The 115,343-nt window shown below is 55.3% G+C and carries 97 protein-coding genes and 1 tRNA gene (2 of these 98 running past the window's edge); 47 read left to right on the top strand and 51 right to left on the bottom strand.

Going from position 1 to position 115,343, the window contains the following annotated elements:
- On the bottom strand, positions 1-483 hold the 5' end (the start) of the coding sequence (locus tag HKD32_RS04710) for an ATP-dependent DNA helicase (RefSeq protein ID WP_194257605.1). The gene continues 828 nt to the left of window position 1, outside the view; 483 of the gene's 1,311 nt are visible here — the first part of the coding sequence; its start codon is at positions 481-483; its stop codon lies beyond the left edge, outside the window.
- Between the two features lie 317 nt (positions 484-800).
- Between HKD32_RS04710 and HKD32_RS04705 the strand changes: the two genes are divergently transcribed.
- Together HKD32_RS04705 and HKD32_RS04700 are read left to right on the top strand one after the other, a co-directional pair.
- Positions 801-1,970, top strand: coding sequence for a glycosyltransferase family 2 protein (locus HKD32_RS04705; protein ID WP_061929849.1), 1,170 nt, complete (start codon positions 801-803; stop codon positions 1,968-1,970).
- 112 nt (positions 1,971-2,082) lie between these two features.
- Positions 2,083-3,279 carry a hypothetical protein gene (locus tag HKD32_RS04700; protein WP_194257604.1) on the top strand — a complete coding sequence of 399 codons (1,197 nt, stop codon included), beginning with the start codon at positions 2,083-2,085 and terminating at the stop codon, positions 3,277-3,279.
- On the opposite strand, the gene HKD32_RS04695 is transcribed toward HKD32_RS04700, so the two are convergent.
- A complete protein-coding gene (locus HKD32_RS04695) occupies positions 3,276-5,075 on the bottom strand; it encodes a glycosyltransferase family 2 protein (RefSeq protein WP_082905302.1) in 1,800 nt (599 codons plus the stop codon). The two genes, HKD32_RS04700 and HKD32_RS04695, sit on opposite strands and share 4 nt — an antisense overlap.
- Positions 5,076-5,407: 332 nt before the next feature.
- A tRNA-Lys gene (locus HKD32_RS04690) sits at positions 5,408-5,483 on the bottom strand.
- Between the two features lie 131 nt (positions 5,484-5,614).
- On the opposite strand from HKD32_RS04690, the gene HKD32_RS04685 reads away from it, so the two are divergent.
- Positions 5,615-5,995, top strand: a complete 381-nt coding sequence (locus HKD32_RS04685) for a DUF6525 family protein (protein WP_061929858.1) — start codon at positions 5,615-5,617, stop codon at positions 5,993-5,995.
- Positions 5,996-6,025: 30 nt separating this feature from the next.
- Here HKD32_RS04685 and HKD32_RS04680 read toward each other — a convergent pair whose 3' ends face one another.
- From HKD32_RS04680 to HKD32_RS04665, 4 genes are all read right to left on the bottom strand, one after another.
- Positions 6,026-6,511 carry a peptidylprolyl isomerase gene (locus tag HKD32_RS04680; RefSeq protein WP_061929861.1) on the bottom strand — a complete coding sequence of 162 codons (486 nt, stop codon included), beginning with the start codon at positions 6,509-6,511 and terminating at the stop codon, positions 6,026-6,028.
- Positions 6,512-6,542: 31 nt separating this feature from the next.
- The gene (gene coaD, locus HKD32_RS04675) at positions 6,543-7,061 is read right to left on the bottom strand and encodes a pantetheine-phosphate adenylyltransferase (RefSeq protein ID WP_010503370.1); all 519 of its coding nucleotides are present in this window, start codon (positions 7,059-7,061) and stop codon (positions 6,543-6,545) included.
- Complete coding sequence (gene gyrA, locus HKD32_RS04670; RefSeq protein WP_382385021.1) at positions 7,054-9,825, bottom strand: DNA gyrase subunit A; 2,772 nt, start codon at positions 9,823-9,825, stop codon at positions 7,054-7,056. The genes coaD and gyrA overlap by 8 nt, the downstream gene beginning before the upstream one ends.
- Positions 9,826-9,967: 142 nt before the next feature.
- Complete coding sequence (locus HKD32_RS04665; protein ID WP_194257603.1) at positions 9,968-10,732, bottom strand: class I SAM-dependent methyltransferase; 765 nt, start codon at positions 10,730-10,732, stop codon at positions 9,968-9,970.
- A gap of 82 nt (positions 10,733-10,814) precedes the next feature.
- On the opposite strand from HKD32_RS04665, the gene HKD32_RS04660 reads away from it, so the two are divergent.
- Both HKD32_RS04660 and HKD32_RS04655 read left to right on the top strand, forming a co-directional pair.
- Positions 10,815-11,612 (top strand): helix-turn-helix transcriptional regulator, encoded by a 798-nt coding sequence (locus tag HKD32_RS04660; RefSeq protein ID WP_194257602.1) that lies wholly within the window; start codon positions 10,815-10,817, stop codon positions 11,610-11,612.
- Entirely contained in the window at positions 11,609-12,076 is a 468-nt protein-coding gene (locus HKD32_RS04655) for a GNAT family N-acetyltransferase (RefSeq protein WP_194257601.1), read from the top strand. Before HKD32_RS04660 ends, HKD32_RS04655 begins: the two co-directional genes overlap by 4 nt.
- Before the next feature lie 62 nt (positions 12,077-12,138).
- Here the strand turns inward: HKD32_RS04655 and ssb are convergent, their stop codons facing one another.
- Positions 12,139-12,705: a single-stranded DNA-binding protein gene (gene ssb, locus HKD32_RS04650; protein ID WP_010503364.1), complete on the bottom strand. Its 567-nt coding sequence runs from the start codon at positions 12,703-12,705 to the stop codon at positions 12,139-12,141.
- 128 nt (positions 12,706-12,833) lie between these two features.
- Here ssb and uvrA point away from each other — a divergent pair, with 128 nt between their 5' ends.
- Positions 12,834-15,827 carry an excinuclease ABC subunit UvrA gene (uvrA, locus tag HKD32_RS04645; RefSeq protein ID WP_061929873.1) on the top strand — a complete coding sequence of 998 codons (2,994 nt, stop codon included), beginning with the start codon at positions 12,834-12,836 and terminating at the stop codon, positions 15,825-15,827.
- 40 nt (positions 15,828-15,867) lie between these two features.
- Here uvrA and HKD32_RS04640 read toward each other — a convergent pair whose 3' ends face one another.
- The 3 genes from HKD32_RS04640 to trhO form a co-directional block, all read right to left on the bottom strand.
- Positions 15,868-16,395, bottom strand: coding sequence for a hypothetical protein (locus tag HKD32_RS04640; RefSeq protein WP_061929876.1), 528 nt, complete (start codon positions 16,393-16,395; stop codon positions 15,868-15,870).
- The gene (locus HKD32_RS04635; protein WP_194257600.1) at positions 16,395-17,468 is read right to left on the bottom strand and encodes a purine nucleoside permease; all 1,074 of its coding nucleotides are present in this window, start codon (positions 17,466-17,468) and stop codon (positions 16,395-16,397) included. The genes HKD32_RS04640 and HKD32_RS04635 overlap by 1 nt, the downstream gene beginning before the upstream one ends.
- Positions 17,469-17,585: 117 nt before the next feature.
- A complete protein-coding gene (gene trhO / locus HKD32_RS04630) occupies positions 17,586-18,518 on the bottom strand; it encodes an oxygen-dependent tRNA uridine(34) hydroxylase TrhO (RefSeq protein ID WP_194257599.1) in 933 nt (310 codons plus the stop codon).
- A 259-nt stretch (positions 18,519-18,777) separates the two neighbouring features.
- Between trhO and guaD the strand changes: the two genes are divergently transcribed.
- Positions 18,778-20,088 carry a guanine deaminase gene (guaD, locus tag HKD32_RS04625; RefSeq protein ID WP_194257598.1) on the top strand — a complete coding sequence of 437 codons (1,311 nt, stop codon included), beginning with the start codon at positions 18,778-18,780 and terminating at the stop codon, positions 20,086-20,088.
- A gap of 16 nt (positions 20,089-20,104) precedes the next feature.
- Here the strand turns inward: guaD and HKD32_RS04620 are convergent, their stop codons facing one another.
- The 5 genes from HKD32_RS04620 to HKD32_RS04600 are packed head-to-tail and all read right to left on the bottom strand — an operon-like array spanning position 20,105 to position 24,768.
- Positions 20,105-21,550 (bottom strand): nucleobase:cation symporter-2 family protein, encoded by a 1,446-nt coding sequence (locus HKD32_RS04620; RefSeq protein WP_061931455.1) that lies wholly within the window; start codon positions 21,548-21,550, stop codon positions 20,105-20,107.
- A gap of 6 nt (positions 21,551-21,556) precedes the next feature.
- On the bottom strand, positions 21,557-21,889 hold the full coding sequence (uraH, locus tag HKD32_RS04615) for a hydroxyisourate hydrolase (protein WP_194257597.1): 333 nt from the start codon (positions 21,887-21,889) through the stop codon (positions 21,557-21,559).
- A complete protein-coding gene (gene uraD, locus HKD32_RS04610) occupies positions 21,886-22,410 on the bottom strand; it encodes a 2-oxo-4-hydroxy-4-carboxy-5-ureidoimidazoline decarboxylase (protein ID WP_194257596.1) in 525 nt (174 codons plus the stop codon). Before uraD ends, uraH begins: the two co-directional genes overlap by 4 nt.
- Positions 22,407-23,306, bottom strand: a complete 900-nt coding sequence (puuE, locus tag HKD32_RS04605) for an allantoinase PuuE (protein ID WP_061931451.1) — start codon at positions 23,304-23,306, stop codon at positions 22,407-22,409. Before puuE ends, uraD begins: the two co-directional genes overlap by 4 nt.
- 16 nt (positions 23,307-23,322) lie before the next feature.
- Complete coding sequence (locus HKD32_RS04600) at positions 23,323-24,768, bottom strand: flavin-containing monooxygenase (RefSeq protein WP_194257595.1); 1,446 nt, start codon at positions 24,766-24,768, stop codon at positions 23,323-23,325.
- Between the two features lie 178 nt (positions 24,769-24,946).
- On the opposite strand from HKD32_RS04600, the gene HKD32_RS04595 reads away from it, so the two are divergent.
- Entirely contained in the window at positions 24,947-25,855 is a 909-nt protein-coding gene (locus HKD32_RS04595; protein WP_061931446.1) for a LysR family transcriptional regulator, read from the top strand.
- Positions 25,856-25,937: 82 nt separating this feature from the next.
- A complete protein-coding gene (locus HKD32_RS04590; protein ID WP_194257594.1) occupies positions 25,938-26,423 on the top strand; it encodes a cupin domain-containing protein in 486 nt (161 codons plus the stop codon).
- A 67-nt stretch (positions 26,424-26,490) separates the two neighbouring features.
- Here HKD32_RS04590 and HKD32_RS04585 read toward each other — a convergent pair whose 3' ends face one another.
- Positions 26,491-28,599, bottom strand: a complete 2,109-nt coding sequence (locus HKD32_RS04585) for a protein-disulfide reductase DsbD family protein (RefSeq protein ID WP_194257737.1) — start codon at positions 28,597-28,599, stop codon at positions 26,491-26,493.
- A gap of 136 nt (positions 28,600-28,735) precedes the next feature.
- Complete coding sequence (locus HKD32_RS04580) at positions 28,736-29,800, bottom strand: SDR family oxidoreductase (protein WP_194257593.1); 1,065 nt, start codon at positions 29,798-29,800, stop codon at positions 28,736-28,738.
- A gap of 108 nt (positions 29,801-29,908) precedes the next feature.
- On the opposite strand from HKD32_RS04580, the gene HKD32_RS04575 reads away from it, so the two are divergent.
- Positions 29,909-30,325, top strand: coding sequence for a winged helix-turn-helix transcriptional regulator (locus tag HKD32_RS04575; protein WP_194257592.1), 417 nt, complete (start codon positions 29,909-29,911; stop codon positions 30,323-30,325).
- Positions 30,326-30,520: 195 nt separating this feature from the next.
- Positions 30,521-32,869, top strand: coding sequence for a mechanosensitive ion channel family protein (locus HKD32_RS04570; protein ID WP_228118774.1), 2,349 nt, complete (start codon positions 30,521-30,523; stop codon positions 32,867-32,869).
- A 52-nt stretch (positions 32,870-32,921) separates the two neighbouring features.
- Here the strand turns inward: HKD32_RS04570 and HKD32_RS04565 are convergent, their stop codons facing one another.
- Together HKD32_RS04565 and HKD32_RS04560 are read right to left on the bottom strand one after the other, a co-directional pair.
- Complete coding sequence (locus HKD32_RS04565; protein ID WP_010503118.1) at positions 32,922-33,263, bottom strand: hypothetical protein; 342 nt, start codon at positions 33,261-33,263, stop codon at positions 32,922-32,924.
- 95 nt (positions 33,264-33,358) lie between these two features.
- Positions 33,359-34,369 (bottom strand): aldo/keto reductase, encoded by a 1,011-nt coding sequence (locus HKD32_RS04560; protein WP_194257591.1) that lies wholly within the window; start codon positions 34,367-34,369, stop codon positions 33,359-33,361.
- 98 nt (positions 34,370-34,467) lie between these two features.
- Between HKD32_RS04560 and HKD32_RS04555 the strand changes: the two genes are divergently transcribed.
- The gene (locus HKD32_RS04555) at positions 34,468-35,367 is read left to right on the top strand and encodes a LysR family transcriptional regulator (RefSeq protein ID WP_194257590.1); all 900 of its coding nucleotides are present in this window, start codon (positions 34,468-34,470) and stop codon (positions 35,365-35,367) included.
- A 74-nt stretch (positions 35,368-35,441) separates the two neighbouring features.
- Here the strand turns inward: HKD32_RS04555 and HKD32_RS04550 are convergent, their stop codons facing one another.
- Entirely contained in the window at positions 35,442-36,707 is a 1,266-nt protein-coding gene (locus HKD32_RS04550) for a YncE family protein (RefSeq protein ID WP_061931437.1), read from the bottom strand.
- Positions 36,704-37,549: a creatininase family protein gene (locus HKD32_RS04545; protein WP_061931435.1), complete on the bottom strand. Its 846-nt coding sequence runs from the start codon at positions 37,547-37,549 to the stop codon at positions 36,704-36,706. Before HKD32_RS04545 ends, HKD32_RS04550 begins: the two co-directional genes overlap by 4 nt.
- 107 nt (positions 37,550-37,656) lie before the next feature.
- Between HKD32_RS04545 and HKD32_RS04540 the strand changes: the two genes are divergently transcribed.
- Both HKD32_RS04540 and HKD32_RS04535 read left to right on the top strand, forming a co-directional pair.
- A complete protein-coding gene (locus tag HKD32_RS04540; protein ID WP_194257589.1) occupies positions 37,657-38,160 on the top strand; it encodes a DUF2721 domain-containing protein in 504 nt (167 codons plus the stop codon).
- Between the two features lie 278 nt (positions 38,161-38,438).
- Positions 38,439-38,579, top strand: coding sequence for a hypothetical protein (locus tag HKD32_RS04535; protein WP_016737900.1), 141 nt, complete (start codon positions 38,439-38,441; stop codon positions 38,577-38,579).
- A gap of 31 nt (positions 38,580-38,610) precedes the next feature.
- Here the strand turns inward: HKD32_RS04535 and HKD32_RS04530 are convergent, their stop codons facing one another.
- Positions 38,611-39,855: a multidrug effflux MFS transporter gene (locus HKD32_RS04530; protein WP_194257588.1), complete on the bottom strand. Its 1,245-nt coding sequence runs from the start codon at positions 39,853-39,855 to the stop codon at positions 38,611-38,613.
- Positions 39,856-40,002: 147 nt separating this feature from the next.
- Positions 40,003-41,019: a phosphate ABC transporter substrate-binding protein PstS gene (gene pstS / locus HKD32_RS04525; protein WP_010503106.1), complete on the bottom strand. Its 1,017-nt coding sequence runs from the start codon at positions 41,017-41,019 to the stop codon at positions 40,003-40,005.
- A 324-nt stretch (positions 41,020-41,343) separates the two neighbouring features.
- Here pstS and HKD32_RS04520 point away from each other — a divergent pair, with 324 nt between their 5' ends.
- From HKD32_RS04520 to HKD32_RS04505, 4 genes are all read left to right on the top strand, one after another.
- Positions 41,344-43,035: an OprO/OprP family phosphate-selective porin gene (locus HKD32_RS04520; RefSeq protein WP_194257587.1), complete on the top strand. Its 1,692-nt coding sequence runs from the start codon at positions 41,344-41,346 to the stop codon at positions 43,033-43,035.
- A 252-nt stretch (positions 43,036-43,287) separates the two neighbouring features.
- Positions 43,288-44,934: a porin gene (locus tag HKD32_RS04515; RefSeq protein ID WP_194257736.1), complete on the top strand. Its 1,647-nt coding sequence runs from the start codon at positions 43,288-43,290 to the stop codon at positions 44,932-44,934.
- A 124-nt stretch (positions 44,935-45,058) separates the two neighbouring features.
- The gene (locus tag HKD32_RS04510) at positions 45,059-46,939 is read left to right on the top strand and encodes an AsmA family protein (protein WP_194257586.1); all 1,881 of its coding nucleotides are present in this window, start codon (positions 45,059-45,061) and stop codon (positions 46,937-46,939) included.
- Between the two features lie 92 nt (positions 46,940-47,031).
- Entirely contained in the window at positions 47,032-48,345 is a 1,314-nt protein-coding gene (locus HKD32_RS04505) for a UDP-glucose dehydrogenase family protein (RefSeq protein WP_010503101.1), read from the top strand.
- A gap of 69 nt (positions 48,346-48,414) precedes the next feature.
- Here the strand turns inward: HKD32_RS04505 and HKD32_RS04500 are convergent, their stop codons facing one another.
- Both HKD32_RS04500 and HKD32_RS04495 read right to left on the bottom strand, forming a co-directional pair.
- On the bottom strand, positions 48,415-49,797 hold the full coding sequence (locus HKD32_RS04500) for a sugar porter family MFS transporter (RefSeq protein WP_010503100.1): 1,383 nt from the start codon (positions 49,795-49,797) through the stop codon (positions 48,415-48,417).
- 243 nt (positions 49,798-50,040) lie between these two features.
- Complete coding sequence (locus HKD32_RS04495) at positions 50,041-50,451, bottom strand: MerR family transcriptional regulator (RefSeq protein WP_228118773.1); 411 nt, start codon at positions 50,449-50,451, stop codon at positions 50,041-50,043.
- A gap of 70 nt (positions 50,452-50,521) precedes the next feature.
- Here HKD32_RS04495 and HKD32_RS04490 point away from each other — a divergent pair, with 70 nt between their 5' ends.
- Positions 50,522-51,565 (top strand): SDR family oxidoreductase, encoded by a 1,044-nt coding sequence (locus HKD32_RS04490; protein WP_061931472.1) that lies wholly within the window; start codon positions 50,522-50,524, stop codon positions 51,563-51,565.
- A 56-nt stretch (positions 51,566-51,621) separates the two neighbouring features.
- Here the strand turns inward: HKD32_RS04490 and cysC are convergent, their stop codons facing one another.
- The 4 genes from cysC to pspF all read right to left on the bottom strand — a co-directional run bounded on the left by cysC (position 51,622) and on the right by pspF (position 56,366).
- Positions 51,622-53,502 (bottom strand): adenylyl-sulfate kinase, encoded by a 1,881-nt coding sequence (gene cysC, locus HKD32_RS04485; protein WP_061931423.1) that lies wholly within the window; start codon positions 53,500-53,502, stop codon positions 51,622-51,624.
- Between the two features lies 1 nt (position 53,503).
- The gene (gene cysD, locus HKD32_RS04480; protein ID WP_010503096.1) at positions 53,504-54,298 is read right to left on the bottom strand and encodes a sulfate adenylyltransferase subunit CysD; all 795 of its coding nucleotides are present in this window, start codon (positions 54,296-54,298) and stop codon (positions 53,504-53,506) included.
- 50 nt (positions 54,299-54,348) lie between these two features.
- Positions 54,349-55,029, bottom strand: coding sequence for a phosphoadenylyl-sulfate reductase (locus tag HKD32_RS04475; protein WP_061931421.1), 681 nt, complete (start codon positions 55,027-55,029; stop codon positions 54,349-54,351).
- Between the two features lie 284 nt (positions 55,030-55,313).
- Positions 55,314-56,366, bottom strand: a complete 1,053-nt coding sequence (pspF, locus tag HKD32_RS04470) for a phage shock protein operon transcriptional activator (protein ID WP_061931419.1) — start codon at positions 56,364-56,366, stop codon at positions 55,314-55,316.
- A gap of 112 nt (positions 56,367-56,478) precedes the next feature.
- Here pspF and pspA point away from each other — a divergent pair, with 112 nt between their 5' ends.
- The 10 genes from pspA to HKD32_RS04420 all read left to right on the top strand — a co-directional run bounded on the left by pspA (position 56,479) and on the right by HKD32_RS04420 (position 67,146).
- The gene (pspA, locus tag HKD32_RS04465) at positions 56,479-57,162 is read left to right on the top strand and encodes a phage shock protein PspA (protein WP_194257585.1); all 684 of its coding nucleotides are present in this window, start codon (positions 56,479-56,481) and stop codon (positions 57,160-57,162) included.
- A gap of 25 nt (positions 57,163-57,187) precedes the next feature.
- On the top strand, positions 57,188-57,439 hold the full coding sequence (locus HKD32_RS04460) for an envelope stress response membrane protein PspB (RefSeq protein WP_156471985.1): 252 nt from the start codon (positions 57,188-57,190) through the stop codon (positions 57,437-57,439).
- On the top strand, positions 57,436-58,680 hold the full coding sequence (locus HKD32_RS04455; RefSeq protein WP_061931415.1) for a hypothetical protein: 1,245 nt from the start codon (positions 57,436-57,438) through the stop codon (positions 58,678-58,680). The genes HKD32_RS04460 and HKD32_RS04455 overlap by 4 nt, the downstream gene beginning before the upstream one ends.
- A 3-nt stretch (positions 58,681-58,683) precedes the next feature.
- On the top strand, positions 58,684-60,072 hold the full coding sequence (locus HKD32_RS04450) for a GIN domain-containing protein (protein ID WP_061931413.1): 1,389 nt from the start codon (positions 58,684-58,686) through the stop codon (positions 60,070-60,072).
- 48 nt (positions 60,073-60,120) lie between these two features.
- A complete protein-coding gene (locus HKD32_RS04445) occupies positions 60,121-60,906 on the top strand; it encodes an MlaE family ABC transporter permease (RefSeq protein ID WP_061931411.1) in 786 nt (261 codons plus the stop codon).
- Complete coding sequence (locus HKD32_RS04440) at positions 60,903-61,691, top strand: ABC transporter ATP-binding protein (protein WP_023944225.1); 789 nt, start codon at positions 60,903-60,905, stop codon at positions 61,689-61,691. The genes HKD32_RS04445 and HKD32_RS04440 overlap by 4 nt, the downstream gene beginning before the upstream one ends.
- Positions 61,688-61,891 (top strand): hypothetical protein, encoded by a 204-nt coding sequence (locus tag HKD32_RS04435; RefSeq protein ID WP_010503087.1) that lies wholly within the window; start codon positions 61,688-61,690, stop codon positions 61,889-61,891. Before HKD32_RS04440 ends, HKD32_RS04435 begins: the two co-directional genes overlap by 4 nt.
- A 79-nt stretch (positions 61,892-61,970) precedes the next feature.
- Positions 61,971-63,380 carry a DNA repair protein RadA gene (radA, locus tag HKD32_RS04430; protein WP_010503086.1) on the top strand — a complete coding sequence of 470 codons (1,410 nt, stop codon included), beginning with the start codon at positions 61,971-61,973 and terminating at the stop codon, positions 63,378-63,380.
- 152 nt (positions 63,381-63,532) lie between these two features.
- A complete protein-coding gene (locus tag HKD32_RS04425) occupies positions 63,533-65,170 on the top strand; it encodes a Hint domain-containing protein (RefSeq protein WP_082785259.1) in 1,638 nt (545 codons plus the stop codon).
- 23 nt (positions 65,171-65,193) lie between these two features.
- Complete coding sequence (locus HKD32_RS04420; RefSeq protein ID WP_061931407.1) at positions 65,194-67,146, top strand: glycosyltransferase family 4 protein; 1,953 nt, start codon at positions 65,194-65,196, stop codon at positions 67,144-67,146.
- Positions 67,147-67,153: 7 nt separating this feature from the next.
- Here the strand turns inward: HKD32_RS04420 and HKD32_RS04415 are convergent, their stop codons facing one another.
- Complete coding sequence (locus tag HKD32_RS04415; protein ID WP_228118772.1) at positions 67,154-68,884, bottom strand: alginate export family protein; 1,731 nt, start codon at positions 68,882-68,884, stop codon at positions 67,154-67,156.
- 68 nt (positions 68,885-68,952) lie between these two features.
- Positions 68,953-69,549: an IMPACT family protein gene (locus tag HKD32_RS04410; protein ID WP_061931405.1), complete on the bottom strand. Its 597-nt coding sequence runs from the start codon at positions 69,547-69,549 to the stop codon at positions 68,953-68,955.
- 71 nt (positions 69,550-69,620) lie between these two features.
- On the opposite strand from HKD32_RS04410, the gene HKD32_RS04405 reads away from it, so the two are divergent.
- From HKD32_RS04405 to HKD32_RS04390, 4 genes are all read left to right on the top strand, one after another.
- On the top strand, positions 69,621-72,209 hold the full coding sequence (locus HKD32_RS04405) for an MMPL family transporter (RefSeq protein ID WP_061931403.1): 2,589 nt from the start codon (positions 69,621-69,623) through the stop codon (positions 72,207-72,209).
- A 92-nt stretch (positions 72,210-72,301) separates the two neighbouring features.
- The gene (locus tag HKD32_RS04400) at positions 72,302-72,850 is read left to right on the top strand and encodes a VOC family protein (RefSeq protein WP_061931401.1); all 549 of its coding nucleotides are present in this window, start codon (positions 72,302-72,304) and stop codon (positions 72,848-72,850) included.
- Between the two features lie 3 nt (positions 72,851-72,853).
- On the top strand, positions 72,854-73,372 hold the full coding sequence (locus HKD32_RS04395) for a cupin domain-containing protein (protein WP_061931399.1): 519 nt from the start codon (positions 72,854-72,856) through the stop codon (positions 73,370-73,372).
- An 830-nt stretch (positions 73,373-74,202) separates the two neighbouring features.
- Complete coding sequence (locus HKD32_RS04390; protein ID WP_228118771.1) at positions 74,203-77,298, top strand: TonB-dependent receptor plug domain-containing protein; 3,096 nt, start codon at positions 74,203-74,205, stop codon at positions 77,296-77,298.
- A gap of 72 nt (positions 77,299-77,370) precedes the next feature.
- Here HKD32_RS04390 and HKD32_RS04385 read toward each other — a convergent pair whose 3' ends face one another.
- From HKD32_RS04385 to HKD32_RS04375, 3 genes are read right to left on the bottom strand one after another with little or no spacing between them, the layout of a single operon-like run.
- Positions 77,371-78,606, bottom strand: a complete 1,236-nt coding sequence (locus HKD32_RS04385; RefSeq protein WP_061931397.1) for an NAD(P)/FAD-dependent oxidoreductase — start codon at positions 78,604-78,606, stop codon at positions 77,371-77,373.
- Positions 78,607-78,647: 41 nt separating this feature from the next.
- Positions 78,648-79,601 carry a nucleoside hydrolase gene (locus HKD32_RS04380; RefSeq protein ID WP_061931395.1) on the bottom strand — a complete coding sequence of 318 codons (954 nt, stop codon included), beginning with the start codon at positions 79,599-79,601 and terminating at the stop codon, positions 78,648-78,650.
- A complete protein-coding gene (locus HKD32_RS04375) occupies positions 79,598-79,849 on the bottom strand; it encodes a DUF3297 family protein (RefSeq protein ID WP_061931393.1) in 252 nt (83 codons plus the stop codon). Before HKD32_RS04375 ends, HKD32_RS04380 begins: the two co-directional genes overlap by 4 nt.
- Before the next feature lie 128 nt (positions 79,850-79,977).
- Between HKD32_RS04375 and HKD32_RS04370 the strand changes: the two genes are divergently transcribed.
- From HKD32_RS04370 to HKD32_RS04360, 3 genes are all read left to right on the top strand, one after another.
- The gene (locus tag HKD32_RS04370; protein WP_061931391.1) at positions 79,978-81,162 is read left to right on the top strand and encodes a lipase family protein; all 1,185 of its coding nucleotides are present in this window, start codon (positions 79,978-79,980) and stop codon (positions 81,160-81,162) included.
- Positions 81,159-81,962, top strand: a complete 804-nt coding sequence (locus HKD32_RS04365) for an SDR family NAD(P)-dependent oxidoreductase (protein ID WP_061931389.1) — start codon at positions 81,159-81,161, stop codon at positions 81,960-81,962. The genes HKD32_RS04370 and HKD32_RS04365 overlap by 4 nt, the downstream gene beginning before the upstream one ends.
- 79 nt (positions 81,963-82,041) lie before the next feature.
- The gene (locus HKD32_RS04360; RefSeq protein WP_061931387.1) at positions 82,042-85,347 is read left to right on the top strand and encodes an efflux RND transporter permease subunit; all 3,306 of its coding nucleotides are present in this window, start codon (positions 82,042-82,044) and stop codon (positions 85,345-85,347) included.
- 4 nt (positions 85,348-85,351) lie between these two features.
- Here the strand turns inward: HKD32_RS04360 and flgA are convergent, their stop codons facing one another.
- From flgA to HKD32_RS04330, 6 genes are all read right to left on the bottom strand, one after another.
- Positions 85,352-86,335 (bottom strand): flagellar basal body P-ring formation chaperone FlgA, encoded by a 984-nt coding sequence (gene flgA, locus HKD32_RS04355; RefSeq protein WP_061931385.1) that lies wholly within the window; start codon positions 86,333-86,335, stop codon positions 85,352-85,354.
- 2 nt (positions 86,336-86,337) lie between these two features.
- Positions 86,338-87,129 carry a flagellar basal-body rod protein FlgG gene (gene flgG, locus HKD32_RS04350; RefSeq protein ID WP_007284063.1) on the bottom strand — a complete coding sequence of 264 codons (792 nt, stop codon included), beginning with the start codon at positions 87,127-87,129 and terminating at the stop codon, positions 86,338-86,340.
- Between the two features lie 33 nt (positions 87,130-87,162).
- Positions 87,163-87,903, bottom strand: coding sequence for a flagellar basal-body rod protein FlgF (gene flgF / locus HKD32_RS04345; RefSeq protein WP_010503060.1), 741 nt, complete (start codon positions 87,901-87,903; stop codon positions 87,163-87,165).
- 75 nt (positions 87,904-87,978) lie between these two features.
- Positions 87,979-89,151: a GNAT family N-acetyltransferase gene (locus HKD32_RS04340; protein ID WP_061931383.1), complete on the bottom strand. Its 1,173-nt coding sequence runs from the start codon at positions 89,149-89,151 to the stop codon at positions 87,979-87,981.
- Positions 89,152-89,270: 119 nt separating this feature from the next.
- Complete coding sequence (locus HKD32_RS04335; RefSeq protein ID WP_010503058.1) at positions 89,271-89,738, bottom strand: RidA family protein; 468 nt, start codon at positions 89,736-89,738, stop codon at positions 89,271-89,273.
- A gap of 62 nt (positions 89,739-89,800) precedes the next feature.
- Positions 89,801-91,573 (bottom strand): chloride channel protein, encoded by a 1,773-nt coding sequence (locus tag HKD32_RS04330; RefSeq protein WP_061931382.1) that lies wholly within the window; start codon positions 91,571-91,573, stop codon positions 89,801-89,803.
- A gap of 131 nt (positions 91,574-91,704) precedes the next feature.
- Between HKD32_RS04330 and HKD32_RS04325 the strand changes: the two genes are divergently transcribed.
- Positions 91,705-92,475 carry an alpha/beta fold hydrolase gene (locus HKD32_RS04325; protein WP_010503056.1) on the top strand — a complete coding sequence of 257 codons (771 nt, stop codon included), beginning with the start codon at positions 91,705-91,707 and terminating at the stop codon, positions 92,473-92,475.
- Here the strand turns inward: HKD32_RS04325 and HKD32_RS04320 are convergent.
- On the bottom strand, positions 92,472-93,122 hold the full coding sequence (locus HKD32_RS04320; protein ID WP_061931378.1) for a DNA-3-methyladenine glycosylase family protein: 651 nt from the start codon (positions 93,120-93,122) through the stop codon (positions 92,472-92,474). The genes HKD32_RS04325 and HKD32_RS04320 overlap by 4 nt on opposite strands.
- 197 nt (positions 93,123-93,319) lie before the next feature.
- On the opposite strand from HKD32_RS04320, the gene HKD32_RS04315 reads away from it, so the two are divergent.
- The 3 genes from HKD32_RS04315 (at position 93,320) to HKD32_RS04305 (ending at position 96,423) form a co-directional block, all read left to right on the top strand.
- Entirely contained in the window at positions 93,320-94,432 is a 1,113-nt protein-coding gene (locus tag HKD32_RS04315) for an energy transducer TonB (protein WP_061931376.1), read from the top strand.
- Positions 94,433-94,502: 70 nt separating this feature from the next.
- Entirely contained in the window at positions 94,503-95,417 is a 915-nt protein-coding gene (locus tag HKD32_RS04310) for a hypothetical protein (protein ID WP_194257584.1), read from the top strand.
- Positions 95,418-95,505: 88 nt separating this feature from the next.
- Complete coding sequence (locus tag HKD32_RS04305) at positions 95,506-96,423, top strand: hypothetical protein (RefSeq protein WP_061931372.1); 918 nt, start codon at positions 95,506-95,508, stop codon at positions 96,421-96,423.
- Positions 96,424-96,473: 50 nt separating this feature from the next.
- Here HKD32_RS04305 and HKD32_RS04300 read toward each other — a convergent pair whose 3' ends face one another.
- Entirely contained in the window at positions 96,474-97,493 is a 1,020-nt protein-coding gene (locus tag HKD32_RS04300) for a glycosyltransferase family 61 protein (protein ID WP_228118770.1), read from the bottom strand.
- A 199-nt stretch (positions 97,494-97,692) separates the two neighbouring features.
- Here HKD32_RS04300 and HKD32_RS04295 point away from each other — a divergent pair, with 199 nt between their 5' ends.
- The 3 genes from HKD32_RS04295 (at position 97,693) to HKD32_RS04285 (ending at position 101,357) form a co-directional block, all read left to right on the top strand.
- Positions 97,693-98,625, top strand: coding sequence for a ribose-phosphate pyrophosphokinase (locus HKD32_RS04295; protein WP_007284050.1), 933 nt, complete (start codon positions 97,693-97,695; stop codon positions 98,623-98,625).
- Between the two features lie 27 nt (positions 98,626-98,652).
- On the top strand, positions 98,653-99,255 hold the full coding sequence (locus HKD32_RS04290) for a histidine phosphatase family protein (RefSeq protein WP_194257583.1): 603 nt from the start codon (positions 98,653-98,655) through the stop codon (positions 99,253-99,255).
- A gap of 164 nt (positions 99,256-99,419) precedes the next feature.
- On the top strand, positions 99,420-101,357 hold the full coding sequence (locus HKD32_RS04285) for a M61 family metallopeptidase (protein WP_194257582.1): 1,938 nt from the start codon (positions 99,420-99,422) through the stop codon (positions 101,355-101,357).
- 35 nt (positions 101,358-101,392) lie between these two features.
- Here the strand turns inward: HKD32_RS04285 and HKD32_RS04280 are convergent, their stop codons facing one another.
- The 3 genes from HKD32_RS04280 to HKD32_RS04270 are packed head-to-tail and all read right to left on the bottom strand — an operon-like array spanning position 101,393 to position 104,989.
- On the bottom strand, positions 101,393-103,699 hold the full coding sequence (locus HKD32_RS04280) for a putative bifunctional diguanylate cyclase/phosphodiesterase (protein ID WP_194257581.1): 2,307 nt from the start codon (positions 103,697-103,699) through the stop codon (positions 101,393-101,395).
- Between the two features lie 7 nt (positions 103,700-103,706).
- Positions 103,707-104,249: a methyltransferase family protein gene (locus tag HKD32_RS04275; RefSeq protein ID WP_194257580.1), complete on the bottom strand. Its 543-nt coding sequence runs from the start codon at positions 104,247-104,249 to the stop codon at positions 103,707-103,709.
- Positions 104,249-104,989 carry an N-acyl amino acid synthase FeeM domain-containing protein gene (locus HKD32_RS04270; RefSeq protein WP_194257579.1) on the bottom strand — a complete coding sequence of 247 codons (741 nt, stop codon included), beginning with the start codon at positions 104,987-104,989 and terminating at the stop codon, positions 104,249-104,251. The genes HKD32_RS04275 and HKD32_RS04270 overlap by 1 nt, the downstream gene beginning before the upstream one ends.
- 95 nt (positions 104,990-105,084) lie before the next feature.
- Here HKD32_RS04270 and HKD32_RS04265 point away from each other — a divergent pair, with 95 nt between their 5' ends.
- The gene (locus HKD32_RS04265) at positions 105,085-105,306 is read left to right on the top strand and encodes a hypothetical protein (RefSeq protein WP_010503032.1); all 222 of its coding nucleotides are present in this window, start codon (positions 105,085-105,087) and stop codon (positions 105,304-105,306) included.
- Positions 105,307-105,357: 51 nt separating this feature from the next.
- Here HKD32_RS04265 and HKD32_RS04260 read toward each other — a convergent pair whose 3' ends face one another.
- From HKD32_RS04260 to HKD32_RS04245, 4 genes are all read right to left on the bottom strand, one after another.
- Positions 105,358-106,869, bottom strand: coding sequence for an efflux transporter outer membrane subunit (locus HKD32_RS04260; protein ID WP_194257578.1), 1,512 nt, complete (start codon positions 106,867-106,869; stop codon positions 105,358-105,360).
- Entirely contained in the window at positions 106,866-109,976 is a 3,111-nt protein-coding gene (locus HKD32_RS04255; protein ID WP_061931358.1) for an efflux RND transporter permease subunit, read from the bottom strand. Before HKD32_RS04255 ends, HKD32_RS04260 begins: the two co-directional genes overlap by 4 nt.
- Before the next feature lie 18 nt (positions 109,977-109,994).
- The gene (locus HKD32_RS04250; protein WP_061931356.1) at positions 109,995-111,134 is read right to left on the bottom strand and encodes an efflux RND transporter periplasmic adaptor subunit; all 1,140 of its coding nucleotides are present in this window, start codon (positions 111,132-111,134) and stop codon (positions 109,995-109,997) included.
- A 271-nt stretch (positions 111,135-111,405) separates the two neighbouring features.
- A complete protein-coding gene (locus tag HKD32_RS04245; RefSeq protein WP_010503025.1) occupies positions 111,406-112,179 on the bottom strand; it encodes an OmpW/AlkL family protein in 774 nt (257 codons plus the stop codon).
- A gap of 269 nt (positions 112,180-112,448) precedes the next feature.
- Here HKD32_RS04245 and HKD32_RS04240 point away from each other — a divergent pair, with 269 nt between their 5' ends.
- A complete protein-coding gene (locus HKD32_RS04240) occupies positions 112,449-113,051 on the top strand; it encodes a Crp/Fnr family transcriptional regulator (protein WP_034881553.1) in 603 nt (200 codons plus the stop codon).
- Positions 113,052-113,127: 76 nt separating this feature from the next.
- On the top strand, positions 113,128-113,580 hold the full coding sequence (locus HKD32_RS04235; RefSeq protein WP_061931354.1) for a hypothetical protein: 453 nt from the start codon (positions 113,128-113,130) through the stop codon (positions 113,578-113,580).
- Between the two features lie 45 nt (positions 113,581-113,625).
- Here the strand turns inward: HKD32_RS04235 and HKD32_RS04230 are convergent, their stop codons facing one another.
- Positions 113,626-115,077 (bottom strand): cryptochrome/photolyase family protein, encoded by a 1,452-nt coding sequence (locus tag HKD32_RS04230; RefSeq protein WP_061931352.1) that lies wholly within the window; start codon positions 115,075-115,077, stop codon positions 113,626-113,628.
- Positions 115,078-115,268: 191 nt separating this feature from the next.
- On the opposite strand from HKD32_RS04230, the gene HKD32_RS04225 reads away from it, so the two are divergent.
- Positions 115,269-115,343, top strand: partial view of an entericidin A/B family lipoprotein gene (locus tag HKD32_RS04225; RefSeq protein ID WP_007284482.1) — the 5' end (the start) only. The gene runs 117 nt beyond the window's last position; only the first 75 of its 192 coding nucleotides appear in the window; its start codon is at positions 115,269-115,271; the stop codon falls past the right edge of the window.

Raw genomic sequence — 115,343 nt, 5'->3', positions numbered from 1 at the left:
TCTGGATGGAACAGAAAAGGAAGGAGAGGCCTCTTCTCCAACTGGTGGAAGCTGCGCTGGATCTCCCACAAACAGCACAAAACAGAACTTCAAAAGGTCTCGGATCCAGCCCATGAGTTCCCGCGAAATCATGGAGCACTCATCAATAATAACTACACCATCCGGTATCGTCTGTGGGCGTTTCGCGCGTACCAGCGTCGTACCCCCACCCTGCAACGATGGCTGTAAACCCAGATGACTCTGGATGGTCCGACATTCAACATCCTGATGCACCTTTGAGCGCAGAACAGCCGTCGCCTTGTGCGTTGGAGCTGTAATGACCGTCACAACTTTCATTCGCAGAAAATGCTGCGCCACCTCCTGCATCAGCGTTGTTTTCCCACTCCCCGCATACCCCGTCAGCAGGTGTGTAGGACGCCCTTCGGCATGTGCCTTGATAATCTCATCAAGAGCAGTTCTCTGGGAAAGAGTAAGCGTTACCATAAACCTCCCCTTCCCACACTCTCATCTGTTGCGCCACTTTGACATGACATATGGCGAACGAAACCTATACCCCTCGCCAATCCATTCCCGCTCCGAACTCCTAAAAGCGCGAAATATTCGACAGCCAGACATATTGAAACGTCACATCAGATGTCAGTTAGTCGTCCCGGAAACCTCTTGCGGTCATATCAAGACCACCCTAGGATCAAAGAGGCAATTTGTCGTCCAAGCGCGGAGAGAAGCCGTTCATTTTTACTGGATAACTTTTTCGGCGCCGTGGCAATTAGACCTCAGATGACTGGAAAGACCAGCTGTAGATGACCGTATCCACGCAGAGTGCTCCAACGGCAGGGCTTGTCGAAAGAACACCCAAAGAACGCTATGCCATTGATCATATCAGAACAACGGATGATCGGATTTCGATCGCTGGCTGGTTTCTGGATAGTGGTGATTTTGAAACAATCCGAATTATATGCGGCGACAGAACTCTGCATTTACCGCACGCAGATGAATGGCAACAACCCAGCCTGGACGTAGCAGCGTCGACAGAGCCTCGTTATAATGCTGTCCGTTTCAATATCGTATTTCCCTTCCCAGAAGATCTGTCTCTCACACTTCTTAAAGCTATTGAGATATCTTTTGAGAAAGAAGACCATATATCAAGAATACCTCTTCTGACTCTTGAACATTCTGAAGAGACACATCTTGCGAATAAGCCACTCCGAGAGCTCAAGCTTGGGATTGGAATTCCAACTTACAACAGATCAGATCTCATTGCAGAGACCGTAGAACGCGTCAAAGCACTAACGCAATTCGATCCCATCATCTTCGTTGCGAATGACGGATCCAAAGATAATACTTCCGAAATTCTTGAAGCGATTGAAGGCATTCACGTCCTCAATGCAGAGAATAAAGGTATTGCTTGGAATAAAAATCGCCTTCTTTTTCATCTGCATGAAATAGAAAAATGCGACATCGTTCTTCTTTTGGAAGATGATACACAGCCTATTGCCAAAGGCTGGAACGTGGACTGGATCCTGGCGTGCCTGAATTTCGGACACGTGAATTTTTGCCCCCCATGGTTCCCACATACCAACATTGGAAATGGGTCCTGGCACGCTCCATATTTCAGCGATGCTCTAACCGCTCAATGCTCTGGTTTCAGTCGCGAAGCCCTATCGTATGTTGGCTATATCGATACCCGTTTTGGCCGCTATGGACATGAGCACGTTGAACACACTTCGCGAATGATCAGAATGGGGTACGGCGGCCTTACAAAAGAAGATGGAGCGTCCAAGTCCTTTTTCCTGCTCCAAGGTGGTCTTGAGATCAAAGACTCAGTTTCCAATTTTTCTCAGGAACACGTGGACGAAAATGCTCAGATTTTTCAAAAAATTCATAGCGAATGTGCCTATCGCTCGCCTTGGCGTGACGACGAACAGATCATGCGCCTTCGTGATGAAATGAAAAAGGTAAAGCGACAATAATTCAATTTATTTTTTAAAATATCCATGTGCTGAAATATTACTTTCAGTACATGGATATAATTTTTATTATAATATCAATGCAACCATACCTGAACAGCATAGGGAAGTACCTTTGGCTCACCAGGATCTGCCCCGCAAAAACATCTCACGACTTTTAGCCCGAGTTAGCGTGGTATCACTGCTATACGCGGGTATTATGATACCTACGCCGCTAAAAGCAGCTTCCTGTACAGAGCAACCAGTAACAACTTTTGTCAGTTCGGTTATTGGCGGTTATCAACTCTCAGAGCCCGATCGTTTTCCTCATTTACTCAAAACAGGAAATATTGGCCTCTATCAAGTAGATGGAACAACACGCACTATTTTAAACTGGCCCAACAATAACCCAGCATGGATAAAACCCTCTAACTATGACGGCAAAAACGTCATGAAAGCGATGATTTCATTATGGAAAAATCGCGCGGGAGGCGGAATATTCGAAGGCGGAGTCTCCCCAGCGCTAACACCTCACCTTCAAGCATCGCATTATAGAACCTTTGCAGACAGCCAGTCGGGAGCAGAATTCAAATGGTTTTCTGCAGGATGGCACCCCCAATTGGTCATGCTTAATCTCAGCTATACGGATGAAGCCACTCCGTTCCCAGGAAGCTATCACAATCCGTCATCAGAATTCACTGATCAGGACGTACAAGATACGACAATAGCACTAAAGGATGTATATCAGAGGACAGGCGCAAAGTTAGTCCTACCCTATATTTCCAATGGATCACGGGGGCACGTCTCCGACACCTCAGAGACTGATCGCCACGGTAACCCAGGGCTTGGTGAACACATACAAAGCAACTATGAAACCGACCCGTATTATAAAAACTCCCGCAAAATTGCTATCGCAGCAGGGGGCTTTGGCATTGATACGCCCGCTAATATCTTTTCAACTGACGCCTATTATGGCCCACGTCACAGCGAAATGTTTCGAAAATTAATTGCCAGCGAAATTCAATGGGCCAATAAAAACCACCTTACTACAGTAGTCTTCATGACTATTTTTGATACGCAACACGGCAAACACGGCGGCGGCCCAGATTTCCATTTTATGGATGGCGTGCAGAAAGAGGTCAATTATTTAATTAAGGCGCATGCTCTACCAACTTACTGGATTGTTGGGCAATATTCTAATGGTCCCGAAAATACCAATATGCCTCAAACAGATACACAGGCAGAGAGTATTACTCAAGTCGCAACGTGGGTTGCAAATCATGCCCCCAACTCTTCGCCTCCATATCCTGAATTAACATGTTCAAAATATTAATTTTTCTTGTACTTCATAATAATATTGTTCCATTTTTCTTTAACAACATCATCATAATGTGAATTCATAACACTTCCATGCGCCTGCTCCATAAGATCGGAAATCTCATCCCGAAATTTTTTACGTACATTTTCATCAGCAATCCGGATGTCGGGAATAAGTCGAAGCCGTCTCATTTCTTCTTCAAGAGCCGGCATGAAGGGTTCTAGGCGCCGATCAGGAAGCGTATTTTCTTCATCGAAAAATTCAGTGAAAACATCTACAAACCGTGCTGTAAACTGCCTTGCAGAGCGAGGGTCGCCACTACCGCCCCGCGGTCTGCTGCATTTCCACACAAATTCTTCCAAAGATTTATGAAAATAATGTGCGATCCAAGCATTATTTTCGCTTTTTCTTCCATGCGCTTGAATTTCCGATTTTTCAGTATGAAGCAAACTCCCTGAAGCATCTAAAGTACGAAAAGACCGCTGCCACGCCCAATGCGGATTATGAGCATGAGCAAATGGTGCCAAACGCGTTTGAAAAGCCGTTTTTACAAGTTCATTTTTAGGCGGTTCCCGACGAAGGAAACGCGCTGCCATGGGAGCATCATGATGCCGAAGTTGACTATCGGGTGCCATCATCGCCCATGAGAAGGTCACAGCATCCGCCCCGCGCGCCTCTTGCAAATCAAAGAAAGTCGAAACATTTTTATAATAATTATGATCTATAGCTAACATTTCATCCAGATCTATAACCAAAGTCCATCGATAATCAAGAATTTGCGGAATAACAGACCCTGCAATTGCATAGGCCTTTCGCTGAATTCTTGTATATGACTGCGGATTGGTATCAATCCATGTGATGAATCCATGATGAGATAAAGCTGAAAGCAACTCATTAGACCCATCAGTATTATTATTGGAACATATGAATATATGATCGAAACCAATCATACGATGCCATGCAACCCATTCCAGCAAATAGATACCTTCGTCGCGTGCGGTTGCTAGAATACATGCGCGTTTATTAGGCTCAATAAGCCTGCGTGTCTGGCCGGTTAAAGCTAATCCTAATGGAGGAGCAGTGCGTTCTCCATAATCAATTCTTCCAAGAAAATCAGTCGTTACACTGAAACGGAACGATTTTATAGGGCGGCGATCCTCTTTCCAGTTTGCCAGTTCCGGCAAAGCTGTATTGATCCAGTAATCATCAGGAACAGCCAAACGAACCCGCTCTCTTAAAACAGAATTTTCAAGTAAAAATTTACCAAAATGTTCCATTCCATCCCGAGTGAGCAAACGCAAAAACGCCACCAACCACTTATTCATATTTATGCTATCGGAGGACAGGCACCATTTTTTCAAGGAGATAGCATTCATTCCTTCTGAAACGACTTCCTGAATGGCCTCTCTCAATTTCAGCGGTAAGATTAAATCAGAAGGCGCATCCTCAAGAATAAAGCTTTCCCATTCTGCAACATAGGGTCTGTCGCAAACCATGGGCTTATTATGCTGAATGGGGGGAACTGAAATATAATGCTCCCACAAAGGATTTCTGAGAGCAATTTTACCGCTTTTTGCAGGAACTACACGATATGACAGCAGAGGACGCCGTAAATCTTTATCATTCTCACACGACAGTAGTGGACTATCAGTTGTTCCCATCAAAAAACCCAGATCAGGTCTTGATGAATGACGGATCAGAACAATTGGTATTATGTCAGGGCTGGCTTGAAGCATTCCTGTATGGGAGCAGACTCCAACAAGACTTTTATGTACAGTCCGAAGGGTGTGAATCAGAAAATTATCAGCCATCAACTCACATACCGAAATAACCACTGAGCATTAAAATGACGTACCACCACAGTCATGAAACGCCCCGAGACAGACAATTTTCTACCATAATACAGATTTTAATTTTGAAAAATGTTTTCTGCTGTTCAGGGAATGCTCTTCCCTAATTATGAAAAATATCAAGGATTAAATATGCAATATTCCAGTCTTATTCTGATGTTGTGGAATGAAAACATGGTCATTTCTTTGTGTGATTTTTAAAAAATCAATTGCAAACAGCTTTCACCCAGAGCCCTTACATCTCCTTGGAGATTTTTTCAGGCATCACTTTATTTCAGAAAATAAGAAATTTTTGGTGAACCGGCTGGGACTCGAACCCAGGACCATTCGATTAAAAGTCGAATGCTCTACCAACTGAGCTACCGGTTCATCCGAGCGGATGGCTACCCTACAACCACCATAAGGTCAACCTCTTGCGAGAGAAAAAGAGCACCAATTCCATTTTATAGTTATGTTATAACATATAAACATCTTGTCGTTTCATCGCCTAAAAAGAGCATATGACCACAAAGATCCGAACAAAGTCTTACCCACAGCCATTCAATGACCGTACCGTCAGACATGAAATCTGGCAGCGCTTTGAAGGAAACGATTGGGAAGCCTTCGACCAGCTCCCACCCTCCATACGCAAGCGTCTGAACGAACATGTTTACGACGCATGGTCCGTCAATGCCCTGATGCTCTGGAAGCATTACAAGCGCGTCTACGGCCGCACTGCACGCGCGGAACGTGCGCTGATCAAATATCTTGATTACTGCGAGCGCCTTGAGCGTAAGGCCTTCTCTGAACGTTACACTGCCCAGTGCGGGACGCTCTATCCCCACGATGCCGCAAGAGCAACAGTTCTTCGCACCTCGAAAGGCGGACAAGAGTCTGTCTGAACGTACCAAGCGCGCAGACAGACTACAAACTTACGCTGCGACGTAAGCCTTCACAATAGTGTCCGGATCCTTGACCATGCCCGACGAACCGGCGCCACGCTTGATCTGATCCACGTATTCCATGCCCTCAATCACCTTGCCAGCAATCGTGTACTGACCATTCAGGGACGGAACATCCTGAAACATGATGAAGAACTGGCTGTTTGCAGAGTGCGGCGCCATCGTGCGGGCCATCCCCAGCGTACCACGCTCAAACTTCGCCTTATCCGTGAACTCAGCCTTCAGGTCCGGATAATTGCTGCCGCTCGTGCCTGTCCCGGTCGGATCGCCACCCTGAGCCATGAAGCCCTCGATCACACGATGGAACTTCACACCATCATAAAAACCTTCGCTTGCCAGAAGCTTCAGACGCTCCACAGCCAGCGGTGCCAGATCAGGGCGCAGCTCAATGACGACCTTGCCGTTCTTGAGTTCGAAAACCAGCTTATTGCCGTCGGGTACTGCGGTCTCAGACATCTTGGAACCTTCCAGAAATCAATGAAGGTTCCTATGTCGCCCTTCGACCCAGTTTCGACAAGACGAGACTTGCAACATCTTCACTGACAAAGGAGGAAATATCTCCATTAAGCCGGGCAATTTCTTTCACGATCCGACTGGCCGTCGTGCGATGTCCTTCAGCAGACAGCAGAAAAACCGTCTCGATCTCCGGCGCAAGACGCCGCAGCGCACCAGAAAGCTGGCTCTCAAAGTCGAAATCCCCCCCTGAGCGAAGACCACGCACAACCGTGCCCGCACCAGCCTTGCGCACTGCATCGACCAGCAGGGTATCAAATCCCAGAACTTCAATCCGGCTAGCATGAGGCAGTTTGGATACCTCATGCCGCATCATCTCCAGACGCTCTTCCAACGTCAGAAGCGGATGCTTGCCCTCATTGACCGCCACACCAACCAGCAGGCGATCAAAAAGAGCAGACGCACGATCAATAATATCCAGATGACCGAACGTCACCGGATCAAACGTGCCGGGATAAAACCCGACACGTGGATCAGTCCGCCCCTCAGGCATCAGGAGTAGTGTCACCCGCTGAAGCTTCGCCATCCGTTGCAGCCCCCTCAACAGGGGCTGCACCTTCCTGCGTAGCGACGACATCCCCTTCGATCAGGTCACCCTCTTCCCCGTCATCTTCCACAACAGGGAAGACACAGATAACCGTCTCGGTGTCGTTCAGTCGGAACAACGTCACACCACTGGCCTGACGCGCCATGACACGCACCTGAGACACCGGCAGACGGATCAGACGACCCGTATCCGTCACGAGCATGACGTCCGTGCCATCCAGCGTCGGAAGGGTCCCAACCACTTCCTTGCCACGACGATTGGCCGAGAAGGTCATGTTCGTGATGCCCTGACCGCCACGGCCCGACACACGGTAATCATAGGCAGAAGAACGACGGCCAAACCCGCCATCCGTTACAGTCAGAAGTATTTCTTCCTGCTGCTCCAGCTCCTCGAAACGCTCCTGCGTCAGATCACCGGCGACCTCTACCGCTTCTTCGTCACCGGACACCACCTCTTCTTCGGTACCCTCAGCCAGCGCTGCATTCTCGGCACGACGCTTCGCATTGGCCATCCGCAGATACGAAGCACGCTCTTCAACGCTGGCATCCACATGGTTGAGGATACACAGCGAGATCACTGCATCCCCATCCCCGAGGCGAATACCGCGCACACCCGAGCTGCCACGGCCGGCAAACACACGCAGCGTGTCATCGGTGATCTGGAAGCGAATGCAGCGGGCGTTCTTCGTAGCCAGGAACACGTCCTGACCCTCACGACACGTCGCCACACCGATAAGGGAATCACCCTCATCCAGCTTCATCGCAATCAGACCGGACGCCCGGATATTCCGGAAATCGTTCAGGCGATTACGACGAACATTACCGCTGGCCGTCGCAAAGGTGAGATGCAGGTCTTCCCACAGCTCCTCATCCTGCGGCAGCGGCAGCACTGCCGTAATGGCGTCCGAACCCAGTTCCGGCAGCAGATTGACCAGCGCGCGGCCCTTGGACGTCGGAGACGCTTCCGGCAAATGCCAGACCTTGGTGCGATACGCCTTACCGCCCGAAGAGAAGAACAGGACCCACTGATGGGTATGAGCATTGAAGCTGCGGATAATGACGTCATCACCACGACGGCCGGAAGCCGTCCGGCCACGTCCACCACGGTTCTGTGAGCGGAACATCTCAAGCGGCGTCCGCTTGATGAAGCCGTCACGCGTGATGGTGACAACCATCTGACCCGGTTCGATCAGGCTCTCGTCAGACTGGTCGCCCAGCGCATCGGAAATTTCCGACATCCGTGGGGTGGCAATTTCTGCCCGCGCCGCCAGAAGCTCATCCCGCATGACTTCCATGCGGCGGATATGGCTCCCGATGATCTCAAGCAACTCACCAATCTTGGCAGCAACTTCGCTCAGTTCACCCTGGATCTTCTCACGTTCCAGACCGGTCAGGCGCTGCAGCCGCAGTTCCAGAATACCGCGAGCCTGAGCTTCCGTAAGACGAACCTTGCCATCAAAGATGATATTGCCTTCGTCCTGGATCAGCTCCAGCAGAGGCACAACGTCACTGGCATCCCACTCACGCGCCATGAGAAGCTCACGCGCCGTTGCCGCATCCGGAGCGGAACGGATCAGTGCAATGACTTCATCAATATTGGCGACGGCCAGAACAAGACCAACCAGCAAGTGGCCACGATCACGAACCTTGTTCAGATCGAAACGGGCACGACGCAGAATGACGTCTTCACGGAAGCGGATAAACGCTTCCAGAACGTCCTTCAGACCCATCGTACGCGGCTTGCCTTCATCCAGCGCCAACATATTGACGCTGAAAGACGTCTGAAGCTGCGTGAAACGATAGAGCTGGTTCAGCACGACTTCCGGTGTCGCATCGCGCTTCAGCTCGATGACAACGCGCATTCCGGAACGGTCACTCTCGTCGCGGATATCGGAAATGCCTTCGATTTCCTTGGCACGGACGAGATCGGCAATCTTCTCCTGAAGCGTTGCCTTGTTCACCTGATACGGAATTTCCGTGATGATGATCGCCTGACGGTCCTTACGGATCTCCTCGATCTCAGCACGCGCACGAACCGGAACGGACCCACGGCCTGTCTCAAACGCCTTACGAATGCCACTCCGGCCCATAATGATGCCGCCGGTCGGGAAATCCGGACCGGGAATGATCTGCATCAGCTCATCCAGCTCAATCGCCGGATTGGCAATCATCGCCAGCGTGGCATCAATAACTTCGCCAGGGTTATGCGTCGGGATATTCGTGGCCATACCGACCGCGATACCCGAAGCACCATTCACCAAAAGGTTGGGGAATGTCGCCGGCAGAACCTTCGGCTCATGCTCGCTCTCATCGTAGTTCGGCTGAAAATCAACCGTATCCCGCTCGATATCATCCAGCAGGAACGACGCAGACTTGGCCAAACGGGCTTCGGTATAACGCATGGCGGCCGGGCTATCGCCATCGACCGAACCAAAGTTACCCTGCCCATCAATCAGCTTGACGCGCATTGACCAATGCTGCGCCATACGAACCATGGCATCGTAAATCGAGCTGTCACCGTGCGGATGGTATTTACCCATCACGTCACCGACCGCACGAGCAGACTTGCGGTATGGCTTGTCAGACGTAAAGCCACTCTCGCGCATCGCATACAGGATGCGACGATGGACAGGTTTCAGGCCATCACGCACATCAGGCAGGGCGCGCGAGACGATCACCGACATCGCATAGGCCAGATAGGAAGAGCGCATCTCCTCCTCGATCGTCACCGGAAGACGATCGGAAGGTACAATATCAGTCGGCTCGTTCAGCTCGGTCAAGACAGGTCCACCACGCTAAAATACAGTCCGCACAGCATAGCCCATGCGCCGCCTACATGCCACACCTACCCCGTTACGCCCTGTGTACAGTGAAAACGGTCACGTCCAGCAGGAAACTGCCATCTTCTTCCAGCCCCAGCCTTTCCTTGACCGCTGCCGGTGCCCCACGCTGAAGCGAACGGATCCCGTCCACACGCTCTGCTGGCGTCTGTGTCCGCGCGACCCAGCTTTCAAAAGCCATCCTCAAACGACTACGGCCAAGCCCTTCAACCGAAAAGCCGGACCTACCCAGTGCGCCTACCCACTCTTCAACAGAATAATCCCGCACATGCGAAATATCCCGCATGAGTTCCAATGTCTGAAGCCAGCTATCAGAAACAGCGTCTTCAGGTGCCGTCACATCAACAAACACCGCCTGACCACCGGGCTTCAGAACCCGTCGAGCCTCACGCAATCCTGCTTCAAAGCCATCCCAATGATGAGCGGTAAAACGACAGAGCACCGCATCAAAAGCGCAATCTTCGAACGGCAGATTTTCCGCCGAAGCCTGACGAACTTCGATATTGCTTAGCTCACGCCTGGATGCCTCATCCTGCACAACCTGCAACATGCCCGGTGTAATGTCACAAGCCATAACCCGCCCGACATGAGGCGCCACAGCATAGCTTACATGACCGCCCCCACATCCGAGATCCAAAACATGCTCAAGCCTTCGTCCCTGAACGGCCTGAACAATGGCGTCCAGATCAGCACCCTGACTGTGAACCGTACTTTCAACATAAGCCGAGGCTCTCGCCTCATAGTGTGCGGCAGCAAACTGCCCAGCCTGCTTCGTCATCGACTGTTCTCCTTCTGAAAACATCCTCCCAACATTCCAGGCGTGGTATAAGATCCTAATTTATCATGGTATAATTTGTACTATGCCAACAGATCGCCGCCAGACCCTTGGTCAGTTTCTTCGCACACAACGGGAAAAGCTCTCGCCATCACAGGCCGGACTTCTCGTTGTTCCTCACCGCAGACGAACACCTGGGCTACGGCGCGAAGAAGCCGCCCAACTCTGCGGCATCAGCACGACCTGGTACACATGGCTTGAACAGGGTCGAGACGTCACCTGTTCTCCAGCGAGCCTGTCACGCATTGCCACAGCCCTGCAAATGTCCACCACAGAAAGGCGTTATCTTTTCACGCTTGCTGAACTCCGCGATTCGCACCAGATCACCTCTTCAGTCGCAACGCCAAACGCATTGCTGAACCTGCCGGAACAAATCAAAAGTCCCGCATACCTGCTTGACCCGCTCTGGAATGTTCTGAGTGCCAACGATCCTGCCAAAGCGCTGTTCACAGGCTGGATGGACAGCCCTGAGCCCAACCAGCTCCGATATGTTTTCCTGAACCCTGAGGCGAAAACATTCCTGACGAACTGGCCCGACCGCTCCAGACGCCTGCTCGCAGAATTCCGCGCTGACACAGCCCACCTTGCCAGAACCACGGCGTTCCAGGCCCTGACCTCTGCCCTTCAGGCTGAAAGCCAGGAGTTTCTCCATTTCTGGCAGGACCAGCGTGTTCTCCCCAGAGAAGGCGGCCAACGCAGCTTCAAGCATCCAGTCCGTGGAGTGCTGAACTACGAACAGATAACTCTCACCCCCGCAGAACACACAGGGTATAAACTTGTCATCCTGACGCCGACCTCAATTGAACAGACACGCGCATCATGAGCCCGACATTCACCCTGCATCCCGCCGATTTTTCCAACCCGCAAACGCGTGACCTTCTGGCCCTTCACCTCGCAGGAATGCACGAAAACACCCCACCCGGACATGTCTTCGCCCTTGACCTGTCAGGCCTCATGGCACCTGAAATCGAAGTCTGGACTGTCCATAGACAGGATCGCGTAGCTGGAATCGGCGCACTCAAACGCCTGAACAATCAGGTAGGCGAGCTCAAATCCATGCGCACCCATCCTGACTTTCTGAGACAGGGCGTTGCCAGTACTCTGCTGGATCACCTTATCCATAGAGCGCGTTCTGAGGGGATGAAGACACTCAGCCTTGAGACCGGACGCGGATCTTCCTTCGAACCGGCTCTGGCGCTCTATCAAAGCCGAGGCTTCCAACCGGGCGAAGCCTTCGGTGACTATCAGGCTTCAGAATTCAACCAGTTCTTCCATCTGCCCCTCTGAACGCCCGCGCCGGACATAAAAAAACCGGACTGACATTGCCAGCCCGGTTCCAAACGCATCCCTCAGAACGGGATTTCGTCATCCAGATCGTTATCCGGCGGCGCATCCCAGCCACCACCCCGGTTACCACCGCCAGACGACCCACCTGAGCGGCCGCCATCATTACCACCGCCGAAGCCACCCCCCCGGTTGCCGCCACCAAAGCCGCCACCGTTGCTGTTTCCACCGCCGTAGGACGAGCCGCCTCCGTCGAAGCCACCCTCGTCGCCGCCACTGCGATTGCTATCCAGCAGCACCAGTTCACCGCGGAAACGATCGATCGTCACTTCCGTCGTGTAACGCTCCTGGCCTGACTGATCGGTCCACTTCCGGGTCCGCAGTTCGCCTTCCAGATAGACCTTGCGGCCCTTGCGCAGAAAACGCTCCGCCACATCGCCCAGACGATCATTGAAGATCACGACACGATGCCATTCGGTGCGCTCCTTGCGCTCACCGCTCTGACGGTCGTTCCATGTTTCGGACGTCGCAATCGTCAGATTGACGATCTTCGAGCCTGACTGCGTGTTCCGGACTTCCGGGTCCTTGCCCAGATTCCCGACCAGAATCACCTTGTTGACGCTACCTGCCATTCCGTACCAACCAATTTTCTCGAATTGTTCTTTTCATATGGGGCGTGAAAACCCATCTATAAAGTGATCTAGCACCGTTCAGGCGCGTTGCGAACACAATTGCCTTTTCTGCACATCCCGGGGTCTTCGTGAGCTTTCCAGACAATCATTCGATCCGTGTCCGTGGCGCACGCGCCCACAACCTCAAGAATATCGACGTCACAATCCCTCGTGACTCGCTCACGATCATCACGGGCCTGTCCGGCTCGGGGAAATCTTCGCTCGCGTTCGATACAATCTACGCAGAAGGCCAGCGCCGCTACGTTGAAAGCCTCTCGGCCTACGCCCGCCAGTTCCTCGAACTGATGGGCAAACCAGACGTGGACTCCATCGAAGGGCTCTCCCCCGCCATCTCGATTGAGCAGAAAACCACTTCAAAAAACCCCCGCTCGACTGTCGGCACGATCACGGAGATCCACGACTATATGCGTCTGCTCTGGGCGCGCGTGGGTATTCCCTATTCTCCTGCCACTGGCCTGCCCATCGAAGCCCAGACCGTCAGCCAGATGGTGGACCGGGTCATAGCGCTCCCGGAGGGCATGCGCCTGATGCTTCTCGCCCCGGTCGTCCGTGATCGGAAAGGCGACTGCAAACGCGAACTCGCAGAGCTGTCCCGCAAGGGCTTCACCCGCGTCAAAATCGACGGTGAGCTTTACGAAATCGCCGAAGCCCCGGAACTGAACCGCAAGACCCGCCACAACGTGGAAGTGGTTGTGGACCGGATCGTCGTCAAATCCGATCTGGAATCCCGCCTGGCCGACAGCTTCGAAACCGCCCTCGAACTCTCCGATGGTCTCGCTTACGCCGAGGAAGTCAAACGCGCTGACGACAAGGCCGCCCCGGCCCACATCGTTTTCTCGTCCCGCTTCGCCTGCCCGGTCTCAGGCTTTACGATTGAAGAGATCGAGCCACGCCTGTTCTCCTTCAACGCGCCAATGGGCGCATGCCCAACCTGCGATGGTATCGGAACAGAAACGCATTTTGATGCCAATCTGATCGTCCCGGATGACAGCCTGACACTTGCCGAAGGCGCCATTGCCCCATGGAAAGGCGCCAGCACCGACTGGTACGACCAGACGCTTGCCGCCCTCTCCCGTCACTGCGGCGACACCATGAATACACCCTGGGGCGACCTGAAAGCCGAAACGCGCGACCTGATCCTCAACGGTTCCAAAGAAGCGATTGCCATTCCCTACCGCGATGGCAGCAAGGTCCACACCGTGACCAAACCTTTCGAAGGCGTGCTGAAAAACCTCCGCCGCCGCATGGCCCAGACCGACAGCATGTGGGTGAGGGAAGAACTGTCGCGCTACCAGTCCGAAAAACCCTGTCACGTCTGCCATGGCGCACGCCTGAAACCGGAAGCACTCTGCGTGAAGGTCAATGACCTGAACATCGCCGAAGCCTCGGACATGCAGATCCGCAAGGCCCTCGACTGGTTCTCGGGCGTTGAAGCGACTCTGACACCTCAACGGGCCGAAATCGCCCGTCGCATCCTGCGTGAAATCACGGATCGCCTGCACTTCCTTGATGATGTGGGCTTAGACTACCTCACGCTCTCCCGTGGGTCGGCCACGCTTTCTGGCGGTGAAAGCCAGCGCATCCGCCTTGCCTCCCAGATCGGCTCCGGTCTGACGGGCGTCCTGTATGTGCTAGACGAACCTTCCATCGGCCTGCACCAACGCGACAACGAGCGCCTTCTCGGCACACTGGAACGCCTCAAGCGCCTCGGGAACACGGTCATCGTCGTCGAACATGACGAGGACGCCATCAGGGCCGCCGATTATCTGATCGACATGGGCCCCGGTGCTGGCACACGGGGCGGAAACGTCATTGCCGTCGGCTCTCCGAAGGAAGTGGCCAAAAACAAGGACAGCCTGACGGGCGCCTACCTGTCAGGCCGAAAGTTCATCCCCGTCCCGGAAAATCGTCGCACATCTGACAAGACGCTCACCCTCGTCGGCGCAAAAGGCAACAACCTCAAAGACCTGACCGTCGATTTCCCACTGGGCACATTCATTGCCGTAACGGGCGTATCAGGCGGCGGCAAGTCCACGCTGGTTGTGGATACGCTCTACAAGGCCCTGTCCCGCCAACTCATGAAATCCAGTCAGTCCCCGTTGCCTTATGACCGCCTAGAGGGCGTGGACAATCTCGACAAAATCATCGAGATCGACCAGTCCCCCATCGGGCGTACACCACGCTCCAACCCCGCCACCTATACGGACCTGTTCGCCCCTATCCGGGACTGGTTCGCTGAACTGCCAGAGTCCAAAGCACGCGGCTACAAACCCGGCCGCTTCTCCTTCAATGTGAAGGGCGGCCGTTGCGAAGCCTGTCAGGGCGATGGCGTCCTGAAAATCGAAATGCACTTCCTGCCGGACGTGTTCGTCACCTGTGACACCTGCAAAGGCGCGCGTTACAACCGTGAAACACTGGAAGTAAAGTTCCGCGGCAACTCCATCGCGGATGTGCTGGCCATGACCGTGGACGAGGCGCTCCCCTTCTTCCAGGCCGTCCCGAAAATCCGTGATCGTCTGGCCATTCTCCAGCAGGTTGGCCTCGGTTACGTCGCTCTCGGCCAGCAGGCAACTACGCTTTCAGGCGGTGAAGCCCAGCGCGTCAAACTTTCCAAGGAACTCGCCAAACGCGCAACCGGCCGCACGCTCTACATCCTCGATGAGCCAACGACCGGCCTGCATACGGAAGACGTTCGCAAGCTGCTTGAAGTACTCCACGCACTCGTCGATCAGGGCAATACCGTTCTGGTCATCGAACACAATCTGGAAGTCATCAAAACAGCAGACTGGCTGATCGACATCGGACCGGAAGGTGGAGACGGTGGCGGCAATATCGTTGCAGCCGGAACACCGGAAGATATCGCGGCCTGCAAAGCCAGCCACACCGGACGCTTCCTTGCACCCCTTCTGAATGCACCAGGCGTCCGTCAGCGGAGAGAGACAACCGTGATTGGCACACCCCAGAACCTCATCGATACCTTGCCACCTCGAAAAACCAAAACCAAACCAGCATCTGAGAAGCCAACCCGCGGTCGTCCTAAGAAGGCGAAAACTCCCGCCTGACGTAAGGCCTTTCCGACTCTCTCCAAAAGGAGAGAGTCGGTTACACCTTCGTCAGCACCATCAATAGCCCAACCGCCAGAAACAGAAGCCCATTGAAGAGACCATGACAGAGGGCCGTAGTCCAGAACGGACTAACCCCTTCTGTCACCTCGGCACGCCGGTAGCAGAGATAAAGGCAGGTTCCACCCACTACGCCCGTACAAAGCGCGGTCAGAAAACTGCGATGAAAATGAGCCCCACCGTAATGGGCCCACACAAAAGGCCCCACACATGCAATCCACGCCAAACCGGGCGCGAAAGCTTTCCCACCAAACAGTCTGTCCACAATCCAAATGGGAATCCAGAAGTTCAGAAAGGTCTCGACAACAGGCGCCAGCAACACGCCTGACAGAAGCAGAACAACAGGATTAAGATCAGTATCCGTATGTTCGGGTTGCCAACCAGCCCAGTCGATCAAGACATGCAGCGGAACAGAGAGCAAAAGCCCAATCAAGGCATAGCATAATGCAATCTTCCCACTGACCGGAAATGCCACATCTGGCTCCCCCTGCACGGCCTTGTCCGACATCAGGGAGCTTGACCCGGAACATGGTCTTCATAGACCGACCAGTGTCCCGCCAGTTCATGCACGACAACGCTTCCCACACGCCATGCTGCTTCATAAGCGGGCAGACCATCGCCCGAATACTCTTCCGACACAGTCTCATACGCCTTCCGCCCCTTTGGCGGCAGCGTGTAGTTGGATGCCGTTCGTAGAACCATCAATCGCTGGAAATCTGCTTTCTTCATCCGGTCCAAACGCACCATCGCTGATGCAATCGCGGAATCCTCCATGTTACTCATGGCGAACACGCCCTGAGCGTTCGTGAACATCTTCACCCAGTCCCGCGCATACTGGTTCAGATAATGCCCATGCCAGTAGAGATCAGACGCAAAACTGTCTCCCTGAATAACGGAAGGCGCTTTCACCGCCGCTGGATACTCGGCCCATCCCTTGGAATAAGCCCGCATCTCCGGCGTATCCATAAGCTTCACCGTCTGCGTGCGCTCCCACGCCCAGTGCGAAAGCCCAGCATTCAGCGGAAAGACAATCGGATATCCAGCATTCGGCCCATGCTCCTGATCCGACCCCTCAAGCGTTCCAGGCCGCACCGCGCCAGCCGCGTAAACGCCGTAAGGCCAGTCTTTCGGCACTTCACGCATATCGATGGACTGCGCCACATCATTCACAACATACCGCGCCCACGCTGCTGACCCAACGGACATGACCTGTGGATCAGCCCCGGCAATACCTGCCACCAGCCAGTAAGCCTTCGTCAGATCAAAACGCGGGTCCATTCCTAACGCCATGATGGACGGCCCGGCATTCACCAGCGTCATCCCCGTCACAATCGCGATTTCGGTGTGCTCCGGATTGGTCAGGATGTCATGCACGCCACCCGGAAACGCCACATGTTCCGTCAGGTGCTCCCGCTCGGCCCAGAGCTGAAGCTCCCCTGGCTGATCGCCGGTATCCGCACCCTTCTCGAAGGTCGTCACAACCACAACCCGGACAGGCCAGGGCTTCTGTGCAAATGCTACGGCGGGAAGCGCCATCATCCCGGCACAAACCAGTCCAGCCCAACGAAACATCTTCACCATCACACCGCCTCAGCCGTTTTCATTACGAATTCAGAAAAATCAGCAGAAGCGTGAACAGGTCAAGTCGTTCATCCGTCGTCTTTGCAACTCTAACTGTTTGTCATCTCCGTAATGGCCTCAGGAGCCCAGATGCTCCGTCCCTCGCTTACGCGCCAGCATCTCCTGACGTTCACGCGAAGCATAGCGCTGGCGTTGTTCTTCCGTGCGCTCATTATGACAATGCGGACAGGACACGCCCTGCACAAACAGCGGAGACGCCTTGTCCTTCTCGCTGACAGGACGACGGCAGGCATGACAGACATCGTAACTGCCGATTTCCAGACCATGCTTCACCGAAACACGCTGATCGAACACAAAGCATTCGCCTTCCCAAAGGCTTTCTTCTTCCGGGACAGTTTCCAGATATTTCAGAATACCGCCCTTAAGATGATAAACCTCATCCAGCCCTTCGGCTTTCACAAAAGACGTGGACTTCTCGCAACGAATACCCCCAGTGCAGAACATGGCAATCTTCGGCACCTTGCCCTTTGCCTCAAGCTCTTTGCGACGGTTGCGAAACCACTCGGGGAACTCACGGAATGACCGCGTCTTGGGATCTTCTGCTCTCTTGAACGTCCCGATCGCCACTTCATAATCATTGCGCGTATCAATGATGATTGTCTCCGGATCGGAAATCAGCGCATTCCATTCAGCGGGATCAAGATACTGCCCAACATCCTTGCGAGGATCGATATTAGGCTGCCCCATGGTGACGATTTCTTTCTTGAGCCGTACCTTCATGCGCCGGAATGGCAGTTCGGGAGCCCGGGATTCCTTGATCTCCAGTTCCTCGCAACCGGGCAAAGCGCGAATATGCTCCAGCACGCGCTCCATGCCTTCGTCAGAACCCGCAATGGTGCCGTTAATGCCTTCCGGAGCCAGCAACAGGATACCTTTGATCCCCTCCTGGTCGCACACCTGCTGTAAAGGCTCCCGCAAAGCGGAAACATCCTCGAACGGCGTAAAATTATAAAGCGCGACGATACGGATCGGCGGAAGGACATCAGACACGGGAGGCGACCATCCAGCTCTGCGACCGCAGGCAGACCCACGATCAGGTGACAAATACGCCCCGCCAATATCAGGCTCCCGCTTTCAATTCCACAAAACTCCTGTTTTTCTTCCCTGACAGGGTGACGGCAACAGGCCTGATTGACCCTCACCATTCTGCTACCCTCTTTTTGAGCAAGCCTCATCCGCATTTCTGTTACGGGCTGCCCCACGACATCTCGTTCCTTCGCTGCAAGGGCTGTGCGATAGAGAACAGATCATGACAGATCACACTGCCATCCGCGGCCCCTTCCTGACCTTCCATGCAGATCCCTTCACAGTTGATCCCATGGAGGCTGTTACATACCAGCCTGATGGTCTGATCCTGTGTACGGATGGCCTCATCACGGCTGCCGGAGCGTGGGACGAGCTGAAACACCAGATCCCGCAGGGGATCACAGTCGATCATTACCCCAATCACCTGATCTCTGCGGGAATGGTGGACACCCACGTCCACTACCCGCAGCTTCCAGTCATTGCTTCCTATGGTGAGCAACTTCTCGAATGGCTGGAAACCTACGTCTTCCCGGCGGAAGCCCGCTATGCAGACATCACCTACGCCCGACAGATTGCCCAAACCTTCCTGAAAGAACTGCTCCGCGTCGGAACCACAACAGCAGCCGTATACTGCACGGTTCACCCTGAATCCGTAGAAGCTTTCTTCGAAGAGTCCGAGCGCCTCAATACCTGTATGATTGCAGGCAAGGTTCTGATGGACCGGAACGCCCCGGATAACCTGAGAGACACGGCCCAGTCAGGCTATGACCAGTCCGCTGCACTCATCGAACGCTGGCACGGTCGTGGCCGTCAACTCTACGCTGTTACGCCGCGTTTTGCGCCCACCAGCACACCCGAGCAGCTTGATCTGGCCGGTTCACTTCTCGCGACACAGCCCAACCTCTTCATGCAGACCCACCTGCTTGAAAACCAGTCCGAAATCGAATGGGTCAAAGAGCTCTTTCCGAACCGCGCTTCCTATCTGGACGTGTACGACAAAGCAGGTCTGCTCCGCCCCCGCGCCATTCTGGCGCACGGGGTACATGCACAGGAAGAAGACTTCCAGCGCTGCCATGACACCGGCTGTTCCATTGCGCACTGTCCCGGTTCCAACCAGTTCCTGGGAAGCGGCTCTTTCCCACTGTTCAACGCCCTGAAACCAGAACGCCGAGTCAAAGTCGGCATTGGAAGCGACGTTGGAGCCGGGCCTTCCCTCTCGCTCCTTCAGGTCCTGTCAGACGGCTACAAGGTCGCGCAAGGACTGGGAACAAAACTCCATCCCGCACAGGGTCTGTGGCTGGCTACAGCTGGCGGCGCACAGTCTCTTGGTCTGGAACACCAGATTGGAACCATCAAGCCCGGCCTGCACGCCGATCTCTGCGTGTTTGATCCCTCAGCTACACCATTGGGAAAGATCCGGGCTCAGACGGCCGAAAGCCTGTCCGATATCCTGTTTGCCCTAACCATGCTGGGTGATGACCGAAGCGTTCAGGCTACATATATCGCGGGGCGGAAGCTACATAGCCGGGATTGAAATCCCGGCTGATCTCTTAGCCAAACCGCCGTTGAGGCTCAGTTTCTTCGCTTTTCCGCGCCTCAACCGGTAGCCCCATAAGAATACGCTCATCCGGCAGGTCGGCCGGCACAATCTCTGCATCCGGATCAACCGCCAAAGTCCGGCGCACATTGAACAGCAGGTGCAGAAAGATCGCGGACAGAGCCCCGAGCGTAATGCCACTCCCAAAGACAATTTGCGCCCAGGCCGGGAACGTATCCGAAATATGAGGCTGTGCCGTTGCCAGCATTCCAAGCCCGATACTGGTTCCCACAATGATGACATTGCTCTGACGGTTGAAATCCACCCGCGTCAGCGTCTGCACACCAACCACTGCCACTGTCGCAAACATCGCCAGTGCCGCCCCACCCAGAACGGGTGACGGAACAGCCGCTACAATCGCCCCGAGTTTTGGCAGACACCCAAGCAACATCATGATGACAGCCGCAGACGCCACAACCCAGCGGCTCTTCACACCCGTCATTCGGACCAGACCCACATTTTCAGCAAAGCAGGTGTAGGGAAAGGAATTGAAGACGCCACCCAGCAGCGTTGCAATACCATCAGCCCGCAGGGTCCTCGCAATATCTTCGCGTGTAATGGTTTTCCCGACGATTTCGCCCGTCGCATACACATTGCCAATCGTCTCAACCATGGTGATGACCATGACGATCACCATGGAGAGGATCGGCACCACATGGAAAACAGGCGTCCCAAAGAAAAACGGCTGTGTGATGGACACGAGCGGCGCAGACGCCACGCCTCCAAAATGGGCATCGCCCATCAGCCACGCCGCCAATGTGCCAATGCAAAGCCCAATCAACACGGCAATCGTTGAAATGAACCCACGAAACAGACGCTGCACGGCTAGAATACTCGCCAGTGTCCCCAGCCCGTAACACAGACTCCGCAACGGAACGCGATCCTGCACCATCCCCGGTCCATGGCCAGACACAATGTCATTGGCGGCCACGGGCAAAAGCGCCAGACCAATCACGAGAATGATCGACCCCGTCACGACAGGTGGAAAAAACCGAACCAGCTTCGCAAAATATGGCGCGATGAGCAGACTGACGATCCCCGCCACAATCACCGATCCATAGATCGACAACAATCCCGGCGTTCCGCCACCAACAGCCGACCCAATCGCAATCATCGGCCCAACGGCCGTAAACGTCACACCTTGCAGAAGCGGCAGACGAACACCAACCGGTCCAAACCCGACTGACTGCAACAGGGAAGCAATCCCGCAGGTAAACAGATCCGCATCAATCAAATGAATCAGCGTTTCCTGTGGCAGGCGCAAAGCACCCGCCACGAGGATCGGGACAATCACCGCTGCTGAATAGAATGCAAGAATATGCTGGAAGCCATAAGCCCCCAATCGCCAGAGAGGAAGCTTCTCGTCAACCGGATGAACTGCACAAGTATCAGACGCCATCAGGTCTCAGCTTCCACGATATGTGGAATATCCATAAGGCGCAGCCAGAAGCGGCACATGTGCATGTGTGCCCTCCCCCAGACCGAATACAATCGGGACAACATCCAGAAAAGGCGGATCAGACAGCACATGTCCGGCATTCCGGAAATACGCACCAATCTCGAACTCCAGACGATAGGTGCCGCGCTCCAGCGGGATCTCCCGCAAGGCAGGACAACGCCCATCGTGGTCCGTCACGCCTTCGAAAAGAACAGCATCTTCCTGAAAAAGCCAGAGAGACACCCCAGCCGCCGGACGGCCCGAGACCGTATCCAGAATATGCGTGGATAATGAACTCATGATGTCACCAGATCTTTCAGTCTCAGCCCTGCAATCGCATCAATCTGCGAGAGAGCTTCCTTCAGTTCCGCCTCGGGCGTCCCGCCCAGACGACGTTCCATTTCATCCATGATGACCGTCTTGGCCACCTGATCCGGCGCTGCGACTTTACGCACGCAGATCACAAACGGCATGGAAAAAGCTGTCCCATAGGCCGCATTTAGCGTCTTGAACCGTTCATATTCCGCAGGCGTCAGACGGTCCAGCCCGGCAGAGGCCTGCTCGGATGCGGACTCTGCCGTCAGATCCGAATCAATTCCCGCGCGATGCCCAAGCTCAGGATGCGCCCGAACCAGTGCCAACTGAGCCTCCTTGCCCGCATTCCGCACAACGTCAGAAAACGTCGCAAGCATGACGTCCACATCCGCAAATGGCCGCGCTGCCAGAGCCCCCTCAGCCACCCAAGGCGAATGTTCGTAAAGTCCGCCAAACGTCTGGACGAAAACATCCGACGTCAGGACATTCACATCAGAAATTTTCATGCCGGATGCACACTCATCCAGTGCCGGGCAATATCAAGCCGGGACGCCACCCAGACATCCTCATGGGACGCCACATGCTCCAGAAAACGCTGAAGCGCCAGTGCACGCGCAGGCTTACCGGCCAGACGGCAATGAAGCCCAATCGACATCATACGCCCCCCTTCTGCATACAGCATGTCGAACGCATCCCGCAGATACCGGAAAAACTGCTCGCCCTCGGTAAAGCCGTTGAGCGCCGCGAACTTCATGTCATTGGCATCAAGCGTGTAAGGCACGATCAACTGCGGCTTGCCATGGGTGCGGTCGTAATACGGAAGATCATCCGCATAAGAATCGGCATCATAAACAAAGCCGCCTTCCTCCACGACCAACCGGGCCGTATTCGGGCTGGTGCGCCCCTGATACCACCCAAACGGGCGTTCCCCGACCACTTCGGTATGAAGCGCAATCGCCTCGCGAATATGCTCGCGCTCCACGTCTTCCGGGAAGTCCTGATAATCGATCCAGCGCAGACCGTGCGTGGCGATTTCCCAACCGCTTTCCTTCATGGCCGCCACAGCATCCGGGTTGCGCGCCAAAGCCTTGGCCACACCGAACACGGTTGTGGTCATGCCAGCCTTTTCAAACAGGCGCTGCAAACGCCAGAAACCAACGCGACTCCCATATTCGTAAAGGCTTTCCATCTGCGCACAACGCGCGCCCACGATGGACTTCGTCCCAACCATTTCAGAAAGGAAAGCCTCAGACCCTGCATCGCCATGCAGGACCGAGTTTTCAGCACCCTCTTCATAGTTGATGACGAACTGAACCGCGATCCGCGCCCCACCCGGCCATTTCGGATCAGGCGGAGTCCGGCCATAGCCGATCATGTCACGGAGATAGGTATTCGTGCTCATCCGGGCTGCCTCCCCCTCAAACTGTTGGCGGATCAAGGCTGATCAGCTCTTCCGTGTCGTAGGACAGCAGACTTTCCAGATGTTTCTCACCATCCTCAACAAACAAATCACGCGCAATACCACGTGTCAGCTTCTCAATCCCGAAGCGCATACCGCTGATGGAGGCCCCTGAAAGACCCATGCTGGGCATGGACGCAAACGTGAAATTGTAGATTGCCGCCAGCATCGGTGCCTTCGGATCAGCCTGATCTTTCGGCAGGAACTGAAAGCGCTGACCTAGATACGGGTGGCTGGACAGAAGCGTGCTTTCCTCCCCTTCCGGCGGCGTGAAATGGTCGCTCCACAGCATGACGGAATCCGCAAAATCCTGCGTTTCCGGGCGGTGCTTCAGATCAATCGAAAAACCTGTTCCAATAATGAGGAAGTCAAAGCGCATCTCGCCATTCGGCGTTTCGACCACAACCTCGTCACCCTCCATCCGCGCAGAATTCCACGGCGTCCCCGGATGAAACGCAAAGTTCTCATGCTTGCGACAGCGCCAGAACGTATCCTGCGGCGGCGGCTGGTTCAGATTGTAAATACAGCGCATGAAGCGCCAGCGGGTCAGGTCCGGCAGTTCTGAAAAATGTGCAAGAAAGCCCGCATTTTCCATCCAGCGGTACGGGTTGATCGCTGGAATTTTCGTACGGCGCAGACACAGATCGACACGCCCCACACCGGATTCCAACGCCGTCGCAGCATTGTCAAAAGCAGACGCACCAGCACCCAGAACGCCGATCCGCTTGCCCTTCAGAGCGTCGAAATCAATGGTTTCATGCGTATGGGCATAAACCGACTTCGGAAGGTTCTCCGAAATGAACGGCGGGACGAACCATGTGCCACCACCATCAATCCCCGTAGCCAGAACCATCCGACGCGCCCAGCGCTTCGTCTCGACACCGGCAACATTCCGGAATGTCAGACGCAGCAGGCCGTCCGTCCACTCCACATGCACCAGTTCCTGGTCGTTGACGACTGGCAGCTCAAGCGTGTCACGCACCCAGTCCAGATAAGACTGCCAGTCGTGCCGCGAAATCTTGTCGAGCGACTGCCAGGCCTCCTTGCCATACCGCGCTTCATACCAGGACTGCGGCGTCAGATTGGGAATACCCAGATCCGGCCCCGTGACGTGTTTTGGCGTCCGTAGCGTAATCATCCGGGCAAACGTCACCCACGGGCCTTCTCCACCCTTCGATGCTCGCTCGAAAATCTGCACATTCGTCACACCCTGACGACGCAACCCGAAACAGGCCGTCTGACCGCCCTGCCCGCCGCCGATAATGGCAACATCCAGAACGTCTTCCCCATCTTTCTGAACCGGAATATTCCAGTTTCCCGTCGCATACCTGATCTTCGCCAGATCCTTATGAACCTGCGCCGAAAGGGTGACCAGGCCGTCAGTCAGGGAGGGGGAAAGGGTCATGAGTCTCTTATCCTAAAGAACAGGCACAGGATCGTGGTCTTTCATAAAAAATGACCAGAGTTTCTTCCTGTGTCAAAATGACAGGATTCACCTGCCTCTCTGAAGTGTTTCATAGAGGGGTATTCTCGTATATCTCAGAAAAACGTCCCTGCCGTTCTCGAAAAAAGAGCGTATCTTCATGCCGGTTTTTTCACGCTTCCTCCGTTACTTTCTGTCCGTCGCCCAATACGGCTCAATCCGGAAGGCCTCCGAACATCTCAGGATCGCGGCATCGGCTATCGACCGGCAGATCCTTCACGGTGAGGAAGCTCTCGGCACCCCGCTTTTCGAGCGCCTACCCAGCGGCCTGCGTCTGACAGCGGCTGGAGAGCTTCTCTATACAAACGGCAAGCAGTGGACGCGGGAAATGCAGGAAGTCCGCACACAACTTGAAGACATGCGCGGACTAAGACGGGGCCAGGTCGATATTGCCTTGCCAGATGCCCTGACTACCGGCTTCCTCCCCCGCATCCTGAAAGACCTGCGCAAAAGCCACCCCGGCATTACAATCTGCACGCATGTTCTGGACAATGCCGTCATCCAACAGGCACTCATCAGTGGGGAAGTGGACTTCGCACTCCTCCTTAACCCTACACAGGCCCGCGGGCTTCTTGTCCGAACCCATATCGATTACCCGCTCGGCTTCATCTGCCTCCCTGACCACCCTGTAGCCCAGCAGAAAAACGCACGATTCAGCATCTGTGCAGAATACCCAATGGTCATGCCTCAGCAGCCACTCGCCCTGCAAAGACAAATCGAAATTCTGGAAATCGACAGCAATGTCAGCGTTCAGCCTGTCGCCTCGTCCGACAATATCCAGATGATCAAGTCTCTGGTTCTGGAAGGTGTGGGCTTGGGCATTCTCAGTATGCTGGATGTCATGAAAGAAGTAACGAGCGGAGAACTGGCGTTCGTTCCCATCTCCAACAGGGATGTCTCCCCCCTGACGCTGGCCCTCTGCGTCGATCAGGCCCGTCAGCTTTCCGGCGCCGCACGACTGGTCATTGCTGAAGTCGAAAAAACCTTCCTGGCGCCCCTGGAAACATAACACCTCATCCAGATGCTGAACGGCAGGTCGGCCTCCGCGTTAGGAGCGACAGGCACACGCCAGCATACATGAGGAACAGACAATGTTTTCCTTCAGGACACTCTCTGCCGCAGCCTTGATCTGCACTCTGGCAGGAGGCTCCGCCCTCGCTCAGACGGGCAACGACGTTCGTATCATTCCGGGCGCCGACACTGTAGCCTGGCAACCAGCGCCGCCCATGTTCCCGAGCGGAACGCGCCTGTCTTTCCTCTATGGCTCCGCTGACAAAGCCAGACCATTCACCCTGCGCGTCATGATCCCGGCAGGCTCTGTCATCCCGCCCCATACCCACAATATGGACGAAATGCTGACTGTTCTCGGCGGCAGCATCCACCACTATATCGGCCCGACCATCACAGTCGATCAGGACAAGGTTCTGACGGCAGGCGGCTTCGTCCATCTGCCTCCCAATGTCCCACACGCCCTTAAAGCCGGAACCCAGGGGGCCATTGTGCAGGTCTCGGGCACAGGTCCATTCACCATGACCTACGTCAACCCGCAGGACGACCCACGCCACACCAACCGCTAAACCACAAAAAAAAGCCCTGCTCCCGAAGAAAGCAGGGCTTTTTCCCGTACTGATCCCAACAGAACAATCAGTGACCAATAATATCCAGAACCATACGCGGCGTCAGGATTTGGGGTAGAACAACTTCCGCACCATGCTTTGGCGGATAGTAGACATATAGCGGCACGCCATCCCGTCCATGAGCCTTCAGATAGGCCGAAATACCGGCATCCCGGTTCGTCCAATCGCCCTTGAGATAGGCCACATGCCGTTCGGAAAACGCCTGACGAACGGATGCAGTATCCAGAGCGACACGCTCGTTCACCATACAGGTAATGCACCAAGACGCTGTCATATCCACAAAGACAGGCTTTCCGTCAGCCCTCAGATCAGCAAGGGCCTTGTCCGAAAACGGCTGAATAAGATTATCCGCAGAGGTGATTGTCGTCGAAGCAGCAGACACCGGCTCGGCTAGACTCCGTGCCAGAAAACCGCCGCAGAAGGCCATACACAATACAGCCACAACACGGCAGAACAGGACCGTTCCGCGCCCACCTTCACGCATCGCCCGATGCTGCCCCATTCCATAAATCCAGGCAGCAAAACCCAGCAGCACCAGCCCACCGCCAGCAACCACAACGAAATTCGTGCCACGCTCGATCGTCGCAACCCACAGGAGCCACACGCAGGTCGCAAGCAGCGGGAAGGCCAAAGCCTGTTTCAACACACCCATCCAGGCCCCCGGCTTCGGCATCCGGGACGCCAACCCCGGAACGCTCGCCACCAGAACATAAGGCGCGGCCAAGCCAAGCCCCATCGACAGGAACACGAGAAGCCCCATCAAAGGCGGTCCGCCCAGGGCTCCTGCAATGGCAACGCCCATGAATGGGGCAGTACAAGGTGTTGCAACAATCACAGCCAGAAGGCCCGTCAGCATATCACCCGCATGACCTGCGCCATGAGGATGTAACTGCGCCAGACGCCCTGCACTGATTTCAAAAACGCCCAGCAGGTTGAGCGCCATGCCGAACAGCAACCAGCAAACACCCACCACAAACCCGGCCGACTGGAACTGGAAACCCCACCCCGCCGCAGACCCTGCAATGCGCAGCCCGATCATGACGATCCCGAGAGCCGCGAAAGCCCCTGTTACGCCCAGCGTGTAAAAGAAGGCGCTCTGAAGATGCACACTACGCCCTACTCCGCCCATTCTGGCCAGAGACAGGGCTTTCATGGCCAGAACCGGGAAAACACAGGGCATGAGGTTCAGGATCAGGCCACCGACGAAAGCAAAAGCCAGAACCCGTAACCAACCTGCGCCTGTCGGAACGGCATCCGCAGACACAGGCGCGGACGAAGTGTTCGGAACGACCGCAACCGCACCAACTGTTTGACTTGCTGAAATTTCGATCGGACTTTCCTGTCCCGCCTCATCTTTCAGGACGACCAACCCTTTAAGGGGTTGATCACGATGAGCCGTCTTCAGGAATTTCAACTGCAAGGACAGCAGTCCGTCTTTCACCTTGAAAGGCTGAGATGCGACCTGATCGATTACCCCTCCTTCAGCAGGCAGGAACCACGCATCGGAAACCGCCGCAGAAGACAGACCTTTGCCCTCCAGCGTCAAAAGTCCATCCGCAGACACTTTCGCCTCGAACGGAGATGGAATTGGCATCTTCGCATCAACAGCCTGAAACAGACCCGCCTGTGCCCCAGCAGGGGCCGCCCCTTCCGCAGCGGGAAGGTTCAACGTGAAGTCACCACTTTCGGGAATGCAGACTTCCGCGCAGACAAGCCATTCAGCATGGGCGTGCAGCGTCGTTGATCCTGTCCCCTGCAGAGCCAGATCGGCAGGCAGCAACACATCCCCGACATAAGCGTAGGACATAAGACCGCCCTCGCTCAGACGCACAGGCATCGGCCAGTGAATCGTGGATGTCTTGCCAGTCGCGCTGCCCTGCGCCGTCACATCGAGTGTCGGTGTGTCGCCTGCATCGCCGGGATTGAGCCAGTATGTGTGCCAGCCAGGCTTGAGCTGAAGTCTCAACCCAACCCGCAGCTTCTGATCCGGACCAACGGCATCCCTGTCCGTGACCAGCGTTGCCGTATCATTGGCAGAAGCCACCGCAGGGCTTTCTGCCGCAAAAGACGGCTCACTGGTTCCCAGACCACATATCCCTACCGCTAGCAGGGCCAACAGACTTAATACGCGACGCAAGGCAGTCTCATTCCCTCAGGATAAAACAGGACAGCCTGCATAACACTCTGTGTCAGAGAAAACAGCGCCTTTTCGTAAAACAGGACCAATTAAATCCTGTTTTACATCGTCTCCCTCAGGGAATCAGTTTTTCAGCCCGCAAACGTTCGAACAGATCGAAGAACGAGTCCGGCGTGTATTGCCATCCCTCAAAACCCGCCAAGCGGCTCTTGGAAAGATCCGTCACACACTCGACAGGCCGCCCCAGATCCGCATCCGTGTGCCAAGCAGAAACAAGACGATCCATCCGCCCCTCAGCCAGTCCATACGTCTCACTGATCTGCGCCCAGAGTTCTCCATCCTGAGACAGGATGTCTTCAAGAGATGTCGCATGACCCGGATAAGGCGCTGTTTCCAGCCCGAACCAGGCCGCCAAACGTGGCCAGAGCCACTTCCAACGGAACACATCTCCATTGACGACATTAAACGCCTCATTACGACCACCTTCAGACGTCGAAGCCCAGAGCAGCTGTCGCGCCAACTGACGCGCATCTGTCAGATCCGTCAGGCTGTTCCACTGAACATCGGAACCGGGGAAGACAAACGGGCGCCCTGTTTCACGGCAGATCGTCGCATAAACGGCCAGCGTGCTGCCCATGTTCATCGCATTCCCGACCGCATAGCCGATAATAGTGTGCGGACGATGCACGCTCCAGGAGAAGCCATATTTCTCTGCCGCCGCATACAGCACGTCTTCCTGATCGTAATAGAAATTCGCCAGCGGAAGGCGTGGCATCTCTTCACGAAAAGGCGTCTGAGGAGGTTCACCGGAAGCATAAGCCTCAAATGGGCCAAGATAGTGCTTCATACCAGTTGTCAGCGCTGCATGTTCCAGCTTTTCCGGAGCAGGAAGGGCCTCAAACACATTCCGGACCATCGCTGAATTGACCCGGCAATTCTCTTCTTCCGTCTCCTGTCTAAGCCAGGAGCAGAAGAAAACATGCGTAGGCGTCAAAGTCTTCAGGGCCAATTTCAGATTTTGCAGATCCAGCAGATCCGCCGCAATCGGCAGAACACCCGCCATGTCATGCCGGGGACGACGGGCCAGCCCATAGACCGTCCAGCCTTCTGCCACGAGACGGGCAGCCAGATTTTGACCGACAATACCTGTCGATCCAACAACAAGAGCAATCCGGGACATCAGGGTCTCCTCTCCGGAAAAGTGGTTCGCCCCTCCATTTGACCCCTTGGCGAACAGACTTCCAGACGGCACCGTATTGTGCCCTGGATACCAAAAGGTTCCCATAAAATGACCCGTTCTCTGCCTGCACACTACCGACAGGCCCCCTTCGACGAAGACTGCGCCCCAAGAAGAGTTTTGAGACTTTTCAGCGGAAAATGGACCACCATGATCCTCCACACGCTGCATCTTCTGGGTGGCCATTCCCGCCCCGGACAGCTTCAGCGCAGCATCCCGGGCCTCTCAAAAAAAATGATGACCCAGACCCTGCGAGAACTGGAAGACAAAGGACTCGTCAGCCGCCAGATCCACCAGATCATGCCCCCAAACGTGGACTACAGCCTGACACCGCTCGGGAAAATTTTCGTAGAGCCTATCGAGCAACTTTATCTCTGGGGAATCGAACATGCCGATGCCCTCGAAGCTCTTGAAGCAAACGAGCGTCTGGCTGGCACCACAACAGATCCACTGGAAGCAGCAGAATAGAGCATCACGTTTTGGACAGAAGGCCCCGTCCTGTGGCACTCCTGCTGACAATGGTGCGCGCAGACGCGACACACCCGTTTCCCTTTCCCCGGACTGCTCCGGCTCCACGGTATACAAGGACATTCCAGAGCGATGTGTTCCCCTTCACGGCCCGCTCCGTCACGGACACCCCCTCGAAGGAACCACCATTCCTTCATGGCCTTCCTGATTTTTCTGACGGCTTTGTTCGCGATCCCTTCGGCTCACGCAGAAGCACCAGCCACCAAGACTGCACCTCAGGCCACCACAACGGCTCCGCTCTCCGCGCAGGAAGCACAACAGCTCCTGAATGTTCTGAACGACCCCAAACAGCGTGACGCCTTCACACACACGCTGTCCCTCATGGCTCGCGGCATCAAAGAAACACCTGCGGCCAGTGCGCCATCTACAGACACGAAAACACTTCCGGAAGTCTCCCCGGAAATCGGCAACGGATTCAACAGTGTCCGAACCCAGTCCATGGGGTATGTCCACAACTTTCTGAATCTCTTCAAAGATCTAGGTCTCGTTGGACACTGGTTTCGCACGCAGCTTTCTACCCCCGAAACACGCGCGCCAATCCTCCATGCCTTCGGAATTGCCTTCATTGTTATCGCCTGCGGGCTTGCCGTAGAACGTGTCGTCGCGCTGATGCTCCGAAATCCGCTTCTGGCAACCACCCAGAAGGCACAGGCACAGGAAACGCGCAACGCTCGCCAGCCCCTCGAAACAGACGCGGAAATTACCGCGGAAGCCCCCACCAGCAATTCAAGCCAGACCCGCGCGGAAGACCAGCGCAGACAGGTGGAAACCCTGCGTTTTCTGGCCCGTATCCCCTATTCTTTCCTCCATCTCGTTCTAAAAACCGTGCCAGTTCTGGCTTTTTTAGCCGTGACCGTTCCTTCCATTTGGGTTCTGCCCATCAGTGACCGCACAGCAAACGTTATCCTGACACTGGCCTATTCCTACGCTGGTGCCCGCGGTCTTTACCTTCTGGTTGAAACAGCATTCACACCCCGCTCACCAACCATTCGCCTTCTTCCCGCCAGCAACCCTACAGCCTTCATGGTCACCCGCTGGTGGAATGTTCTGGTTGCGGCCCCCGCTATCGTCATCTGCCTGTCGGAACTGGGAGCGCAATTCAATCTGACCCCACGCGGTACGGACGCCATGATCCGTGGGGTGGTTCTGGTTGAGCATATCCTGATTGCCGCCTTTATCTGGCGTATCCGGCACATTGTCAGTCGTGCCCTTCAACCCAGCACACTTGGCAAGAAAACCGGCATGTGGACCGTCATTGCCGCCATTACCCGGCTGTGGTGGGTGCCAGCGATGTTCCTGGATATTTCCCTCTGGATCGTCTGGGCTGCCCATCTTCAGGGCGGCTACGCCTGGATTCTGAAAACAACAGGAACAACCATTGCCGTTCTGGTGCTTTCCCGCCTTGGTGCCGTGCTCGCCTATGGCCTTCAGGACCGTTTCTTTCGGGTCAACCCGCAGCTTGAAGAACGCTTCCCCGAACTCCAGAAGCGGGCAGACCGCTACTATCCCGCAGCACGCGCCATTCTGACGGGCGCCATTCTATTTCTGACTCTCGTAGCCATGACGGAAGCCTGGGGGCTGCCAACTTTTGGCTTCTTTATCCGTAATGCGTTGGGACGACGCCTGACCGACACGGTTCTGACTCTGCTGATTGCCGTCACCGTTGCTGCAGCTATCTGGGAAGTGGTCAATCTCGTTCTCAACCACCAACTGACGTCCTTCGAAACATCCGGTCAACGCTCCCGCGCAACACGCCTCCGGACGGTTCTGCCAATCATCCGTACAGTGCTTCTGGCCATCATCATCATCATCGTCGCCGTCACGACCCTGTCCCAGATCGGGATCAACGTCACTCCGCTTCTGACAGGTGCCGGTATTCTTGGTGCAGCGATCGCCTTCGGCTCCCAGAGCCTTGTGAAGGACTTCATCACCGGCTTCTTCATGCTGGTAGAGGACGCCATTCAGGTTGGCGACTGGGTCACCACAGGCGGCGTTTCAGGCACTGTGGAAAATCTTTCCATTCGAACCGTGAAAGTGCGTGACATCACGGGTGATCTGCACATCATCCCGTTCTCATCCGTATCTTCAATCGCCAATACGGCCCGTGGTTACAACCAAATCGTCATCAAGCAACAGCTTGACCTGTCCGAAGATTTGCCACGCGTCTCAGCCATCATGTCCAAAGCTGTTAAGGAAATGCGTGCCGATCCGGTCTTCGGCCCAATGATCCTGTCTGACTATACAGATCTCGGCGTAGACCAGAGCGATAGTGGCGGCGCAACCTTGATCGGCAGCATCCGCACGACACCCATGATGAAATGGAAAGTCAAACGCGAGTTTAACCGTATCGTGACGAACCGTTTTGCAGAGGAAGGCGTCAAATTCTACACACCCACCGCCTACACCACGACGCCACCCGGCAACGCCATGCAGTTTCATGTTGCCAATGACACTGGCCCTCAGCCAACTCCCGAGACTCCGTGACACGACAAAACGGAAATGCCTCCTTCAGAGACATTTCCGTTTCTGGTCTTCTTCAGAAATTCGGGAACAGTGTGACGGAAACAAGAGACAGGTAAAACAGCACTGCCAGAAGAATGTGGCAGACATAGAGTGGTGCAACCAGATAACCCTGCTTCCGCGCCCAACTCATCAAAACACCGAACGCTATCACGGCAATCGCAAGCGCGACATTCAGCATGAGTTCCCGCTGCCCCTGAGCCAGCGCGATCACCATAAAGATTGAACCAATCAGCGCAGCCCCGACATGGATTGGCTTCATAACCCGAAGCGGCCGTTGCCCCTGCAGGACATTAATCCCCAGCCAGGTCCCTGCAATCACCGCGACAGTAAAGCACAATGTTGAAATACCCAGCATCACCAATCCCCCTTCGTGACATATACCGGCCATAGTAGCGGATTGGTGATCAGAAAGATCGCAAGTGTTCGTGTATGCCGTATTCTATAATACTTTCAGCTTTGAGAATCTGGAACATTGGTGCCTGTTCCAGTCGGAAGAGAGGGCGCAATCAAAGCAATTTCAGCAGCCGTAAGCTGTATCTCGGCTCCCCGAAGCAGATCATCAACCTGATCCGGGCGCCGTGCCCCAAGAATTGCTCCCGTAACCTCGGTTCGACGCAAAACCCATGCAATGGCGATGGCTGCAGGTGTGACCTGATGTCTCTCAGCAATCTGACGGAAAACATCCACCAACTTAAGGCACTGACTAAGACGCGGCTCCTGGAAATCTGCACTTCTCGCCTTTCGCCAATCATCATCAGGAAGAGTCTGAATCCGTTCCCGGGTTATCTTGCCGCTCAACAGACCTGATTGCAGAACCGAATAGGGTAGAACACCGATTTCCATGACTTCGCAAAACGGCAAAATCTCCGTCTCTACATCCCGCATCAGCGCTGAATAAGGTGGCTGAAGAGAAGCAATGGATGTTACGGCCAAGGCGCGCTTTAACTGCGGCACATCAAAATTAGAAACCCCAATCGCCCGGATTTTTCCTTCGGCCTTTAGATGGTGCAAAGCCAGTAGAGCATCTTCCAGACCTTCATCCGGTCCACCTGGTGGAAAAGAGGGCCAATGAATTTGGTACAGGTCGATAGCTTCCGTTCCCAATCGCCGCAAACTGTCTTCGACCTCCCGCCTCAGCGATGCTGGCGAAAGAGAATGCGTAATTTCACGCGTCTTCTCGTCCCAGACCAAACTTCCCTTGGTAAAAACCAGCGGACGGCGGGATTGCGGGAGGCGTTTCAGCAGTTGCCCAACCACTGTCTCCGCATGGCCAAGACCATATACAGCCGCCGTGTCGATCCAGTTCACACCCTGATCCACGGCATATTCCAGCGTTGCCAGACTGTCCGCATCCTCCTGCGCACCCCAGCCAAACTCCCAGCCTGGCCCGGCAATCGCCCAGGTTCCGAGACCAATGGTTGAAATTTCCAATTCGGACGTTCCGAGTAAGCAGCGTTTCATGACAGGCTTCCGTTTCATGTTCGAACACCACTCTCGGAAAAACCCACTGTCCCGATAAGCCATTGTCTCCTTCATGAGTTCATGAATACCATTCATGAATGAAGCCTGATTTTCATGAACTCGGCATTTTTATTGACGTTGCCCGTCACCGGAGTTTTCGCAAAGCCGCGGAGCTGCGAAACGTTTCGCCGTCTGCTCTCAGCCACGCCATTAGAGGGCTGGAAGATAAGCTGGGCCTGCGTCTACTCAATCGCACTACACGCAGCGTCATGACCACTGAAGCTGGCGAACAGCTTCTTCAGGCCGTCCGCCCAGCCTTCCATGACATTGATCGTGCCTTGCAGGATCTGCGCATTCTGCAGGACACACCGACCGGCACTTTACGGATTAATGCCCCGCGCCCTGCCGCACGCCTGCTCGCAACCCGCTTTGCAGAATTCAGCCTTCAATATCCCAGAGTCAGTCTGGAAATTGTCACAGAAGAACGCCTGATCGACATCGTGGCAGAAGGCTTCGACGCTGGTATCCGGTTTGGTGACAGTGTTGCCGCAGACATGATTGCCCTTCCGGTCGGGCCACCCCAGCCCTTTGTCGTTGTTGCCGCACCCGCATATCTGGCCCGCAATGGTACACCCATCTCCCCCCGTGACCTGAAAGATCACCTCTGTATCGGGCGACGCTTTCCGAGTGGCCGATGCTATGACTGGGAATTTGCAGAAAAAGGCGTCCCGTTCAGCATCAGGGTCCCATCATCCCTGATGGTTGATGATGACGATATCATGCTCACCGCCGCTCTTCAGGGGGCAGGATGCACCTATGTTTATGAAGCTCTGGCACAACCGGCGATATTACAGGGTAAACTCCATCCAGTCCTGCAAGACTGGATGCCATCCGCAGAGCCGTTCTACCTGTACTATCCAGGTCGCAGACAAATGCCAAAAGCTCTAAGGGCCTTCATCGATTTCCTGAAAAATCAGCCTTTATCCAACACAGCATAAAGCCTTCTGTTCAGACAGGTCGTACCCTGAATACAAAGCAGGGAGGCCAAAGCCTCCCTGCAAGAACCATCAGATCAACGCAGAATGCCAGTGTGACCCACACTGTAACGACCCGGCTGCGGCCAGACCGTCAGACCGTGAGGCTCAGCACCAACCGGGATCTTCCGGACCGCGCCCGTGTCAGTATCAATGGCATAAACCACATCATCAAAACGGCCAGACAGCCAGAGCAGCTTTCCGTCAGCGCTGACATTACCCATATCCGGGCTACCACCCCCCGGAATCATCCAGGTCTTGATAACCTTGTCCGTCGCAAAATCGATAATGGACACGCCACCAGGGCCACCACGCTTGCCATGAATACGATGGGAACCACGGTTCGCCACATACATCACCTTGCCATCACGGCTCGGATACAGACCGTGCGTGCCAATACCCGTCGGGATGAAACCGGTTTCGGTGAAGGAGTCCCCATCCACGACGAACACACCATCGGCCATCATGTCGGCAACATAGAACTTGTGTCCGTCCGGAGCCGTCAGAATGTCCTGCGGCATGCCACCCTTGGACAGCTTCAGCATCCCGATCATCTTCAGGTTCACCGTATCGACCTTGGCGACATAACCGCCAAACTCGCAGGTGAAGATCGCGTATTTTCCGTCAATGGAGAAGTCAGCGTGATTAACACCCTTACACTCCGGCGTTTCAACGGAGCCCTTCAGTTCCATCGTGTGCGGGTCACGGAAATCAAGACGCTTGTGAGCTTCAGCGACCGTGATGGCGTACTTGCCGTCCGGCGTGAAATACATGTTGTATGGGTCATCAACAGCGACATTCGGACCTGGCTTGGTCGTCGCCGGATCAATCGGCGTCAGAGAGCCATCCGGGCGGCCTTCACTGTTGTTCGTCACCCACAACGTCCGCAGATCCCAGGACGGCACGACATGCTGCGGCGAGCGACCAACCGGATAGGTGTCAACAACCTGAAAGGACACCGGATCAATAACGGAGACGCTGTTTCCACGCAGGTTTGGCACATACACGCGCGCCGGATCATGAGCGATAGCCGGGGAGATGTGGGACGGCGTGGTCTCACTATAGATATTGTGCGGATCAATCACGGCCGGCATGCCCGGAATGGTCTGCACCGCATCTGAAGCAACTGCTGAAGCCGCTGCAGGGGTCGAAGCCGGCACCATCGCAGGCGGAGCAGCAGGAGCAGCCGGTGCCGGAGGCACAGAAATCGGTGCACCTGCATCCGCAGGAGCCGCGGTCTGGGCGTGAGCCGCAGAGGCTCCCAGCAGCGTCAGCGCCGCCAGCAGGGGATTTTTGAAGTTCATGGATGGCTCCTGTTGAAGGACTGAAGTGCCGTTACAGCGGTGCGTATCTGCATCTCAGTACCGATACGCCCCAGCGCGGCTGTAGCCTGCCGGGGGTCACCGCCATAGACACCATCGGCGGCACCGGGTTTCGGGGCGGTTCTCAGAGCGTCCTGACGTACCAGGGACGGGTCGACCGCCAGCATCAGAGATGTATCGCTCAGTTCCGCATGTAGTCCCACCTCTGCCGCATGGCCCTGTGCTTTCAGGGCGTCAGCATATTGATGGGGAATAACCTCGTAGTAATCGCGCAGATCCTGAACAGCCGCCTGACCTTTCCAGCGTTTGTTCAGATCCTGCGCGACGTGAGCCATGGAAGCCTGATAGCCACCATGGTCTCCAAGCAAAATGATCTTCCGAAAGCCCTGAACCCGGAAGCTCTCTGCAGCGCCCCTCAGCAGCCCTTCAAATACAGCAGCAGGAACTGAAATCGTTCCCGCAAAACGCATATGAGAGGTACGAGGGTCCGTCGATCCTTCCGGCACATAGGCCACGACAGGCGCCACAAGGGTATGTTCTGCCTGTCGGGCAATCTCGTCAGCCAGAACCTGTGCACGAACATTATGCTTGCCCACAGCCATGTAAGGACCGCTCTGTTCGGTCCCACCGACGGGAATAATAATGGTATCCACCCCAGCATGTACGGCACGGTCAATCTCAGTCCAGGTCTGGCACGCGAATTCAACCTGCCGTGCAGTCCCGGAACAGTGACCAGCATCCTGTGCAAAAGCAGAAGAGACAGCAATCACTCCAAGCCCAAGCATCGTACAAACCGGGCGAAACAGACGGGCAATAACAGGCATGAAGTCGGCATCTCTGAAAATGGCTGTCTTTCCCTACTCCATGTCGGGGGATGTTTTCCAGAGCACCGCGTCTTTTCGCTTCCGGAAGATACAGTATAAAAGGCGTCATGCCCTTTCCTGTTTCCTACGACCCGGACGCGGTCGATAGCGCCGCCCATCTGATCCAAATCGCTCTGACGCCTGTTTTCATGCTTTCAGGCATCGGTACACTGATCAACGTGTTCAATACACGCTTGGCACGCGTGGCTGACCACCTGGAAGACGTGCGCAAACGACTGTCGACGCCCCCTTCTGACACAGACACGCCAGATCCGTTTTATACGCCCGAGCGTCTGGCAGCCCATGAGATCAGACTCCACCGGCGAATCTTCGTGCTGGATGCCGCCATCATGCTGAATGCAATCGGCGGAGCCTCGACCTGCGGGGCCGCAATGGCTCTTTTTGTCGGTTCTTTACGTGATGCAAGTACATCCACATGGCTGCTAGCCTTTTTCGGCATAGCTCTCGCCTGCACTGTCGGGGCACTTTCCTTCTTTCTGGCAGACACTTTTTTGAGCTGGCACGGTCTCCGCAGAGACCGGCTTTCTCTCCCGCACCCAGACGCAAAATGAGACCAGACGCAATTTTATTGCGCAAATAAGGGCCTTTTCTGGATTTTGGTGTCAGAGAAATCCAGAATAAGTGGAAGAGAATACATCCCCACTGATAACGAAACATTCATATTTGAGCAGAAGTTATTCCATTCTCGCCAAATGTGGAAAAGTTCTGGCAAAGGTTCATGCGTCAAACGCAGAGCTGATCCCGCATCTTCATTTGTTGCCTTGCACACCTGTTCTGGAGTTTCTCCCGTCCCACGCCACCAACGGCAAATAAAACGGAGATAACTTCCATGACGTCCATGACACTGATCCACCTGATCGGCCTGCCAACCAGCCTTCTCGCCGAATTCTCAATGATTGCGTTCGTGCCTGTGATCGGCGCTCTGATGATCGCTACAGTTGCTGCTGACCGCGTTTCTTCCAAAGGCTGATTTTTCAGCCTTTGGCCAAGAACTCCTGAAATCAGTGCCGAACTGAAAGATAGGACTCCGGATCCAGCCTGCGGCGCCAGAGATCGCTGACCCAGCAGCCCAGAATTCCGATCAGCATCCCGACTGATGTGGACCCGACCCAGTGTGACGGCAGCAGCGCCATCAAAACGCCTGCACCTCCTGCGATGGTCCAGTTCAGCGTCCCGATCAGGGCAGAGGCGGCCCCCGCCTGATGCCCATGATGCGTCAAAGCCAGCACACCAGCATTCGGCCCGACAAATCCCAGACATGTTGTCGTGCAGAAGATCAACACACAGAGCGGCCAGGGATTCTGTGGACCGACCAGTCCGAGAGAGCATGCAAACACGCCGAGAAGCGTAAAGGTCAGCACGGCCATCATGCCGTATTCCATGACCCGGGTAAAAAGAAACCTGTGGGCCAGCCGCGCATTGATTTGCGATCCGAGCACGAATCCAACCGCATTCAGGCCAAAGAACATGGCAAAAAGACGCGGCGAAAAATGCAATATCCCCTCAAAAAGGGCCGGTGCATTGGAAAGATAGGCAAACATGGTGAACGTACTGAAACTCGCCACCATGGCCGCCGAACAGAACAGGGGTTCCATCATCAAATCCCGGTAACGGGCGACCACCCCCGTAAAAGGAAGCGCAAAACGCTTTTCAGGGGGAAAAGTATCCGGCAGCAGGAACCACGTCCCCAGAAAAAGGAAAACGCCAAACCCGGCGCCTACCCAGAAAATGAGACGCCATTCACCAAGATCCAGAAGAAAGCTGCCGATTGAGGGTGCCAACAAAGGCCCCAATCCAAAAATCAGCATCAGTTGGGACATCAGCTTAACACCAGCAGTCCCCGTCGCGACATCGCGCACCATGGCGCGTGGTGCAACAGACGTCGTTGCCCCACCCATAGCAGCAATAAATCGCAGAGCGCAGAAAAGATGGAAATTCGTGACAACAGCCAGCAGGGCTGAAGCGATCACATAAACCACCAGTCCAAGCAACAACGGTAATTTACGGCCATAACGGTCGCAGAGCGGCCCCAACGTAAACTGCCCGATGGCAAGTCCCGCCAACCACGCCGTCAGTGTAAGCTGTGCCGAGCCAGCCCCCGCCCCCAGATCGTGCTCCAGCATGGGAAATGCAGGCAGATACATATCTGTTGAAACAGGCCCCAGAATGAAAATCAGTCCGATCAGAATTCGGACAACCGGGGAAAGAGTCCCCACAGGAACATCAAGCTTGGAGGAAGCGGACAAAATCGCACCATGTCTGGGCAAGGCAAAAACAGGAAAGCGGGCTTCTCACATCCGGAGAGGCCCGCTTCTGTACTCAACGCCTTTTTGTCTGACCTGACTATCCCCAAACTGGGAGAAACAGCCGGTCAGACCAGCAAACGGGGAAGATTACTTCCCCCAACCTGCCAATACGGCATCCTTCACGCTTTGCGGAAGGCCAACATAGTCAAGACGGGTGTTGTCCGCATCGCCATGCTGGAAACCCCAGGCAAAGAAATCACGAACAGCCTTGGCTGTCGTAGCATCCTTCGGGTTGGTTGGAACCAGAACGAACGTAGCCGTCACGATAGGCCATGCACCCGGACCCGCCGTATCCAGCAGGTTGACGGCATAATGGTCGGCGTGTGTCCAATCCGCAGCATTCGCAGCTTCCACAAAGCTCTTCAGCGTCGGGGAAACAAATGCACCCGTATGATTCTTCATCTGGGCGATATTCAGGTGATTTTGCGCAGCATAGGAATACTCAACGTAACCAATGCCGCCTTCGGTCTGCTTGACCATAGCTGCAATGCCGTCGTTTCCACGTGCACCCGAACCGCCCGGCCACGCTACAGATGTGCCAGCGCCCAGCTTCTGTTTCCACTCAGGGGACACCTGAGACAGATAAGACGTGAAAACGAAGCTGGTGCCAGAACCGTCAGCGCGATGAACCGGAGCGACGTCCGTTTCTGGCAGCTTCAGACCCGGGTTGAGAGCCTTGATACGGTCGTCATCCCATTCCGTGATTTCACCATCATACAGCGCAGCCAGTGTCGGCCCATCCAGACGGAGCGTACCCGGCTCAATGCCCGGAACATTTACGACAACAACGATGCCGCTCATGACGGTCGGAAACTGATACAGGTGCTCAGAAGCCAGACGGGCCGCAGCCATCGGCTTGTCAGAAGCGCCAAAATCAACCGTGCGGGCCACAACCTGATCCTGACCAGCACTGGAACCAACACTCTGGTAGTTCACGTTGATGCCAGCCTGACGCTTAGCGCCCTCGCCCCATGCTCCATAGATCGGAGCGGCAAAGCTGGAGCCTGCTCCCGTAATATCCGCAGCGCGGGCGGAAGACAGGGAAACAGACCCCAGGGCTGTCATTGCGACGAAGCCGAAAAGCGCAAGCTTGCTCTTAATCATGATGATCCCTCATCGGGCATTGAAAAACCGGACTATCTACTAGACCCAGCCCGTCAGGAGAAACAGAGGCATGCGCATGATAGTTTCATGACAGGCACAAAGAGGGGGTGAGGCAAAAATGACACAGGTTTTCCGGACCTGCATCCCCGGAAAACAGTCATTCGCAAACGCTTTTTCAGAAAAACACATATTTTCAAAGACATGACACCATTTGTCATAAAATAGTCTTTCAGTCGTCATGAAACCTTCCCACTCTTCAAAAAAGAGAATCAGATACCTCCGCCGTGGACAACCTGCCATTCACGCAAGGGATGCACCGCGGCAATGACTTTCTCTTTTCGAAGAACAACCGCTCTTCTGGCCACTTCCACCCTGATGTCTCTCGGCACTCTCACTGGCCATGCGCATGCCGCAGACCAGATGGAGATCATGGAGCGTCAGATCCGTGCCATGCAGGCGCAGTTGAACACCATGAAGAAAGAGCACAATGAAGAGGTCAAACGGGCCCGTGCTGTTCTTGCTCATCAGCGTGAAGATGCAGAAAACAACCCATACGGGCAGCGTAACAGCTATATCGGCTCTCACCCTCAATCCAACGCGCCTCTGATCACCGTTCGGAAAGGAACCGGTGGACCTGACATCGGCCGTCCGGCTTCAGACCGTGCAGACATCACGTCCTGGTCTGACTTCCAACGTGCGACAGCCCAGGATGAAGAAGTCACCGTTGGTGGCGTGAAAATCGGCTTCCCCAAAGGACGGCCCACCATCCAGTCTTCCGATGGCGCCTACGCCCTTTCGATCGGATTGGCCTTCCATGAAGATTTCGGCGGCTTCTTCAACTCCGGGCCTCGTAAGGGTGAAGCACGGGGCGCTTTCAACAGCTTTACATCCAATATGCGTCGTCTGCGTATTCCCTTCATGTTCCGATACAAGAACTGGGTCGCAGCCGTTACGCCTGACTTCGGCGCGAACCATAATGATGGCTACGTCGGACTGTACGAAGGCAACCTGAACTACACCGGTTTCCGGAACACAATCCTGACGGCCGGTTACTTCCAGCCACGCGTCACCGAAGAAGATTCCGAAAGCTCCAACGACTTCTTCACGCTCGAACGTCCCAGCATCACGGATATGGTCCGCAATATCGCCGCTGGCGATGCCCGCTTCAGCGTCGGTGGTCTTCATTACGAGAAACGCTGGTGGGTTGCCGGATACTTTACAGGCCAGGAATGGGGCCATCGCAATGGCTCTGACAATGGCAGCACCTATTATGGTGGCGGCAGTAGCAGCACAGTGGATAGTCAGACGGGCGGCACACTCCGCGTTGCCGGACGCCCGGTTGCCACGAAGGACTGGGACGTTCATTTGGGCGCGTCTGCGATCTCCGCTTTCCGCGTAGCCTGCAACACAGGGACGGACGCCAATCACTGTTCACGATCGACTTCTTTCGGCCAGCGTCCTGAATTCGATATCGGCGAAGCGAACCTGGCCGCCACAGGTGGCATTTCCAACGCCGCACAGGTCTGGGCTGCTGGCCCTGAACTGGGCGTTCGCTGGAACCGCCTGATTGTGAAGGGTGAATATTATCACGTCGGGGTGCAGCGCTCTGGCCCAGGCCTGAAATCTGCGGGGTTCCAGGGCTGGTACGGATCGGCTGCCTATACCATCTTCGGCGACCCGCGGATGTACAACTACAAATCTGGCGCTTTCGGAGCACCGGGCGTTTCCAACAAGGAAGAGTTCAACCCGGCTCTCAACCAGTGGGGCGCACTTGAAGTCGTTGGCCATTACAGCGTGATTGACCTCAACAGCGGTCTAAACGAAGCCAACGCCAAAAACGTCATTCGTGGTGGTCAGCAAACCGTCTGGACTGGCGGCCTGAACTGGTATCCGAACCGCCATTTCCGCTTCATGCTTGATTACAGCCACTTCATCGTGTCCCGCAGCATGCAGACAACCAACCTGTACGGCCGTACAGGCAATTCCATCGCAGCGCGTATCCAGGCTGGTTTCTAACACTTTTCCAGTCCCTCTCAGGCGGAAATGGCGCGAGCTGTTTCCGCCTTTTTTATGCCCCTCACCGTACAGCAAACCGCGCACTCCAAACCTCAAGCAACGGTGTCGCACAATGATACGCACACCTTCCTTGTTTGTGATTAGAGAGTAGGCTCTGCGCTCTCAGGGGAAACCCTCACTTTCTTGAGCGTTCCACTCTTTGACAGCCTGCTGTCAGAGTCACTTGAGTATTATCAGGACGCTTTTCACACGATGCCTGTCTTCCTTTCCCGACTGACACTGCTCGCTACAACGACACTCCTTTTTTCTTGCCTGCCAGAGAAAGAAGCATCGGCCGCAGATCGTCTGGAAATCATGGAACGACAGATCCGTGCCATGCAGGCTGAAGTTCAGGAATTAAAGAAAGAGCGTGCCGCTGAACACAAACGCACCAGCGCACTTCTCGCGAGACAGCGGGAAGAAACCGAAGCCAATCCTTATCGTCAACGAGCCGGTTACCTGCCGCCCCCTCCTCTTCTTCAAACAGCCGCCCCGATCTCCATTCTGAGAAGAACACCTCTCGCGCAGGATACACCACCGTCAGACCGCGGCATCGTATCATCATGGAAAGATTTTCAGCAGGCCTCGAGTCAGGACGAGGAAGTCTCGATCGGCGGAATGAAAATCGGATTCCCCAATGGCAGACCGACCTTCAAAACTTCGGACGGTGCCTATGCCCTGTCCATCGGACTCGCCTTCCAGGAAGACTTTGGAGGCTTCCTCGGAGTATCCCAACGCAATGGAGAAAGCCGGGGCAATTTCAATTCCTTCACATCCAACAGTCGCCGACTGCGAATCCCTTTCTCCTTCCGCTACAAGGACTGGATCGCGAACGTCACTCCCGACTTCGGACATGGAAATTTTGATGGTCAGGTCGGGTTGTATGAAGCCAACATCAACTACGCCGGCCTGCATAATACGATCCTGACAGTCGGCTATTTTCAGCCACGCGTCACGGAAGAAGATGCCGAAAGCTCCAACGATTTCCTTCTGTTGGAGCGTCCTGCCATCGTAGATATGGTACGCACTATTGCCGCCAATGACGCCCGCTTCAGCATCGGTGGTTTACATTATGCAGACCGTTGGTGGATTGGCGGCTACTTTACTGGGCAAAGCTGGGGTAACCGCGCCGAAAACCAGTATTACCTTCCCATTGGCAAACATGTGACGGACAGCCAGACCGGCGGGACATTCCGCGTGGCTGGACGTCCGGTTGTCACCAAAGACGTGGATCTGCATGTAGGCGTTTCTTCCATTGCGTCTTTCAAGGTCGCCCAGACGGAAGACGGACGCAGCTACACCTTTATCCAACGCCCCGAAGTCAACATCGGTGAATCCGTTCTGCAAACAACAGGTGCCATCCAGAATGTCGCTCAGGTCTGGTCCGCGGGTCCTGAATTCGCCTTGCGCTGGAAGCGACTTCTGCTCAAAGCAGAATATTACCGCATTGGGATCGAACGATCAGGCGGGTTGCCCTCTCTTGCCTTTCAGGGATGGTATAGCGCCATTGGCTATACGCTCTTCGGAAATCCGCGCCGTTATAGCATTCAGGAAGGCGGCTTTCTGGCTCCTGGTGTTTCCCCGGATGGCGAATTCGATCCAGCCCGCAATCAATGGGGAGCCCTTGAAATCGCCGCACGTTACAGTGTGGCTGACCTGAACAGCCGTCTCGATAGGCCAGATGGCGTTCGCGGAGGCCAGCAGACAGTGTGGGCAACAGGGCTGAACTGGTATCCCAACCGTCACTTCAAATTCATGGTGGATTATAACCATTTCATTGTCAGCCGCAGCACCACAACCGTCAATCAGAATGGCCGGACGGGAGATGCAGTCGTCGGGCGTGTTCAGGCCGCATTCTAAATACTCACCTTTTTGAAACACTCCCAGAATCACAGCGAATATTTTTCCTTCCTGAAACACTCCCGTTTATGAACATGGCACGTTATTAAGACTTCTCTTCCCTGATCTTCGGAAAGAACAAATCTTGCTTCGCTGGTTTCTTGGATCTCTACTTGCGCTTTTTGTTCTGCTCTGTACTGCCATCACTGGTGGATGGTTCTGGATCCAGCACAAGGACTTCGCTGCGCTGGCCTCTGCAAAGCTCTCCAAATCACTTCATCGCAACGTCCACATCGGCCATCTCCATATTCACCCCGGAAAATGGATAACAGTGGACGGAGAAGACTTGCACATTGCCAATATTCCCGGAGGCAGCCGGCCCGATATCATTACTGCCGGAACCATACACGCCAAACTGCGCCTGATGTCACTTCTGCACGGACCAATCGAAACCCGTGACGTTATCGTTGATCATTTCTCCGGCCTCTTCGAACGCACATCTGAACGTATCCCGAACTGGAGATTCGTGCCTTTTGAAGATCTGAAGCGCCCACGCCCGGTCAAAGCATCCGAGGAAAAACCTGATCTTCATGACTTTCCGGGCCTTCGAAACCTAACCCTCAAAAATAGTGATGTCACTTACCGATCCGCCAAAGGCGCATCCTATCAAGTGACGATGACGCAGGTATCATTCCAGTCAAAAGATGATGCCTCCCCAGTCAAAATGTCTTTCCAAGGAGGATATAATGGTACGGGCATCACGCTTGACGCCTCCATGCAGTCTTTTGATACTCTACGCCGTGTGCCAGATCCTTATAAAGCCACAGCTCACATCACGTCTGGCGACCTTACGCTCGATTTCAACGGGACTCTGACAGATCCTCTGAATTTCGATGGCGTCAAAGGCGACGTCGCCCTCTCAACTCCCACATCCGCGCCTGTTTTCGCCCTTGGCGGACTGTCCGGAACACATCCGGCTCTCCCGCTCTCACTCAAAGGCACATTCAGTCACGCCGGAGACAACTGGCACTTCACCCATGCCAGCGGTGCCCTCAAAGACAGCCAGATCAATGATGGGACCTTTGACCTTGAAGAAGGAGGCAGCGGGACACCAGACATCATCAACACAGATCTGACATTTGGTCACGTCGACCTCAACAGCCTGACCAAAGCCTTCTCATCCGGCAATTCTTCTGGTCAGACTGACCTTCCTCTTGTTGCACCTGCCAAGCCCGACCCTGTCCTGCATGTCAAACTGGCTGCAGAAGACGTCCTCTATAATGCCCTGACGTTCTCAAGACTGAAGTTCAATGCCTCCCAGACCCCCGGAAAGATCAATATCTCAACTTTGACCCTTGGCTATCTGGGAGCCAATCTTCAGGCAAATGGCCAGATTGAGGGCGATGGAAACCGCTCCCGCATCAATGCCTCCATCGCCCTTTCCCACGGTGATATTGATCGTCTGCGCCGCACAGCAGGCTTGGCTCCCATTCCTGTCAAAGGTTCACTGTCCATCCGCATCATTGCGAAAGCTACAAACGTCAGCACCCTGAACGAAGCCACGCGCAAGGCAGATCTGGTGGCCGCGGTCAGCATGGAGAAAGGCGAAATCGCCAGAGAAATCGTTGAAACAGCGTCCATGGACCTGCGTCTGCTGGTTCGGCATGCCAAAGGCACCACGCCCATCACCTGTATGCTTGGCGTCCTGGACATGCATCAGGGGATCGGTACGATCGCACCACTCCGCATTCGAACAAACGCCGGTATCATTGCCGCAAAAGCAGATGTCGACCTCAACCGACGCTGGCTGGATCTTGTTTTTGCAAGTCGGCCTTTCTCAACAAGTTTCTTTGCGCTGGATATTCCAGTGCGGGTCAGCGGACGGTTCGATAATCCGGACCTCAGTCTTGCCAGATGGTCCAAACGCGGGCGCGGCCTTCTGGCCGATTCAAACGAACTGACTGTCCTGCCCCCAGCTCTGCGTTCTTTCGCAGCCTCTAACCCCTGCGCCCGCCCCACGAAATGACGACACTACCTGTCGTCAGAGATTTGCTCCCGCCCGGTACGCCGGTTATGCAGACATTATAGCGCTAGGAGAGTTCTGTTATGCGTATAGCAATGATCGGTGGTGGTTACGTCGGACTGGTCTCCGGTGCCTGTTTTGCCGAATTCGGATCAGACGTCGCCATTGTCGAGCGGGACCCCAAGAAACTGGCAGCTCTCCGGGACGGTCGCATTCCCATCTATGAACCAGGCCTGGACGCAATTGTCAGCAAGAACGTTGAAACCGGTCGGCTCACTTTCGGAGACGATCTTACTGCAGCCATAGACGGTGCGGATGCCGTCTTCATTGCCGTCGGCACACCCACCCGCCGTGGCGATGGCCATGCTGATCTGACCTATGTCTATGCGGCGACAAAAGAAATTGCCCTCTCAGCCAAGGAAGGGCTTCTGGTTGTCACCAAATCAACCGTCCCCGTGGGGACAGGTCGTGAAGTCGCTCGTATCCTGAAGGAAACACGCCCGGAACTGACATTTGACGTAGCCTCCAACCCTGAATTCCTGCGTGAAGGCAACGCGATCGGGGACTTCATGCAGCCCGATCGCGTGATTGTCGGCATTGATACATCAGGACCAGACGCAGGCGAACGCGCCACCGCCGTCATGCGTGAGATCTATCGCCCGATTCATCTGATCGAAGCCCCTATCGTCATGACGGATCTGGAGACTGCTGAACTCACAAAATATGCCGCAAACGCCTTTCTGGCCATGAAGGTCACCTTCATCAACGAAATGGCGGATCTTTGTGAAAAGGTTGGCGGTAATATTCATGACGTTGCTCTGGGTATGGGGCTGGATCAACGCATCGGGCAGCGTTTCCTCCATGCAGGTCCCGGCTATGGAGGTTCCTGCTTCCCTAAAGACACCCGCGCCCTAACCGCCATCGCACGAGACGCCGGAGCTCCCTCCCGTTTGGTAGAAGCAACTGTTGACGTCAATGAAGATCGGAAGAGTCGCATGGCAGAACGGATCATTGCGCAGATCGGTGGAAGCGTTCAGGGCAAAACCGTCGGCGTCCTGGGCCTGACGTTCAAACCCGATACGGACGATATGCGCGAAGCCGCCTCTCTGCCGATCCTGAGCCATCTGCACGAAGCTGGCGCCATTATTCAGGCTTTTGACCCGGAAGGCATGGAACCGGCCCGTGCGCTTCTCCCTCCAGAGATTACATACTGCACGGACGCACTGGAGGCTGCGACAAACGCAGATATTCTCGTCGTACTGACGGAATGGAATGTCTTCCGCGCCATTGACCCCGAGCGGCTGCGCAACGCCATGCGCGGTAAAGCCATCGCGGATCTTAGGAATATCTGGAATCCTGACATCATGCGCGCCGCTGGCTTTGATTACAGTTCAATCGGGCGCTGCTGAGAATACATAAAAAAAGCCAGCTCCTGAGAGCTGGCTTTTTTTGCAGAGGGAAGCCAAAGCTCCCCTTTTTCATGACTTGTGAACGGGAGCGAATGTTCCGTCACGCAGGCTTCTCTCAAGCTGCTCCAGAGACTGCCCCTTCGTTTCCGGCACGTAGCGAAGCACGAAAAAGAACGCAAAAGCATTGACGATCGCAAACAGCCAGAACGTCATGTGCGCGCCCAGTCCCTGCACCAGCGAAAGCGTCGTGAGAGAAATAATCAGGTCTGCCCCCCAGTGACTTCCCGCAACCAGGCTCATTCCCTTGCCACGGCAAGACAACGGATAAACCTCAGCACCAACCAGCCAGACTGCCACGGACAGACTTCCCGTATTGCAGATCGTGTACCCCATGATGGCCAGAACCGTGATCCATGGCCCGATGCCACCCGTCATGTGGAAAGCAAACATTGCCCCAAGAACAATCAGCGAGATGACTGCGCCCGGTAACAACCGCAGGATCAGCGTCCGACGCCCCCAGGTATCAACTGCCCAACCACCGAAAATCGTCGCGCAGACCATGGCCATCCCAACCGCGACAGATGTGAGCAGCGCAGAATCCTGACCAAAGCCGGCATCAGCGAAAATAGCAGGCGCATAATACAGAACAGCATTGATACCCGTGAGCTGACAAAGCAGAGCAATACCCACAGATGCAATCAGTGCAGGCCGCACCCAAGGCTTCGCAAGCTCAGACCAGGGAGCCTGTTCATCATGATTGTCGATAATACCCTGAAGTTCAGCCTGTGCTGCTTCCTCCGAAGTACGAACGCGACGCAGAACGGCAAGAGCCTCGTCGGTCCGTCCTTTGAGCGCCAGCCAACGCGGGCTGTTAGGCAAAAACGCCATGCCAACAAACAGGATCAAAGCAGGCAGCATCCCAATACCGAACATAATGCGCCAGCTACTGTTCCGCAGAAAATAGCCTGTCAGGAAGGAAATGGTGATGCCCGATACAATGGCAAGCTGGAACCCCACAACCAGCCGCCCACGACGGCTGGGTGGAGAAATTTCAGCAATATAAATCGGCACGATCTGCGACGCCGCACCAATGGCGAGACCAAGAATCAGTCGGGAAACGATCAGAACCGCAACGCTTTGCGCAGCCGAAGCCAGAGCGGTGCCCGCCAAAAAGAGCGCCGCCGCAACCATAACCGTGCGCCGCCGACCAAACCGATCCGAAATACCGCCAGCGCCAAGACACCCCAGAAGAGCGCCGAGAATAATCGCAGACGTGACAATCTCGGAGCCAATCGTGTCGAGATGAAACTGCTCACGGATCTGCAACAGGGCTGACGAAATAATTCCCGTGTCATACCCGAAAAGGAGGCCACCCGTAGCGGAGATGGTCGCGATGAAATTCGTCAGCGCATCTCCGCTGAGCTTTCGTGAAACATCAAGAGACTGCGTCATAGGGGCCTTCTTCCGCATGTGAGCAGATACGTTTTCTGAAATCTTCTTTAACGTTACAGCATTAAAACGCACATCACAAAAGTGAGTATTTTCGTATTTTGATAATATTAATGTTATTTTTTCGTCGGATGTGACATTCAATCCTGCACGCAGATCACAGCCTCATGGCCATGAAAATCACAACACACTGACCCTACTGCCTGTTTGGCTCTGCCCGTAAACGCAATTCCGTGAAGCCTCCTTTCATTCTTCATCATTAGCAATGCAGAGAAACGAAGGCTCAGGCTCCTCCTTTCCAGACTGGATCCACTGGCATTTAGCCCGAAGATACTGAATCAACGTGTTAATTTCAGACGCTTTTCCGGCAAGGCGATCAATCTGTTCCTGCATGAGCACCACAGCACGTTCATCGGAAAGACCGTCCTGCACCATCTCATCATTAATCGCTGTCAGCTCTTTCAGGCTCATCCCAAGTGACTGCCCAAAACGAACGATCCGCGCCGTCTGCAGGTCCCGCTCCGTAAATTCCTGATAAGGATTCCGCCCCCCGCGTGAGCCTGTCTGAGGCCGCAGCAATCCTTTGCGCACATAAAACCGTACCGTGTCCTGACTTAAGCCCGCTCTTTGAGCGAATTCGCCAATTAACATGATCATCTCTCTTCCTTGACCATGGACCAAGGTCCAGTCTTATAGACAATGCTCCATGTCTGACGGAGCCATTCTCATGACCGCCCTTTCACAGAGCAAAGATGCTCCTGCCCCGCTCGTATTCGTAACAGGCGCTACAGGTCTTCTCGGCAATAACCTTGTTCGCGTACTTTTGGCAGAAGGCTTTCAGGTCCGCGCACTCGCACGATCGGAAGCCAAGGCAAAACAGCAGTTTGATGGCCTGCCTGTCGAGATCATCACTGGAGACCTTCAGTCCATTCCGAGCTTCAGTGCAGCATTGTCCGGCGTGGATGTGCTGTTCCATACGGCAGCCTACTTCCGGGATTCCTATACGGGCGGCAACCACGACCAGGATCTGGAAGCAATCAACGTCAAAGCCATGAAAGAGCTTCTGGATACCTCATGGAAAGCAGGGATCCGTCGCATGGTTCATGTGAGTTCCATTGCGGTTTTGAAGGGCACGAAGGGACAGACCGTCGATGAAACAATGCTTCGGCGGGAAGAGGAAGCCGACCCATATTTCCGAAGCAAGATCCGGTCCGAGAAAGTTCTGAATGATTTTCTGGCTGAGTATCCGGAATTCTGGGCCTGCATGGTCCTTCCGGGCTGGATGCACGGACCCGGCGATCGCGGTCCGACATCAGCCGGCCAAACAGTCCTTGATGTCGCTCGCGGGAAACTTCCGGGCATTCCACCCGGTTCGGTCAGTCTTGTCGATGCGCGAGACGTCGCGCAGGCAATGATTGCCTGTCTTAGCAAAGGGAAGCGCGGAGAACGTTATCTGGCGGCAGGCAGACACCAGACAATGGCTGACCTCATTCCGCTGATTGCAAGGCTGACTGGTCGCAAAGCGCCATCACGCCAGATTCCCATGCCGCTGCTTTATATCATCGCAGCCCTCAGCGAAGTGCAGGCTCGTCTCACACGCAAGCCCGTCCTCATGAGCTGGGCCACAGCAAAGGCCCTCGCCTCGGAAAATGACCGCTCCCATTTCAGTGCCCACAGATTTCATCATGATCTGGGACTGACCTTCAGACCTCTCGAAGAAACCCTGACGGACGAAATCAACTGGTTCCGCCGGGCCGGCTTTCTGCCCTGAAACGCAAAACGGCGGCCAAAAGGCCGCCGTCTCTTTGAGGTCAGATCATCCCAAGCTCAGGGCTGAACAACCCGCAGAACAAACCCGGTCAGTTCACTAACGGTCTCTGCCTCCGTGCGATCCGCCCCAAGACGAAGCTCAGGAGACAAAGGCGCTTCATACGGTGCTGAAACACCCGTGAATTCAGGGATTTTTCCGGCGCGTGCCGCCGCATACAGTCCCTTCGGGTCACGCTGCTCACAGGTTGCCAGCGGCGTATCCACGAACACTTCATGGAAACCCTCGCCCACAATCTGTCGAGCCAGATCACGATCTGCCTGTAGTGGCGATACCAGCGCAACAATAACCGCCTGGCCACTCTCGGAGAGGATCTTCGCGACATGCGCCGCACGGCGAATGTTTTCCCGACGATCTTCCGGCGAGAAGCCCAGATCACTGCACAGGCCAGCGCGAAGCGTGTCCCCGTCCAGCACAGTCGCTTTCACATTTTGAGCCGCCAGCGACACTTCCGCGGCCCGCGCCACGGTGCTCTTGCCGGAACCCGGTAGGCCCGTCAGCCAGAACACACCACTCTTATGCCCACGAGCCTGCGCCTGCTGCCCAGCGGAGATGCGGCTAGCCGTCGGGTGAATGGCATGAACGCCATCTTCCAGATCAGCGGGGCCAATCAGCGGTGCGCCGCCGACAATGCGCTGATGACGATCCACCAGCACGCCTCGACCATCCCCAAAGCCCGGAGAGAACGGGTCGAACAGCACAGCATGCGAAGCGGCCAGCGTGATTTCGGCGAACCCGTCCGGCGGAACCTCATCACCCTGACGCAGCGTCAGATCATCCAGATCCACAACCGCATCGATGGAGGCCACCGTCACATCATGCTCAGCCGTCGCCAGACGAAGCGTGAAACTCTCGCCAACCCGCAGCGGCTCACCGCGAAGCCAGAACAGACGGGTGCGAATCCGCGCCGAACGCTCTGGGGCTGCAGCCTTGTCATCCGCCGGGAAAAGCAGATCCCCACGATCCGGAACCAGATCCGGCTCCAGACGCAGCGCAATGGATTCACCTGCGCCAGCAACCGGCAATTCCGGCGCATGCCAGCGGCAAACTTCCGCAACCGTGGCAATCTGACCCTGCACACCAATCGTCAGGCGATCACCCACACGCACCGTGCCACGCTCGATCCGCCCAGCAACATAGCGCACACCATCAAAGCGATAGACGTCCTGAACAGGCATACGGAACGGCAGTGCCAGACGAGACGCCGGAGGCGGCACATTGGCCAGAGCCTCAATCAGCGTCGGTCCCTTGTACCAGGCAGACCGCTCGGACCGGCTGGCGATATTGTCACCATCACGCGCAGACGCCGGAACAACGGCTTCAACCTCAATTTCCAGACGCCCAAGCAACAGACGCACATCAGACTCGGCCTGAACAATCTTCGATTCATCAAAGCCAAGAACGTCCGACTTGTTCAGCAGCACGATCACATGCCGAATGCCGATCAGGCGCAGCAACATGGCATGACGCCGCGTCTGCTCCTGCGCGCCTTCCTGAGCATCCACCACCAGAACGGCGGCTTCCGCATCGGCGGCACCCGTAATCATGTTGCGCAGGAACTGGCGGTGGCCCGGCGCATCCACGATCACGAACTCACGAGAGCCCAGACGGAACGGAATACGCGTGGAATCAACCGTCACGCCCTGATCGCGCTCGATCTGAAGGGAGTCGAGCAGGAAGCTCCACTCCACCGTCAGACCACGCTTGCGGCTGCTCTCAACGATCTGCGCCAGCTTGCCGTCCTGAAGGCTGTCCGTGTCGTACAGCAGGCGACCGATGAGCGTGGATTTGCCATGATCGACATGCCCGACAATCACGATTGGCGTGGCTGCGGCGCGGTGTACCGCAGAAAGAGTCTGGGTTGCGATATGATCACCCATTTTACAGATACCCCGCCACACGGAGACGCTCGAACGCATCTTCCGATTCATGATCCATGGCCCGTCCGGCACGCTCGGACGTCTTGCTGTTTTCTAGCTCGGCAATCACCTCGGCCACTGTGGCCGCATTGCTCTCAATCGGGCTGGTGATGTCCTGATCACCCAGCGAGCGATACCGTTTGCCATCCTTGGCGAAATACAGGTCCACAAGGGGAATACCCTCGCGCTCGATGTACCGCCAGATGTCGATTTCACGCCAGGCCAGCAGCGGATGCACACGGATATGCATGCCATCTTCATACGGCGTTGCGTACTGATCCCAGAATTCGGGCGGCTGATTGCGCACATCCCAGCGATGTCCGGCACCGCGTGGGCTGAACACACGCTCCTTGGCACGCGTGGCCTGCTCGTCACGACGGATACCGGCAATCACGCCACGCAGCTTGTGCTTGTCAATCATGGCTGCCAGACCTGCTGTCTTGCGCGCTGCAGATCGTGCGGCAGGCGGCAAGGACGGATCGATTTCTTCGACTGGCGGGCAGTAGCCCAGAAGCAGATCCAGATCCCACTTCTTGGTGTACTCGTCCCGGAAAGCGTACATCTCCGGAAATTTCTTCTCGGTATCAACATGCATGACCGGAAACGGCACGCGTCCCATGAACGCCTTGCGCGCCAGCCAGACCATGACGTTGCTGTCTTTTCCGAGAGACCACAGCAGCGAAAGAGGCTTCAGTTTCCGGTAGGCTTCCCGCAGGATGAAAATGCTCTGAGCTTCGAGCTGGTCAAGATCATCCATGACGCGCGGTTCCGCCAGGGTGTGTGTCCGCGTCATTGTCCGCTCCATATTCATGTCGGCCGATGAATGCCGCATTCAGTCTTGGTCAGACCGGCCCAACGACCTGCCCGCCCGTCTTCTCCGTCTCCCACCGGTCGTGTGCAAGGCGCACAACCAATCGAAGTGTATCCTTTTGAAACCAGAGGGTGCCGCGGCAGATGCCGACGGCGCATCTCGGATTCAATCTTTTCGGGGCCCCATCCCGCAAGCGGGTTGAGCTTTACGGTTCCATCCGGCTGCGGATCCACAACCGGGAGTGCTGCGCGCGTTGCCGCCTGACTGCGCTTGCGTCCCGTCAGCCACACGTCGAACTCCGGCAACACAAGCTCCAGAGGCTCGACCTTGCGAAGCGCACAGCAGGCATCAGGATCAAAAGCAGAAAGCTGGTCCTGTGGGTCCCGGCTTTCGAGTTCTTTCGAAGCCGGAGAAATTGTCCGCACATCCAGCAGGCCAAGCGCCTCAGTCAACTCATCACGATAAGCCAGTGTCTCTGGAAAATGACGCCGTGTATCCAGAAAAAAAACCGGAACAGACGGATCAATCCGGGCAATTTCATCCAACAGGATCGCAGATTCCGCACCAAACGAGGAAATAACTGCAACACGTCCTTTCAGACTGACCAGCGCCTCTTCAAGCGCATGGCTTTCCGGTGTTTCCAGAAGATGTCGAAGTTCGGATTGCGAAAGAGGCATGCACTGCACCCATATCCATCATCAGACGTGTCAAAATCACGACGTTGAGGAGACATAGGCATACAGCAGAGATAATTCAACTATTTTATTTTGTATAACTATATTAAATGGTTTAATTGAGGATTTTTTATTAATCCAAAAGCAACTCGTCCATTTTGGTCATTTTTGCCAATTCATGGCCAATTTTTTCGAGACCAGTCTTTTTCATTCTCTTCAAAACCAGAAAAACACTAACAATCCTTATTTGGCACACTTCATGCATTCAATCAGACATGAACTCGCGTCTATCCCTTTCTGGTCAAAGCCTTCCGCGCTTCCTTGTCTGCAAGACCGTGCAGCCGCAGGTAATGGCGAAACTGGTAGTAGGTCAGCCCCAGAAGCTCGGCAGCCTGCCTCTGGCTGAACTGCGCCTCACGCAGCGCGCCTTCCAGAAGAGTCCGCTCATGACTTTTCACCGTCGCCGAGAAATCCAGCGGGAACGTCTGCGCGCTTTCCGACGGAGCACCCGGGGTTACTCGAGGCACCACAGCCGCACACGCTTCCCAATCGGGCATGAGGAACGGATCAAGGATAATATCGTCCAGCCGTCGCTCGGGGTTTTCCATTCGGTACACACTCCGTTCCACCACATTCCGCAGCTCTCGCACATTGCCCGGCCAGTTGTGCTCCATCAGACATTGCAACGCCTTCGCGGAGAAACCAGCGAAAAGCTTGCGGCCCAACTCTGCACTCATCTTCGTGGCAAAATGCTCCGCCAGAAGAGGAATATCCTCTTGTCGCGCCCTCAACGGCGGAACATTGACCACATCGAAAGCCAGTCGATCCAAAAGATCGGGCCGGAACGTCCCTTCCTGCGCCATGGCAGGCAGATCCGCATTGGTCGCACCAATCAGGCGTACATCCACCCGGATCGTTTCATTGCCGCCAACACGCTCGAAACTGCCGTATTCAATAACACGCAGCAGTTTTTCCTGAACGGCGAGAGAGGCTGTACCAATTTCATCCAGAAACAGTGTTCCGCCATCTGCACGCTCAAACCGCGACAGACGCCGCTTCTGGGCTCCCGTAAACGCACCAGCCTCATGCCCGAACAGTTCGCTATCGAGCAGAGCTTCCGGCAGCGCCGCACAGTTCAGCTTCACCAATGGCGCATCCCAGCGATCCGACAGGAGAGCAAGACGCGCCGCTACCAGTTCCTTGCCCGTCCCACGCTCCCCGATCACCAGAACGGGGCGCTTCAACGGGGCAAGGCGGGAGATCTGGTCCAGCATCGCCAGAAATGCCGGAGCCCGCCCGATAGGTGTCGGAACCTCATCCGCTTGGGTGGATCTCGCCATTTCTGAGCCTCATTCGCCACTTCGGATTGTCACAACCATAACATCCCCAAAACGAGCCCGCTGACAAGACAGGTCATTGTGCTCTAATCCAGTTCTCAGGAAGGAAAGCGTCATGGGTATTTTTTCTCGGCTCGCCGATATCGTGAACTCCAATCTCAATGCGATTCTCGCCACAGCCGAGGACCCGCAGAAGATGATCCGTCTCGTGATCCAGGAGATGGAAGACACACTTGTTGAAGTCCGCAGTCAGGCCGTCCGCACCATCGCGGAACGCAAGCAGCTTGAACGGCGTGTGCGTACCATGATGCACGAGGAAGAAGAGTGGCACCGCAAGGCCGCTCTCGCCATCGAACGGAACCGTGACGATCTCGCCAAGGCCGCTCTTGCAGCCCGCCATACGGTCGAACAGTCCCGTGAAGGACTGGAACGCCAGATCGCGCAAGTAACGGAAGGGCTGGAACACCAGAACGACGATATCGCCAAACTTCAGGCCAAACTGGCGGATGCGAAATCCCGCGAAAAAACCCTGACCATGCGTGCGCGCACGACAGAAGGACGCCTCAAAACGCGCGAAAAACTCTACGATACCCGCATTGACGACACGCTGGGTCGTTTTGAGCAGGTGGAAAGGGCGCTGGATGAGCTGGAAGGCAAGGCTGAGGCTTACGATCTGGGTCGCAGATCCGGTCGCCCTTCTCTTCACGAAGAACTCGCTGCACTTGAGACCGATGCCGCGGTAGAAGATGAGTTTGAGGCGTTGAAGCGCCGAATTTCAGAAAAGAAGCGTGATGCCTGATGAGAGCAGGAAGAAAGTCTGACTTATGAATGTGGACTTTGTTGGCCTTGTTGCTGTCGTCCTGACCCTGGGGTTCATCCCGGCGCTTATCCTCGGGCCACGCCTGCTGCGCGCCCGCGCAGGTGGGCCTGTAAATCAGGGGAGACCAGACCCACATCTTCAGGCTGCCCTGACACAGGCCGAAGCCCATGCTACGCGTCTGGAAGAAAGGATCGACCAGCTTGAACGCATCCTCGACGAGGATATCCCGGGCTGGCGCGCTAGGAGTTCACGATGACGTCCCGCACCGCCCTGCGCATGCTGCTGCTGGCCACGCTGGCAGGGACAGTTTCTGTCCCTTCGGCCGAGGCCGCGCGCGTTTCCATGTCCGGCGAAGACCTGGATCTGGCGATTCCATGCACAGGTCAGGTACGGATCGTCGTGGACTCCACAATGAAAGATGGCGCGACTCTCGACAGCAGCAGCGCCACACAGGTCACCATGCGAACAGGCAAGGAAGAAGCGGACAGCCGCATTTCCATCGCCACCAAAGCCTGTGCGCCCAATGGCAAGCTGACCATCAGCGTCTCGCCCTATACTGGCGTTTCCATCCATGACAGCCATGACACAAGCTTCGTCATCAAGGGCAAGCTCGCCTCACTGGATGCCAGTCTCGATTCCAACGCCATGGACGTTGAGAATACCCAGTCTCTGGACCTGAGCATGCATGGCTCTTCCAACGTCCATATCGGCTCTCTTGAAAGAGCCGCGCAAATCGTTGCGTCAGGCACCTCGACGTTCACAGCCGACTCTGCCCAGCTGACGGCGCTCTCGGCACAGTTGACCAATCAGGCCTCGTTCACGATTTCCCAAGGCGACATCGAGGCCCTGACAATCGTCACTGCGGATAGTGCATCCGCCACCGTTCTGGGCAATGCTTCCGTTGCCACGGTCACGGCCAATGGCACAGGGGCCGTTAATATTGAGCGTGTCTCAGGCCCGATCGTCCGGTCCGGTAGCGGATCTGTTCGTGTCGGCGCACAAAACGGCGTTGTCTATCGTTCGACTGACGCCACGCCTGCGCCTACACCCGCGCCAGCCTCCCCTGCACCTGAGGTATCAGCACCACCACCAACAGCCATACCCGAACCCATTCCAGCGACACCTGTTGCGCCGCCACCGCCCGCTTCAGCACCTCAGACCAGTACACCGCAGCCCAGCGCTCCCCCTGCAATTCAGGAAAATTCTGCATCACCAAATGGATTTGCCTCAGCCCCGCCTCAGCTTGGGCCGCAAGCCACTCTGCCCTCACAAACTGTTGCCCCCCCGAGTCAGACTCCCGCTCCTGAAGAAGCAGCCCCGGCAACCACGCCGCCCGTCACGAGGCAGCAGGAGCCGTCTGCCCCCCAATCAGCTGCACCTTCTACACCCGCAGCTTCTGGTGCGCCCGAAACACCACGTGTCGATCCGGCTCCATCAGTCCCGACTCCAGCCCATTCGAAATCCGCCTCGGATGAGGCAAGCAAGCAAGGAGGCTGACAAATGGCCGGAACCCCTTTCCTGCTCCGCCTCAGCCAGGGGGGCGCGGCTTTTGCCCTGACAATAACCTTCACGGCTTCCGCTCTGGCACAGACCCTTCCCGAGCCACCTGCGCCTCCCAGCCCGCCAGCACCACCCGCCAACAGTGCGCCGTCATCCGGCCCCTCTCTGGATCTCGCACCCAGTTGCCTCACGGACCTTCATATCCGCACGGGCCTTACACCTTCCGTCCTGAGCGGAAACGCTGTTCTGACCAGCACAGGTCATGACACTCTGGAACTCAGTCTCAAAGATCAGTCCTGCAATACGGAGGGAAGTGCAGACATTCAGGTTCCAGAGGGAACAAGTCTGAGCTTTCGGGGCAATGAAACGCAGATCACAGCCACAGGTTTTCTGGGAAACATCCGGGGCTTCACAGCAAATGGTGACGTTGAGATCGAACAGGCGCGCGACGTCTCACTCCGGATGACCGGATCGGGAAATGTCTCGATCAACACCCTCGTCGGCACTGTCAAAATCCAGAATTTCTCTAATGGCGACCTTTCGATCGGATCGCTAAGCTCTCCCAAGACCGACCTCTCAGCCACATCCAGCGGCGACTTGCTCATAAAAAGCGGCTGGGTTGACGCTCTCTCGATCCGCGATATGGGTTCGTCAGATATCACGGCTCATGTCCGTGCAAAGACTGCGCATGTAGCCCTTTACGGAAGCGGGAACGTTACGGTCGATCATGTCTCGGAAACCCTGTCCCAAACACATTACGGTAGCGGCAGCCTGAATATTCAGACAGATGCCGGCGCACGCATCGAAACGCCGAACAGGATAGATGGAAACGCTATTGCCAGAGATGTTCTGGCCAGTGTCGGGAGCAGACTACAAAATACGGATCTCAGCCACTCCCCGATCATTCTGAACACTCACTCGTCCCACCATCACAGCCTTCTGCGGCTGATCCTCACACTGGTCATTATCGGGCTGATCCTGCGCCATGCGCGGCGCTATCGCGAACGCACCGGCCAGTCGTTTTTCGCAACTCTCTGGACCAATGCTGCCGAAGGTTACGCCTCGTTCGTTCGCAACTGGGAAGCACGGATGCGGGAACGGCGCGGCGAAGAAGCCCATACACCCGTCGAGGCGCCCCATGTTCATTATACCCGCCGAGCCGTAGATCTCTATCAAGAGATCATTCACACCGCTCGTGAACAGAAGCAGCGTCATGCCAGCCAGGCAGGTCCTGCTACTCCAGATACTGTAACCCTCAGCCCGGCGCTGATCCGCCTGAACGACCGGCTCGCGCGCCTCGAACCAAGGCTCGCGCGAATGGAACAGTTCGTCACGTCTCCGGATTTTGCTCTGGAACGGCAGTTCCGGGACCTGGAGCGGTCGGCTTGAACAAGACAGACTTTGACGTAGGCGGTTGGTCAGGGTAGGGGCAGAAGGGTGAATGCCGTTCTTGATCCCATAGCGGCCCTTGGCCGTGCCGTCCTCGGACTCGTCCGCCAGTCGGGCGCTCTTACCATGTTTGCGCTGGAGGCGTTGTCGCATCTGGTGCGACCGCCGTTCTACTGGCGCATCTTCCTATCCACGCTGATCGAAACGGGATTTTTCTCCCTGCCGGTCGTCGCGCTGACGGCCCTGTTCTCGGGAGCGGTCATCGCCCTACAGTCCTATGTTGGCTTCGGGCAGTACCATGTGCAGAGCGCGATTGCCGGAATTGTAGTGCTGGCTGTCACCCGTGAGCTTGGTCCCGTTCTGGCCGGCCTGATGGTCGCCGGGCGTGTTGGCGCGGCCATGTCTGCCCAGATCGGCACTATGCGCGTCACAGACCAGATCGACGCACTCACGACGCTTTCGACAAACCCCATGAAATATCTGGTGACACCCCGTCTGCTCGCCGGAACGATAGCACTGCCCTGCCTCGTCATCGTGGCGGACGTTTTGGGTGTCCTGGGCGGTTTCACCGTCTCGGTGGCAAAGCTCGGATTCTCGCCTTCTACCTACATCACAGCCACGTTGGACTCGCTAAAAACCATCGACGTTGTCGTGGGACTGGTCAAAGCCGCCGTCTTCGGTTTCCTGATCGCCCTGCTGGGCTGCTATCATGGCTATAACAGCCGTGGAGGCGCAGAAGGCGTCGGCTCTGCAACGACCGCTGCGGTGGTAGGAGCCTCCATCCTGCTTCTACTCTTCGATTATCTCCTGACAGATCTGTTTTTCTCCCAATGAGCACACCAAAAATCCGCATCCGCGGCCTCTCGAAGGCTTTCGGCTCCAAGGTCGTGCTTGATGGGATCGACCTCGACGTCGAAACCGGCACCTCGATGGTCATCATTGGTGGCTCAGGTTCCGGAAAATCCGTCCTTCTGCGCTGCATTCTTGGCCTGATCCAACCGGATGCCGGCACGATCGAGATCGATGGCGAAAACATCCTCACTGCGTCTCGCAGCCGACAGGAAGCCATTCGCCGACAGATCGGCATGCTGTTCCAGAATGCCGCCCTCTTCGACAGCATGAGCGTGGCCGACAACATCGCCTTTGGTTTGCGCGCCAAGCATTCCGATCGTGATGGCCCGGTCCCGTCCCGCGCCAAGGCACGTGAACTGGCAGGAGGCATCCTTCAGCAGGTGGGTCTCGACCCGTCTGTCGGCCAACTCAGCCCGTCCGAACTTTCCGGGGGCATGCAAAAGCGTGTTGGGCTGGCGCGCGCCATCGCCGGCCAGCCGAATATTCTGTTCTTTGACGAACCAACGACCGGTCTTGATCCCATTATGGGGGCCGTCATTGATGGCCTGATCGTGGATTGCGTGCAGAAGCTCGGCTCGACAGCCATTGCCATTACGCATGACATGGCCTCCGCCCAGCGCATCGGAAACAAGGCGGCCATGCTCTATCACGGCAAGCTGGTCTGGCAGGGACTGGCAGCGGACCTGATGCACTCTGGCAATGCCATGGTGGATCAGTTCACCCACGGCCGCCGCGAAGGGCCAATCACCATGGAACTGCGCAAGTGAACACGTTCCGCCGTCCACCGATTTCCAAAAAAGTCTGGCAGCGCCTTGGTCTGACCTATCTTATCGCGCTGCCGATGCTGTTCATCCTGTTCATGCATCCGCCCAAGACCCAGAACCTGCTCATCCAAGCGCTGATGCTGCTGCTGATCGTCACGGCAGCCCGGATCATGGCAAGACTCATCATCCGCTCGGACGATTAACGCCCCCGCTGACTGGATCATAACGGGAACACTCCCTATATCGGGAAGGCATCCCGCCCCCCATCCAGCGAGACATCCCTTGGCCAAGAAACCTACAGCACGTTTTGTCTGCCAGTCCTGCGGAGCTGTTTACTCCAAGTGGGCCGGGAAGTGCGAAGCCTGCGGGGAATGGAACACGCTGGTTGAAGAGGCCACTGAACCAACCGCGCGCAAAACCGGAAAACTGAGTTCCGGCCGACTTCAGACAGTCAGGCTCGACGGGGAGGCCAAGCCTCCGCCGCGCATTACGACAAGCATTGCAGAGCTGGATCGTGTTCTTGGTGGCGGCCTTGTGCCAGCGTCTGTCGTTCTGGTCGGTGGTGATCCGGGGATCGGCAAATCCACCTTGATGCTCCAGACAACCTGCGCCTTAGCCCGAAGCGGCCACAAGGTTCTGTATGTCTCGGGCGAAGAATCCGTGGATCAGATCCGCATTCGCGCGCAAAGACTGGAGCTGGCCAAAGATAGTAAAACGTTGGACTCATTGGATCTCGCAGCCTCCATCAATGTTGGGGACATTGTAGGGTCACTGGAAAACGATCGCTCTCACACGGTCGTCGTCATCGATTCCATCCAGACCATGTGGCTTGAGAGCGTGGAAAGCTCCCCCGGCTCTGTCGCGCAAGTTCGCGCCAGCGCCTTCGAACTGATCCGGCTTGCAAAGACACTCGGTTTTGCCCTGATCCTGATCGGACATGTCACGAAGGAAGGCTCTCTGGCCGGCCCCCGCGTTCTGGAACACATGGTCGATGCCGTCATGTATTTCGAAGGCGACCGTGGGCATCAGTTCCGTATCCTGCGCGCCGCCAAGAACCGTTTTGGCGCAACGGACGAAATCGGCGTCTTTGCCATGACGGACACCGGCCTGACGCAGGTTCCCAATCCTTCTGCCCTGTTCCTTGCAGAACGACGGGGCAATATCGCAGGGTCCGCCGTTTTCGCAGGCCTTGAAGGAACGCGACCGGTTCTTCTGGAAGTCCAGGCGCTCCTGTCTCCCAAAGCGGGTGACGGTGCTCCTCGCCGTGCCGTCGTGGGATGGGACACATCCCGGCTCAATATGCTTCTGGCCGTTCTGGATGCACGATGCGGCCTGAAGTTAGCCAACATGGATGTTCACCTGAATGTTGCAGGTGGCCTGCGCGTCAATGAACCCGCAGCGGATATGGCTGTTGCAGCGGCACTAATTTCAGCCGCAACTGGGCAACCCACATCCTCGACAGCAGCTTATTTTGGTGAGGTCGGACTCTCTGGCGAGATCCGACAGGTCAGCCAGGCTGATTTGAGACTGAAAGAAGTAGCCAAACTTGGTTTTGGCGAAGCGATTCTTCCAAGGCGAGTATCGACCGCCTCCGCACGGGTGAAACCGCCTACAGGCCTTCGACTACATGAAATCGGTCACCTGACTGACCTTGTAGAAATGCTGACAGAAGACAAGAAAAGTTCCCAATAAACAAACGTAAAATTTTCTAAATTTAACGAATTATTACCGAACTAAACAAAGATAATTATGATTTAACAATCCGGAAGACACTTATCTTCTGGCATGCAGCAATTCCGAAGCTGACCTGTCGACTGTTCCTTCTCACACAACAAGGAATTCTCATGTCGATATCTTCTAATGATTCCACTACTATTAATAGCCTTACGGTCTTCGCGGGCGGCACTCTCCAAAGCTCGGGAAGCGATACCAACCCAACTGAAATTCCTGCTGGGACGACACTCTCTGGCATCACCGCCTCTGGTATTACTCAGTATGTAGGCGGAACTGCCATAAATACACTCGTTACTGGAGAACACCAGTTAGCTTTCGGTAACGACGATTGGTATAAAATTTCTGGAACACAAATTATACAATCTGGTGGCGAGGCGTTTAATACAGATCTTAAATCAGAATTTTATACTTACTACGGATTTATAAATCCGAATGAGGCTCTTTCTTTTCAAATAGTGAAAAATGGTGGAAAAGTATTTAATACCACACTAACAGGTGATGCAACAACATTTACACCTGGGACAGGCGCACAATATTTTCTGGAAACTGTCTCAGCACTTCAAACTGTCGAGAGTGGAGGTTTGGCAAGCGGTACTCATGTTCAGAGTGGCGGGGTATCTATTATTAAAGATGGAGGAATAGCAAAAGATACAACCCTCAGCGGAACAACAGAAGACTTCGACCTGAAAAGTTCTTTTTACGAAAATTTAACTGCAACACCGGTTCATATTCAGGGCGCACAATTTGTCACGGGCACGACACTCGACGTGACTATTCTTTCGGACGGCCTTCTAGACGTTACAGGAGTGGCCAGTCATGTTGTCATTTCAAGTGGTGGTCTGCTTTTGGCAGAAACGGGCAGCACACTTTCAGAGATCTCCGTCAGTAGCGGAGGCGTCATTGAACTCTCTACTGGCACCACAATAACAGATCCAATTTCCGTCCAAAGTGGTGCAGCCTTTATTTTTGCTGGGATCGATAACTCTAACAACACCATAAGCGCCGCTATTGTTTCGAAAAGCAGTGAAACCTCAGGCACAGCGATTCTGGATGTCCTGTCTGCTGGATCCGTTCTCCGAGAAGTCCAAATTCAGGGAGATTTCACCTCTCCTCTGTACTTTACCCGCGCAGCCTCAGGAAATGCATTCGAAATGGGGTTTGGCACTCCCTGCTACTGTCCGGGAACGCTGATCGCAACCGAAGAGGGAGAAATCCCTGTTGAAAACCTCCAGGTCGGAACACGGGTCCAGACAGCATCAGGAGAGATTCGCCCGATCCGATGGATTGGACGACGTGCTTATGATCCAATCTTCGCCTACGGAAACAGAGATGTCCTGCCAATCCTGCTCCGAAAGGGCTCTCTAGGAAACACTCTTCCGCGTCGGGATCTGACTGTTTCCCCCCTGCATGCCATGTTCGTGGACGGCTACCTCATTCCAGCGCTGCATCTGGTCAATGGGCTATCCATCATCCAGATCGAAAAACCCGATCAGATCAGCTACATTCATATTGAATTGGAGACCCACGACATTCTGCTGGCCGAAGGCGCGCCTTCGGAAAGTTTTATAGATGACGGTTCACGTGGAATGTTTCACAACGCTCACGAATACAGCGAACTCTACCCGGATGCCCCCGTTGTGCCTGCACAGTATTGCGCGCCACGCCTGGAAGATGGGGAAGAGTTGGCCCGCATTCATCAACGCCTGAAGGACTACGCCCAGCAGGCTCTCTCTGAGAAAGCCGCCTGAAAAACAAAGGATAAGCTGGAACTGTGCCGAAACCTCTGGTCGGTTACATTGATGTCTGCGACCGGGAACGCGTCGCGGGATGGGTTGTCGATCTGGAAGCAACAGACCACCCGGTGCGTCTTCATATCCTGATGGACGGGCGACTTGTTGATGACATTGACGCAGATACGTTCCGTGCCGATCTGACTGGCCTCCCAAGAGAGGGCAAGTGCGCTTTCGAATGTGTATGGCCGGAGCCACTGCCCCATGAAGGATGCCTGATAGAAATTCTGGAGTCCCTTCTTGACCGGCCAGTCAACGGATCGCCGTTTTATATTGAACCACTCCCCAGTGTTCTTTCGGGATCCGTAGACAAAGCCGATCGGTTGCACATCGCGGGCTGGGTGCGTGATGAACTCAACACGGAACGTACAGTCTGGCTGACAGCCCTCATTGATGGAAACCCCATCGCCCGTTTCCCAGCCAATCAGTTTCGGCGGGATCTACGAGAAACCGGCCTGGGATCAGGACGCTACGGCTTTGACTATGTTTTCAGTGCTCCACTGGACCCACTCAAGGACCACGATATTCAACTGTTCCATGGTCAGGAACGGTTTGGCGATCCGATCCATATTCCCCGATCCCAAGCTCTGGATGACTCCTTCAAACGTCATTTCTCCGCACTGATGCAGAGCCTCACAACGGATCAGGCCCGCAGTGACGCCTTGTCTTTTCTGACATCCACGGCTGATACACTCCGCAGTAAAAGCGGGGCTGATATTGTCAGCCTCAAACAGAGAGGCCTCAAACAGCGGGCTACACGTCGTCAGGAAACGGCCAGACCTGTCGCACCCTGTGCCCTTTTCGTTGATGACCGCGTCCCTGATCCGACATTTGATGCAGGGTCTGTCGCGTTGCTGTCTCATATCCGGGCCGCGCAGGCTCTTGGCTATGCCTGTAGCTTCATAGCCTCTCGACAGCCTCCCTCAGAACAAGATCGGACCCGTCTGGCAGAATTAGGCATTACCTGCCTCATGCCGCCTGTTTTCACTGGACCGGAAGAAGCTCTCAAGCGCCTCGGGACAGGACTGGATGTCGTTTATCTGCACCGGCTGAACAACGCCGAGAGCTACGCAGCCCTGACACGCGCCTTTGCACCGACAGCCACACTGATCTGGAGCATCGCAGATCTGGCCTCACTGCGCCTGCACCGACAGGCCAATGTTGAGCATCGACCGGAACTTGACCGTGCTGCCACACATATCGAAGTGCGCGAAAATATGTGTGCCTGGATTTCAGATCATGTTCTGACGCATTCACCCGTTGAAGCCGAGTTGCTGGAGCGGGTCGTGCCCACCGCAGATGTACATGTCGTGCCTTGGATCGTCCCTGTCAGACCTCGGCCTCGTCAGAAAACACTAAAACCGATTATCGCATTCGTCGCGCATTTTGGTCATGCCCCCAATACGGATGCAGCCAAATGGCTGGTGCTGGACATTCTCCCTAGGCTGAAAAAGCACGTCCCGGACCTTGTCTGCCGTCTGATTGGCAGCGCCATGCCCCATGCCGTCCATATGCTGGCGGAGGAGGGCGTAGAAATCGTCGGGCATGTTTCGTGTCTTGAGCAGGCTTTGAAAGATGTCTCTCTTTGTGTCGCCCCTCTCCGCTACGGCGCAGGCATCAAGGGTAAGGTTCTGGAAGCATGGTCTGCGGGCCTGCCAATCGTTATGACACCCATCGCAGCCGAGGGATTGGTCGACAGCAATGATCCTGTATGGCGGAAAGCAATTGCTGAGACAGCCGAGGACTTCGCCCAAAAAACTGTAGGATTCCTGAAACCCGCGGCAGCAAGAGCACAGGTTACAGCGGCCCGGAAGTTGCTACGCGAACGCTTTTCGGATGCTGCCATTCAGACCTTGCTGGAAGATATTTTTCCTCCTGTTATGGAGGACGTGAGTCCTCTTCCAGAAGATACGTCCAAAACGGTTCTGAACTGATTTTCTTTTAAAACCTGAACGTCACATTGGACTGCGCGTAACTGCCACTCTGTGCGCCCGCTCCCCGCAGACTTTTCGACGCCATGAACCGCGCACCATAAACCTGCCACGTCAGGTGATGGTTGAGCTGTAATATCAGAGAAGCCTGCGGCACAACGCCCACATACCCTCCCCGATAAGACCGGGCGAATGTGTAGGGACCAGACGAACTCCAGATGGCTCCATTTGCATTTTGCCGCCACATGAAAGGCGCTTTCAACCGTAGAGACGCGAAGCCTTTCCATGGCGTGATGCTCACAACAGGCGAAAGGCTCACCAGATTGGATGGCGAAACATAGGTTGTCGTGTCCAGATAGTTCGTCTGTGGATTAAACGGTGCCATATACGTATGAATTGTGCCGTTCTGACCGTCTGCCCCACCGGAATACACATCTGCCTGCATCCCCAGAAAAGGGTGCAACGGTGATGGCGTATGGCGGTATCCCACAATCGTATTCACGGCCCAGGCCCGCACACTGCTTTTCCGTTCAATGCCTGCGTACTGAAATGTACCGCTCTGATAAAGCGCGCCCACCGAATATTCGACTGAAGCCGATGTACCGTACCAGCGAAACCCCAGATTACCTCGGGACGATGTTCCCTTAAGAGCACGAGAAGCAGTCGGCACGGCAGAAAGTCCGCTGTTATAGCGATATCGGATATAGAACAGATCCAGGAAGGAGTGCACCTTCTCTCCGCCAACCGCAAAGGACGGGACAATTATCGTAGTATTGCCACCATAAAGTCGCGTTCCGTAATCTTCCGTATTGTGAAACATTAGACGGTTATCCGTCTTGGTCTGGACAAAATCGTACGCGTCTACACGAATACGGGGCCAAAGCGCATAAAATCGACCTCCATTCCATGACAGCGGAACATTCGGCGTTTCACGATTATAAAGCATGTAAGACGGAGCATCGAGAAACTGCTGGCGCCCGAACATAAATCCGCTTTGTGCCCCAGCGACTTTACCTTTTAGTTCGATAAAGCCCTGTTGCAGATCTAATCTCTTCCGATAGGTCGAGCCATACCCATATCCTCGCCAGCCGCCAGCATCCGCGTTGATAAGTTGCCCGAAAAGTCGCACATGCTGACCTAAATGAAGATCGGCCCCCAAAAGATTACGGACACCAAAACGTCCTGACTTCGCCTTGCCGCTTCGCCCTAGAAATGGGTCTTCCTCATACCAGTTTCTCAGACGCGACTCTCCAGACAGAGTTAGCCAAATGGTGCGGCTGTTATTCAGCGCGATGAATTTCAGGGGATCGAAAAAATCTGTGCGTTTGCTCTTGTCCCGCAAATAACTCCAGTCCTCTGCCCAAGCCGCCGCACCGTAGCGACCAACCGGGCCAAAGCCTGCTGCTTCACCGTTTCCGTAGTTGAAATCGCCCCAAGGGCCCTGATGACCGTTTGGTGCGCGATTCTGCTTTGCCGTGATCCGGCGGGGCTGCCCCACGACACCGGCATGAGGATAATCCTGAATGATTGGCCGTTCGGTTGATGGAACCTTGATCCATTCCTCATCGGCAGGTGGCTGCTCCAATGGGTTAGTTTTCAGGATAGCCGTCTGAGCGTGTGCCTGACTCCCAAGCCCTGCGACCAGAACGAACAGACCGGCAGAAAGACGCCTTTCCTGACGGTAACGGGGAACAGAAAAGACCATTGAGACCCACGGATCGGCGAAAATGAACCAGAACAATGAGTGAGCCTCATATTACACATTATGTAAAGTGTGATTTTATTTATAACTTTTTTATATAGTTATTATTAGTCCGGTCGACTGATGGTCATTTGCCCGCGCGTCAGGTCCCGGAGATAATCCGTCACCGTATCTGCATCCTCAACAGGAACAGCCAGCGTTAGCCAGGCTCCTTCCGCATCGAAATCGCAAAGAGTCTTTTCAGCACGCCATCCGGGCAACTTGGCTTCAACCTGAGCATAGACCGAAAAAGGACAATGAAACCGCAGAGGCAGCGTTTCAATGCGCTCGATTTTGGCCGCTTCGCGCAAACAGGTGGCCGCCGCCCCGCCGTAAGCTCGAACAAGGCCGCCAGCCCCAAGTTTCACGCCCCCGAACCAACGCGTCACAACGACCATCACATTATCGAAATTCTGCCCTTCGATGGCAGACAGGATCGGGCGTCCTGCCGTGCCGGAAGGTTCTCCATCATCGCTCGTGCGATAACGCTGTCCGGTCCGAAAAGCCCAGCAATTGTGTGTAGCATCCGGCACCGCAACCTCGTTGAAGAACGCCAGAGCCGCTGTTTCATCAGGCACAGGAGCAGCGCGCGCAAGGAAAGTACTTCCCTTGATCACACTTTCATGTTCAGCCATGCCATCGAGAGTCCACGTCATGGCCGCCATTGTGCCTCATGATGGCGGAAATGTCAGGTTGGGGTAGGGAAATGCTGCCCGTTCTGTTAAGGGTAGGCCCCATGTTTTCGGATCTGATCGGCCGGCTGAATGCCGCCTGTGCACGTCGTGCGCCACTGGTGGTGGTTCTGTTTGCGCTTCTCTGTGCGGGATGTGTCGCACTAAGTATCACGCGCCTCAGTGTAACAACTGACACCGGCAAGATGTTTGCCAGCAGTTTGCCCTGGAAACAGCGGACGGACGAAATGAATCGTCTCTTCCCGCAGGATGACAATCAGCTGGTTGCCATCATCGACAGCCATATTCCGGAACAAGGCAGAGCCACCGCTCGGGCACTCGCAGCCGAACTGGGTAAGGATCATGACCATTTTGAGCTGGTCAGCCTTCCGGGTGATAACCCCTTCTACAACAGCCATGGCTTTCTATTCCTGGACAAGAAAGATCTGGAGCCTCTGCTTGACTCCATCGTCTCTGCCCAACCTTTTCTTGGAACGTTGGCCGCAGATCCATCAGCCCGGGGACTATTCGGTGCTTTGGGCCTGATCGGAGACGGCATCAAGGCAGGTCAGGGTATTCCCAGCGGCTTTAATGGCGCTCTGGATGGATTTGCAGAATCCCTGACGCAAGCCGCAGCAGACCATCCGCAAGATCTTTCCTGGCAAAATCTTCTGGTTGGACGACTGGCTGAATTGGGCAGCCGGTACGAATTCGTCGTTACAAAGCCGAAGCTAGATTATAGCTCTCTTCAGCCCGGACAGGGCGCAACCACTGCCATGCGTCGGGCTATCGACAACCTCGAATTCGTGAAGTCCGGGCAGGCCTCAGGCACCATTACAGGCGAAGTCAAACTGAACGACGAGGAATTCTCGACCGTTGCGCACGGCATGGTTCTGGGACTGGTGATTTCACTGGTTCTGGTCGCACTTTGGCTGATTTTGGCTGTTCACTCGATCCGCGTCATTGTTCCGATCCTGCTCACGTTGATTTCCGGTCTTCTCCTCACAACAGGCTTTGCGGCTCTGACGGTGAAGGAACTGAACCTCATTTCTGTCGCCTTCGCGATCCTGTTCGTCGGCATCGCTGTGGATTTTGCCATTCAGTATTGCGTTCGCTTTCGTGGGCAACGTCATGATGACGGCACAATGCCCACCCTCCACGACGCGATTGTTCTTACCGGGCGTGAAAGTGGGGCCCAGATTCTCGTAGCCTCGCTGGCAACTGCGGCAGGCTTTCTCGCCTTCACACCAACAAGCTTTATCGGTGTTGCACAACTCGGTCTGATTGCCGGGTTTGGGATGCTGATCGCGTTCTTCTGCACCATGACACTCCTCCCGGCGCTCCTTTCCCTTTTCCGGGCAAAGCTTGGTGCCGGGGAGCCAGGTTTCACGTTCATGGCGCCTGTCGATCATCTTCTGCGTCACAAACGCAAGAAAGTTGTCGGTGTCTTCGCGCTTCTTGGTGTCGTTGGTGTCGCGCTCATGCCGCTTCTGAAGTTTGATGCAGACCCTCTGCACACAAAGAACCCCAATACTGAGGGGATGCACGCACTTCACCTTCTTGAAGATAACCCGATCACTACGCCGTACTTCGCACAACTTCTGGTTTCGAACATTCAGGACGCTGCAAAAAATGCCGCAGCCTTTTCAAAACTGCCCAGCGTGCATGATGTCCTGTGGCTAGGAGCTCTGGTCCCTGATGACCAGACCGACAAACTGGCCATGATCGAGGATACAGCGTCTATCCTGCTGCCCACCATCACAGTTCAAACCCCAGCGCCAGAACCGGATGCCGCCGCTATTCGTGCTGCTGCCTTAGCTGCCGCCGTCAAACTGAATGACGTCAAAGCACAGCTTCCCGCGCCGCTGGAAAAGATCCGTCAGGCACTCACAACACTCTCAACTGCGCCGGATGCCACACTGATCAACGCCAGCCACGCCCTGACGCGCTTCCTGCCTGACCAGCTTTCCATGCTGCGTACTGCCTTGCAGCCTCAGGCGATCACAATCGACAACATCCCCGCAGACATTCGCAAGGATTATGCCCTCCCTGATGGTCGCCAGCGCCTGACCATTCACCCGAAGGGACAGATCTCTGAAACCCCTGTGATGCACCAGTTCGTATCCCAACTGCGTTCGGTCAATCCTGATATCAGTGGTCCGGCCATGGAGATTACAGAAAGCGCCAATACAATCGTTCATGCGTTCACTGTGGCTGCTATTTCCGCGCTCATTATGATCAGCATCATCCTGCTGGTTGTCCTGCGCCGCATTCTGGATGCAGCCCTTGTCATGGCACCCCTTCTGCTTTCCGCGCTGCTAACCGTCATTCTGATCGTCACAGTTCCTGAAACACTGAACTACGCAAACATCATTGCCCTACCGCTCCTTTTGGGCGTCGGGGTGTCGTTCAACATCTACTTTGTGATGAACTGGCGTGAAGGAATCAAAGGTCCGCTGACGTCCCCAACAGCACGTGCCGTCCTGTTCTCAGCCTTAACCACCGCAACAGCGTTCGGATCTTTGGCAACTTCGGCCCACCCGGGTACGGCCAGTATGGGTCGCTTGTTGCTGATGTCTTTAGGATGCACATTGATCTGCACCCTCTTCTTCGTGCCAGCCCTGTTGCCCAAGCGCTCCATCGACGAAGCCTAAACAGTAACATTTCGCCATAAACTCACGAGAGTCATGGAAACCATGACCCTCTTCCATCTGTTGAGACCTTTACGTTAGCGAAGGATCTCTCCATGCACCCTGACCATTCGGGACTTCCACGAGGCATAGATCACGTGGGCGTCACCGTCCCGGACATCAACGTTGCCATCACATTTCTGGAGGCGGCTTTTGGGGCGGTTGCACTCTATCGCAACGTTACCTCCGCCTCCCCTCAACAAGGCTCACGTACAGAAGCAATTCTTGGTCTCCCGCAAGGTACGGTCGTCTGGGAAATGTGCATGATGTCCCTCGGTCACGGGCCTGGTATCGAACTGTTCGAAATGCACGGTCCAGATCAACACACAGCGCTTCGTGCCTGTGATTTCGGCCTTCAACATTTCGCGGTCTACGTTGATGACATCCATGCCGCCTGCGCCCGCTTCATAAAAGCCGGTGGCGAACTGCTCACCGAACCGCAAGGTCAACCCTCCCTCGAGGCTGGTCCGGGAAACATGTTCTGCTATGGCCGCGCTCCGTGGGGCATGATCATCGAACTTCTGTCCACTCCAAGCCGAGAGCGCTTCGACGATATCGCACCAACCAAACGGTATCAGCCCCCTCCACGCCATGAGGAATCATAAGCCATGCGACGCATTTTGCTTTCCCTCACTGCCGCCTTTGCGCTTGTCACCTGTCCCCACGGAACACTGGCGGCTGATCCGGCACCTCCAACAACTTATTATTGGCACAACTGGACGGATCATAACGGCATCAGCCACATGACGCGCTGTCCATTCCACAACTATATCCTGAAAACCATGTCCAAGCCTGCTGGCCCACAGTGGCAGGATCGCCTCAAAGAAGGGCAGGCACAGATCATCTCTACGGTACAACCTGCGCATTGGGATGGAAGCTGGCACCCAGATCCGAAAGTCCAGTGGATCATCCCCCTTAAAGGAACCTGGTACGTTACGGCCATGGATGGAACACGCGTTGAGATGGGTCCGGGCGATGTTTCGCTCGGGGAAGACCAGATGAGCCGTAAGGATTCAAAAGGTCATATCGGTCATTTTGCAGGCAACGTTGGTGACGATGCCGTTACCCTGATGGTCATTCAAACGGATGAGGTACCAACTGTAGACCAACCTTGTCGATTCAAATGATTGGGTATTTTAGGAGACCAACCTCTATGTAGAAAACAAATCATTCAATATCCGGCGGTGAAAGCACTGGCTTCGGCGCAAAAACACGCATTCAAAAAGCTTTCATGCACAGAATATCGGTGAGGTTCCAACTCTCGGAATGCGCCCGATGACCGACGCCGAAGCAAAGATTATTCGGTAAGATTTCACCCCGTTCCCAAACATCATACGCAGGTCTGGATTACTCATTGACCCATTCCGGCGAGACCAGAATCTCGCCTCACGCAAACGATAGTCCAAAACGGGCCCTACTTGCGTGTAACTTCTTCTGGCACAACCTGAAATAGCACTGAAATTTTCCCGTGCATGCAAGACATCCAACGTATTGGATAGGGCCCTGCACTTCCGCGTTGTACCACAAAGAAAATTATTACTCTGCATTTCTAATTATAAATAAAAATCATAAATTAAGAAAGAAAACCAAAAAATACTTATTATTTATTTAACAAACCTCTTATATTATTAACAAACACTCCAATAATTCCAGATTTTCTGAACAAACCAATTTATATTTCCTTGAATTTTTCATGAAAAATCCATGGATAAAATTCTCATCATTACGACATGAGAAATTTTTTATATACGATAACATTTCATACCAGAATTGAACTACACTTTACAAAACACACCTTTCTCAATAAACATACTTTGAAACAATAGTGTCAATTATGACACATATAGAAATTCTTGATCTTGATTACGTTTGTTTCTATTGCGGACCAGTGACGTTTTCTTTCAATTTTGTAACTGAAGATACAATTGAAACGTTACGCGCAAGGAAACCGCTTCTCATGTCAGCGTCTCCACCCAAGCAAGGCCGCACCGGGATTTTCCGGAGCGTACCAACAGGTTTTCTGAAAATTACACTTCTGGCGGGCATCTCATATTGTGCCATCCCAGTTACAGAGGCCAATGCGCAGGCTCCTGCCAAACATCATTCCACAACAAAAAAGAGTGCGTCGAAAGTTACTGCTCCCGTTCAACAGTCGGCTCCGGCAGTTCCAGCAACAAGCTCCGCTCCTGCTACCGCAGCCTCGACAATTACGCGCGTACAGAAAAAAGACCTGCAGCAGGTCGAATCTGTCCGTTCCGAACACGTCACAGTGACCGGCTCTCTGCTGCACGACCCAAACGTCAACAGCATGTCGCCGATCACACATATCAGCCGTGCGGATATGGCGCGGCGTGGATTTGCCAACGTAACCGACGCACTGCAGGCGCTGTCTTCGAATGGTGCGGGTAGCCTGACCAACGCTTTCTCCGCGAACGGCGCTTTTGCGGGCGGTGCCTCTGCACCTTCGCTTCGTGGTCTGAGTTCAGATTCCACGCTGGTACTGATGGATGGACAGCGCCTGTCCTACTATCCATTGTCTGACGACGGCCAGCGTAACTTCGTTGATACCAACTGGATCCCGTCATCCATCATGGAATCCACGGATGTCCTGGAAGACGGCGCAGCAACCCGTTACGGTGCTGATGCGGTTGCTGGTGTCATCAACTATGTGACCCGCAAAGAAATCAAGGGGTTTGAAGGCAATGCGGAAGGTGGTTTGTCCCAGCGTGGGGACACCGGGCACCAGAAGCTTTATGCCACCTACGGTTTCGGTGATCTGCGTCAGGATGGCTATAACGTCTATATCAACTCCGAATATCAGCAGGATGACGCCCTCTATAATCGCCAGCTTGGATATCCATATAAAACCGGCGACCTGACCAAACTCGGTGGCGAGAACGGAAACACCAACGTTCTTGGGTCTGATGGCTCCATTTCGAATTTTGGTGCCACCCCCGCAACAGTCGTCCGCCCGAGTGATGGTGGTCGTGGCGGTATTGGACCATATCAACTTCTGAACCCAGCTGCAGGATGTGGTTCTTTCGGCTCTCTGGTCAGCGGAAACGCGGCTGGAACACCGGCAGGATCCATCAGTCAGGCTTGCACCCAGAATGCTGTTGGTGATTATTCACAGGTCTCTCCGTCTCTCCGCCGGATCAACGCCACAATTCATACGACTGTGCAGGTTACACCGCGTTCCCAGTTGACCGCGATGTTTACCTATTCTCAGGCTCTTTCTACTTACACCGGCACACCTGTCAGTATTCGTGTACAGTCTCAGGCTCGTGCAGCGAACACCCTCAGCACGCCTCTGCCCGTGTATCTGCCTGATGGATCGCTTAACCCAAACAACCCATTCGCAGCGCAAGGTCAGGCGGCACAGGTTATTGGCATGTTCAGCGATATTCAGCGCGTGAACACCCAATTGAGCCAGAACTTCCGCGGAGCCGCCCGTTACAATGGTTCCGCTGCCTCCAACTGGGGCTCTGACTGGAATTACGATGTTAATTTCGTCGGTATGAACACAACGCTTGAACAGACTATTCTAGGCGTTCCGACAATTCGCGGGATTCAGGACGCCATCACTAATGGCACCTACAACTTCGTTGATCCATCCAAAAATACCAATGCCGTTCGCAAAGCCATTGCACCGCCAAACGTCATGAACGCCCGTACGCAGGAATATTCTGGCGAAATGTCGCTCAGCAAAGGCCTGTTCAAACTACCCGGCGGAACGGTCGATCTCGCGATCGGTGGCAACGTTCGTTACGAGTCCCTTAACGACCCCAGCGCCAACCCCTACGATCCGTCCGATCCAACAGCGCAGTACACGGGTGCGATCAATCCGTTCAATGCACAGGGCAGCCGCTGGGTTGAATCCGGCTTCTTCGAGGTGGGCCTTCCGTTCCACAAAATGCTGTCTGGCAACATTGCTGGTCGATACGATCATTATTCGGAAGGCTTTAGCCACTATACACCAAAAGCAGGCTTGATCTTCACACCCGTCAAGCAGTTCTCACTGCGCGGCACGTTCTCTCGTGGATTCCGCGTTCCGAGCTTTGCGGAAACGGGCGGTTCCAACGTCGGTTACACGACGTATCAGCCTCGTAATCAGGCTTGGATCAACCAGCATCTTAACCCCAATGGCACGCCAGACAGCTATGCCCAGTCTTACAGCATTGGAACGAACGCCAGCGGCAACCCCCGTTTGAAGCCGGAAATCGCCACCAACTTTACAGGCGGCGCTCTCATCAAACCAACCAACTGGCTAAACTTTAGCTTTGATTACTACTACATTAAGAAGTCGAATTATATTGCACCCAACCCGGTTAGCACGACATCTGTCGCTGAAGCCTATCTAGCCGGTGAAGCTCTTCCAGCTGGCGTCAGCGTCACTCCGGAAATTGTCGACGCACAGCACCCAGACGCACCGGTACGTCCAGCACTCATCAACCTTGGCTACCTGAACACCAATAAGGTCGTCACAGATGGTGTAGATTTCAAGGTTTCTGCAACATCCCGTCTGCCGGGTGTCCTGCATGATGTGCGCTGGATCAGCACTGGGAGCGCTACGTATGTTCACAGCTTTAATCTGACAACGCCAGACGGTCAGGTGCAGCATTACGCTGGAACAATTGGTCCTTTTGGTGCTGTTTCAGCATCAGGTACGCCCCGCTGGCGCGCAAACTGGTCCAACACGTTCATTTACAAAAAACTGGCGGTTACACCGACCGTCTATTACACTAGCGGTTACAAAACTGTAGCTGAAGATCAAACGGGCGCGGGAACCCGTAATACCTGCTCCAGCTTTGGATCCATCCAGCAGGCTTTCACGCCCAACCAGTGCCGCACCAAGGCATTCTGGGACGTCGATTTGACCGTCAACTACCGGTTCAACGACCGGTGGAACGTGTACGCAAACGTTTACAACCTCCTTGGCTTCAAGTCCCCGTATGACTTCGCAACATATGGTTCCTATCTGTACAATTCCGCATGGAGCCAGCAGGGCCTGATCCTTCGCTCATTCCACTTCGGCGTGAATGTGACCCTCTGAACAGACCAGAAAGACAACAAAAAAGGCCGGGAGTTTCCTCCCGGCCTTTTTTATTTCTACACCTATTAAGGTTCAGGTGCTTTCTTTGACCTTGTGCTTGACCTTCACATCATGCCCTTTGAGCATTCCCTGCCAATACAGCCGCGGAAAAACCTCAGTTTTCAGCAGCCAGGCAAAACGACTCGGCTTGCGCTGGTCGTATGGGAAACTGGGAGCAACCTTCCCACCATACAGGAACTCTGCAAGCACAACCTTGCCATAAGCAACCGTCAGCGGGCAGGCACCATACCCATCGTAAGCACCTGTCTGCGGCCGGCCATCCAGAGATGCGAGCAGGTTGGTCACAACAACTGGTGCCTGTTCACGGGCTGCGGCGGCTGTCTTGGCATTGCTCGTGCCCAGAACATCTCCAGCCCCGAACACGGTATCGTATTTCACATGACGCAGGCTCGATGGGTCGACATCCAGCCATCCACCCGCATTGGCCAGAGGGCTTTTCTTTACAAAGTCCGGCGCGCTCTGTGGGGGAACGACATGCAGCATGTCGAACTTGCGGACGACAGTTTCGTCCGTTCCAACGATCTGGAAGGTTGCTTCCCGCTTCTCACCGTCCACCTTGATGAGATTTTCCTTCTTGTGAAGGTTGATCCCATAGAAGTCGATCTGGCGCTGAAGAGACGGGACAAAATAGCTCACCCCGAACAGCGCATCTCCCGCAATAGAGAAATCAACTTCCGTACGGTGGAGTGACCCTTCCTTACGCCAATGATCGCTGGCCAGGTATACGATCTTCTGCGGAGCACCTGCGCATTTGATCGGCATCGGAGGCTGTGTGAACAGAGCCTTCCCGCCATCCAGATGGCGAATGCACTCCCAGGTATAAGCAGCGGTTTCGCGCGAATAATTGGACGTCACGCCATTACGGCCAAGCGTTTCGGGCAGACCCTCGATCTTGTCCCAGTCCAGTTGCAAACCCGGGCAGACGACAAGGCGGCGATATTCAACAACACGCCCGCTTGCCAGCGTGACAGTGTTGGCATCCGGCTCGAATGAAACCGCACTATCCCGAAGCCAGGTGACGTCTTTCGGGATCAGGCCACCTTCCTGGCGTAGCGTTTCCGCCAGTGTCATGACGCCTGCACCTACAAGCGTCCAACCCGGCTGGTAAGCATGCGTCGTTGAGGGTTCAATGATTGCCACCGAGAGGTTCGGTCTCTGGCGCTTCAGTTGAGCAGCAATTGTGATGCCAGCGGCACCACCGCCGACGATGACAACGGAGAAGCGATCCTGTGGGGTCGGGTCTGGCATGTTCGATGCTCCAAAGTCACGGGACTGACAATGAGGGAACCCTAGGTCAGACGGGCCAGTCTTTCCGTCAGACGGGTATAAAACGCGTCGGAATCAACGTGATCAATCCACAACGCATTGGACGGGCGATCGGTTACTTTCCAGAGATCAACAACACTCTGCCCAAGGCAAAGAGGCGCCTCGACCTCAATCTCAACATTGCACTCCCGACCACTGAACAGGTCTGGCCACAGCAGCCAACCAATCGTCAGTGGATCATGAAGAGCGCCGCCTTCCCAGCCGTATTTCATCTTCTCGAAGCGATCTTCCGCTCCAAGCATCCGCACCACCATATCTCCCACGGGCGTTTTCAGGCCTGCAATCGGCGCAAGCCTGCGTGGTGTGGCGATAGCGCGATGAGTGACGTCCAGCGGCAGAAGCGTCGCGGGAATGCCCGCAGCCATCACGATTTTCGCGGCATGAGGGTCAACGAAGAAATTGAACTCGGCGGTTGGTGTAATGTTGCCGCCTTCCCGCTGCGCGCCGCCCATCGCGACAAGACGGGCAATTTTTGGCGCGATATCGGGGGCATGCGTCAGGGCGTGCGCCAGATTGGTCATCGGACCCAGGCAGACAAGCGTGATGCTGCCTGCGGGCTCTTTCCGAAGCACATCGACAAGATGCGTTGCCGCATCAATCGCCTGCTCACGAAGCCGGGGTTCAGGCAGGTTTGCCCCCCCCATTCCCGTTTCCCCATGCACATGCTCAGCGCTGATGGGCGCCTTATGGAGCGGACGAGCCGCTCCCGCATAGACAGGGACATCCTCGCGTCCTGCCAGTTCAAGCAGGGCACAGGCGTTCTTGGTCGTCTGGGAAAGCGGCACATTCCCAGCAACGGTCGTGATCGCTTCCACCTTCACTTCTGGCGAGGCCAGCGCCAGCAGAATCGCCACGGCATCATCCTGTCCCGGATCCGTGTCAATAATGATCCGGCGTGGGCTGACCTGTGTCATCATGCGTCTTTCGTGTCGTCCTTGAACCAGGCTTCAACCGGCCCGGTGACCTTCAACGTCATTGGACGGCCCTTACGGTCAACAGCCTTGCCTACGGACAGACGAGCCCAACCTTCGCTGATGCAATATTCCTCAACATTGGTCTTCTCTTCGCCCTTCAGACGAACACCAACACCGCGCATCAGAACGTCTTCGTTATAGTAAGGGCTGTCTGGGCTGGCGCACAGACGATCGGGAGGGGTATCGCTCATGGTCTATCCTTTTCTTACTGTGCCTCTTCTGTAGCGCCGGATGGCCAGTCCTCCAAGTCAGGAAGGCTCCCCGCAGACAACCTCCGCTGCTATGATGCGTTTTCCTGCGCTGGAGATCACAAGCAGCCATGACCCTGACCCGTTTTTACAAGACACTCGGTACAACCGCTCTTTTCGGACTGTCCCTCGCTCTTCTCTCAGGCTGCGCGTCTCAGGACGATGGGGATTCCTACTCGCTGAGCGCACCGGTCGCCGCCGGACAGGCCATTCAGATCGATCATATGATCTCCCATATTCCGGGACAGGCCTGGCGTCTGACTTACCGGAGTTCGGATGCCCGAAATCCGAAACAGCTTGTGCGCGTTTCTGCTGAAGTCCTGATCCCACGCGGCACACCTCCCGCTGGCGGCTGGCCTGTTCTGGCGTGGGGACACGGAGAGAGTGGCCTTCACCTGACCTGTGCCCCTTCAGTCATGGGTCTGGGAACGGTGCAGGAGCATTTCTATGCGCCATGGCTGCAACAGGGTTTTGCGATCGTGGCAACGGATTATCCGGGCCTCGGAGAACCAGGGGATGCCCTGCTGCTCAATGCGCGTTCTGAAGGCATGAGCATGCTGGACTCTGTCCGCGCCGCCCATGCCCGCTTCCCGTCCATCTCCCTGACAACCGTTCTCAGCGGTCATTCGCAAGGTGCTCAGGCTGCTCTTGCAGCTTCCGCCATGGCTGCAACCTACGCGCCACAATTACATATCGTCGGAACGGTCGCGGTCGCTCCGCCTTATCTCGACGCGCAGGGTGTTCAGGATCTTCTCCATCCGCGCAATCCGCACAGTTTCTCGCCAGCCGTGCCCGAACTTCTGTCCTTGGGTGCTTCCCTCTCGCAGGCCGACCCATCCTTTGATCCAAACGCTGTATTCACGACGCGGGCACTGGCGCTCATGCACGACGCTGCCACAACATGCAGTTCAGACTTCTTTCCCACGGCCCACCGCTCTGGCCTGACACCGGCCTCCACGCTGCGCCCCGATGCGGAAGCAGTTCTGACACCTGCGTTGAAATGGGCAGAATATCCCTCCCTGTCACTTTCCACGCCGGTTATGATCGCAACAGGAACACAGGACATTCATTCTTACCCCAAGGAGCAACAACGTCTGGTTTCCGCCCTCTGTGCGGCTGGAACATCCGTCACCCATCACACTTATGGCGGCGCAAGCCATAACGGAACACTCAGTGCCGTAACGACAGATGCCCATACGTTTGTGCGGTCTCTCATGTCAGGACAAACGCCCCCCAGCAGTTGTCCCGCCCGGTGAAAATCCTGATCACAGGTGCGGCCTCTGGCATTGGTCGAGGGCTGGCGTGTCGGCTGGCCCGAGCAGATCACCACCTTGTACTGGGAGATTGTGACCCTAAGGGTCTGAACGAAACACGACGTCTTTGCGAAAACCTGGGCGCTACTGTCAAAACCCGCGTTCTTGATACGCGGGACCGAGAGGGCATGGCCGAGTGGATTCATGCAGAAGCGACCAGACGACTGGACATGGTCTTCGCCTGTGCTGGCATTACAGGCGGCCTTCCGCCAGCAAACACGGCCATTCCTATGGTGGAACGCGAAGATCATGCCCGTCTCATGATTGAGACCAACCTTCTAGGCTCCCTGAACACGCTCTTCCCTGCCATGGACGTCATGAAGAAGCAGGCTCTTGATCCACACGGCCGGCGAGGCCGGATCTGCGTAATTGCTTCAGTAGCCGGGTTTGTGTCCTATCCCGGTACCCCATCCTATTCTGCTTCCAAGGCAGCGCTTGACCGCTTCACGGTGGCAACCGCTTCAACACTGGAAAAATCAGGGATTACCCTAACCAGTGTCTGCTGTGGTTTTGTAGATACACCAATGGTTAGAAAAAACCGTTTTCCTATGCCAGGACTGGTTTCAACAGACACAGCCGTACGTCACATTCTCCGGGGAACACTGCTTGGTAAGCGACGTGTCACCTTCCCGAAATGGCTTGTTCTCGGCGCAAGGCTGACGGATCTTCTGCCACCACGACTGACAGAACTTTATTACTGCCGTCAACCCTCGGCCCAACCCCACGGAATGCCGGATTACTGATCATTCTCATCGCACGAAATGACTTTTCGTGTCCTAATGGTAATGACCAAAAAGCCGTAATCGAGGATAAGCTGTCGGCATGAATTTCTGCCGCCTGTTCATTGATCGCCCCGTCGCGACGACCCTGATGTCCATCGCCATCTTCATGGCGGGTCTCATCTGCTATCCTCTACTACCTGTTGCGACGATGCCCGATGCAACGACGACCAACATCATGGTCGTGGCGACCCAACCAGGCGCCGACCCGCAACAGATGGCAACCTCCGTCACGACGCCGCTGGAGCGTCGTCTCGGCTCAATTGCCGATCTGCAACACATCGAATCCGATACCAGTCAGGGGCAGGCGCAGATCTTTCTGGAGTTTTCTTCTTCCCGAAATATCGATGGAGCCCTGCGAGACGTCCAAGCCGCGCTCAGAGCGGCACGGAGTGACCTGCCTTCCGGTACTCTGGATGACGATCCCCAGGCGTTTAAACTCGATGGAAGTGGCTTTCCGGTTTACCTGCTCAGCATCACAACCGATCAGCTGACGCAGGCCGAGCTGTATGACGTGGCGAATATTCAGGTCAAACCCTACCTCGCTCAGGTCAAGGGCGTCGGTCGTGTAGAAGTCGTCGGATCATCAAACCCTGCTGTTCGCGTGGAACTCAATCCCGGCCCCCTCTACAAATGGGGTATCGGATTTGAAGATATCCGGACCGCGCTCGCATCGGCCAACGCCTTCACGCCTAAAGGCTTCATCGACAGTCACGGCAAGCGGATGCTGCTGTCCACCAACGATCAGGCGGTCAGGGCGGACCAGTATCAGGATCTGATCGTCGGATACCGGAACAGCTTCTACCCCGTTCGCCTCAAAGACGTTGCCAAGGTCTATGATGGCGTTCAGGACGTTTATCAGACCAGTTACATCAATGGTCACCGCGCCATTACGATGGTCGTCTCAGGGCAACCGCATGCCAATACCGTAGAAATCGTCAACGGGATCAACGCCAATCTGGACAAGCTGAGAGCTGGACTGCCAGGAAGCGTAAAACTGGTTGTAGGGCTGGATACTTCCCGCTCCGTCCGGGCCGCCCTCGACGATGCCAAGGAAGCCCTTGTCATCTCGGTTATTCTGGTAGTTCTGGTCATCCTGCTGTTCTTCCGAAAAGTGATGACGACCGTCATTCCTGCCGTCACGGTGCCGATCGCCCTATCAGGCACCCTCGCCGCCATGGCGTATTTCAACTTTACGCTGGACGTCCTGTCCCTGATGTCCCTGACAATCGCTGTCGGGTTTGTGGTGGACGATGCGATCGTGGTGCTGGAGAACATCGCCCGTCACATGGAAAACGGAATGGACCGTTACGAAGCCAGTATTGTCGGGTCTTCCGAGATCGGGTTCACGGTCCTGTCCATCAGCGCGTCCCTCGTTGCTGTCTTCATCCCGCTTCTTTTCCTTCCGGGAACCGCAGGCTCGATCATGTTCGAGTTCTGCATGACCATGATTTCCGCCATCGTGATCTCGATGTGGCTGTCCCTTACGCTGACGCCCATGATGTGTGCACGTATGCTGGAGATTGACCATGGAACAGGCCCTCGCACTGGCCTGAGCGGTGCGATCATCCGCGTTACGGAAGCAGGCCTAGACGGCATGGTCCGCCTGTATGCACGCTCCATGCACTGGTGCCTTCGCCATACGGTTCTGATGGGCCTCACCCTTCCTCTCAGCTTCATCCTGCTGGTCGGGTCCGTCATCATCATGCCAAAGGAGTTCATTCCTGAGCAGGACATTTCCTTGATCGGCGGCCGTATCAAAGGAGATGCGACCATGTCCTTTGATGAAATTGATCGCCGATTGCGCGCTGTTGGAGCCATCGTCCAGAAAGACCCGGACATTACATCCACCACGATTTTCAGCGACGACAAGAATTCGGGTGAACTTTACCTTCACCTCAAGGAAAAGAGCGACCGCGCTCCCGTAGCCACGGTCCTTGCCCGTATTCGCAAAGCCGTTCCGGTTCAGCCAGGCGCAGACGTCATGTTCTGGAACGTCGGTGGAAACAGCCAGGGCGGCAGCAGCCAGAAGAACACCGGCGCCTACCGTTATGTGCTCCGCAGCGAAGATATTGCCAGCCTGACCAGCTATCTGCCGAAGATGTTGGGGGCCTTGCGCGCATCGGGGAAGATGATCAACGTTTCATCTGCAACAGAAAGCCAGTCCGTCGCTGCCTATATTACCGTACACAGGGACACAGAAGCGCGATACGGCGTAACGCCTCAGCTTATCCAGAATGTCCTGTATGATTCTTACGGTCAGGCCATTGTTTCCACTATTCATCTGCCACTCACGACACACCGTGTCATCATGGTCCTGGATCCCAAATATCGGACAGACCCGAATACATTGCATCAAATCTGGATTTCAACTTCGGCTGGGACGGCTGCCGGTGGCGTAGCGTCAAACCTGATCCGGGCCAAAGCCTCTACCACTGCTACGGAAAGCACCTTCGCGTCTCTTGCTTCCTCATCTATCCAGAACTCTCTTGCCAACCAGATTTCTGGCAACAAATCGAGCGGTTCAGCCGTGTCGTCTTCGACAGAAACCATGATCCCGCTGGATAATGTGGCCTCCGTTCTATGGAGGCAGCAGCCACTCGATGTTACCCATCGTTCTGGCTATTATTCGACAGCGATTTCCTTCGATCTGGCTCAGGGTGTCACCTATGCCCAAGGTGTCAAACTGATTCAGGACACCATGAAGGAAACGCATGCTCCTGACGGCATTTTGGGTGAATTTACAGGCACTGCAGGCGATACGACCAAGGTCATGATCAATGCTCTGATCGCTTTCGCAGCCGCGATTGCTGTCATGTATATCGTGCTGGGTATTCTCTATGAGAGCCTGATCCATCCCATCACGATTCTTTCAACGCTTCCCTCCGCTGGCATTGGTGCGGTCATGGGGCTGTGGTGTTTTGGGCTACCCTTCAGCGTCGTGGCGGTCATAGGGATTATTCTTCTGACAGGTATCGTGAAGAAAAACGCCATTCTGGTCATCGACTTTGCGATCCATGCCGAACGGTCTGAAGGGTTGTCTCCCAAAGACGCTATTTTCAAAGCGTCCATCACGCGCTTCCGCCCCATTCTCATGACGTCCCTCGCTGCGGCTCTCGGGGCCGTACCGCTGATTATCGGGCACGGCTATGGTAGCGAAATGCGTGCGCCGCTGGGTGTCTCCGTGCTGGGCGGAATGATCGTGAGCCAGCTTCTCACGCTTTATACGACGCCGATTGTCTATCTCTGGATGGATGCGATTGGGAAATGGGTGCGCCGACTAAGTGCAAGGATCGTACAGCGTATTCACCGACTGGGCCGTTCCAGCTCCCAACCAGAGAAAGCCTGATTTTTCAGAGTGTCGGCAGGCTTACCGCCTCCGGGCGGTTCCGGCTGTCAGCAGAGAGAGGTGTGATACCTGGAATGACTTCTACTTCCGTTCTGCCAATAACACGCCCAGTCAGAACCATACGGCTGCTTGCATTATAGACATGCACCATGTCGCCCTTTCCCCCTGCTTCCATGACAGTGCCGGACACAGTCAGGTGCAGGCTTGACTGGGAGTAGGACAGAACGACTGGTGATCCGCGCCTGACAAGCTGCGGATGAACAAGCTGCGAAGAGGCGAGAACCTGCCCGGCAGACAGGCTGCTCCTTGTTTCCAACCCCACGGCATCATCTATCGATTGCAACGCATCATCCGGAACGTCTGAAGACCTGACCAAAGTTACACTCACATCTTCAGGGAGAATGGGTTGCCCCGGCCGAACAGAATGCCGGAGCGCAACAGCCTTAACTTCCATCGTCACGGTGCCGGTAACAGGAAATGCGGTTCCTTTCCCACCTGTACTTGAAGGAATTTCCATACGAGCACTGAAATGTCCTCCTTCATGGGACGACCAATCAAGATGCAAAACAGTCGGAGCCGCTGTCTCCTGAGCAGGGACAGCCACCGGTTTAAAACCGACCAGGGTCATTTCAACATGCGCATCTTCCGGGAAGTCGAAGCTTTGCCTCAACACGGGCAGCACATCGTCTTCTTCAATCATCCGGGTTGCGCGCGTTACGGTTGTGGAGACGAGAGGCGAAGCGTCTGGCCAGTCCACCCCGAATTGAGCAGCGATCGCTGTAAGCTGAGGTCCACCGACAACGTAGTTGCCTCCCAGCGCGGGCGCATCGCCAATGTCAGCATCCTGCCCGGCGGTCAGACCAGAAAACAGATCGGACAAACGAACCCGTGGATGGTCGACGCGAATATTGGTTCGCAAAGTTGCTGCATGCACAGACCCAGAGGCGAGCAACGCCAACAGGGGTAGGCACGACAGCCCACGCCCCATGATTAACGACCACCCAGATTGTTAAGGGTCTGCATCATGTCATCAGCGGAAGTGATGACCTTGCTGTTCATCTCATAAGCACGTTGCGCTGTAATGAGATCAGTAATTTCCGTCACAACATTGACGTTGGAATTCTCAACATACCCCTGCATGACACTGCCATATCCGGTGGTATTTGGTGTTCCCAGCATCGCGTCCCCAGACGCAGTGGTTGGCGTGAACAGATTCTGCCCCATAGCATCCAGACCGTTCTCATTGGTGAATGTCGCAAGCTGGATCTGACCAACCACCGTGGAGTTATTCTGTCCGGCAACCGTCACACTCACCTGCCCGGACTGATCAATGCTGACGCTCTGGGCATTGTTGGGAATCGTGATGGTCGGGCTCAACTGGTAACCATCTGCCGTGACGAGCGATCCCGTATTATCCATCGAGAACGTACCGTCCCGGGTATAGGCCAACTGCCCTGACGGAAGCTGGATCTGGAAATAACCTTTTCCCTGAACGGCAAGATCCAGAGAATTGCTGGTCTGCTCCAGACTACCCTGATCATTGATGCGGTAAATCGCTGCTGTTTTTACGCCGAGACCGACTTGTGCACCGGACGGAACCGTCGTGCCAGTATCGGAAGAGCTGGTGCCGACACGGCGGATGTTCTGGTAAATCAGATCCTGAAACTCGGCACGCGAACGCTTGTAGCCTGTCGTGCTCATGTTCGCGATATTGTTGGAAATGGTTTCAACGTTGGTCTGCTGGGCCTGCATGCCCGTTCCGGCGATGTCGAGTGCGCGCATGTGGAATGTATCCTTGTCCCGTCAGGAAAACTGTCAGGCTGAAACCTGAACGATTTTGTCGATTGCGTTCTGCTGGCGGGTCGCTTCGGCATTCACGAACTGCGCCATAAAATCAAAATTGCGCTGGATATCCATCATTTTCGTGACTTCAGACATCATCTGCACATTGCTGCCTTCGAGCATCCCCTGCATGACCTGCGGGCGATCAACAGCATTCGTCGGCTGGTCAGAGCGCAGAAGATGGCTGCCTTCTGCCTGAAGCGTATTGTTGTCGCGTGCCGTCACGATCCCGATCTGCCCCGCCTCGCCGGTTTCAGTTGAAATCACACCGTCCGATGAAATCGTCAGCCGATGATCGGTTGTTGGCAGGACGATGGGCTGCCCTTCGCGATCCAGAAGCGCATTACCCGCTTCATCGACAACGGTTCCGTCCTGCTGCTTCTCAAAGCGCCCGGCACGCGTCAGTCGTACACCGTTGGCTGTCTGCACCTGAAAGTAGCCTTCCCCGCCCAACGCAAGGTCGAGCGGATTTCCGGTCTGTTGCAGATCGCCCTGCTGGAAATCCCGATAGGTTGCGCGGTCCTGGGTATAAGCCTGTGTCTCGGAGCCTGTTGGCTGACTGGCGGCGTGCTGTTTGGACAGATAATCGCTGAACAGAACGCTTTCGCGCTTATAGCCAACCGTCGAAGCGTTCGACATGTTGTCCGCGACGACCGACATGGCACGTTGCTGGGCGTCCATACGCGAAAGGGCAATATAGGTACTGTTCTCCACGACTGAAGCTCCGGCATCCCGCTGTCAGGAAAGAGCTTACCCGTCAGACCCTTTCCCAATCGTTAACCGGCACGATCAGGACGAGTCGTCCTGACGATAGGGAGAATATTCCGCAAGGGCTTCTGCTTCGTCGCGAATGGCCGCCCGCTCTTCATCCAGAAACGCCGCCACCGCATTGCGCAGGCCGGGGTCAGCAATGGCATGAGCAGACTGTGTAAAGGCTGGCAGATAGCCACGCTGGATCTTGTGTTCCCCCTGAGCGCCGGCCTCAACGCGGCTCAGACCATGAGCAATCGCAAAGTCGATGGCCTGATAGTAACAGAGCTCGAAATGCAGGAATGGCCAGTCCCCTTCACATCCCCAGTTCCGGCCGAAAAGCGCATCCTGCCCCATCAGGTTCAGCGCCCCGGCCACAGGCTTGCCCTCATGCTCGGCCATCATCAGAACCACCCGGTCCCCCAGTCGCTTCGAAAGCATCGGGAAAAATGCTTCCGAAAGGTAAGCACTCCCCCATTTCCGGTCGATGGTGGATTGATAGAAGCGATAGAACGCGGACCAGTCAGCGGGCGTGATATCCTGCCCGCGCCGGGTCACGAAGGTCAATCCACAGGACTGCGCGGATTTCCGTTCCTTGCGCAAGGCCTTGCGTTTGCGGGAGGACAACGCGTTCAGGAAGTCTTCAAAACTGCCATATCCCTGATTATGCCAATGATATTGTACGCCAAGCCGTGTCAGGTATCCCGCTCTTTCGAAAGCCGCCATGGACTGTTCGTTGCAGAAGGTCGCATGAACGGACGACAGACCTAATTGGGACGCAGCCTGCATAAGCCCCGCTGCAAGAGCCTGCCCGACAGCGTCTGGGTCTGGCAGGTCTTTCCGAAGCAAAAGACGTGGACCGGGGACAGGAGAGAAGGGCACAGCGCACTGGAATTTAGGGTAATACCGACCCCCGGCGGCTTCATAGGCCCGCGCCCAGGACTGATCGAAGACATACTCTCCCATGGAATGGGCTTTTCCATAGAGAGGAGCCAGTGCCAGAATGGTTCCGTCCGGGGCACGAAGGGCTGCATGACGTACCAGCCAGCCTGTTCGATCTGCAACGGAGCCACTATCTTCGAGTGCAGATAAAAACGCGAATGAGACGAAGGGATTTTCGTCTCCGGCACAGGCGTCCCATTCAACAGAACCAATGTCGTGAATGGACGCGTGTAGCGTCAGAGACCACTCCGGCTCCGAGGCGTTATTCATGAGGGCTGATCCTGCAAATCTGTCTGACGCATCTGGATAAACGTGTGGCTCAGATGAGGAAAAACAACCTCAGCCCTCTAAATGGTGGGAAGCCTTGAGAGCCTCCCACCTTGGCAGCCTCAGACGACTTCGAACAGAGCTTCGACTTCAACCGGCGCATTCACCGGCAGGCTCGGAACACCAATCGTCGAACGGGCATGACGACCTGCGTCACCAAAGACTTCAACAGCCAGATCAGACGCACCGTTCATGACAACAGCGTGCTCGGTGAATTCCGGCGTGCAGGCAATGAAGCCGCCGAGACGCACAACGCGCTTGATGCGCGACAGATCACCGCCCAGCGCTGCTTTGGCCTGAGAAATGACGTTGATCAGGCAGGCGCGGGCACAAGCCACACCAGCATGGTTGGACACTTCGTCGCCCAACTTGCCCGTGATGAGCAACTTGCCATCCACCAGTGGAAGCTGACCGGACACGACAAGCAGGTTCCCCGTCAGAACGGTTGTCACATAATTAGCGACCGGCGCAGCAGCTTCCGGCAAGGTGATTTCGAGAGCGGCGAGACGATCTTCAGGCGTGTTGGACATGGAAATTCTCCTGTGAATGGGCTGTCATGTTGAAGCGCCAAGGCCGTAATGCCAAGAGTGCTTCACGTTGAAGCACCTTCCCCGGCGAGCGTGCGACGACTGCGCTCCAGTTCCTCGGCATATCGGCGAAGCGCATGCTGTTCCGTGAGGATACCCACCACCTGCCGTGACTGGAAATCTTCGACGACGACGAGGGCATCAGCTTCTGCACGCTCGAACAGTTCCACAGCTTCGCGGACCGTCAAAAGCGGTGTGAGCATGGCATTTTCGAAGTGTGCCAAGGCCATGACGGGTGTGGCGGCTGGCGGAACAGCCTGCAGTTCCGCCACATTGACCATTCCGACATAACGCCCATCCCGATCCAGAAGAACAATCCGCTGAGCCGACCCAAGAGGAAAAAGAGCCTGCACCCTGTTGAGTGGTGTGTCGAAGGGGATCGTCCTGACCTGTCCGCGCATCATGCGACGGACATTCAGGGAGCGCATCCAACCGATATCCACAGCGGAGCGAATGGACTCACCCCGAAGATGAAAGCGCCAGGTTGCGAAACTGTACCCGAACAGGCGCCGGACGGTCAGTAACGAGAGCACTGCGGCCACGAAGGTCGCGCCACTCATGGAAATACTGCCCGTCAGTTCCAGCAGCAGGCATACCATGGTCATGGGGCTGCCAATGATGGCCACTGCCATGGCACTCATGCCGATCAATGCACAGGCTGTCGGCGAAACGGGGGCCAGACCCAGCCATTCGAGTAGGGCCCCGTACACGGTTCCCGCCAGCGTTCCGAGATAGAGAGAGGCAAAGAAAAGGCCGCCCCGAAAGCCGGAGCCAATTGAGATGCAGGATGCCAGAGCTTTGAGCAACAAGAGACCCAGAGCCATCCAGGGTGTGATCCACCCTGCAAACACTACACGCATTGCATCATGCCCGGCAGACAGAACTGAAGGGTGAAGAATGGCGAGCCCTCCGACAAGACACCCGCCAACGGCAGGTTTCAGCCAGACAGGACCAGGCAGAAGCCGAAACAGTGTTTCCGTCTGGGTGACGCAGTACATGACGCCAATGGCTGTGAGTGCGGACAGTACGCTGATGATGACAACGCTGAAACTGCCATTCCATGTTAGCACGCCTGGGTCCGCGATCATGACGGCGGCAGGCATATGCCCGAACAGATGTGCGACGCCGACGCCTGCGAGCGCAGCAATCGCAACGGGAGACAGACTGACCAGCGAATAGGAACCGATGACGAGTTCGAAGGCATAAAATGCCCCGGCAACAGGAGCATTGAACGCAGCCCCGATGGCCGCGCCCGCCGCAGCCCCAACCAGAACACGCAGATCTTCACGCCGGACACGAAAGGCCTGCCCAATCCGGGAGCCCAGAGCAGCAGCGATCTGAGTAAAGCCGGCTTCGAGCCCGATAGACCCTCCAACCCCGTTGGAAATAACGGTCTGCAATGCGACGATCAGACTGTCACGGACAGACATGCGCCCGCCATGAAGGGCATTGGCTTCGATCGGATCGACGGGCCGGCGGGGCATGATTTTGCTGAAGACAACCCCAAACAGCCCCAGAGCAAGGCCGCCCAGCGTCAGAACCATCAGAACACGCCAGGGAGGCAACCATGTCAGGCCAGACAGATGGCCATTCATGGTGTTGCCTCTGCCAAACAGAACACTGTGCAGAGACAGCGTCACGGTTGTTATCAGCACCACGCAAAGGCCCGATACCGCGCCAACAACCGCTGCCAGAACAGCGAGCCAGATTTCATTGGCACGAACCATCGCTCGCAACGTCACAGGGGCCAGAGCCGGATGACGAAGGAGAGAGCGCATGTGACGCTTCAGACGAAAACGCAATTCGTTACGGGCGGGACTGGTGGACAAGTGGTCTCCCCGACGGCAGGTGTAGTTCTGTTTGGCCGCAACGCTGTTTTCAATCAACTGCTGTCACGGAAGGATCATGCATGAAACTCAATGCCATCGAACGTGGGGATGGGCCGGAAACCGTTGTTTTCCTGCATGGTCTGTTTGGAAGAGCCCGTAATCTCGGGTTTCTTCAGCGGGAAGCCTCCCAGACATTCCGGACGATTGCTCTGGATCTCCGCAATCATGGGGACAGCCCGCATGGTCCCGTGAGCTACCCCGCGATGGCACAGGATGTTCTGGAAACACTTGACGATCTTGGGATCGAGCGTTTTTCGGTCGTCGGTCATTCGATGGGCGGGAAGGTCGCCATGATGCTGGCACTGGCTGACCCGGATCGGGTAACACGTCTGATGGTGGCGGATATGGCTCCAGCCCGAACCCAGCAGGGCCATGGGGACATGATTGCAAAACTGGATGCGATCACTTTTCCTTCAGAACTGACACGGAGTGGCGCGCTGGACCTTCTCGAACCTATTACCGGAAGCCGGGCCGTCGCCGAACTGATGGCACAGAATGTCTCTCTGGATGGCGCTCCGGGATGGGCGATCGGATTTGATGAGATTACGCAGGGAATCAGTCTGATTGAAGGCTGGCCCGATAGCCAGGCAGCGCCCTATGACGGGCCAGCCCTGTTTCTACGCGGCGGCAATTCAAACTACGTCCGGCCCGAACATCACGCTCTGATCCACGCTCTGTTCCCTCAGGCCCGGATTTTGACGTTGGAAGGCGCCGGGCACTGGCTGCACGCGGAGCAGCCACGCCCGTTCATTGCGACAATGATGGCGTTCCTGACCGGGCAGGACGTTTAACCCGTAAGTGTGTTGGGGGCGGCTTTCTTGCCCTCTTCCGCAACACGCCAGCAATACCAGGCAAGAGCAGACCTGTGCGGAGAAAAACAAAGCGTTTCGTTCTTGAGATTTTTGGGTTTGGGAGCCGTCTCCATCTTCTTGATCCGTCGCCAGCCTTCCCGCACACCAAAATCATCGACTGGCATGACGTCCGGCCGACCCAACGTGAACATCAGCAGCATCTCTACAGTCCATCGGCCCACACCGCGTAAAGTCACAAGGCGCTGAATCAGATCTTCATCTCCAAGCGTTTCCGCCTCCAGCCGTGTCGGTACCAGACCCTCCAGCCGAGCCTGAGCCACGCCTCGCATGGCGATCTGTTTGCTTGCAGATAAACCGCAGGCCCTCAGTGTATCTTCCGGAAAGGCCAGCAAAACCTCTGGTTCTGGGGGCGGTCCAGTCTCGGACGCTGCGGGCCCAAGAAGGCACAAACGACCGAAAATCCGTCGGGCCGCCGCACCATGAAGCTGTTGTCCGGCAATGGCTCGTAACAGCGCATCATAAGGGTCCTGCCCGTCATCTCCACGCAGACGACAGGGCCCAATTCTTCTGATCGCTACAGCGACATCCGGATCAATGGAAAGAGACGATATGAGAGGGTCTGTCATGACGCTGTTTTTCCTGTGAGGTCTGTGGCGCTTTGTCTCTTTCGTGAATGGCCCATTACTGCCATGATAGCATCAGACGCAACGCCAACCCCCAGACCGGATACCAGCCTGCCGGATGACAAACCCGCCCGCCCTGGTGCACAAAGCCTGGCAATGACGTGCCGCCACCTTCCCTCTTCTGAGTGCGCCCGCCCCCTATGAACGGCAGCGTACCTTCTGACAGCGCCAGATCAGGACGCCGCGAACCCAAACTGTTCGCGGGCAGAACGCGCGCGACCACTACGCCTGCTCATGCGCCACCCGGTCTCCGTTCCCGACTGAGGGATTACGTTCCGCCTGCAACAGCCGTTCGCCCGGTTCTGACGCCAATGATGCGGCCACAGACCATCGTCGAGCCGGGACCTGTCATTCCGTTCTGTATTTCTGCCGGTATTCACGCGGCAGTTCTGTCGCTTCTGCTCACGCAGCATCATGCCATGCATGGATCGCCTGCTGGCAGTGAACCACAGGTCGAGATGGTGTTCGATCAGCCACCATCCAAAAGTAGTATGCAAGGCCCGCGCGCGCATGAAGAAGGAGGGGCACCGCCGCCGCCCTCCCCACAAAGCCCGGAAGAAACCCAGCAGGAGCAGCAACAACCGGATCAGCAGCAATCCACGCCGACGCCAGCCGTCCCCACGCCGGAAACGCCTTCGGCCCCGCCCGTACCGCAGGAACCATCTGCCGAACTTCCCAAGACAGCGCCCAGTCCGGCTCCTGTCACCCCCGGCAATGCGCCGAGCCAGCGGAGCCAGCAGACGACGCCACATAGTCATCGGGCCCATCGCTCCGTCCGGCAGAGCAACAACAATCCGCTGTCTCACCCGATGGACTACTCCTTCGGAGAGCAACCTTCGCCTTATCGTCATCGTCGTGGGCGTCCGGCAGGATCTGGCGGCCCAATCGACATGTCTCTTGGGCCGCTCAGCATGAATGGTGCCATCAACGCGCCTTATCAGACCCGCACCAGCGTCAAAGGCGTCAGCGAAGATTATGGCAGCGAGATTGATCGCTGGATCCGTTCGCATATGTACTATCCGGAAGACGCGGCCCGGGCTGGCGAGGATGGACCGTCTTCCGTCCACGTGGTTCTGGATCGTTTTGGACATGTGAAAACTGTCCGTCTGACGGGTCAGTCTGGCTCTTATTCTCTGGATGCCGCGACCACCGGCATGTTCCAGGGTGCGCATCTGCCACCCGTTCCACCGGACATGAAGGGCGATCACTTCGATATCGACGTGACAATCAATTATATCCTGATCCGCCGTTGAGCCACTGTTTCGACATCGTGGAAGTGTTGCCTTAAGCTTCCCGATGTCCCCTTACCACTCCGGAGCCCCGATGCGCCGTTTTCTGCCTGTTCTGCTGCCACTCTGTCTGGCTGGGTGCTTTGATATGCCCCATCCATTTTCGGACCCCGGCCAGCAGGCCCGGCAATTGGCCACAGCGAATCTTCCTCCCGCCCGTCTGGCAGTGCCTACGCCTGCGGATTCACTCCTTTCAGACGATGCGGCTCAACTCTGGGCCCACGCTCTGGCCGAGGCCATGGTGGCGCAATCCGTTCCAGCAATTGCCCAGCCGAAAAAACCAGGAGACTGGTGGGTAAAAATGAGCGCCCGTACACACAATGCCAGCGTCATTCCGCATTACGTCATCATGACGCCAGAGGGTAAAGCCCGGGCGGAAAGCGACGGGCCTGCTGTCGATATGGCAGGGTGGAGTGCCGGGGATGCCGTGGCACTCAAAGGCGCCGCAACACAGGAAGCGCCGGAACTGGCCAATCTTCTGACCGGCATTCAGGCAGACATGATGCAACAGGATCAGCACAGCCTGATGCACCGTGCGGCACGGATTTATTTCGCCGGCGTCAGCGGTGCCCCTGGCGATGGCGACAAGTCTCTGGCTCGTGCTTTTTATTCATCGCTACCAGATGCGACAAATTCGGTTCAGACAGAGCCCAAAGGTGCTGATTTCACTGTTCGCGGCGTTGTTAAAATCGCCGATAGTGGCTCTCTTGACGGTAAACCAGCCCAACACATCGAAATCGCATGGCACGTTCTCACGCCAGACGGCAAGGAAGCTGGCGCCGCCACACAACTGCACGATATTCCGGCGCACTCCCTTGATAGCGCGTGGGGGGATACGGCCGTCATGGCTGCCGAAGAAGCCGCTGGAGCCGTACGAACCATCGTGACCAACTATTCCGGTCGCGACCACACGCCTTTGCCTGTGGCCAATCCGACAACCAAAAAATAACGCGTCTGAGGCGCTTACAGAAATCTCTGTTTCATAGAGTAACGCTCCGATAAGACTTCGTGGCTTTTAAATGCTTCGGAGTTCTTGCATGCGTTCGATACGGGGTCAGGTTTGTCTGACTATTTTGGGACTATCTGGCCTGACTGGCTCCTCGGCCTTCGCAGAAACGGCTCCAGTGGTCGCTGTAAATCGCGAGATCGGTCTTTCCATCACTGGATCTTTTCAGGACGCTCTCTCTTCCGACACAACATCCTACGTTGGAACCACTTATACGAGTACCGGAAGAACGCGCTCGTATGAAAGCGGGTGGAACAGCGACAGTCGGCGTATCGGATGGACGCCGGGCTTTCGTGCAGACAGTTCTGTCATGTTCGACGCTTTCGGGATCAGCAATCTTTACGCCTCTGCGCAATTTGGGCTGCAGGACGGACAGAGAAATTACAAATATCATTTTGCTTCGCACGCTACTGCCAGTGCTCCCTACACATTCCGTTTTGGAGACAAGGACGACGCAAAAGCGACGTCAACGCGCGGTGAGATTGGAAAGGGCTTCCTGCTGCTTTCCCAGTCGCTGCTTCTGACTCCTTTTGCTCAGGGCGGTTATTTGTCCAGTGGCTTTGACAACTTTGGGGACTTTGGAAATTTCTTTGTGGGAGCAGGCCTCAAGGCGGATTATGCCCTGACTTCACGCCTCGTTCTACGCGGTCGCTTTGGTTGGTCCGCCGTTCTGAGTAGTCACACAGGCTATGACTATGGGCTGAACTCATCAGCACATTCCCTTTGGCAGGGCGGATTAGGCGTTGACTATCGTATGACGCAGCATCTGCATCTGACTGCTGGAGGAGATTATTCCTATACCCACCGTGCGCAGGCTGACGCCAGCAATACCAATGCTTCAAACAGCATCGGAATTTACAGTTGGGGAAGTCTTCCTCATTTTCAGAACCATTCCAGCAGTCTGTCGAATGACCTGACATTGCATGCAGGTCTGGCTTATCAGTTCTGATCAGAACTACGGCGCACGCTCCAAAGTAGTGGTGCGCCGTGTCTCCGATACTACCCCAGGGCGAACTCCACCAACTCGGCCGCAAGCCTTTCAGGGTCAGGAATACGATAATTCATGTGGAAGCCATGGCCTGCCCCCATACGCTCCAACCCTGCAGAATCGTAAAAATACCGGGCATCATTACCGTTAACCATGTCGATCAAACACTGATTGACCCATATATCCGGCCCATGAGCCAGAGTGATGACTCTTCGCTGCGGAAAGAACGCACTCATGTGAAGGCAGGCGTCATTATAGGCGATAACAAGCGGATTTGACGCCCAGAGCTTGAGCTGCTCCCTAAATGTCATCTGATGAGGATGAATGATCCCAATCCCGCGTTCCCGCAGAACGGCCGTCAATGCAGCTTCATTTTCAACCCGGACATTTCCGGTTTTCAAGGTTTCCTGCGAGAAGAACAGAACCCGCCCCGGCTGAACCTGGGCCCCCTCGGGTAACAATTGACGCCCCACATGGTGAGCCAGATCTGCGAAAACAGAATGAACCAGCGAGAGTTCTTCAAACGCAGCGGAAGCTACAGTAATTCTGGGAAAGCGAACAGGAGCAAGAACACGCAGAAAGTTCTGCTCTGTCAGACCCAGTGCTGTCATAATGCTCCGGAAATAATCTTCCTGCATCAGTTCTGTAATGGAATGTGGACTACTGAAAGCGACACGGAGTCCGGTTCTGCGATAGGGCGGCAAACTCCAGAAGCGGGAAAAAGAGTTGATCAGAAAATGTCCACAGGACGATTTATCCAGATTGCCTGCAAAGACATAATCAAAAGCCTCACTGACAACAGGGCATTCCGGGATAGACTGAGCGGCCCGGACACACAGTGGCGTATGCAGCGCTCCTGCCCCGGTATAGATCATGGCTTCTGGGACTGTGCGACCTGAAGGATCAAAAAGTCCCCATTCCGGCCCACTTCCTGGGGGAATAAAGACAGCGTTCCTGACTTCCCGCTGATTGGGAAGGTCCTGAATCAGAAGCTTTCTGCCGACAAAACCCGTACAGTCTTTCAGGGGCATATCTTGACCTTTCCGCAGCATGGAGCGACCTTCGGAAAGGCCACACAGACAGTCTTCTCATGTGTTTCGCCTGCATCTTCCGTCACATCAAGTCTGCCTATCCGCACAAAGAATGATGCAGAACAGATGACAGCGGGGAAGCACACTGTTAGAAAGCGCGCAATTCTCCCCCTGACGGATACCGGACGAGGCCGTTTTCATGAAGATCGTTGCCTGCAACAGTAATCTGCCGCTGGCCCGTGCGGTGGCGAACGAACTGCGGATGCCGCTGTGTAAAACCGTGGTCAAGCGCTTTGCCGATGGTGAAGTGTTTGTCGAGATCCAGGAAAATGTCCGAGGCGAGGATGTTTTCGTCGTGCAGAGCACCTGCATGCCGACAAACGATCACCTCATGGAACTTCTGGTGATGCTGGACGCGCTGCGTCGCGGGTCCGCCAAGCGCGTCACGGCTGTCATGCCGTATTTCGGCTATGCCCGTCAGGACCGTAAATCCGGCCCCCGTACGCCCATCAGCGCCAAGCTGGTAGCGAATCTGCTGACGGAAGCTGGTGCTAACCGTATTCTGACGATGGATCTGCATGCCATGCAGATCCAGGGTTTCTTCGATATCCCGACGGACAACCTTTACGCAGCGCCGCTCTTTGTCCGCGACCTCAAGACACGTCTGCCAGACCGTGAACTGATGATCGTCTCCCCGGATGTGGGTGGTGTGGTTCGTGCCCGTCAGTTGGCGCAGCGACTGAACGTCGATCTGGCCATCATTGACAAGCGTCGTGAACGCGCTGGCGTTTCGGAAGTCATGAACGTCATCGGGGATGTTTCCGGGCGCTATTGCGTGCTGGTGGATGACATCGTGGACAGTGGCGGATCACTCTGCAACGCGGCCAATGCCCTGATGAGCCGTGGTGCGGAAGGCGTTGAAGCCTATGTCACTCACGGCGTTCTGACTGGCAATGCGTGCGAACGCGTGAAAAACAGTCCTCTGAACATGCTAACCCTGACGGACAGCATCCCGGCCACGCAGGCGCTGCTCGACACGCCAAACATTCGCCAGATTACGACTGCTAATCTTCTGGCCCGCGCCATGAGCGCTGTCGCAGACGAAAGCTCGGTCTCCTCTCTCTTCGACTGAGTTTTCCCCAACTCCGAAGGTTTCACTATGCCGAAGATCATTGCCAAGCCTTACTGGTATCTCCGTCATGGTGAAACTGACTGGAATCTCCGGGGCCTCTCACAGGGCCGGACAGATATTCCCCTGAACTCGACCGGCCTGGCTCAGGCCGAGCGCGCCGGACAGGTTTTCTCGAGACTGTTCCACAATGGCGAAAAGCCATTCGATCGGATTATTGCCTCCCCCCTTTCCCGGGCGCTGGTCACCGCTGAACACACCCGCGATGCCATCCACTCAAGCGGAGGGCCTGACCTTCCCCTGATTATTGATCCGGAACTCAAGGAAGTCTGCTTCGGTGTTCAGGAAGGCCAACCCATGGGGGAATGGTACGATCCATGGATTGAAGAGGGATACACTCCTGAGGGCGCCGAAAGCTTTGCCACACTTCAGGCACGCGCGGTGGGGGCTGTGAATCAGACCCTGAGAGAGGGCGGCACACCCCTGTTTGTCGCGCATGGCGCTCTGTTCCGGAGTCTACGCGCCGGAATGGGCCTTCCCGTGAATGTTCGACTGCCCAATGCCATTCCACTTTATCTGACGCCCTCCGAAACCGGATGGTCCATCCTCCCTCATGTTCCGGAAACGGTTTGAAGGCAGGCCGATACTCTAAAATGTTGTCTGGTGAAACAAGACGTTTCTGACGACTGTCTTGGAGGCGATACGTTTGAACGCATGGGGCATATTTGCCCCTTGTGTGTATCGCAGGAGACATTTAGGCCAGAAAGGACTTTGATTTATACACCGGAACTTGTTGTATGATGCGCTTACGCCTTCTGGTCGCACTGACGGCTTTCAGCGGGCTGGTCTCTCCAGCCCTCGCCCAACCACAGCCGGCACCATTACCGCTGCCACCAGCCGTCCCGGATCCGCAGGACAAGCCCTTTCCGGGCACTCTTTCAGTCTCGGTTGATGCCACAGACACCGCACACCATATCATGTCCATTCATGAAACGGTTCCGGTTCCGAAAGAGGCCGTACAGAAGGGCGAAATGATCCTTTTGTATCCTATGTGGATTCCGGGAGATCATTCTCCTACCGGCGTTATTGAACAGCTTGGCAGCCTAAAGGTTCAGTCTGGCGGAAAAACCATTTCCTGGAAGCGCGATAACGTCAATGTCGCAGCTTTCCACATTCCGGTTTCCGCAACCACACCGACGCTGGATCTGCATTTCCAGCTTCTGTCACCCGTGACGTCCGATCAGGGCCGCGTTGTCATGACGCCTTCGATCGTGAATGTGCAGTGGGATCAGGTTTCGCTTTATCCGGCTGGCTATTTCACACGAGACATTACAGTAAAGCCGAGCGTTCTGGTTCCACATGGCTGGCAGATTGGCTCCGCTCTCCGCGCTCCTGCTTACGGCGACGAGACCCATTTCAACGCGACAACCTACAACACACTGGTTGATTCCCCGATTTATGCAGGTCGCTATTTCCGGAAAATCGACCTGACAGGGCCAGACCATGTGCCAGTGGCTCTGAATGTCGTAGCAGATGATCCAGACTCCCTGAATGCCACTCCCGCGCAGATCGAAGCACATAAAAATCTGGTCCGCCAGGCGACGACGCTCTTCGGCTCTCATCATTACGACCATTACGACTTCCTGCTCGCCCTGACGGAAGAGCTGGGTATGATCGGTCTTGAGCATCATCAGTCCAGCGAAAATGCAGCAGCTCCGGGGTATTTCACGGAATGGGACAAGACCTTCCCGGAACGCGACCTTCTGGCGCATGAGTACACCCATTCCTGGAACGGAAAATATCGCCGCCCGGCTGATATGTGGGCACCGAACTTCAATGTTCCGCAGCGCGGGTCCCTACTCTGGGTTTATGAAGGTCAAACCCAGTACTGGGGTAATGTTCTGGCCGCCCGCTCAGGTCTGGTAACGAAAGACCAGGGTTTCGAAGCACTGGCCTACATGGCAGCGACTTACGACAATCAGTCCGGCCGCCTCTGGCGCCCGCTTGAAGACACAACCAACGATCCGGTCATTGCCCAGCGTGCTCCTTTGTCATGGCGCGACTGGCAGCGTTCAGAAGATTATTACGTCGAAGGCCAGCTGGTCTGGCTGGATGCTGATACGCTGATCCGTAAGCTGTCGAACGGGCAGAAATCGCTGGATGATTTTGCCAAAGCTTTCTTCGGCACCAATAACGGCAGCTTCATTGTCAGCCCCTATCAGTTCGATGAAGTTGCTGCGACCCTCAACAGCATCCAGCCTTATGACTGGGCGAAGTTTCTGCATGACCGTCTGGACACGATCCAGCCCCATGCCCCCCTCGATGGCCTGAAGAACGGTGGCTACAAACTTGTCTATACGGACAAGCCAACCGCCTTCATCACAGCCATGGAAGGAATGCGTCACGGTCTGGACCTGACATTCTCTTTGGGAATGAGCGTCACCAAGTCCGGCAAGACCGCTCGCGTTCATTGGATGAGCCCCGCCTTCAAAGCCGGTCTGACATCTGGAGAAACCATTCTTGCGGTCAACGACATGGACTACACCAGCGAACGTCTGCGTCATGCCATTACAGACGCACAGAAAGATCCAAAGCAGACGATCCGTCTGATTGTGAAGTCAGGAGAGCACATCAATACGGTTTCCATCCCCTATCATGAGGGTCTACGTTATCCTCATCTGGAACGTATCGATGGCACAACTGATTACCTGAGCGCTATTTACACACCACGCTAAGGACAGAGTCGGGATGGTTTTATCCATCCCGACTTTCAGCCCGGACTATGATAAGACGCCAGAAGGACCTGTAATTTTGTCGGATTTTGTGGACGTCCGAGCAGATAGCCCTGAGCAAAGGCGATACCGTTCTGCTCCAGCCAACTCAATTGTTCGTCCGTTTCCACACCCTCAGCCACAACGTAAACATTCATATCACAGGCCAGACGCGCAATCGTCCGTACAATGGCTGCAACTTTCTGGGACTGGACAATGTCGCGTGTAAAAGACGCATCAACTTTGATTCCATCCACATCAAAGCCCCGTAGATAAGTCAGGGACGAATACCCGGTTCCGAAATCATCCAGTACCAGCCGAACGCCTCTCGCCCGGATCGCGGCAAGCTGCGTCAGGGTCCGCGTTGTCTCAGCAAGAAATACACTTTCCGTCACTTCCAGAATAAGCCGCTCCGCTGGGAAGGACGTTTGTAAGAGACACTCCTGAATTAAAGCTGGCAGCCGCCCGGAACGAAGCTGTTTCGGAGAAATATTAACCGCCACAGGAAGCGGTACAGGCCATTTCATCGCTTCACTACATGCTGCGTACAGAACATAGGCGCCAAGCTCTTCAATAAGATCGCAGCTTTCTGCTGTCGCAATAAAAGCATTAGGGCCAACCACACCATCCGTTGGGTGCTGCCAGCGAACAAGCGCCTCTACAGAGATTGGTCTGCGTGTAAGGGTATCAAAAATGGGTTGATAATCGAGAAAGAACTCATTTCTTTCCAGAGATTTGGTTAAATCATCCCTCAACCTGATCCGATTGAAATAACTGACTTCCATCCCGGTCTCGAAAAGGCAGCAGATGTTTCGCCGCTCTTTGGCAGCATACAGAGCAAGATCGGATCTTCGGAACAGAAGGTCTGTTGTTTCTCCATGAACGGGAGAGACTGCAATTCCGATGCTGACACTTGGTGCCAGCGTGACCTTTCCGGCGCTGAGCTCTTCATTCAGAGTTCGCACAATATCCTGACTTCGCGCGACCGCTTCCTGTTCATTGGCATCGCGCAAGAGAACCGCGAATTCATCACCACCCAGCCTGCCGATCAGATGATCGGGCCCAATCACGTTCCGAATCCGTTCAGAAAGCGCTTTCAGCATCGTGTCACCCACTGCGTGCCCAAACTCATCATTGATGGGTTTGAAATGGTCCAGATCAACCTGCAACAGCGCAAAAGGATGTTGTTGCACACAGCAATCGCTCATGGCTTCCAGAAACGTTGTTCGGCTCAAAGCGCCTGTCAGATCGTCATGCATTGCCAGATATCGGATGCGTTTCTGTGTTTTCCGCTGTTCCGTAATATCGGATACAACCCCCCGAAATCCTGAAAAACTGCCATTCGGACCATGCACAGGATAACCCGTGAATGTCAGATACCGTTCGTCGCTATCCTGACAAAGGATAACCGACAGATCTTTGAAAGCTTTGCGCTGACGAATGTGATCATCAATACCCCACTGTGCCGGATGTTCAGGGTCCAGCCCCAGCGTGCCCAAAGGGCGCCCTTCGATTTCCGCTGGCGCCGCCTGAAAAAACTGACACATGCGCGGAGTGACATCTCGCAGACGGCCCTCTTCATCTGTTTCCCAAAGCGAGTCCGATACAACCTGCTCGTATTCTCTCAGGAAGACCTGCAAAGTTTCGTGCTGCCGTTGCAGGTTCAGACGACCGATGGAGCGTTCCAAGAACGTCTTGTTCATATAAACGATGCCAATAAAGGCGAAGGCCAGAAACCCGAAGAATGATAGTAATGCGACGTTTTCAACCGGCTGAAGCGTGACCAGCGCAGCAATGGTACAAAACAGGCTGACTGGAACAAAGAAGGCCAGAGCTGCCCGAATTGGCACACCCAGCATTGGCGTTGAGACCAACCCCATAATGAGGCCGAAAACAGCACCTTCTTCACTGGGATGCTCAACCATCATCGCAAAGATATTGACCAACCCGCCCCATACGAGCCCCAGAACGAAAAGAATCCGAATGGATGTCCGAATCAGTGCGTCATGGTCCTGGTTCCGACGCCACTGAAGACTGGCGGCGATCAGAAGAAGATAGAGACAGACAATCGCAATATAGAGCGTGGAAACCAGCAGCCGAAACCCATGCCCGAACCTCAGGGTAAAGAGTGTGCTGCTGCTGATTCCCAGAATGGAAAATAACCAGATGACGTGCGATAGAACCGATGCCTGCTCATGACGGAGAGAGGATGAATTTTCATCACTCTGACTAATCTGAAACAGTTTCCAGATATTAATCAGATATTCGTAAGATGAAATTTTTATCGATTTAATATCGCCCGACATTATTTTCTTATTTTACCCACGGAACTGGAAACAGCATCCAGGATTTTTTCTGATAATCTGCATAAATACCCCCGAAATCTGACTGAATAAAACGGCGCTCTTCCTGATACGCCAGAAAACCATACCAAACGGTAAACAGAATCGCGCCCAGCCATTGCCACGCACCAACGCTCAAAGCCGTACCGATCCAGAACAGGAGATAAGCCAAATAGAAAGGATGCCGGACTATACGATAGGGGCCGGTGCAGTAAAGCTGATGGGGGGCCGCATCATGATGGGCAACATCTGGCCGATTTCTGCGCGTTGTTGCGATGGTCCACCAGAAAAGAGCCAGAGCGGAAACAAAAAGAAATAGTGCCCCTCCCTGTGTCCAGACATCCCCATGAACGGATCTCAGGGAAGCCAGAAACAGACCATAGAAAACGAGACTGCATGCAGACAGAACTTTCATGGGAAAAGGCATTCCATTTCCCATCTGGAAGTGCCCGCGCACGCCCCAGCTGAACGAGAGAAAATTCAGAGCGGAGAGAATGAGAACAAGAATGGACATTATGCGGCTCCTCGCAGCCAAAGGGCGACATTGCCGCCGGAAAGAAGATCTTCGAGACCGTCGGTGGCACTCGTGAATGGATCGATCAGAGGAAAAGAGGCTCGGATTTCGTCATACCGTTGCCGGTTCGATGACATGAGCTGCATGGGACAGTTCAATCCGGGATAAGGACGAAGTTCCGTCTCAGGCTGGTAACCGAGCCGTTTGTAAAACGACACATGGTTTTTCCGGACACAGGCAAAACCTACCTGAGCATGAGACATCATGCCCAGATAACCGGCTATCCGGTATAACAGGAACACAAGCCCCTGATTGTTCTGCGCCTCAGGGCTTCGAACCAGTCGGGTGAGTTCAAGACCTCGTCCTGGCCCACTGGGGGAAAAGGACGCATCCTTGAGAATCCGATTTACGGCTTCGGGAAACGTATCGGCTCCCGGAGAGCGCAGATCACTTCCGGAAACAAGAAAAGACACCCGGACAGAGGCCAGAGGAACATCGTCCCTGTAAATGACCACCGTGCGGCTGTTGGCCATTCCGTCATAATCATCAACGAAGCGACCGCTCTCGTTCGGCTCTATGTACCCTGAGGTCAGATAACTTTCATACCTCAGACGGTATGCGTCTTCGTGGGTCTTAGCATCAACCGCGAGCTTCGCGATATAATCCGGCGAGCTCAGCCGCCGGGGTAATCGGGTGTGAACCGATGCGCCCTGAAGGATTGGGGTAATTTTGAGAGACATCTCTTGTGTGCTCCATGTTGTGGGACACACCAAGAGTATTTGCTGGCTGACCTGCGGTCAGGCATCTTGCAGCCATTATTGTGTGAGGAACCAAGATGGCCGAGTTCGAGCCGGTCAAAACGATACCGGAATTCCGGAAACTGGATGATGCCGACATTCTGGAAGGCTATCTGGACGGCTTCCATGGAACAACGGAGCCGGGGTCTGACAAATCCCCATCATACTGCCATGGCTGGCTAAATGGGCAGGTCGATGCCGGCTTCAGAGATCAATCAGAGGCTCAGAAAGAGCTTGCACAGGCTTTTCAGAACCTCTGAGAAAAGCAGCCCATGACCTGTACGTCGCAAGACTGCTTCCCTTCTGTGTCTTCACCACGGAACAAGTGATTTTCCGAGAGCCTTCTGCGCCGCTGGCGTCATGCCCAGATCATTGCGGTTCCACCACCCACCGCCAAGGGACTGGAACAGGGCAACACTATCCGAATAACGTGTTCCCTGTGCCTGTACCAGCGCAAGCCGCGCCTGGGCATTCGCCTGTTGAGCCTGCAACATCATAAGTTCGCTGACATCCCCGAGACGAAGCTGCGCGTGAGCGATTTTTAAGCTTTGAGTTGTCGCGTCATAAGCACTCTGATTGGCCTGCAAGGCGTCTGCATCGAAATCTAGCGCATGCAAACTGTCAGCCACATCCTGAATGGCAGACAGAACGGTAGCCTTATAGGTCTCGTTCGCCTGCATCAGATTGTCGCGCGCCTGCCGCTCCGCATGAAGCAGGGAACCGCCCTGAAAGATTGGCTGCATCACGGTGGCGGCAATCGTCCAGTTTCCATATCCCGGCTTGAAGAAATCGCTCATCGTACCGACGGCCTGCCCAGGCAGCGCACTAAGTTGCACGTTCGGTAAGCGGTTGGCGATCGCAACGCCGACCTGTGCACTGGCTGACTGGATCTGAGCCTGAGCGGCCCTAACGTCCGGCCGCTGGTTCAGAAGGTCTGACGGCAATGACACTGGAAGCGTCTGAGGCAGAGTGAACTGTTCAAGCCGGAACTCTGGGAGAGGCGAGTTAGGTGCCACACCGACCAGAACGGCCATCTGGTCCCGCGTCTGCGCAAGTTGTAGATTCAACCCCGGAAGTGTGGCTTCAAGCTGCGCAACCGACGCAAGCTGGGACACCATATCCTGCTGGGATGCATCCCCCAACTTCTGACGCTTCGTAATCAGGGCCAGTGTAGATTTCTGAGACGCAATAAGATCCTGCGTCGCGGCAATCTGAGCCCGGATGGAAGCTTCCTCAATCGTGGCATTGACCAGATCGGAGATCATTGTCAGGGCTGTGGCTTCAAGCTGGAACTTCTGGATTTCCGCCTGTGCACCTGCGGCCTCGATGGCCCGGCGCGTTCCGCCCCAGAGATCCGGTACATAACCAACCGTCAGCTGAGCTGTGTGAACGTTATAGAGCCAGGTATTGTTGTTCGGAACCGGTGAGTAAACGCGAGACGTCTTGTTCCGTGTCGGGTTAAAGGATGCCGAGAGGGTTGGATACAGACCGGCCCCTTCGATGCGCCTTTGTTCCCAGGCTGATTTCAGACCTGTCTGCATGGCTTTCAGGGACTGGTTGTTCGCCAACGCCTGTTCGACCAACGCATTGAGCGATGGGTTTTGAAAGATTTCCCACCACTTACCCGGAATATCCACACCGGTCTGGAATGTCTGGGACACACCGGCGCCAGTACCGCCATGGCCAGCCGTGGCCGTGCGCGGAGCGGACTGATAGTTCATACCTTTCGGTAAGTCAGGCTTATGAAAATCCGGACCAACAGCACAACCAACCAGAACCACCAGCCCCAGAAGAGCCGTCGAACCCTTGAGAAGCCGCTTCATGACGGGGCTCCATTTTCTTCAACAGGTTTGGCACGACGGGCATTCCGGCGCTCAACCCACATTTCAAGTTCGCTGAAATAGACCGGAAGCGCAAAGAGCGTAAGAAGCGTGGCAATTCCGAGACCACCCACCACAACCGTAGCCAGTCCACGCTGTACGTCCGTACCAACACCTGTCGCCATGGCGGCCGGCAACATACCGGCACTGGCGACCGTAGCTGTCATAAGCACCGGTCGGAAGCGTTCTCCAGCCCCCATGATTGTCGCAGAACGAACGGGATGACCTTCTGCGCGATGCCGGTTGATGCTGGAGATCATGATGATGCCGTTCTGCACCGCGACACCGAAAAGGGCGATGAACCCAACCGCCGTGGCAATGTTAAGGGTTTCCCCACGCACATGCAGAGCAACAAGACCACCCAGCGTAGCCAGAGGCACGACGCTCAGAATGAGCAGGGCATGACGGATCTTGCCGAACTCAATGAACAGCAGGACCAGCATCATGGCAAACATGATACCCAGAGCAATAGTCAGGCGCTTCTGGGCTCGTTCCTGCTGCTGGAAGGTTCCGGCCCATTCCAGCGTGTATTTTTCCTTATCGTAGTGGACGGATTTCTCAATCTGCGCCTGTGCATCGGCAAGATACTGCGACAGGGGACGCTGACCGTTATCTACGCGGATCGTGATCTGGCGATGGCTCAACTCATGAGCAATGTTGCTCTCACCCATCCGTAGTCCCACATGTGCGACCTGCGACAGGGGAATATAGGCGCCTTCCGCATCCAGCAGAGGCAGCTGGGCAAGACTTTGAAGATCCTGAGCATCTTTACGGGGAATACGAAGCGTCGCGTTGTAGAAGCGATCATCTTCATACACCGTAGAGATCGCCGCATCACCGATGCCGTAGGACACCATATCAGAAATATCGGAGACACTGATCCCATAACGGGCGGCCGCCAGACGGTCTGCCGTCACGGCGATCTGCGGGATCCGAGGCTCCTGGAAGATCGACGCTTCTGCCGTTCCCGGCACCTGATGCAGGACATCCACGATCTGCTGGCCAATCCGGCGCAGTTCCTGAAAGTCGTTTCCGTAAACACGCAGGACGAGCGGACTGTGTGCACCGCCCACCAGATCACTCATGTTATCCTGAATAGGCTGGCTGATACCGAAATCAATGCCCGGCACCTGCGCAAGTCTGGCCCGCAGACGCTTGACGAATTGTGCCTTGTCTTCCCCTGAAGGCCATTGATCATAAGGTTTGAGACCGACGGGCATCTCGATATGAGACGGTGTCCACGGGTCCGTACCATCATCAGAACGACCAAGCTGCGTGATGGCGTAAGACGTTTCCGGAAACTCCCGAACCGCATTCCGCAGTTCGTTGGCAATCTTTTCGCCTTTCTCAAGAGAAATGCCGGTGGGCATCTGCACCTGAATCCAGAGAGCACCCTCATCCAGATCCGGCAGGAACTCGCGCCCGATCGTCATGCCAAGGAAGACGACCGCGACCAACGCGCCAGCACCGCCAATATACGCGATGAATGGCCGGTCGATAAAATGACCCAGCCAATGCGTGTAACGCTCATGCAACCATTCCAGCGGCTTGTTGCGCCAGATATGACGTGGTTTGCGAAGAGCCAGAAAGCTTAGGGAGGGGATCAGGGCCAGAGCGCAAAGCAATGCGCCAAGAAGTGCAAAGCTGACCGTATAGGCCATCGGGCGGAACAGCTTGCCTTCACTGCCTTCGAAGGCGAAGAGCGGGCTGTATGCGAGAATAATAACGAGCGTGGACGAGAAGATCGCATGTCCGGCACGCTTGGCGACAGTCAGAACATCATCCGCATTCAGAGCTTCGGTCGGGCGTTCCTCACGGATGCGAAGGATCGTCTCCATGATAACAATGGCGCCATCCACGATTACGCCGAAATCGACCGCGCCCAGCGAGAACAGATTCGCCGCCATGCCGAAGAAATGCATGAGCGTAAACACGACGGACAAAGCGAGCGGAATGGTGACAGCCGTAACGATGGCACTACGGGGACTTCCCAGAAACAGCGTCAGAATAACGCCAACCAGAAGAATACCCTCGATCATCGTTTCCGTGACCTTATGGGTCGTGGACAGGACAAGGTTATCCCGATCCATGTAAGGAACGATGCGGATATGCTGAGGAGCCAACTGCTTCTGAAGCTTGGCAACGGTCTGATGCAGATCTTCCAACACGACGGACGGGTTCTCGCCGCTCAGCATGGTCACAACCCCTTCGACCATATCGGGGTTGTGGTCTTTACCGAGAATCCCTTCTCGCACCTGATGACCAAACTGGACCGTACCAAGATCACGGATGAAAACAGGCACGCCATGACGCTGGGCGACGACGATGTTCTCCATGTCCGCCAGAGAGTGGATCATGCCGATACCGCGAACGATGTAAGACTGTTCGCCTCGGGAGACCCGGCCGCCGCCTGCATTGATATTGTTGTTGCGGATGGCAGTCAGAACATCTTCCAGCCCCACCGAATAACGCATCAAGGAAGAGGGAGTCAGTACAAGCTGGTACTCACGGGTAAAGCCCCCGAAATTATCCACACTGACAACGCCCGGAACATGCAGCAGTGCCGGAATGACGGACCACTTCTGCACATCCGAAAGCTGCATCAGGTTCTTGTCATCTGATTCCAGCGTATAGCGGTAGATTTCGCCTGTCGGGCCGGAAATCGGACCCAGCGTTGGCTGCGCCCCATTCGGAAGGGCATTGCTGGCCAGAATGGTTTCTACTTGCTGACGCGCCCAGAACACATTTGTTCCATCACGGAAGATCAGTGTGATGAGAGAGAGGCCGAACGTGCTGGTGGAACGACTGTCCGCCACACCCGGTACGCTGGCCAGCATCCGTTCCAGAGGGATTGTGACCTGCTGCTCCATTTCCTCGGCGGCAAGACCAGACTGCTGTGTCGTAACCTGGACACTGACGGCCCCAAGATCCGGGTATGCTTCAACAGGAAGAATGCGCCACGCAAAGCTGCCCATAAGAGCCAGCAGAACCGCAGCGAAGAAAACGATATTCCGGCGCACAAAGCACCAGGCAATGAAACGTTCGATCATGGTGGCTGGCCTGTCCGGTCAGTCGTCGTTCAACAGGATGGCGCCGCTTGTCACGATACGCTCACCTGCTGAAAGGCCGGACAGGACACGAACATCGTCACCTTCATCATACGTGATGGTCACGTCACGCCTTTGAAAGACACGTGGAGACGTCTCGATGAAGACGGACACCTGATCGTTGTTCATAAGCAATGCGGATTTCGGCACCAGAACGGAAGCCCCGGCAGGAATACCCAGCTTTGCGGACGCAAAAAGTCCAGGACGCAGGGTGCCATCCGCATTGGAGCACACTACATAGGCGTTTACGCGCCGTGTGTCTGGCTTGAGGGCGGGATCAACGGTCACCATCGGGCCGGAGCAGTGTCGTCCGGGTATTGCGGGGAACGTAACATCCAGTGTGACATTCCCAACCAGATCATCCGTGCGATCTTCTGGTACGGCCGCAGCAACCCACACAGATGAAAGATCCAGCAGAGTCATCTGAACAGCCGTTGAATCAGTAATATTCTCCCCGACAGCCATAGTCGTCGTCGCCACAACGCCATCAACTGGAGAAACAAGGGGAACCTGCCCCTGAGCGGCATAATCAGAGCGTGCACCAAGCACCTGAAGTCGCTGATGTGTACGCTGGGATTCAGCTTCTGCCTGCGCAAGGTCGTTCCTGGCAGCTTCAAGGTCTTTGACAGCGTTGCCACCGGCCGCCAGAACCCCCCGGGCACGATCATAGGCACGCTTGGCAAAATCCAGCGCGGCGCGGGCGCGGCGATCGTCTGCCCAAGCCTGATCCAAATCGCTGGCTGCGATGGTTGCGAGAACCTGTCCGCGGGAAACGTGCTGCCCCAGTTGAACGGCCACACTCATGATGCGACCTGTTGCAGGCGCGAGCACATTCACCTGGTGATCGGGAATGGGCACGACCTGAGCAGGCAGAACAATGGCCGTCGTATCGTTGGCTGAAGCAACCGAGGTCACAACCAGACGTTTCTGAAGGGGACTGTCCTTCCTGACAACGATGTTGCCATTCTGCCGAGTCAGCATAGGCGCATCGGGGGCCGCTTCATGCGAAGGGGCCAACAGATGAGTTCTCAGAAAGAAACCAAGGAGAAGGACAAGAATCAGCAGGCCGACGGCCAGAGCGCTGACGCGCGCAACACGCATATTTTTCGAAAACCCCGTACCTGCTGGACAGCTTCTGCCGCGACGGCGACAGAAGCAGAAAGCGCCCTGCTATTCCTGAACCCCGACGATTTCATGGCAGGAAGACACCCCACCATCGTCTGTCGGAATCACTAGAAGCTGAAAACTCGGATTTTCTAAAGCCTCTCGGCAACGTATTGCAAAAATTTTATGGTTCTGACTTGAAAATTACACAAAAAAAGCGGCTCACCCGAAGGATGAGCCGCTTTCGTCGCTAAACTGAATTTCAGGATCAGAAACGATATTCGATACCAGCAGCAACCGTCGTCGGGTTCAGGCTGTCGCGAGCATGGATATAAGGGCCGGAAGCTCCACCACGTTCGTTGATGAAAGCAGGAACGGAAAGCCACATCTGCTTGGCATCAAAGTTGAAGAACCAGTTGCCGACGAGCTGATAGTCGAAGCCAACATTTGCTGCCGGACCGACTGTCGTACGGAGATCAAGCTTCTGCACAGCACCACCAGCCGGGCTGATGTTGTGGAAGAACGCCAGCGTCAGACCAACACCTACATATGGGTTGAAGCGCTTGTGCGGACGGAAATGCCAGGCCAGCGTTACCGTCGGTGGCAGAACCCATGTGCTTCCCAAATCGACCTTGCCGAGAGCAGTGTCCTCAGCGGCCAGTTCATGGCGGGTGCTGGCAGCGATCAGATCAAGCGAGATATGATCCGTGAAGAAATACTCAAATGTGAATTCCGGAGCGACCTGATTGGTTGCCTTCACACGGCCTCCAATCACCTTCACACGGGAAGACGTATCCTGCGGCAGCACACCCAAAGCCGACAGACGGATCAGGAAGTCTCCCTTACCGAGACCGATTTTCGTATTCGCGCAGGTCTCGAACAAGCCGCAATGACCGGAGGACGGCGGCAGGATGTTAACCTGTGGGACGGGGGCTGCCGTCATCGGGGCGGAAACGGTAGCCTGCGGAGCTGCTGTCTGTGCGAAAGCAGGAGTAGCCATCAGGCCCAGGGCAGCGACCAGCGCGAAAGCGGAAGTCTTCATAAGGGAGGTTCCATCAACAATAGTTGACCTCAGAAAGCACTCCTCCCTGTCCCTCACCTTGACCTGGATCAAGTCTGGGGAATTATGTGTTATAGGTGTGGCGGCCAGAAGAAATGTTTCATGCCGGAAGAGAACAAAGAGTCATGACGTCGTCGCGCAACCCGGAAGAAATTCATGATCGTTGCTCACATTGCATCGGTCGGAAGCACAGTATTTGCAGCGCGATTGAAGACTGTGATCTTGCAATACTGGCAAGCGAGTCTTCGAGAATGACCGTTCCTGATGGTCGATCTTTCATAGAAGAAGGTTCGCCGGCACACGATTTCTTCGTTGTCACTGACGGACGGGTCAAGCTATTTACACTTCTTCCTGATGGGCGCCGTCAGATTACCGGATTTGCCGAGGGTGGAGACTTTCTCGGACTGGCGGCTTCCACGAGCTATGCATTTGGCGCAGAGGCGCTCGGCACTGCAGTTCTGTGTCGATTTCCACATGCCTCCATGCAAAGACTTACAGATCGCTTCCCAAACCTTGAACACCGCCTCCGACAGGAGGCCTCGCGGGAACTCAGCCTGATGCAGGCCAGGCTGACGCTTCTAGGACGCAAGACCGCTCGGGAACGGCTTGCAACCTTTCTCATGGAACGCATCCACCTGCTGGCCCCGCCATGCCACGCAAACGCTTCCCAGGTTGAATTCGACCTTCCTATGCCCCGCACAGATATTGCCGATTATCTGGGACTGACTATTGAAACAGTCAGCCGGGTACTGAGTGCCTTCAAACGTGAAGGTCTCATAAACATTCGCGGCATCACACACATTACAATCATGCAACCTGAACGCATTTCTGCCATTGCGGAAGGCCTCGAATAGTCGACTCATCAAGGTGAGGCCACATTCCCGCCATGATGAACTGGTGTCTTCCTGCCAGACATTTACAGGAGACTTCATGAAATCCCGTCTTTTCTTTCGTTCCATGCTCGCCATCAGCCTTCTGACGGGCTCCGCCATGGTGGTCTCTCACGCGCATGCCGCAGATCCGGCTGCAGCCACGCAGAGCAGCACCAGCCAGAATGATTTTCTTGGAAACCTGACGAAGAAAGAAGACAGCGTGAATACGCGTCTTCAGAACTACCAGACACAGTCCAAGGCTGCGCAGGAGCAGCGTACCCAGAAGATCCAGTCTCTCAAGGATCAGTACACGAATGCTCCGGCTAATCAGAAGGCTCGCATCCAGAAGCAGATCAATAGCGAACGCGACAAGCTGAACACTGCGCGCGCAGAGCAGACGGAAAAGCTTCAGAAGCTGAAGAATGCCCCTCAGGAGCAGAAGAACCGCCTGAATGCTCTTGGCAAGAAGACCCGCAGCGATGCAACCAACTTCCTGAACGGCGGTCTCTAAGATTCTCGTTGTCAGCCGGGTTTTTCCCCGGCTGACAGTTTCAGATCACAAACTTCTAAATGCGGCCATGGCCCGGTCTCGGCCCTCTTTCAGGTCTACAACAGGTCTCGGATAGGTTTTCCCAAGCGTAATGCCTGCTCTTTCGAGGTCATCCTCTTTCGCATTCCAGGGTTCGAACAGGTCTTTGCCAGACAACTTCTTAAGCTCTGGAACCCATTGCCGAATGTAATCCCCCTCCGGATCGAATTTCACGCCCTGCCGCGTCGGGTTGAAGATTCGGAAGAATGGCGATGCATCTATGCCCGTCCCTGCGACCCACTGCCAGTTCATGGCATTGCTTGCCCAATCAGCATCAACAAGTGTGTCGCGGAACCATGCCTCCCCCTCACGCCAGTCAATCAGCAGATGCTTCGTCAGAAACGAGCCAACAATCATTCTGGCGCGATTATGCATCCAGCCGGTTTTCCATAACTGGCGCATCCCAGCGTCTACAACAGGGACACCCGTTCTTCCCTGCTGCCAGGCCAGAAGATCTTTTTTGCTCTTGCGCCAAGGCATCTTCTCAAATTTTTGGCCAAGACTGGTATCCGGCAGGCGAGGTTGATGAAAGAGCGTGTATTTCGCGAATTCCCGCCAGCCAATTTCAGAAAGGAATATTCTTGCCCCCTCATCATGGGCACCTTTCTTTTGTAGTGCGGCCCAAATCTGCCGCGGAGAAATAGCGCCCGACGCAAGATAAGGAGACAGTCGCGACGTCCCTTCCCGGCTCAGTTCATCACGGCCTTTGCCGTACCGACTGCAGTCATGACGAACAAAATCTTCGAGGTGCTCATGTGCTTCCTTCTCGCCCGGCTCCCAGGATGCACGCAATCCAGCCGCCCAGTCCGGATGCGTGGGAAGAAGTGTTGACTCATCAAGCCGGTATTGAGCCAGAAGGCTATCTGACAAAGGGTAAAACGACAGATTAGCTGGAGAACCGAAAGGTTCTGGCACGTCCTGAGCCTGAAACGCTTTCCAAAACGCCGTGAAGACCTGATAAAAGCGCCCCTCCTTGGTCTGGACCTGCGCGGGGTCCAGCAACACCGTTCCCCACGACCCTTCGGCAGCAGTACCCTGCGTCTTGAGAGCAATCGCAATCCGCTCATCCTGCTCACGTTCTTTCTGATGCAGACGGTGATGCCAATAGACGCTTTGCGCACCTGTTTCCCTGGCCAGTTGCGGGACCAACTTTTCTGCCGAGCCTTTCAACGTCAGCAGAGTTCCTTGATGACGGCCCAAAGTCCTTCTGAGGTCTGCCAGAGCTCCGTGTAGCCACCATCGCGAGGCACCGCCAAGAGAATGGAGGGCTGGCGTTTCATCGTCCAGAACATAAAGGCAGATAAGAGGCTGTCCGGTTGCAAGGGCTGCTTGTAACGCCGGATGGTCACTGAGCCGCAGATCCTCCCTGAACCAGACAATAACAGGGGGTGCAGAAGTGTGGTGACCTTTGGCAGACATCGGGTCCTCGTTGCTATGATATGGAGGGCATAGCGTCCGACAGGTCGTTTTGTTCATAAGGTTGTGATTCTGATCCGAAATTCATGTTTCATTTTGAAACAATGCAGTCACACAAAATCCTTCACGGTCGTGAACTTTTCGGTCGGGATAGCGTTTCGATGCCGAACGCTCTTTCGAAGGAGTTATACCTAATGTCCATCAAGTCCATCGCCCGTGTTGCACTGTCCCTGACGCTGCTGTCCGGTGCTGCCGTTTCGCTTTCGGCC

It is taken from the genome of Gluconobacter japonicus (assembly GCF_015244665.1).
Lineage (GTDB): Bacteria > Pseudomonadota > Alphaproteobacteria > Acetobacterales > Acetobacteraceae > Gluconobacter > Gluconobacter japonicus.
Note: the sequence above shows the minus strand (reverse complement) of the source record. Positions and strands in the feature narration are given on the sequence as shown.

Bases quoted from the DNA above. Each gene is read 5' to 3' on its own strand.
- HKD32_RS04705 (WP_061929849.1), top strand. From the start codon at position 801: ATGACCGTATCCACGCAGAGTGCTCCAACGGCAGGGCTTGTCGAAAGA.
- HKD32_RS04695 (WP_082905302.1), bottom strand. From the start codon at position 5,075: ATGGCTGATAATTTTCTGATTCACACCCTTCGGACTGTACATAAAAGT.
- HKD32_RS04685 (WP_061929858.1), top strand. From the start codon at position 5,615: ATGACCACAAAGATCCGAACAAAGTCTTACCCACAGCCATTCAATGAC.
- HKD32_RS04680 (WP_061929861.1), bottom strand. From the start codon at position 6,511: ATGTCTGAGACCGCAGTACCCGACGGCAATAAGCTGGTTTTCGAACTC.
- coaD (WP_010503370.1), bottom strand. From the start codon at position 7,061: ATGCCTGAGGGGCGGACTGATCCACGTGTCGGGTTTTATCCCGGCACG.
- gyrA (WP_382385021.1), bottom strand. From the start codon at position 9,825: ATGCGCTCTTCCTATCTGGCCTATGCGATGTCGGTGATCGTCTCGCGC.
- HKD32_RS04665 (WP_194257603.1), bottom strand. From the start codon at position 10,732: ATGACGAAGCAGGCTGGGCAGTTTGCTGCCGCACACTATGAGGCGAGA.
- HKD32_RS04660 (WP_194257602.1), top strand. From the start codon at position 10,815: ATGCCAACAGATCGCCGCCAGACCCTTGGTCAGTTTCTTCGCACACAA.
- HKD32_RS04655 (WP_194257601.1), top strand. From the start codon at position 11,609: ATGAGCCCGACATTCACCCTGCATCCCGCCGATTTTTCCAACCCGCAA.
- ssb (WP_010503364.1), bottom strand. From the start codon at position 12,705: ATGGCAGGTAGCGTCAACAAGGTGATTCTGGTCGGGAATCTGGGCAAG.
- HKD32_RS04640 (WP_061929876.1), bottom strand. From the start codon at position 16,395: ATGTCGGACAAGGCCGTGCAGGGGGAGCCAGATGTGGCATTTCCGGTC.
- HKD32_RS04635 (WP_194257600.1), bottom strand. From the start codon at position 17,468: ATGGTGAAGATGTTTCGTTGGGCTGGACTGGTTTGTGCCGGGATGATG.
- guaD (WP_194257598.1), top strand. From the start codon at position 18,778: ATGACAGATCACACTGCCATCCGCGGCCCCTTCCTGACCTTCCATGCA.
- HKD32_RS04620 (WP_061931455.1), bottom strand. From the start codon at position 21,550: ATGGCGTCTGATACTTGTGCAGTTCATCCGGTTGACGAGAAGCTTCCT.
- uraH (WP_194257597.1), bottom strand. From the start codon at position 21,889: ATGAGTTCATTATCCACGCATATTCTGGATACGGTCTCGGGCCGTCCG.
- uraD (WP_194257596.1), bottom strand. From the start codon at position 22,410: ATGAAAATTTCTGATGTGAATGTCCTGACGTCGGATGTTTTCGTCCAG.
- puuE (WP_061931451.1), bottom strand. From the start codon at position 23,306: ATGAGCACGAATACCTATCTCCGTGACATGATCGGCTATGGCCGGACT.
- HKD32_RS04600 (WP_194257595.1), bottom strand. From the start codon at position 24,768: ATGACCCTTTCCCCCTCCCTGACTGACGGCCTGGTCACCCTTTCGGCG.
- HKD32_RS04595 (WP_061931446.1), top strand. From the start codon at position 24,947: ATGCCGGTTTTTTCACGCTTCCTCCGTTACTTTCTGTCCGTCGCCCAA.
- HKD32_RS04590 (WP_194257594.1), top strand. From the start codon at position 25,938: ATGTTTTCCTTCAGGACACTCTCTGCCGCAGCCTTGATCTGCACTCTG.
- HKD32_RS04580 (WP_194257593.1), bottom strand. From the start codon at position 29,800: ATGTCCCGGATTGCTCTTGTTGTTGGATCGACAGGTATTGTCGGTCAA.
- HKD32_RS04575 (WP_194257592.1), top strand. From the start codon at position 29,909: ATGACCCGTTCTCTGCCTGCACACTACCGACAGGCCCCCTTCGACGAA.
- HKD32_RS04570 (WP_228118774.1), top strand. From the start codon at position 30,521: ATGGCCTTCCTGATTTTTCTGACGGCTTTGTTCGCGATCCCTTCGGCT.
- HKD32_RS04565 (WP_010503118.1), bottom strand. From the start codon at position 33,263: ATGCTGGGTATTTCAACATTGTGCTTTACTGTCGCGGTGATTGCAGGG.
- HKD32_RS04560 (WP_194257591.1), bottom strand. From the start codon at position 34,369: ATGAAACGCTGCTTACTCGGAACGTCCGAATTGGAAATTTCAACCATT.
- HKD32_RS04555 (WP_194257590.1), top strand. From the start codon at position 34,468: ATGAAGCCTGATTTTCATGAACTCGGCATTTTTATTGACGTTGCCCGT.
- HKD32_RS04550 (WP_061931437.1), bottom strand. From the start codon at position 36,707: ATGAACTTCAAAAATCCCCTGCTGGCGGCGCTGACGCTGCTGGGAGCC.
- HKD32_RS04545 (WP_061931435.1), bottom strand. From the start codon at position 37,549: ATGCCTGTTATTGCCCGTCTGTTTCGCCCGGTTTGTACGATGCTTGGG.
- HKD32_RS04540 (WP_194257589.1), top strand. From the start codon at position 37,657: ATGCCCTTTCCTGTTTCCTACGACCCGGACGCGGTCGATAGCGCCGCC.
- HKD32_RS04535 (WP_016737900.1), top strand. From the start codon at position 38,439: ATGACGTCCATGACACTGATCCACCTGATCGGCCTGCCAACCAGCCTT.
- pstS (WP_010503106.1), bottom strand. From the start codon at position 41,019: ATGATTAAGAGCAAGCTTGCGCTTTTCGGCTTCGTCGCAATGACAGCC.
- HKD32_RS04520 (WP_194257587.1), top strand. From the start codon at position 41,344: ATGACTTTCTCTTTTCGAAGAACAACCGCTCTTCTGGCCACTTCCACC.
- HKD32_RS04515 (WP_194257736.1), top strand. From the start codon at position 43,288: ATGCCTGTCTTCCTTTCCCGACTGACACTGCTCGCTACAACGACACTC.
- HKD32_RS04505 (WP_010503101.1), top strand. From the start codon at position 47,032: ATGATCGGTGGTGGTTACGTCGGACTGGTCTCCGGTGCCTGTTTTGCC.
- HKD32_RS04500 (WP_010503100.1), bottom strand. From the start codon at position 49,797: ATGACGCAGTCTCTTGATGTTTCACGAAAGCTCAGCGGAGATGCGCTG.
- HKD32_RS04495 (WP_228118773.1), bottom strand. From the start codon at position 50,451: ATGATCATGTTAATTGGCGAATTCGCTCAAAGAGCGGGCTTAAGTCAG.
- HKD32_RS04490 (WP_061931472.1), top strand. From the start codon at position 50,522: ATGACCGCCCTTTCACAGAGCAAAGATGCTCCTGCCCCGCTCGTATTC.
- cysC (WP_061931423.1), bottom strand. From the start codon at position 53,502: ATGGGTGATCATATCGCAACCCAGACTCTTTCTGCGGTACACCGCGCC.
- cysD (WP_010503096.1), bottom strand. From the start codon at position 54,298: ATGGATGATCTTGACCAGCTCGAAGCTCAGAGCATTTTCATCCTGCGG.
- HKD32_RS04475 (WP_061931421.1), bottom strand. From the start codon at position 55,029: ATGCCTCTTTCGCAATCCGAACTTCGACATCTTCTGGAAACACCGGAA.
- pspF (WP_061931419.1), bottom strand. From the start codon at position 56,366: ATGGCGAGATCCACCCAAGCGGATGAGGTTCCGACACCTATCGGGCGG.
- pspA (WP_194257585.1), top strand. From the start codon at position 56,479: ATGGGTATTTTTTCTCGGCTCGCCGATATCGTGAACTCCAATCTCAAT.
- HKD32_RS04460 (WP_156471985.1), top strand. From the start codon at position 57,188: ATGAATGTGGACTTTGTTGGCCTTGTTGCTGTCGTCCTGACCCTGGGG.
- HKD32_RS04455 (WP_061931415.1), top strand. From the start codon at position 57,436: ATGACGTCCCGCACCGCCCTGCGCATGCTGCTGCTGGCCACGCTGGCA.
- HKD32_RS04450 (WP_061931413.1), top strand. From the start codon at position 58,684: ATGGCCGGAACCCCTTTCCTGCTCCGCCTCAGCCAGGGGGGCGCGGCT.
- HKD32_RS04440 (WP_023944225.1), top strand. From the start codon at position 60,903: ATGAGCACACCAAAAATCCGCATCCGCGGCCTCTCGAAGGCTTTCGGC.
- HKD32_RS04425 (WP_082785259.1), top strand. From the start codon at position 63,533: ATGTCGATATCTTCTAATGATTCCACTACTATTAATAGCCTTACGGTC.
- HKD32_RS04410 (WP_061931405.1), bottom strand. From the start codon at position 69,549: ATGGCGGCCATGACGTGGACTCTCGATGGCATGGCTGAACATGAAAGT.
- HKD32_RS04405 (WP_061931403.1), top strand. From the start codon at position 69,621: ATGTTTTCGGATCTGATCGGCCGGCTGAATGCCGCCTGTGCACGTCGT.
- HKD32_RS04400 (WP_061931401.1), top strand. From the start codon at position 72,302: ATGCACCCTGACCATTCGGGACTTCCACGAGGCATAGATCACGTGGGC.
- HKD32_RS04395 (WP_061931399.1), top strand. From the start codon at position 72,854: ATGCGACGCATTTTGCTTTCCCTCACTGCCGCCTTTGCGCTTGTCACC.
- HKD32_RS04390 (WP_228118771.1), top strand. From the start codon at position 74,203: ATGTCAGCGTCTCCACCCAAGCAAGGCCGCACCGGGATTTTCCGGAGC.
- HKD32_RS04385 (WP_061931397.1), bottom strand. From the start codon at position 78,606: ATGCCAGACCCGACCCCACAGGATCGCTTCTCCGTTGTCATCGTCGGC.
- HKD32_RS04380 (WP_061931395.1), bottom strand. From the start codon at position 79,601: ATGATGACACAGGTCAGCCCACGCCGGATCATTATTGACACGGATCCG.
- HKD32_RS04375 (WP_061931393.1), bottom strand. From the start codon at position 79,849: ATGAGCGATACCCCTCCCGATCGTCTGTGCGCCAGCCCAGACAGCCCT.
- HKD32_RS04370 (WP_061931391.1), top strand. From the start codon at position 79,978: ATGACCCTGACCCGTTTTTACAAGACACTCGGTACAACCGCTCTTTTC.
- HKD32_RS04360 (WP_061931387.1), top strand. From the start codon at position 82,042: ATGAATTTCTGCCGCCTGTTCATTGATCGCCCCGTCGCGACGACCCTG.
- flgA (WP_061931385.1), bottom strand. From the start codon at position 86,335: ATGGGGCGTGGGCTGTCGTGCCTACCCCTGTTGGCGTTGCTCGCCTCT.
- flgG (WP_007284063.1), bottom strand. From the start codon at position 87,129: ATGCGCGCACTCGACATCGCCGGAACGGGCATGCAGGCCCAGCAGACC.
- HKD32_RS04340 (WP_061931383.1), bottom strand. From the start codon at position 89,151: ATGAATAACGCCTCGGAGCCGGAGTGGTCTCTGACGCTACACGCGTCC.
- HKD32_RS04335 (WP_010503058.1), bottom strand. From the start codon at position 89,738: ATGTCCAACACGCCTGAAGATCGTCTCGCCGCTCTCGAAATCACCTTG.
- HKD32_RS04330 (WP_061931382.1), bottom strand. From the start codon at position 91,573: ATGCGCTCTCTCCTTCGTCATCCGGCTCTGGCCCCTGTGACGTTGCGA.
- HKD32_RS04325 (WP_010503056.1), top strand. From the start codon at position 91,705: ATGAAACTCAATGCCATCGAACGTGGGGATGGGCCGGAAACCGTTGTT.
- HKD32_RS04320 (WP_061931378.1), bottom strand. From the start codon at position 93,122: ATGACAGACCCTCTCATATCGTCTCTTTCCATTGATCCGGATGTCGCT.
- HKD32_RS04315 (WP_061931376.1), top strand. From the start codon at position 93,320: ATGAACGGCAGCGTACCTTCTGACAGCGCCAGATCAGGACGCCGCGAA.
- HKD32_RS04310 (WP_194257584.1), top strand. From the start codon at position 94,503: ATGCGCCGTTTTCTGCCTGTTCTGCTGCCACTCTGTCTGGCTGGGTGC.
- HKD32_RS04305 (WP_061931372.1), top strand. From the start codon at position 95,506: ATGCGTTCGATACGGGGTCAGGTTTGTCTGACTATTTTGGGACTATCT.
- HKD32_RS04300 (WP_228118770.1), bottom strand. From the start codon at position 97,493: ATGCCCCTGAAAGACTGTACGGGTTTTGTCGGCAGAAAGCTTCTGATT.
- HKD32_RS04295 (WP_007284050.1), top strand. From the start codon at position 97,693: ATGAAGATCGTTGCCTGCAACAGTAATCTGCCGCTGGCCCGTGCGGTG.
- HKD32_RS04290 (WP_194257583.1), top strand. From the start codon at position 98,653: ATGCCGAAGATCATTGCCAAGCCTTACTGGTATCTCCGTCATGGTGAA.
- HKD32_RS04285 (WP_194257582.1), top strand. From the start codon at position 99,420: ATGATGCGCTTACGCCTTCTGGTCGCACTGACGGCTTTCAGCGGGCTG.
- HKD32_RS04280 (WP_194257581.1), bottom strand. From the start codon at position 103,699: ATGTCGGGCGATATTAAATCGATAAAAATTTCATCTTACGAATATCTG.
- HKD32_RS04275 (WP_194257580.1), bottom strand. From the start codon at position 104,249: ATGTCCATTCTTGTTCTCATTCTCTCCGCTCTGAATTTTCTCTCGTTC.
- HKD32_RS04270 (WP_194257579.1), bottom strand. From the start codon at position 104,989: ATGTCTCTCAAAATTACCCCAATCCTTCAGGGCGCATCGGTTCACACC.
- HKD32_RS04265 (WP_010503032.1), top strand. From the start codon at position 105,085: ATGGCCGAGTTCGAGCCGGTCAAAACGATACCGGAATTCCGGAAACTG.
- HKD32_RS04260 (WP_194257578.1), bottom strand. From the start codon at position 106,869: ATGAAGCGGCTTCTCAAGGGTTCGACGGCTCTTCTGGGGCTGGTGGTT.
- HKD32_RS04255 (WP_061931358.1), bottom strand. From the start codon at position 109,976: ATGATCGAACGTTTCATTGCCTGGTGCTTTGTGCGCCGGAATATCGTT.
- HKD32_RS04250 (WP_061931356.1), bottom strand. From the start codon at position 111,134: ATGCGTGTTGCGCGCGTCAGCGCTCTGGCCGTCGGCCTGCTGATTCTT.
- HKD32_RS04245 (WP_010503025.1), bottom strand. From the start codon at position 112,179: ATGAAGACTTCCGCTTTCGCGCTGGTCGCTGCCCTGGGCCTGATGGCT.
- HKD32_RS04240 (WP_034881553.1), top strand. From the start codon at position 112,449: ATGACCGTTCCTGATGGTCGATCTTTCATAGAAGAAGGTTCGCCGGCA.
- HKD32_RS04235 (WP_061931354.1), top strand. From the start codon at position 113,128: ATGAAATCCCGTCTTTTCTTTCGTTCCATGCTCGCCATCAGCCTTCTG.
- HKD32_RS04230 (WP_061931352.1), bottom strand. From the start codon at position 115,077: ATGTCTGCCAAAGGTCACCACACTTCTGCACCCCCTGTTATTGTCTGG.